Below are 115,343 nucleotides of genomic sequence, written 5' to 3'. Positions count from 1 at the left end.
GCCCATGAAGTGGGACATGCGATTCAAGATCAAGAGAATTACATTCCATTACGAGCTCGTGCTGCGTTAGTCCCAGTGGTGAATTTTGGACAGACCATCTCCATGCCGATGATTTTAATTGGGCTTTTTATGGGTGGAGCAGATTTTCTCATTCAAATGGGTATTTTGTTATTCTCACTAACGTTTATATTCCAAGTAGTCACTCTGCCAGTAGAATTTAATGCTTCTAGAAGAGCTTTGCAAATTCTGGATGGCGGCGGAATTCTGGAAAGAGATGAAGTACCGAAAGCTAGAAAAGTATTAAATGCGGCAGCTCTCACATATGTTGCAGCAGCAATCATGAGTTTTCTGCAGCTATTACGTCTAGTCATGTTGTTTGGCGGAAATCGCAGAAGAAACTAAAATGGATAAAAAAAAGAGTTAAGGCATTTCAATGTGCCTTAACTCTTTTTGCTATATTCGTCTTATGACATTTCGTTTCCTAAAAATGCATTTAACATCCATAGCTGTTTATCGTATTCCGTTTTATATCCGATGAGGATATCTTCTGTAACAGAGTCACCGACTTCTCCTGTTAATTCAATACCTTCTACTAACAAGTTAACGATTGCTTCAATGTCACTGATTGTATCGCGAACCATGTCTGCTTCAGGAGTATTGTTATTTTGTGGATAGTCTTCTAATATAGAATGTTCAAGGAATTGAGTCATTGAACTGTATGGCTGACCGCCAATTGCTAGCAAACGTTCTGCAATTTCATCAAACACTTCTGTTGCATTTGTATAAAGCTCTTCAAATTTTTCATGTAGAACAAAGAAGTGGGTTCCTTTTACGTAAAAATGACGATGGTATAGCTTAAAGATATAAACTGCTTCTGTTGCAACGATTTTGTTCACCAATTCTTGTACTTTTTGATTGTCTTTTGCTGTTACTGGATTACGAGCTGCTCGATTATTATCTGTTGTCATTCATATTCCCCTCTCTCAATTATAAAATGTAATTCATCATAAGAGTTCAGTGATCGAACTCTTCTATATAAATTATAGGCGTACTTCAGAGAAGAATCAAATAATTGAGCTTTTTAATCAACAAAGACACCACTATTCAACTTTTCTGGCAAAAATGTTGTTAATTAGGAGACGGTTATATTATAATAATACTAATCAATAGAGAAATAAATTGAATATTTAAAAGACAAGAGGAGGCTATCATGAAAACAAATGCTAAGCAGACTGATCGTCGCGTGATTCGAACAAAAAAAGAGATTTTAAACGCTTTGACAGAATTATTGGAACAAAAAGCGATTGAAGAAATCACAGTAAAAGAAATAACAGATCTGGCAGGAATTAACCGCGGAACCTTTTACTTACACTATATAGATAAGTTTGATTTATTTGAAAAGAGTGTTAATCAGTTACTTATAGAGTTAAGAGAAATGGGGGCAGTTATTATTTCTAGAGCAGTTGAGAATGGCTCTCCTGAAAAAGAAAAAGATGAAATTATCCACTCCATTGCGGCTATATTTGAATATGTAAAAGATCACCATCGCTTTATCAAAAGCTTAACGAGTGAAAATAGCAGTTACTCTTTTCACCATAAATTCAATGAAATTTTAAAAGATCACTTTGCTGATATTTTTATAAAGTTGGATGGTTCAGTTCCTCCTATATACCTAGCGTCAGCTGTTTCATACGCTTATCAAGGACTTATTCATACATGGCTCCAAGATGATATGCGTGAAACTACTTATCAAATGGCAGAATATGGTTATGAATTATTTTTTAATCATGTGGCTGGCATTTTTAATGAATCAAATGAATAGTTAGTGTTGGAAAGGGAGCCGGATATGATAAATGGCTCCTCTTTGTTTTTCTATAAGGAGTTGATTCTGATGGTGAAAGACAATTTAGATTTTACTTTAGTAGAAGATTTATTGAACAAAACACAGGAAGAAGTAAAAAAAATGAATCCTGTAAATGTTATGATCGTAGGAAAGACTGGGGTTGGGAAAAGTACCTTGGTTAACAATGTTTTTCGGGAACGATTAGCAAGTACCGGGATTGGGAAGCCGATTACCAAGCATTTAAGAAAAATTGCTAAAGAGGGTATTCCAATTGTTCTTTATGATACACGCGGTTTAGAGCTCAGTGAATCTGTCCAATCAGATGTGCGTGCTGAAGTTTTTGGAGCACTAAAAACGAATCGAGAAAAAGGGCCAGAAGAAGCGATACACGTAATCTACTACTGTATCAATGCGAACTCATCGCGGATTGAAGAGTCAGAAATTCAATTTATCAATGAGTTAACTGAGGAAGTCCCTGTAATTATTGTTTTAACACAATCGATTGGAAAGCCTGCGGAAGACTTTAAACAGTATATCGAAAAACTGCATCTAGATATTGTTTCCGTATTGACGATTATGGCAGAACCCTTTGTTATATCGGATGAGTTAGTTATTCCTCGCAAAGGACTCAAAGAGTTAATTGCCCTAACATTTGAAGTAATTCCAGAGGACGTTCAAAAAGCTTTTAACAATGCCCAACAAGTGGATATTGAACGAAAAGCGCAAGCAGCCAGGCGTTGGGCAATGAGATATGTTACCACAACTTTTGGAGTAGGTTTCACGCCCATACCATTTTCTGATGCTACATTACTCGTCCCCATGCAAATTACCATGATGGCACATATTACTGCTATTTTTGGAATTTCAATGGATCGTACGAACATTGCCAGCATTTTAGGAGCAGTGGGAGGAACGAGTGGCGCTACTTACCTAGGCAGATACATCGTATCCAACTTAATAAAATTAATTCCTGGAGCAGGCACCATAGCAGGAGGGATTATTAGTGGAGGCACTGCTTCGGTATTAACTTCAGCTTTGGCTATGAGTTATATTGAAGTTTTAGCCTTCATTGCTAAAAGAGAAGTTGCAGGAGAGACTCCTGACTTGCAGGAAATAAGCGAGTTAATGAAAGAAAAATTACAGGAGCAATTGAAAAAAAGTAAATTAAAAGCATCTAATGAAAGAAAAAATAAAAAAGAGAACATTATTCAAAGAATGATCAGCAGGTTTAAGAACACACAAAAAGAATAAAAAATGACAATAGAAATAGGAGGCGTACCATAAGGCAGGCCTCCTATTTTTTTGTCTGTTAATTACTCAGCGAGCTTAATCCATTTCACCAATTGGTAAAACAGTTTTTCCATAAAGCTCATTTAATACTTGTGCTAACGCAGCATAGATAGCTGAAAAACCACAGAAAATACCTTCATAGCCTGCGATAGTCAAAATCATAGTTGAAGCTGTAAAATTGCCAATCGCTAATAAGAAGAAAAGAACAGCTAGTGTACCAAATACAACTTGTAAAGCTCTGCTGATACGTAGCGTTCCAATAAACATTCCAAGCGTGAAAATACCCCACATAAATAAATAAGCTGCCATAGAAAGAGAAGAGGGCACTTCACCTAATCCCATTATTGGTAAGATGTTCAGACCAACCAAAGATAACCAGAAGAATCCATAGGAAGTAAAAGCAGTTGTACCGAAAGTATTATTCTTTTTAAACTCCATAATACCAGCGATAACCTGAGCGAAACCTCCAAAAAAAACTCCCATTGCTAAAATCATAGCATCCATAGGGAAGAATCCAGCATTATGAATATTTAATAATACCGTCGTCATACCAAACCCTAACAAGCCAAGCGGCGCCGGATTCGCTGTTATCTCTTTGAAAGAGATTATTTTTTCTTTATCCAATTTATATAACTCCTCTTAATATAGTTGTGAAAACACACTATCTTGAATTATATAGAGTGGGGTTGAGAAGTCAATGAAGATTTAAAAGTCTTATCAATGGAGCTATAATACAGGATCAGCTCTTTTTTTTGCTTTTCTGCTTTTTTAAAACAAATCCCTTTATTTCTAATTAGGAAACGAATTTTTAAAATATGCTAAATAAGAAATGAAAACAGTGAAAACGCTTGACAAAGATAGAGAAGTGGACTAACATGAGCATATAGTTTCCAAATGGTATTTCAACATTTCCCATAAGGAAACAAAACGGTGGATAATTCTTATTCACACGTAATTATATATTAAAAGGAGATTTTATTAATGGAAACAGCTTACAAGACGTATTACTCTCAAGGGCCAAAAAACATTGTTCATCATTCAACAGAAGAATTGCGCGAAGATTTTTTAGCAGAAGAAATTTTCACAGCTGGTAAGGTTGTATTAAACTATACCCATCATGACCGTCAAATCTTTGGTGGAGTAACACCGACTGATAAAGAATTAGAAATTGTTTTGAATAAGTCACTAGGAGTAGAATACTTCTTGGAAAGACGTGAACTAGGTGTAATCAACATTGGTGGACCTGGATCAATTATCATCGAAGGAAAAGAAGAGCCAATGGTAAAACAAGATGGCTACTATATTGGAAAAGAAACAAAAGATATTCGTTTCAAATCTGATGATGCAAACAATCCAGCAAAATTCTATGTAGTTTCTACACCAGCTCATAAAGTATATCCAACAGTGAAAATTGCTATTGCTAACATCACTCCAAAAGTAACGGGAGACAGTAAAACGTTGAACAAACGCAGTATTTACCAATACATTCATCCAAATGTATGTGAAAGCTGCCAATTGCAAATGGGTTATACAATTTTATCTGAAGGAAGCTCTTGGAATACAATGCCAGCTCATACACATGAAAGACGTATGGAAACATACCTATACTTTGATATGGAAGCTGATACACGTGTGTTCCACTTCATGGGTGAACCTGATGCAACGAAACATTTAGTATTATCGAATGAACAAGCAATTATCTCACCAAGCTGGTCTATCCATACGGGTGTTGGAACAAGTGATTATACATTCATTTGGGCAATGTGTGGAGAAAACATCACTTATGAAGATATGGATCACGTTGCTATGCAAGATTTAAAATAAAAACTGCAAGATTAATCAAGATATCTGTTATTCAAAAAAAGATATTTCCGTTCAGGAGGAAAAGAAATGACAAATTTTAGCATGGATTCATTTTCATTAAAAGGTAAAGTAGCTTTAGTAACTGGAGCATCTTACGGAATTGGCTTCTCAATCGCGAGTGCTTTGGGACAAGCTGGCGCAAAAGTGGTATTCAACGATATCAATCAAGAGCTAGTTGACAGTGGGTTGGCTGCCTATAAAGAAGCTGGATTAGAAGCATACGGCTATGTAGCAGATGTTACAAATGAAGAAGCAGTAGCTGCTTTAATCAAACAAATTGAAGAAGAAGTAGGAACCGTTGATATTCTAGTAAATAATGCTGGAATCATAAAACGTATTCCAATGGTAGAAATGACTGCTGCAGAATGGCGCCAAGTAATCGATATCGATTTAACAGGTCCATTTATTATGGCAAAAGCAGTAATTCCTGCTATGATTGAAAAAGGACATGGTAAAATCATTAATATTTGTTCCTTGATGAGTGAATTAGGCCGTGAAACAGTAAGTGCCTATGCTGCTGCTAAAGGCGGACTAAAAATGTTAACAAAAAATATCGCTGCTGAATACGGTGAACACAATATTCAATGTAATGGGATTGGACCTGGTTATATTGAAACACCACAAACAGCTCCATTACGTGTAGAAGGTCATCCATTTAATAACTTTATTATTGATAAAACTCCAGCTGCACGTTGGGGAACGCCAGAAGACTTAAAAGGACCTTCCGTATTCTTGGCTTCTGAAGCTTCAGACTTTGTTAATGGACACATCTTGTTCGTAGACGGTGGTATTTTAGCTTCTATCGGAAAACAACCTTAAGATTGTCTATACTGCACACAAAATAGGGTAAAATGGAGAGGACGGCCTTAGATGAGATATCTAAAGCTGTCCTTTTTTGATAAAATAGAAATACGGTGAGAGGAGGAATAAAAATGGCAGAAGTAACTGAAAAGAAACTATATGGAACAGTTCTCATTAAATCAGATTTAATCTTGGAATACTTATTTGAATCGGAAGAGCCTCAGGCATTGGCAAGTATTGCTGAAAATACAAGATTAACAAAATCGACTGCTTCTAAAATTTTAGATACATTAGAACATATCGGTTATGTAATTAAAAACAAGAAGAATCGAACGTATTCGATTGGATTCAAATTAATAAAATACTCCTCTAAAGAAATAAGCCGCATGGATTTAGAATCTCATATATATGAGCAGTTAGAGGAGCTTCATGAGCGTTTTGATGAAACCGTTCATTTAGGTGTATTTCAAAATGAGAAAATTGTCACAGTAAATAAATTCCAATCGAGCCGTCCAGTTGTTTGTATTTCTTCAGCAATCGGCGAGACAAAAGACTTATACAGCTCTGGAATGGGAAAAGCAGTTCTAGCGGAGCTGGATGATAAAAGATTGTTGAATTATATAAACAACCATGATTTTGTTGCTAAAACAGACAAAACGATTGCGAGTACTCAATTGTTACTAGCGGAGCTGGAAGGGATTCGTCAACAAGGATTCTCTATAGACAATGAAGAAAATGAAGAAGGTGTTTATTGCATTGGTGCTGCGATCACGAACGTAACCGGCAATGGTCAAAAAACGATACTTGGAGCATTTAGTATTAGTATCCCTATTTTTCGTGCAACAGATGAGATGCTGCAACAATTAAGCGATGCAGTACTTGAAATGAAAGAAAAAATAAATGCTAGTTTTAGATAAATGAATGGAGGAGAACGAGTGAAACTTTCTATACTGAACCAAGAAGATACTGTACTTGTAGAGAAAAATATTCAAGAGCGCGGCTATTTGTTTTATGAATCAACTTACCAGGAAGGCGATAGAATTCAACTGGAATTAGACGACGCAGAGCAATTTGTCAAAGTGAAAATTGATGATGCCATGGCTGAAAGCATTATTTTTATAAGCGGTAAGACATGGACATTTGAATTACCTTCACAAAAGAATCTGAAAAATGCTTATCCTATCAATGCCTTTGCTGGAGAAAAACATTATATTTCCGTTTCGATACCAAGCGAAGAAGAGGTATACGCCTATCGAAATCTAGCCTTCAATCCTGTTGATCAAAACAAAAAGGAAGAAGCCTTTCCTCATGCATCAGCTAATGTAGAAACACGTAATGAAGCGACATTTTTTGCACGTAATGCCATTGATGGAATCTTGGCTAATGAAGGACATGGCTATTGGCCTTATCAGTCTTGGGGAATCAACCAACAAGCGGATGCTGCTTTACGTGTTTATTTTGGCAAAAAAGTGGAAGTAGATCGTTTTGCAATTGCCTTACGAGCGGATTTTCCTCATGACAGCTATTGGACGCAAGCTACTTTAGAGTTTTCAGATGGATCAAGAGAAGTAATTGCTTTGGAAAAAGATGCTGATCTTCAGTTTTTTGACATGGAAAAGAGAACCGTGGACTGGGTAGAAATTAAAGAATTAATTAAAGCCGAAGACGAATCTCCATTCCCAGCACTTTCCCAATTGGAAATTTACGGAAGATATGTAAAATAAATACAAGTGAAAGAGGCGTTGCTGGATGTTTGGATTGGAAATAATCGAGATTGTTATGCTGGCGGTTGGTGCGTTGATCGTTGGCTTTTCCAAAGCAGGTATTCAAGGGGCAACCATTCCAGCTGTAGCAATGTTGGCAATTATTTTTGGAGGAAAAGAATCAGCTGGCATCATGTTACCCATGCTGATTGTTGGTGATTTAGTAGCAATCTTTAAGTATGGAAAACAAGGAAGAATGCGTGATGTGCTTAAATTAATGCCGGCAACGATTCTGGGAATTGTTTTGGGATCACTTATTGGAAACTATTTAAATGACCAACAATTTAAATTTATCATGGGAATAATCGTGTTAGTTTGTCTGATTCTTTTAATTATCCGTCACTTACAACAAAAAGTGGTTGAATTACCTGATAATAAATTCCTTCATTGGTTTGTAGGAATTATCAGTGGATTTTCTTCCATGGTTGGGAATGCTTCTGGTCCCATCTTCAATGTCTATATTCTCGCTCAAAATCTTCAAAAAGCATCAATGATTGGAACAACCGCATGGTTTTTCTTTCTGATGAACCTTTTGAAAGTTCCGTTTCATGTCTTTTTATGGGGAACCATCACATGGGATACAATGAAGTACACAGCATTTTCTTTACCATTTATTGGAATTGGGGCTGTAATCGGAATTTGGATTATTCATAACATCAGCGAAAAAACGTATAAATACTTGATTATGTTTACGACTGCTATCGCTGCAGTTCGGTTATTACTTTAAAAATAAGCATCTACTTCGTATTGTATGAAGTAGATGCTTATTTTTATGGATCTCCCTTTGTGGCACTAACACCATATATGATCGACCCATTTAAATATAATATCTTTTACAATTTTTCAATTTCTTCAGCTGGATCGACCTCTTGCCTTGCTGGGTTGAGTCGTGCAGCACGATGAACATGGATTGCTTCTAAAATAGGCACCATGACCCCAGCAACAATTCCGCCCGCGAAACCATTATTATACAAGTTCACGCCTCCATGTAAAAAGCCAACGTTTACCACCAATGTTAAATGCAGTGCGCCAGTAATCACCCCTACAAAAGAACCATAACGACCAGCGATAGGGGATAATGTAGTAGAAAACAGAATGGCGATCAAAATAGGAGGTGACTGAACATCATGTAAAGTTAATGAGGCCATCAAAGTCACTCCCAACATAATGGGAGCGGAAGTGAGTAAGTCTTTTCCAAAAGCACCAAAGCCAACGATGCTAAAAATTCCACCAATAACAGGTCCGCTTAATTCGCCGCCAATCAGTAAAATAAAGACAGTTGAAAAAATTCCAAGCCAGCCCATATTCATTAATGTTGCTCCGATTCCACCAATCTCGATATAGTCAGTAGAAAGCTGTCCAGTATGGCGGTAAATTTCTTTAATTCCATAAAAGCTCCAATGATTTAGATAATATCCAAAGAAAGCCAATAATAAGAAAATAAAGAGTAAAATAATGGCAAAAGCAATTGTATAATCATTTGAAATGATTGAAACGGTTTCGATAGTCATCCCGAAGCTGCGCATTAAAGAAATAAAAATTGTGCCAACAAAACCGCATGTGAACCCAACATTGTAAAGACTAAAGCCTTTTGTAAAACTAATAACGTGGTGTGCCAGCGGCGGCAAGGAAAAACCGGCAATGAAGCCTGCACTGATTCCCAAGGTAAAACCTAGAGGTAGCGGCAAACCTTGGTTAAAAGTCAATTCGCTCACTAGTGGTCCAAGAGCGGTACCGAATAAAGCAGCCAATAAAGATTTCTCCAAGGGGTTATGAGTAATCCAAGCATAGGATAAAGCGCCAATAACGATGGGCATAGAATTGTAGAAGTTTTTGCCAAAAAAAGAAAAGCCTGTGATAAGAAACAAGGCAGCAATCACGGGTCCATTTATTTTTGCTTTACAGAAATAAACAATATAGAGTGCCTGCAGCGTCATGACAGCTGCGTTTAGCAAAGTAGCGCCAGGATTGGCTAGCGCCATGTAGTCCGTTAAAAGATTCGCCGGTGAGCGCATGATTTCCCAGAATCCATCCCAAATCTCTTGAGGGGAGTTGAATAAAAAAGCTAAAGCTCCTAAAGAAAAGCTGAATAGAACAAAAAGAGAGTATTTTGTTCTTTCAGGCAATGTTTCGAAATTAGGTGCCGATTCTATTGGAATTGTCGTCATCATATTCCTCCTGTTTTTAGGATAGGTAAGTTATTGAACGGCAGATAATAAATTATTTTTTAAGTTTAGCAGAAATAGTAATAAATTGGCAAGACAATATTCTTTTTTTTGATTTTTTTAGAGTAGCTCTTCTTTTTTTATGTAGTGTGTAGGTGAACTGCCATAATATTTTTTGAAAAGCTTACTGAAGTAGTAGGCATCTTCATAACCAATCAAACGAGAAACCTCAGATACACTGATATCTTGGGTATTTTCGATCATTGTTTTTGCTTTTTCTAAACGATAACGAATCAGATAATTGATAGGCGTATCCCCTAGCTGTTCTTTGAAAATTCTTGAAATCTTGGCCGGACTCGAATAAAGCTCTTTAGCTATTTGATTCAACGTCAATTCCTTCATGTAGTTCCTTTCAATATAGTGTTTAACTTCGTTTACGAGATCTTGCCGCTCTCGTTCATCCTCTGTTAATAATAAATCGTTGTTTTCCAATTCATTTGTATTTTTATCGCGTAAAATATATACGATTAATTTTAATACTAGGGATTTCAGGATGACATCATAACCGCTCTTTCCTTCATGTCGTTCTCTAATAATTTCTTCGCAAGTTTGGAAAAAAGCTTCATTATACTCAGATAAATGAATGATTGTCGTTTCGAAAGGGAAATAGTCACGTGGAAAACGTTCAATAGTGAAGTGACGTATGCCGATGTGAAGCTGTTTGTTTCTCTTTTCTTCTGGTATGAATTCAAAGTGTTTTACACCTGGATTAAATAGTAAGATTGTACCGCTTTTTAGTTGATGTAGCTGGCCGTTGATATTATAGAAAGATTCACCTTCTAAGATAACCGTCATTTCAAAAAAGTCATGGTGATGATTTTTACCAGAATGGGGACCTGTCGACTCCGCATCAAATACATATAGGATTTCTGGATTAAACGTTTTTGCATTAATATTAAGCATTCGATCACCTCCAACTTATATTTCTCTTTATTAAAAAGTATATCGATTAATGAAAGCGGACGCAATGGAGATGACTCATTTTGTAGACGAAATGAGAAACAAAAATTGTTGTGTAACTACTAATGAATAAAAACTCTTTCTAGATAATAATGTCCATTCTATTTGATAGTAAATTCCATTCGAACTTGCATATAAATAACATACACTGACAGTAAAATAAAAAGAAAGGCGGGATAATAAAATGAGTAGTATCAAGTGGGTTATGAAGTACCTCTCACCTTACTGGTTTGGATGGACTTGGGCGAGTCTGCTGACGATCGTGGCAGCCTTCATGAATATCGTAACTCCTTACATTGGGGGACTTATGGTAGATCGAGTGATTACTGGGGGAGAAATGAATTTATTAATTCCCTTGCTGGCAATAATGGTCATAGCTACATTTATTCGAATGCTATTACGGTATGTATTCCAAATTCAATTCGAACAAATCAGCCAAAATATTTTATACAAAATACGAGAAGATTTGTATGTGAAATTGCAAGAACTTGACTTTACTTATTTCAATACAACGCGAGTGGGCGATATAATGGCGCGGATGACGGGCGACACTGACGCTATTCGTCATGCTGTAGCATGGACTTATTTCAATATTTTAGACAATGTCATACTGTTTGTTTCAGCACTAATTTTCTTAGCAGCTTTTGAATGGCGCTTAACTCTAGCACTATTGACTGTCACACCATTTATCGCAGTCTTAACCATTTTTTTATCACGAAAAGCGAATCAAGCTTTTTATCACATACGGGAAAGTTTTTCTCGTCTGAATTCAATGGTAGAGGAGCATATTGGTGGAAACAAAGTTGTAAAGGCATTTGCTCGAGAAGAATTTGAGATTGAAAAATTTAATGTTCGAAACGAAGACTTCAGAAAACGAAATTTGGAGTCAGCAGAAATATCGAGTGTCTATTTGCCGATTATCGAAACATTCGCAGGATTCATGTCAGTAATTTCGATTGGTCTGGGAGGATTATTTGTTCTCCAAGGCACGATGACGATCGGGAATCTTGTTACTTTTAATGGATTAATTTGGATGCTGAATATTCCCATGCGCAATGTTGGAAATCATGTAAATGATATTCAGAATTACAATGCCAGCACATATAAAATTAGGCAGATGTTGGCAACTGAGCCAAAAATTCCTGTCAGTTCACAAAAAACGGTTGATTCCTTGCGAGGGGAAATTGAATTCCAACATGTTTCTTTTGCTTTTGCTGACGATCCGGATACGGAAGTTTTGCGAGACATCAATTTTAAAGTTGAAGCTGGTCAAACCTTGGGTGTCTTGGGTGAAACTGGTTCAGGAAAATCTACCCTAGTGAATTTGATATCCAGATTTTTTGATCCAACAGAAGGTCGTGTATTATTGGATGGAATGGATGTAAAAGAAATTAATGTCATTGATTTACGACAAAATGTAGCGATTGTTATGCAGGATGTATTCCTGTTTTCTGATACAATCCGGGAAAATATTTCATACGGGACACCTGGAGCAAGATTCGAAGCCGTGCAACGCGTGGCACAAGTGGCTGATGCCAGCCAGTTTATTGAACGAATGCCGCAACAATATGATACATATTTAGGGGAACGAGGAAGCGGACTCTCTGGAGGTCAGAAACAGCGTTTATCCTTGGCACGTGGCTTGATTAAAGATCCCTCTATTTTAATCTTGGATGATACCACTTCGGCTGTAGACATGGAAACAGAAGTGAAAATCCAAGAAGGGTTGCAGAAGTCAAGCGAACGAAAAACAACCATCATCATCGCCAATCGTATTTCTTCCGTTAAAAATTCAGATAAGATTCTCATCCTTTCTAAAGGGGCAATTATTGAACAGGGAACTCACGAAGAACTTTTGGCACGTGGAGGGGCTTACGCACATATTTATGAAGAACAATTAGGGCAAGCGGATGTAGAGGAGGGGGACCAAGATGAGTCAGGATTACATTGAGATTAAAGATAAGAAAAAGAATAAAATTAACACGGCAAACTTTAAAAGACTGGGCCGCTATTTACAACCTTATCAATCACTAATTGTTAAATTATTGCTGGTAATCATTTTCTCGAATCTAGTTCTTATTTTAGGACCCTATTTGACCAGTTATGTGATTGATGAGGCCATACCCAATCAAGATACCAACGCGCTTTTATGGGTAGTTATTTTGTATACAGTTGCAATAATCCTAAACGGATTTGCTACTCGTTACCGTATTTTTCAAATTACGATGCTCGGACAGAATGTATTGCGAGATATTCGATCTGATTTATTTAACCATATGCAAAAACTATCATTTAAATTTTTTGACAGTAGACCGCATGGTAAAATTTTGACACGAATTGTTAACTACATCAATGCTTTGAGTAACATTCTATCTTCGGGCTTGATTACGGTAATCTCTGATATTCTCAGCATTGTGGTGACATTGGCTATTATGCTTTCCATTGATGTTGTATTAACTTTATACAGTTTTATTTTACTACCGCTTCTATTTGTTGTGACCATGATTATTAAAAATAAACAAAGAATAGCATATGAAGAATTGAGCGAAAAGCAGTCGAACCTGAATGCCTATATTCATGAATCAATTGAAGGAATCAAAACGACACAATCTTATACAAGGGAAAATATGAACTACGATATTTTTGCCAAAGTTAGCGATCAGCAACGCAGCTCCTGGATGAAAGCTGTTCGAGTACAATTTTTACTTGGTCCGATTGTGCAAAATATTTCTACGCTGACGATTGCCTTTATTTATTTTGCAGGCATCCGAGGTCTAGGAGTGGACGTCTCGACAGGGGTTTTGATTGCCTTTGTTGCTTATGTAACCAACTTCTGGAATCCGATTATTAACTTAGGAAACTTTTATAATTCTTTGGTCTCGGGTACCGTTTACCTGGATCAAGTGTTTGAAATGATGGATTTGGAGCCGGTTATTGTCGAGGCACCCGATGCTTTCGAAATGCCGCCAGTAAAAGGAGATGTTGTATTCCAAGATGTAACGTTTGGTTATAAAGAAGGTCAAAATATATTCGAGCACCTCTCTTTCCACGTGAAGCCTGGCGAGACCATTGCGCTAGTCGGACCAACCGGGGCCGGAAAATCAACGATCACAAACTTGATTTCACGTTTTTATGATATCCAAGAGGGTCAAATTTTGATTGACGGCATCGATGTGCGTGATGTGACCTTAAAATCTTTGCGACATGAAGTAGGGGTAATGTTACAAGATACATTCATCTTTTCGGGCACTATACTAGAAAACATTCGTTATGGAAAATTGGATGCCACAGAAGAAGAAGTTAAGGAAGCAGCAAAAGTGGTTCGTGCACATGATTTTATTAAAGAGCTAAAGGAAGGTTATCATACAGTTGTTCAAGAACGCGGGAGTACGCTTTCAGCAGGACAGCGTCAATTGATATCATTCGCTCGAACGCTTCTGTCAGATCCGAAAGTGCTTATACTGGATGAAGCAACTTCGAGTATCGATACTCAAACAGAGGTTCTTTTACAAGAAGGGCTGGATCACTTATTGGAAGGACGTACTGCTTTCATCGTTGCTCACCGCCTATCCACCATCCGCAATAGTGACCGTATTTTCTTTATCGGAGATCGCAAGATATTGGAGTCCGGTTCCCATGCGGAACTGATCAGACAACGAGGCCGTTACTATGAACTTTATAGAACTCAGTCAGAATTATTGAAAAAGATGTAAGAAAAGCGGACAAGTCCGCCTTGACCTATGAAAAAATAGGAAATTTGACCCTGAATGAGCAGCGAAGCGCGCAATGGGGCAAATTTATCTTTTTTTCACTAGCTCAGGACTTGGAAGCTAGACATTGATGGCTGAACTTATAATCCCCTAGTCTATAAGAAAAAACCGAGCTGCTGGCTCGGTTTTTTGGTAGATTAGAATAAAATAAGTATTTTCTTCCATCGATTAAACACGCTTTGAAATTTCTGACGAAAAAGAGAGAGTGGGAAAAAAGGCGTTTAGATCCGAATCACTGGAACGAATAAGCACAGGATGGACGAAGACCATCCGCGCATTATTCGTGAAGTGGAGGTCGGATCTGCCTTTTTGAGCACGTTTACACCACTATTATTCGTTAATACTAGAGGGCCGGGAATTTTTTCCCGGCTCCTCTTTCAAGCCTCATCTTATCTAATCACATAATTTCTTTTGCTAAATCATAGAACTTTTTGACATTATCTTGATAAACCCACTTACTAAAGGATTTACTGATATCTCGACTTGCATTTCGGTAGAAGATTGTAGGTGCGTTATTTACACAATAATAATACGTACCATCTTTTTTATAAAAAGGTTCTTCAATAGGTGTATATTCGATGCCTTCAATTGCACCGTCTCCATCAGCTGCGGCATCAATGACAATTGCTCCATTTTTTATTCTTTTTTGATGTTCAAGAGTGAGGATATGCGGAGTTCCTCGTGTGATTTGAATACCATTAATAATAATATCATATTGATTAATATTGTCAGTAAACTCATCTAGCGTTTTTCGATAGAACATTCGGACATTTGAACTGAACTTCGATACAGCGTTCATAGCACCTTGCGAAACATTTCCTGATCCAAGAACGGCAATTTTTTCTGTGCTGTCTGGAATAATGCCGATACTCATCAAGGCATGAAGTGTAGCGGAGAAACCAGCATTTATACTATTTTTATATATAAAATTCCGTGGAATCCATGGAATTTCGATAGAGCGATCTCCATAATAGATAGCAGGTGTAATATTATCCAAATCGACAATAATTAGTTTCTTTGGAATGGCCTGCTCGTCCATAAATGATTTTCCAGTCTCTTCTGGATGAGTCCATCCAATAATCATTTGACCTTCGCGAAGGTGCTCATAGTCTTCAGCTTGTAGTAGTTTTAAGGAAACAATCGTATTACAATTTGCAAATACTTGTTTTCTGCTTAAAACCGTGCAGCCAGCTACGATATAAGCACGGTCGCTGATTCCCATCGATGCACCAAGACCTTTTTCGATAACGACATCATTTTCAAAGTTTTTAATATCTTCAGGCAAAAGAGGAACACGTTTCTCACCAGGGTAATTCGAAACCACAAATCCTATTCTCAAATGAACTCCTCCTTCAAGTTTTAAACGTTCTGAATCACTATATTAAGAGTAGCACACATTCATTCTTCCAGCAAAAAAGACATTAAAATCAACCTTTTAGAGCTTTTTCTATCTAAAATAGATTCTTTATTTTTTCGATGTTTTTAATAATAACCGAAGTTGTTCCATCTGGATTATTAATAAACTCGACGACTTCAGGATCTTTATATAACTCTAGAGGAATACTGATTTCAATTCCATTATCTAGACGAAATTTTTGCTTGGAGTATTTTGGTCCAGCCACTGCTACTTCAGCAGGGGCACGATCCACGTAGCCCATTTCATTTATTTCTTCAAAAAACTTCTCTTTTTTAGCGTAATTATCACCGTAAAGGGTTTCGGCAATTACTTGGTTATCAATGACGTTTTCCTCCGTCATACTGTGAACCAGCGCTTCTTTTGTATCTGCAAGCACTTGGAATTCCGCGTCATTAAAGGCTTTTCCTGTTTTTTGAACGGCTTTTTTTATGATTGAAATGTTTTCTTTCAAGCTTGGTTGAGGTTTATCTTCTAAGAATAACTCGGTAAAATAATAAATCTTCTCTGCTAGTTCATCGATCATATGTTTTTTCTCAATAACGTGGTATTCCATATTCATTAAGTTTAAAACCATTCCTTCTTGGATTGCTTGACGTGCACTCGGTAAAATTGAACGGTTAATAATTAATTGATTGGTCAGTGTTTCTTCTTCATAAGAGACATGGTGCGTGATGCTGTCAGAATAATTTAACTTAAAAAGTCCCAAACAAGGCACTTCATCCAAAGTAAAATGGACAAATAATAAATCGGCTGCAGGAATTTCTGGATTAATTTTAGTAATGGAAAAGAATTTTTCGGTTAGAATTTTCGTCGTCTCAATAAAATCTTCTTCAATAGTGGAAAAAGTTTGGATTAAGGGATTCGTATCTGCAAGCATTCCTGTCTTCATGTTGTCTGAGTCTTCCACTTTTTCTATCATTGCATGAATGTAATCTAAGGTAAATTTCTCCGTGATATCTAGGCCAGCAAAAGAAAAAATGGGCTCGTTGCTGTTCAAATCAAAAATATGTAAAATAGCTTCTTGAATATAAATCATTCTATTCCCTCCGTTTTCAGTCACGCTTAGTAGTATCTCATAAATTTGACCAGCGCAAAAGTGAAATAATAAAATTCGTAGTTGGAAGATTGCAAACAGTTGTTTTTTGGCATATATTGATAAGAACGACGAACGTGATCAGAATGGAGTATGAAAAATGAGTCAACAGCAACCTTATGGAACAGTGCTATTAAAAGCTGAAAAAATACTCAGCTTTTTATCTGTAGAAAGTGAACCTCAGCCATTACATATTATTGCCAGTAAAACAGAAATGACGAATTCTACGGTTTCTAAAATTCTATCAACATTGGAATTAATAGGGTATGTATACCGGAATCCTAAAAATAAGACCTTTCAGTTAGGAAGCGGATTGGTCAAGTATGCCAATCAGTATTTAAATGATTTAACGATTTCAAAAATTGCCTATCCCTATTTAAAAGAATTACATGCAAGATTGGATGAAACGGTTCATCTTTCAATTCGTGAAGGTGATGAAATATTATATATGAACAAACTAGAGTCGACTCGACCAATTGTTGTCACCACTTCGCGAATCGGTTTTTCCAAACCCATGTATGCGTCAGCGATGGGGAAGGCTATTTTAGCAGAATGCACTGCCGAAGAATTAGAAGGCTATTTTTCACGTGTTGAAATGAGAAGTTTTACACCATATACAATTGTCGATCCTGAAGTTTTAAAAGAAGAATTAAAAGAAATCCGTCAAAATGGCTATGCTTTCGATAATAGTGAAGAACAAATCGAAGTATTCTGTATCGGGACGACACTATCAGTGGACTCTACTAATTATGGTGCTTTCAGCGTCAGCATGCCGTCATATCGGCGAACGCCTGAATTAGAGAAAAAAGTAGTCCAAGCAATCTTGCAAACTAAAAGAAATATTATTCAGGAACTTGAACACGTTCATTACTACCTATAAAAGAGAACAGGGACTCATTTTTTAATGAAATTGGGTTGTCCTGTTCTCTTTTATGTTTTATAATATAAGAGAGATTTCTTATTTAAAAATCTGTTTTCCTATTTGGAAATTAAAGAGGTTTTTAAAAAAGAGAATTGGAATCGTAATCATAAGATTTATGTAAACAAAAATACAAAGAAAATGAGGGTCAGGAATGAATCAGAATATTTTGTGTGTTGGTGAAACATTAGTACGTCTATCTACTCAAGTCGGTGTTCATTTTTACGATACAATTAGTTTAAATTTAAATTATGGTGGAGCGGAAGCGAACGTTGCAATCAACTTAAGTAACTTAGGTCACAAGACAACTTATTTTACAAAGGTACCAAATAATCAATTAGGACAAACTGCTATCAAACATACGCAAAAATATGGAGTAGATGCAAGTGACGTCATTTATGGAGGCAATCGTATCGGTTCTTACTATCTAGAAGCGGGTGCAGGTCCACGTGCGGCAAATATTATATATGACCGAGCTCATTCTGCTATTGCAGAGATGACAATTGATGAAATTAATATTGATAAACTATTAGAAGGCAAAACAATGTTACATATAACCGGTATTACGGCAGCTTTGTCGCCCAATTGTGCAGAAATTACTTATGAGTTAATAAAGGCTGCAAAAGAAAGAGGATTAGTCGTTAACTTTGATGTTAACTTTCGATCAAAATTGTGGAGTGTAGAAGAGTGTGGTGCATTCTTGAAACGTGTATTGCCATATGTTGATTATCTTTCAGCAGGAAAATTAGACGCAATTAACTTCTTGGGAGTAAAAGAGTTAGATGCAGATAACTCTACGAGCCGAATTGAAGAATTGGATTACTACTTTGGAAAAATACATGAATTATACCCAAACATTCAAATATTTTATGCAACAATCCGTAATGTTATTTCCGCAACACACAATACTTTGCAAGGTGCATTTTGGAAAGAAGGTATTACTTACTATTCCAAGGTTCAAGACATGGACCACATTATTGACCGCATTGGTGGTGGAGATGCCTTTGCAGCAGGTGTATTGCATGGGATTTTAGATGGTTACGATCCAGAATATACCATTAACTTTGCAACTGCATTGTCATCATTGAAACACACCATTTATGGTGATGTCTCGCCATTTACTGTAGAACAAACTGAACGCACAATGACACATGATGCACGAGTAGATCGATAAAATTAAATAATGAGTGGACAATTAGAGATGTTAATGTTAATCTAATAGAACATATAGATAGAGGTAGCAATGTAAATGAGTAATACATCGGAGAAGGCATTCGGCGATCATGTATGAAAGGTAATCATTGCCGAACGGTTAAAATTGGCAAATTTTAGCTGTGGGGATATGGGAAATACCTATATCACTCCTGCTTGTAAAAGTGGTGGTGCTAAAAAATTTGTCTACAACAGTTTGTACACAATAAAAAGGCGCCAGTGATGGCGTCTTTTTTGTATGAAATGGGAGGAAAAAAATGAGTGAATTAAAAATCGGAGGGGTACCAGCAACAAATTTGGTTGCACAATATGGTACACCACTTTATGTATATGACCAAGAACAATTAGAGAATAACTTACAGAGCTACAAACAATCCTTTAAATCGGAAAAATTTCCGACTAAAATTTTATATGCTTCTAAGGCATTTCAAACAATAGGAATGATGAATCTCGTTCACGAATATGGTTTTGGTGTCGATGTCGTAAGCGCAGGGGAATTATATACGGCGCTTCAATCGAATGTCCCAGTCAATAAAATCCATTTTCACGGTAATAATAAATCTACTGAAGAGCTTCGCATGGCTTTTGAAGCGGGGGTGGAGCATATTGTTTGTGATAATGTAATGGAATTAGCAGAACTGAGCGAATTGGCGAAGGAATATCAACAAAAAATGAAAATTATGTTCCGTTTAAATGTAGGAATTGAGGCGCATACCCATGAATATATCGTGACGACTCATATTGATTCCAAGTTCGGAATAGCTTATGAAAGTGATGATTTTAAAGAATGCTTAACGATTCTTGACCAGCAAGAATATCTTGTTTTGGAAGGATTTCATGTCCACATTGGTTCCCAGATTTTTGAAATGGATGCTTGGTATGCAGCGATTGACAAGATGGTTTCCTATTTGAAAGATTTCAATGAGCCGCTTACTTTAAATCTTGGCGGGGGCTTTGGGGTTCGTTATACAGAAGAAGATCAGCCGTTAGGCATTGAAGAAACAATGAACCACTTATTAACTTATCTCGATGAAATTTTAACAAAAGAAGAAGTAAGCATTAAAGAATTGGTCATCGAACCGGGCAGAAGTTTAGTGGCGGAAGCGGGTTACACCTTATATGAAGTAGGATACCAAAAGAAAACACCGAATAAAACTTATTATTTTGTAGATGGTGGGATGGCGGATAATATTCGTCCAAGTCTTTATCAAGCAAAGTATTCCTGTGATATAGCTACGAACATGGATGCGGAAAAAACAGAACTGGTTACGGTTGCCGGTAAATATTGTGAATCCGGAGATGTCCTGATTCAAGATACTTATCTTCCTCCCGTTAAAAAGGGTGATTTATTAGTTGTTTATGCTACAGGAGCTTATGGTTATTCTATGAGCAGCAACTATAATCGCAGCACAACACCTGCAGTTATTTTTGTAAAAAATGGCCAAGTAAAAGAAATTGTCAGAAGACAAACACTAGTGGATTTATTGAGAAATGATGTACGAGAATAACAAATAGAAGACGGAGGATGACAAAATGTTAAGTGGATCTTTAGTAGCAATTATTACTCCCATGAATGAAGATGGCAGTATCAACTTTGACAAAATGGGCGAACTGATTGAGTATCATATCGAAAATAAAACAGACGGCATTGTTCTTTTAGGCACTACCGGGGAAGCATCAACGATGACTTTTGAGGAAGAGAAAGAACTAGTGGCTTTTGCTGCTGAAAAAATAGCGAAACGTGTGCCGCTAGTTGTTGGGAGTGGCAGTAATAATACCAGCACCGCAGTGGAAAACAGCAAAGCTTTTGCAGAAAACGGCGCAGATATGTTGCTAGTCGTGACTCCTTACTATAACCGAGCAAACGACGGTGGGATGATTCGCCACTTTGAATTGATTGCTAACAGCGTGAACGTTCCGATTATTCTCTATAATGTACCTGGGCGAACGGGATGTAGTTTATCTCCAGCTGTGGTTGAAGTGCTGTCCAAACATCCGAATATCAACGGAATAAAAGAAGCTTCCGGGGATATCAGTTATGCAGTGAAGTTAGCGCCATTGTTAAGCGAAGATTTTGTCATGTACAGCGGTAATGATGACATTATTATCCCTATGTTAAGTTTAGGTGCAAGAGGGGTTATCAGTGTTTGGGCAAATATCATGCCAAAAGAAGTCCATGATTTGGTTACGTTATATCTAGAAGGTAAACAAAAAGAAGCGTTAGCAATTCAAACCGGATATCTTGATTTAGTAGATGTATTGTTCTGTGAAACGAATCCCATTCCTGTAAAACACGCGATGAATGAATTAGGTTTTGAAGTGGGGCCGTTGCGTATGCCTTTAGGAGAAATGGATGAACCCAATTATAGAAAATTAGTTGCCACGATTGATAAATATAAGGAGGTATTATCTTGAAAATTGGTCTTGTAGGTTATGGAGCAATGGGGAAAGTTGTCGAAGAATCCATTCAAGTAGACGATGAACTAGCTATTTTTGCTCCAGAATATGATTCCTCTTTAGCAGATTATCAGGAAAAAGTAGACGTCTTACTTGATTTTTCTAACCCTGCTAATTTGGATACGATTATCGAATATGCAACAACGCATAAGGTTCCAGTTGTTATTGCGACAACAGGCTATTCTGAAGAACAGGAAGAAAGAATCAATCAATTAAGTAAGGAAGTTCCTGTTTTATTAAGTGCGAACTATAGTCTGGGTGTTATCTTGATGAACCGTATTCTAAAAGATTACTCCCCTATTTTAAAAGATTATTTTGATATTGAAATTATTGAAAAACATCACCGTTGGAAAGAAGATGCCCCTTCTGGAACAGCGAAAATGTTTGCCAACACAATTAATGAAACGTTAAATTATGATTTTGTCTATGGTCGCGAAGGTGTTGCTAAACGTACAGATAAAGAAATTGGCGTTCATGCGGTTCGTGGTGGAAGCATTGTAGGCGAACACGAAGTTCTTTTTGCAGGACAAGACGAAGTCCTTACCATTAAACATCAGGCATTTTCTAAGAAGATATTTGCCGTAGGTGCCTTAAATGGGGCAAGATGGTTAAGCGACCAAAAAGTTGGATTTTATGATATGAATGACGTCTTATTTGAATCATGATTATTAAGTATCACAAATAAACAGACTCGAAGAATTTTCTTTGAGTCTGTTTATTTGTGTAGAACGATTCTCTTTAAATCACTAAGCAATCCGATGACCATTTTTTCGATAAGTTTGGTAGAATTTGATTAAGTAAGAAAACGCTTAAAAGGGGATGAGGCATTTGTTTGGATACAAGCAGCGATATCAATTAATTGAAATACTTAAAAATGAGAGGTTTGATTTAGTCATTATTGGCGGAGGGATAACGGGTGCAGGAGTTGCATTGCAAGCTGCCGCATCAGGTCTGCGAACGGCTTTGATTGATATGCAAGATTTTTCAGAAGGAACATCCTCTCGTTCCACAAAATTAGTTCATGGTGGAATTCGTTATTTAAAGCAATTTGATGTAGAAGTAGTTTCTGATACGGTTCGGGAACGTGCCATTATTCAGAAAATTGCTCCGCATATTCCTAGAGCAGCACCCATGCTCTTACCTGTTTATGATGAGCCTGAAACGACTTTTACGATGTTTTCCTTAAAAGTGGCAATGGATTTGTATGATCAGTTGGCTGGAATTTCAAATAATAGATATCGCAACTCTCTTTTGACAAAGGAAGAAGTGTTAGAAAGAGAGCCTCATTTGCAATCAGAAAATCTACTTGGTGCAGGTGCTTATCTGGATTACCAAAACAATGATTCGAGACTGGTTATTGAGAATATCAAGCAAGCTGTCGAGGATGGGGCAGTTGCGGTTAGTCGTGTAAAAGCAAGCCAAATTCTTCATGATGAACTTGGAAGAGTGAACGGGGTTCTAGCTAAAGATGAATTGACAAAGGAAGAATTTACGATTCAAGCCGATTTCGTTATGAATGCTGCTGGCCCTTGGGTGGATGAAGTTAGAAAGCTGGATCATGCAATTTCTCATACACCTCAAATGCGCCCGACAAAAGGAGTACATTTAGTCGTTGATAAAGAAAAACTAAACGTGACACATGCAACTTATTTTGACACAGATAAACAAGACGGACGAATGATCTTTGTTATTCCACGAGAAAGTAAAACGTACTTTGGTACGACAGATACAGATTATCATGGAGACTTAAAGCAGCCAAAGATTACGCAAGAAGATGTGAATTACCTATTAGAAATTATAAATAATCGTTATCCGAAGGCAAACATAACTCTTGGAGATATTGAAGCTAGTTGGGCTGGCATACGCCCATTGATTGCAAACAATAAAGATTCTGTTTACAACGGTGGACAGAAAAAGAATCTCAGTGATGACAGCTTTACCAAGATTGTCAAAACAGTGGAGAAGTTTTTAGAAAACCATGCTTCAAGGGAGGAAGTAGAAAAAGTGATTCATGAAGCGGAGATAATTGGAGAAAATACAGCAATAAATCCTTCTGCTATATCAAGAGGCAGTGACTTAACTGTGGAAGAAGGTGGGCTGTTAACCTTAGCAGGAGGAAAGTTAACCGACTATCGGCTCATGGCAAAAGGGGCAATGGAAAAGATTACTGAATTATTTGCTCAAAAAGGAAAAGTAGTCGAACTAATTGATTCAAGTAAATATCCTGTTTCAGGAGGAAAGTTGGATCCGGAAATGGTTGAAGAAGAAATAAAGAAGTTGATTGATATCGGCGTTAGTGAAGGTTTCGAAAAAGACGAGGCAAAATTTATTGTTGAGTTATATGGTTCGAATGCAATCGTCATTTTTTCTGATAGAAGGAGAAAACCATTTCCAAGGTTATCGATGAGTGAATCACTATCATTACGGTACGCGCTGGAAAAAGAAATGGTTCTTACACCCGTCGATTATTTTATGAGAAGAACCAATTATCTGTTATTTATGAGTGACCGCTTGAATGTAATTAAACACCCTGTGGTGGACGCAATGGCCGAGTATTTTGAGTGGGATTCATCTACAAAAGAAAAACACCTTACAGAATTAGATAAGCAAATAGCAGAAACAGAACTAGCTTATTTGAAATAAGCAAAGGAGAGAAATATGGACACATACATCATGTCAATTGACCAAGGAACAACTTCTTCCAGAGCAGTAATCTTCAATAAAAAAGGAAAACAAGTGGTAGCTTCACAAAAAGAATTTACCCAATATTTTCCCAATCCGGGTTGGGTGGAACATGATGGGAAAGAAATCTGGACGTCTGTTCAATCGGTTATTGCCGGAGCGTTGATTGAAAGTGGCATAAGGCCAAAACAAATTACCGGAATTGGAATTACTAATCAACGTGAGACAACTTTGATCTGGGAAAAGGACACTGGAATGCCCATTTACAATGCGATTGTTTGGCAATCCAAACAAACCAGTCCCATAGCAGATGAGTTAAAAGAAAATGGCTATGAGGAAATGATCCAGAAAAAAACGGGATTGCCGATTGATTCTTATTTTTCAGCAACCAAGGTGAAGTGGATTTTGGACCATGTGGAGGGTTCCAGAGAACGAGCGAAAAAGGGGGAGTTATTATTTGGGACAGTCGATACTTGGCTTGTCTGGAAATTGACTGGAGGAAAGGTCCACGTTACGGATTACACTAATGCAAGCCGGACAATGATGTTTAACATTTATGATTTAAAATGGGATAAAGAGATTTTGGATCTATTAGACATACCAGAAGAATTGCTTCCTGAAGTGAAATCAAACTCGGAGGTATACGGGAAAACAGAAGATTATCATTTTTATGGTAACCACGTTCCAATTGGAGGAATTGCTGGCGATCAGCAAGCAGCATTATTCGGGCAAAAAGCATTTGAAAGAGGAATGGTAAAGAATACTTACGGAACAGGCGCTTTTATTATCATGAATACAGGTGAAGAGCCAATGCTTTCTGAAAATGGTTTGCTGACAACAATTGGTTACGGTATTGATGGGAAAATAAATTATGCTTTAGAAGGCAGTATCTTTGTGGCAGGATCAGCGATTCAATGGCTGCGTGATGGACTTCGAATGTTTCCAGACTCAGCTGATTCGGAAGAATATGCAAAACAGGTGGAAGACAGCGATAACGTTTATGTTGTACCAGCTTTTACGGGGCTAGGAGCACCGTATTGGGATCAAACTGCTCGTGGAGCAATTTTTGGCCTGACTCGCGGCACAACAAAAGAGCATTTTGTACGAGCGACGCTGGAATCATTGGCCTATCAAACTGCTGATGTTGTTCGGACAATGGCACTCGATTCAGGAGTCGAAATTCAATTACTTCGCGCTGATGGAGGTGCATCCAAAAATGATTTTTTAATGCAATTTCAGGCAGACATTTTACAGACTCGAGTAGAGCGCGCATCGTACTTGGAAACAACCGCTTTAGGAGTGGCTTATCTAGCAGGCTTAGCAGTGGGGTACTGGAAAGATATGGATGAAATCAAAGCATTCAGCGAAGAAGGAACAAGCTTTGAACCAAAAATGCCAAAAGAGGTTAGTGAAGATTTATATGCCGGCTGGCAAGAAGCAGTAAAAGCCACTATCCAATTTAAGCATGAGCCGAAATATTGATAAAAAATCTTGAGAGTGATGAAGAAGAGGCGCTCGAACTACTGGGAAAAGAAAGCTCAATAGTCTCTACTTTACTAAGCAAACAGAAAAAGCTTGTTCAACGTCTCATTAACGCTGTGAACGAGCTTTTTTGTATTTTTGCTTTTTTTAAGGCGTGCTATCTCAAGCCATATTTTCATTATTTCATCCAGTAATCAGCAAATCTTTCGTCACTAGATGAGATAAATACTGATTCTCATCTAGTGGAGGAACCCAGCGCTTGTCACTTAATGAGATTCACCTTTATTAACATCTAGTGAACACCAGACAGCTCTCCACTAGATGAAATCAAATAAGAAAAGCGGACAAGTCCGCCTTGACCTATGAAAAAATAGGAAATTTGACCCTGAATGAGCAGCGAAGCGCGCAATGGGGCAAATTTATCTTTTTTTCACTAGGTCAGGACTTGGGAGCTAGACATTGATGGCTGAACTTATAATCCCCTAGTCTATAAAAAAGAGAGAATTTCTTCTCTCCTAAAAAAAGTCCAACTCTTCAAAGTCAGCATATCCATAATTCAAGCCTTTTCCATCGGTAGCTACTGATATTTCTTCAACCAATCCATCATCGCATCAAAGCGTTTCATGCGTAGATTAGGTAATCCGTTCCGGGAAAGTCCGTGATTGGATTGCGGGAACGTAATTAATTTTGTATCGACGTCATTTTTCTTCATTGCCACATAAAATTGCTCTGCTTGTTCCATTGGACAACGTAAATCTTGATCACTGTGCATCATCAAGATAGGTATTTTTGCATTTTTCGCGTAGGCTAATGGTGACATTTTCCATAAACCTTCCATATCTGATAAATCACGTTGCAATTGGAATTCAACGAAGAAGGCACCGATATCACTTGTACCATAAAAACTAATCCAGTTAGAAATTGAACGCTGTGAAATAGCTGCACGGAAGCGGTCTGTGTGTCCGACAATCCAGTTCGTCATAAAGCCGCCATAACTGCCGCCAGCTACATATAAATGGCTCGCATCAATTTCAGGATGCTCATTAAGGACATGGGTCGTGCCTAACATCAAATCTTCGTAATCCTTATTTCCATAATCTCCTAAAATCGAAGCCACGAACTCTTGTCCATAACCATTACCGCCTCGCGGATTCAACATGATTACACCGTAACCGTCGGCAGCCAGTACTTGCATTTCATGAAAGAAAGATTCCCCATAGCATACTTGAGGTCCACCATGGACATAAAGAACAGCAGGATGGTTTGGTCGTTTTTCAACTGGCGGCAGATACCAACCTTGGATATCCCATTGATCTGCTCCTTTATACCAAAAGCGTTCGGGTTCAATAACTTCATGTGTTTCAAAATATTTCTTATTTGGTTGATAGATAATTTCCAATTCAGCTGTTTCGAGGTTAATGACTCCGAGTTCGCTCGTGATTGTCAGAGTTGAAAAAGTAGTAATAAATTCAGAAGTGCCTTCTACATAATAACCATCTGTCAAATGCATTTGGCGGTCAAAAAGAATCTGTGTTTCACCTTGGCGATTTCCTTTATACAGCTGTATTTTTCCATGATAAGTTGCTGAAAACAAAAATTCATCTTCATTCAGCCATGTTAAAGGGATGCCGCTCGCGCCTTGTTGAAAATCGGCAACGATTGTATCGCTCACTTCAATGTCTAATTCATCTGTCAAACAAGTAAGTTTGTGATCTTTCATATCGTAACCGTATACTTTATTCAAGCTAACAAATGCATGCTCGAATCCATTTCCTAATAAGAGCAGATAATCTTCTTTATCAGACATCGAACCAAAGTAAAAACTCCCTTTTGGAATAGAAGTCGTTAAAGAACGCTTTTCTTTACTAGATAAATCGTAATAATAAATCGTGCTCCCATAGCTCCATTCATCTTCCGGATCTAGATCGTCACCAAACAATAAGTAACGCTCGTCGTTTGAAACGTAACTTAAACGAATCGGATGTTCTTCTTTCATAATCGTCTGTACATCTTCAGTCGCAACACTGATTTTTTTTATGAAATAAGTTCGGTCTTGCGGCAAAATACCCATGCCATCCAATTTGTAGGTAAGTTTATTAATTTCTGTCGGAGTTGGAAGCTTTTTCTCTGCTGGAACTTTATCGTCTTCTTTTTCGTTAAGTTCTGTCGTTTGATAATAGATCGAAGCACTATTATTCATCCAAAGATAATTTGAAACGCCTTCTTTTTCATCAGTTAAAGCAAAGGCGCTACCGCCATCTAACGGCATCAACATGACTTGCATCTTTTTTTCTTTGTTATTATTACTTAAATAGGAAAGATATTTTTTGTTCGGTGAAACCTTTAGCCCAACTTGCCGTGTGCCGCCGTCTCCCCATTTACGGCGTTCCTTCGTAACACGATCAATACTGTAAATAGTAGAATGATAACTGTTTTCTTCTTTATTTGGTGTGGTTTCAATATAAAAAATTAAATCCCCCCAGGCAACGGGCTGACTTAAACTCTTCAAATCAAAAAGACTTTCCATGCTTAATTTTTCTTTTGACATGTGGTACCTCCTATCGATTCGTTCATTAATATTGTAACGCAATTATAGATGTCCCTCAATGAACTAGCAGTTAAAAAAGAAATAAAAAAATTCTCAGGAAAGGTATTGACAGGGGTTTCATGAGGTGGTAATATAATCCCATAAATGAAACGTTTCCAATCTGTGGTTTTTAGGGCCCTTTTTTTTACCACTAATTGGAAACGTTTCAAAAAGGAGGAATTCATTTGGAAAATTCAACCCTAAATAGAGAAATGGCTAAACCAATCAAGCGTTCTTCTAAGTGGGCCTATATAAAAAAACATCGACTTTTATATTTAATGTTATTGCCGGGTCTCCTGTTAACACTTATTTTTAAATATATTCCTATGTATGGAATTCTATTAGCTTTTAAAGATTACAATCCATTGAAAGGAATATGGGGTAGTGAGTGGATTGGATTAGATAACTTTATCCAATTTATTGATTCACCAAACTTTAAAATATTGCTTGAAAATACGTTGAAAATAAGTATTTTCGGATTGTTGCTTGGCTTTTTACCGCCTATCATACTTGCACTATCATTGAATCAAATTATGAATAAGAAATGGAAAAAAAGATTTCAATTGATTTTGTATGGACCAAATTTCATATCACTCGTTATAGTAGTCGGAATGTTATTCATGTTTCTTTCTGCTGATGGTCCAATAAATGGTGTTTTAAGATCATGGACAGGCAGATCTGTTCCTTTTATGACCGAACCTTCCTATTTCCGTACAATTTATATAATGTCAGGTATCTGGCAAGGAATGGGGTGGGCTTCTGTTTTGTATACAGCGACATTATCTAATGTAAGCCAAGACTTAGTCGATGCTTCTTTCATCGATGGAGCCAACCTTTTACAGCGGATTTGGTACATTGATCTTCCAACATTGAGACCGATTATGTTGATCCAATTTATTTTATCTGTTGGAGGAATTATGAACGTAGGATATGAAAAAGCTTTCCTTATGCAGACATCCATGAACCTACCGGTATCGGAAATTATATCCACCTATGTTTATAAGGTTGGTTTGCAAATGGGAGACTACGGTTATTCAACAGCAGTTGGATTATTCAATACAGTAATTAATATTATTTTGCTGCTGATTGTCAATGCGGTTGCCAATAAAATAAATAGCGATGAAAGCGCCTTATAAAGGAGGAAAAAAATGATTTCACTTACTAGATTTGATAAAGGAATATTATGGCTGAATCGAATTCTTATCGGTTTCCTGATACTTGTGACTTTATCACCATTACTCTATGTTCTTATCGCTTCCTTTATGGATCCCTTTATACTACGTTCTCAAGGACTTAGTCTTAATCCAGGAGATTGGACATTAGAAGGATATAAACGAGTATTACAGGATCCTGCAATACTAAGAGGTTTCCTGAATTCTATCATTTACTCTTTGAGTTTCAGTATATTGACCGTTGCTGTCTCCATCCTGACAGCGTATCCTTTGGCCAGAAAAGACCTAGTTGGAAAACGTGCCATCACCATTTTCTTGATGATTACCATGTTTATTGGGGGCGGCTTAGTTCCAACTTATTTACTGGTTAAAAATTTAGGGATGCTCAATTCAATATGGGCGATTATTTTGCCGGGAGCCGTAAATGTCTGGAACATTATTTTAGCCCGAACCTATTTTAGACAATTGCCAAATGAACTAGAAGAAGCGGCAATTATAGATGGCGCTAATGAAATGCAGGTTTTCTTTAAAATTATGTTGCCATTGGCGAAACCCATTATCTTTGTTCTCTTTCTGTACGCATTTGTAGGACAATGGAATTCTTATTTTGATGCAATGATTTATTTAAATGATGCCGATTTACAACCACTTCAATTAGTGTTGAGACAGATATTGATTCAGAACCAACCACAACAAAACATGGTGGGAGCAGTTACTGAAATGGCAGAAATGGCTCAGTTAGCTGAATTAATTAAATATTCAACGATTGTAATATCCAGTTTGCCGCTTTTGATTATGTACCCATTCTTCCAAAAATACTTTGACAAAGGTATGATGGCAGGTTCCCTTAAAGGATAAAAAAACTAGAGGAGATTATTACTATGAAAAAACAAAAATTAGTTCCTGTTGTATTGTCTGCACTATCAATGTCTATTCTCGCTGCTTGTGGAGGGAACTCAGATGGAGCATCCTCACCTGATTATGAGCTAACAGATATATCATTCCCATTAGAAGAAACAGTCACATTAAAAATGACTACTTCCAGCTCGCCTCTAGCACCTGCAGATCCAAATGATAAGTTGATCTTCCAAAGATTAGAAGAACAATCGAACGTGCAAATCGACTGGAAAAATTACTCATCTGATTATGTTGAAAAACGTAATTTAGATATTTCTTCAGGAGATTTACCGGATGCAATGTGGAATGCAGGCGCAAGTGATTATGATTTATTATCATGGGCCGATGATGGCGTAATTATTCCAATAGAAGACTTGATTGAACAGCACATGCCTAATTTTAAAAAGATACTGGATGAAAATCCTGAATATCTTGCAATGATTACCGCGCCAGATGGGCATATCTATTCTCTTCCATGGATTGAAGAGTTGGGCCAAGGAAAAGAGTCGATTCATACAGTGAACGATATTCCTTGGATAAATGTTGATTGGCTAAATGAGCTGGGTCTGGACATGCCCCAAACTACAGATGAATTAATGACCGTTTTAGAAGCCTTTAAAACGCAAGATCCAAACGGCAATGGAGAAGCGGACGAAATTCCTATTTCATTTATCTATGACGGTGGAAATGAAGACATGAAGTTTCTCTTTGGCGCTTTTGGAATTGGAGACAATGATGATCATTTAGTTGTGAATGACGATGGAACGATCGATTTTACAGCTGATAATGAAGAATACAAAGAAGCGATTAAGTATTTTAATGAATTATATACAAAAGGATTAATCGATATAGAAGCGTTTGAACACGATTGGAATTCCTATGTGGCGAAAGGGAAACAACAGCGATATGGTCTGTATTTCACTTGGGACAAGATGAATATTTCGGGTGATAACGATTCTTACGAGCCACTGCCAGTTTTAGAGGGACCAAGTGGAGAAAAACATGTGACACGGACAAATGGTTTCGGCTTTAGTAGAGACCGCTTTGTTATTACAAGTGCTAATAAAAACTTAGAGCTAACAGCAAAATGGGCTGATCAAATGTATGATCCCGTTCAATCAGTTCAAAATAATTGGGGTACATACGGCGATGAAGAACAACAAAATATTTTTGAATACGATAAAGATACAAATTCATTAAAACATTTACCACTTGAAGGAGCAGCGCCTGGTGAACTTCGTCAAAAGACAGAAGCAGGAGGTCCTCTAGCAATTTTGGATGAATATTATGGGAAATTTACAACGATGCCCGATGATGCAGAATGGCGTATAAATATTTTCAAAGACAATTATTTGGAATATGTTCACAATGAAAATAATTACCCGAGAGTATTCTTATCGCTGGATCAGGCTGATCGTATTGCTCAAATTGATGCAGATCTATACCCATTTGTAAACAGGAAACGAGCTGAATGGATTACAAACGGCAAGATTGATGAAGAATGGGATAGTTATATTGAAGAATTAGATCGTTTGAAATTACAAGAGTGGATGACGATTAAACAAGATGCTTACGATTTTTTTCAATCAAACAATGAATAAAAAATAAATATTCAGAAAAACGAAAGAGGGAATGAAATGAGTCAAATAATTCAACAAAATTACTCTATAGAAGAAGCTAGGAAATATATAGAAGAAAATAAAGATACAGTAAATACTACCTACCGTCATAATTTTCATGTGATGCCGCCGATTGGGTGGATGAATGATCCAAACGGCTTTATCTATTATCAAGGAGAGTACCATCTGTTTTATCAATTTTTCCCTTATGACTCAAAGTGGGGACCAATGCATTGGGGACATGCAAAGACAAAAGATTTGGTACATTGGGAAGAACTTCCTACTGCGCTTGCGCCAGATAAAGAGTATGACAAAGATGGTTGCTTCTCTGGGAGCGCGATTGAGAAAGACGGAAAACTCTACCTTATGTACACAGGCCATAAGATAGTAGATGGCAAAACTTATCAAACACAATGTATAGCAATTTCCGAAGATGGCATTAATTTCGATAAACATGCCAATAATCCAGTTATCGGAAAAGAAAATATGAGTGATCAGGCAGATATACACGATTTCCGTGATCCAAAAGTATTTAAGAAAGATCATAGTTACTACACGGTTATTGCAACGAAGACCGAGGATGACCGTGGGAAAATTTTACTTTATAAGTCTGATGACTTGATCGAATGGAGTTTCTATTCTGTGTTGTTGGAGGGAACAGTCGAGCAAGGTATAATGTGGGAATGTCCTGATTTATTTCATTTAGATGGAAAAGATGTATTAATTATGTCTCCTATCCAAATGCATCCAAATGGTAATGAATACCATAACACTAGTTCGACAGCTGTCTTTATTGGAGAAGTAGATTGGGAAAGTGGAACGATGAGGGTAGATTTCTATCATGAAATCGACTTTGGATTGGACTTCTATGCTCCTCAAACCACAATAGATGATAAAGGCCGACGTATTATGATTGCTTGGATGCAGATGTGGGGACGGACACTTCCTACAGATGATCTGAATCATAAATGGGCAGGAGCGATGACTTTAGCTCGAGAGCTGAGCGTTAAAGATAATCGCTTAATTCAAAAACCAGTCTCAAATATTTATAGCTGCTTGGAAAATAAAAAGAAGCTTGAAGATGTAGTTGTCGATGACAACGTGATAACGTATCAGGACATATTATGCGAAAATGACTATTTCTATATAAAAATGAATCTTAATCAAGCTAAGGAAGTACGAATTTCTTTTGCAGAAAATCAGACAGGCAGTTTGGAATTGCATTTTAATAAAGAAACAGAAATTCTCTCTTTTAGTAGAAAGAACTTTGGGTATGACATTACAGGAAGTGAAGCAAGACAGTTAACTTATCGACAAATGCATGTTCCACTTGTGAATGATCAACTGGAGCTGGAAATATTCAAGGACACTTCTTCGATTGAACTGTTTACGAAAGAAGGCAAGACGATGACCTTTACCTTTTATGAAAAAGAGAAAGGAACAGACCTTTCGATTGAGTCAAAAGGGATCTTGGAAATCAATACCCTGGAATATGGAAGTGTCATACTATGAAAGAATTGTATGGCAGTATAGAAGCAGGCGGCACAAAGTTCGTTCTAGCGGTAGGGAATGAGGATTTGGAAATTATAGAAAGACATTCGATTCCCACACAGTCGCCAACAGATACAATGCCTGCTGTAATCGATTTTTTCAAGAAATTTCCTGTTCAATCGATTGGCTTAGGCTGCTTCGGTCCAATCGACTTGAATAAAAATTCTTCTACTTATGGATATATTACAAACACGCCTAAGTTAGATTGGCACATGTACAATATCGTTGGGGTGTTAGAAAAAGAACTAGCTGTCCCGGTCGCGTTTACAACGGATGTCAATGCCGCTTGTTATGGAGAATTCGTGGCAGGAGCCGCACAAAATCTGGACAGTTGTGTTTATTATACAATCGGAACGGGTGTTGGAGCAGGTGCTATTAATAAGGGTACTTTTATTGAAGGGTTTAGTCATCCAGAAATCGGACATATGACCGTGAATAAAGCTAAAGGAGACTTTTATGAAGGGAACTGTCCTTTCCATGAATCTTGTTTAGAAGGATTTTGTGCAGGTCCGTCAATAGAAAAGCGAACTGGAAAAAAAGGGGAAGAGTTGAAAGAAGAAAATCCTGTATGGGAAATGATATCCTTCTATTTAGCTCAGGCGATATACAATACCACCTTGTTTTTATCTCCAAAGAAAATTATTCTCGGCGGAGGCGTGATGAGACAAGCGCATTTGTTGGATCAAGTAAAAGATAAATTCCAAAAGATGATGAATCACTATGTGGAATACCCGAATATTGATGAATACCTTGTTTTGCCATCGTTAGGAGAGAACTCAGGAACAATTGGATCTCTTGCATTAGCGAAAGAAGAGAAAATAAGGATTCATAAATAACATGATGTACCCTTTAGGGAGAACGCACACGGTGTTTTCCTTAAAGGGTATCTAGTTTTTTTCAAGGGTTTACACTATACTTATCTAGAAAGCAAGACATGAAGGGGAGACATAAATAATGAAAGCAACTATGAAAGACGTTGCAAAACTGGCAGGTGTTGGGGTAGGAAGTGTTTCTCGGGTTATTAATAATGTACCAGTCAAAGATAGTACGAGAAAAAAAATAGAATCAGCTATAAAAGAGCTGAACTATGAACCAGATATATACGCAAGAGGCTTAAAAATGAATAAAACAAGTACAATTGCACTAATTCTTCCTACAGTATGGCATCCGTTCTTTTCTGAATTTGCCTATCACGTAGAATCTGAACTAGAAGCGAGAGATTATAAATTATATCTTTGTAACTCAGACGGAAAATCAGAAAAAGAATACGAATACATACAGATGGTAAAACAAAATAAAGTAGACGGAATTATTGGAATTACCTATTCTGAAATTGATCAGTACATTTTTAGCAGCTTGCCTTTTGTAAGTATTGACCGCTATTTCGTAGAAGACGTTATTTACGTTACTGCCGATAATGCAGAAGGCGGCAGAATGGCTGCCAAAGAACTGGCAAAAAGAGGGGCGAGTCATCTTGCCTTTATTGGGGGATACCAAGAGACACCAAATGAAACCAAGAATCGCCGGAAATATTTCGAAATAGAAGCTCAAAATCTTGGTATACCTTGTGATACGTTAAATTTACTAGAACCAATTGAGGACTTGGAAAAGGAAGTAGAGCGCTTTTTAACTGAGCATCCAACGATTGATGGTATTTTCACTATTAATGATTTAGCAGCGTTAGATGTTATTCGAATTGCAGAAAAATTAGGAAAAAAAGTCCCGGAAGACATTCAAGTAATCGGCTTTGATGGTCTAAAAATGACAAGAGAAACAAATTATTTAGTTACCAGTATCGCTCAGCCACTTGAAGAAATGGCCAAAGCAGCAGTATCTTTACTTTTACAGGTAGTAGAAGGAAAAGAAGTTCAGCGCCGAACGATTCTTCCAGTGTCTTTCCAAGAAGGAACGACAACGAAGAAAGTAAAAGACGCAGCCAAAATTAAATAACACTTCCTTTTAATCGTCCTAGGAAGACAGGAAAACCTACAGTAAGAGAATGGCTCTTTTATACTGTAGGTTTTTAAATCTTCATAATTTATGATGTTGGTAAGTCAAAAGCATTATTTCCTGAAGAAAAAAATAGAGCTATCTTGTTCTAAGGAAAGGGAATTGTTTATCAAGGAAAACAGAGAATTTAAACGCCCTCTTTCCTTGATAAATTATAGTTATCAAGGAAAGAGGGGCGAAAAAAAGAAGACTTTCCTTGATAAGTTGTTTTTATCAAGGAAAGAGTCCACTTTAATCGGTATCTTTACCTGATAAAAATCAGAAAAGAATATTTCGAATAAGAATTACAGATCCGTCAAGTATATGAATCAGTCAAAATGATCTAAAATTATAACTATAAATTATTTAGAGCTTTACGAGCATATCTGGAATAAAAAAGGGTAAATGCTAATTTAATTATGATACTATAGAATTATTAATTACAAAAAAATCGAAAGAGGCTTGATGATGAAGAAGGATATTCATGTTGTTGGAGCAGTTATTGAATCGGATAAGAAAGTTTTATGTGCTCAAAGAGGACCCGGTCGTTCGTTAGAATACTTATGGGAGTTTCCTGGTGGGAAAATTGATCCCGGTGAAACTGATAAACAGGCGTTGGAACGTGAAATACGAGAAGAATTGCTATGTGAAATAGAAGTGAAAGATAAAATCACAACAACTCGATATGAGTATGATTTTGGGATTGTTCATCTCACAACTTTTCAATGTGATTTAATTACGGGAACACCACGTTTGACAGAACATGTCGATGTTAAGTGGTTGTCAATGAGTGAGTTAGATACCCTAAAATGGGCGCCAGCTGACATTCCTACAATTGAAATACTTGCTAAGAGAAAATAAAAGTTGTGAGGAGGGAAAGATATTTGTATTCTTTAATTAACAATACAGGGCAGCGACATTTACTGGATGAATTAATACAATCAATTGAAGAATGTAAGAGGTTCTTTTTTAACGTTGCTTTTATTAGCTTTTCTGGCGTTCAATTATTATTAGATAGCTTTGAGATCGCTGATAAAAAAGGTGTAAAAGGGAAAGTTATTACAGGGACTTACTTGAATTTTACAGATCCAACTGCTGTAAAGTACATCAAGAACTTTTCCAATTTTGATATTCGTATTTTTTTAGCAACAAAAACAAAAGGCTTTCATCCAAAAGCTTATATATTTGAGTACGATGACTACTATAAAGTGATTGTCGGTTCTTCTAATTTAACAAATTATGCTTTGAAAAGTAATATAGAGTGGAATTTAGAAATCATCGCGAAAAATGATGAGTCGAACAAAGATTTTTTGGGCTATTTAATGGAAAGTTACGATCAGATTTGGAGTGAAAGCGAAGAAGCTTCAGAACGTTTATTAGCAGAATATGAAAAATTTTATCGTGATATTCGTAATAGGGATATCGTGAATGATTCTCAACAAGTATTTACTTTCCCGTTAGAACCTAGGCTCACTCCAAACAGTATGCAAGTAAAAGCTGTCGAACAACTTTCCTCTCTTAGAAAATCAGGCGAAACCAAAGCGCTAGCAGTGGCCGCTACAGGAACAGGAAAGACATTCATGGCAGCTTTTGATATTGCAAAAGAAAAACCAAAGAAAATGCTCTTCCTTGTTCATCGTGAAATGATATTAGAGAAGGCTAAAGAATCTTTTGGCCGAGTATTTTCAAAGAAAGAACGCAGCATGGGAATTTTGTCGGGAAACCAACGTGACTACGGAGTCGATTACCTGTTTTCAACGATTCAAAAAATGTCGAGGGAATATGAACGATTTGATCGGGATGAATTTAATTATATTGTAGTAGATGAAGCTCATCATAGTACGAGTCCAAGTTATCAAAAAGTCTTGGATTATTTTCAGCCCAAGTTTTTATTAGGAATGACTGCAACGCCTGAACGTTCAGATAATGGGAATGTATTTGATCTATTTCATAATAATTTAGCAATTGATATACGATTACGAGAAGCCTTAGAAGAAGGATTGCTTGTTCCTTTTCATTATTATGGGATAACTGATCAGACAGAAATTGATTTGAGTGATGATAAATTAACACCCGATCAAATAGCAGAAAGATTGAATGTATCAAGTAGAGTGGATTTCATTATTGAACGAATGAAGTTTTACGGTCATGATGGATTAAAGAGAAAAGCACTTGGTTTTTGTATTACCAAGAAGCATGCAGTGTTCATGGCGGAAGAGTTTAACCAAAGAGGGATTAAGAGCAGTGTTTTAACTGGAGATCATTCTGAAGAGGAGCGAAAAAGGCAAATATGCTTGTTAGAGAGCGAAACAGATGCTCTTGAAATAATTTTCACTGTTGATATTTTTAATGAAGGGGTAGATATTCCAACTGTAAATACAGTTCTGATGCTTCGTCCCACGGAGTCACCAATTGTCTTTACACAACAATTAGGAAGAGGTTTACGTAAGGCAGAGAATAAAGAATTTCTAACGGTTCTAGATTTTATTGGGAATTACAGTAAATCTTTCTTGATTGCTATTGCACTTCACGGATCGCGCTCAGTGTCTAAGAAAACGATCACGCACGATGTACGAACTGGATTTCGAAATATACCAGGTCCTTCGAATATTCGGATGGATGAGATTTCAAAAGAACAGATTTTACAGCAATTAGAAAGAGAGAATTTTTATAGTTTTACCTACTTAAAAGAAGATTATTTATCATTTAAAAATGCGTTAGGTGGTAAACTTCCTTTTCGGTTGCAAGATTATTTAACATTGGAAGGAGCGCCAGATCCTGTACTGTTTTTTAGTAAGTCAGTGTCAGGAAATCGTTCTAGAAACTATTTTGAATTTATTTCTAAAATCGAGAAAAATAATTCCAGTATTCAGCAAGTTATTAAGGATAATAAGTTTATGGAAATCTATACAGCTTTATCACAACTGCTTCCTTTAAAACGTCCACATGAATTTGCCATATTAGAATTGGGTATGGAGAAAGAGAGCTTCACTTTAGAGGATGTTCTCCAACAAATAAAACGTTATTGTGAAGGAGATCAAAATGATTCTGCTTTACATGCTTTAGAGACATTTTCTTTGAAATACATAAGCAAAAAAGAAACAGGTATTAAAATAGTTGAACAAGAAGCCGATCAAAGCTATCATTTGAGTGAAGAATTATTGAAGTATATGAAGGACAATAATTTTGGTCCTATCCTCAGTGATCTCATTCACTATGGCTTATTACGATACAATATAGAGTTTGAACATGTTAATTACGGAATGCCGTTTTTGAAATTATATGAAGAGTACTTCCAAAGAGAAGTTGGAATCATGGCAAATTATCGAAAAGCGCAGTCTTCATTTAGAGGCAGCACCTTGCAAAATGAGTTGAGAGGGAAACACTACTTCTTGTTTATAGATTTACATAAAGGGGAAGACATTGAAGAGAACATCAACTACAAAGATAAATTCATTTCTCGTTCTCAATTTCAATGGGAAAGCCCAAATAGCACTACGCTAAACTCTAACAGAGGAAGAGATTTAACTGATAATGTAAGTCGAAGTAAGAAAATTCATTTGTTTGTTCGGAAATACAAAACCGTAAACAATGTCACTCAGCGGTATACATATATAGGAACGGCTGATGCAATGTCTCACCAAAATGAAAAACCGATTGAAATTCAATATGCCTTGCATAATAAAGTACCTGTAAATATATACGAAGAATTTGAACCTGAAAAAATAACATTCTAAAGGAGCTCACAAACATGGACTACCGGATCATTCCAGAGGAAGATGTTAATCAAGTGCTTAATTTGAAAGAGTATTGTTTTGTTTCAACGCATGATGCGAATCAGTTGGCGGAGACGCAAGCTTGGTTACGTCTTCATGTAGGGCTTGGAGGATATGATGGAAAGAATTTAGTTTCTCAGTTATTTATTCTTCCTCTTCACATGAATATTTTCGGCGTGAAATTTTCAATGGGCGGTATTGGGATTGTTTCTACTTATCCAGAATATCGTAATGGAGGAATTACAAAGCAATTACTTCAAGAGTCTTTTGTGAAGATGAAAGAAAATGGACAAGTACTTTCAGTCTTGAGTCCTTTTTCTATCGGTTTTTATCGTCATTTTGGATATGAAGTATTTTTTGAAAATTCGAATTATACAATCCCAGTAGAAAAAATGGAGCTGCGTGAGAAAGCAGAAGGAAAAGTGGTTCGTTTTGACTATTCTTCAGATAATTATGAAAAATGGATGCCAAAAGTAATCGCATTTCATGAAGAGCAAGTGAAGGAAATAAATGGGCACATGCACAGAGATGAGCGTTGGTGGAATCGTTTGAAGCAACGAGAACCAAAAGCGCATTTTGCTGTGAGCTTGGATAAAGATGGAAATGTTCAAGCTTATATCCGTTATTTTTTGAATAAACCGAAACTTGAAATAGAAGATTTTTATACGAAAAATATCGAGGCAAAAAGAATTTTATGGCAATTTGTTCAATCACATCATTCTCAAATAGAAGAAGTGATTGGACGGGCTCCCATATCCGATTCATTCGGATACCATTTGAAAGAACCTTTTTCTAAACAAGAATTGTTTTATGATAAGATGATTCGGATTATTGATGTAAAAGAATTTTTGAAGCAGTATCCATTTGAAAAACTTGCAAAATCATTGTATGTGAAAATCCATGATAGACATGCAGAGTGGAATAATCAAGTTTATAAAATTGATACGAATGGTGAAGTTACGAATCCACAAGCGGTCGCACAAGAGAAAATATTAGAAATGGACATCGGTTCTTTCTCGGCAATGATGGCAGGGTACCATGGTTTAGCATGGTATCGGAAAAATGACTATGCACAAGTTTCTGATGAAGCAGCGGCATATTGGCAGATGGCAATTCCAATTGGTTTCCCAAGATTTAATGATTTTTTCTAAAACAGAGGTGAATATATGAGTCAGGCATTATTGATTGTAAATCCGTCATCCGGTGATGAAAAAGCGAAAGAATATGCAAAAAAAGTAGAAGAAATATTAGGGAAACAGTATGAGAGCGTGCGTGTTAAGTACACTGAAAAAGCAGGGGATGCAACGCAGTTTGCAAGGGAAGCAGCACGAAATCGATTGGAAGCAATTTTTGTAATGGGAGGAGATGGAACGGTCAATGAAGGAGTAAGCGGAATTGCGGAAGAAGCATATCGTCCTGATTTTAGCTTTATCCCACTAGGGACAGTGAATGACTTAGGGAGGGCTTTAGGAATTTCGATGAATCCGGAAGAAGCCATTAATCAGCTGCATCATTTGAAAAAGAAAAAGCTTGATGTCGGGAAAGTAAACGATAGCTATTTTATTGATGTAGTAGCGGTGGGAGTGATTCCAGAAGCAGTATCGAATGTTGATCCGGCAAAGAAAACGCGCTTTGGTCCGCTTGCTTATTTCCTGGAAGGAGCAAAAGCTGTAGGTGAAAATAAATCCTATACGTTTGATTTTACGATTGATGGTGAACGCTTTATCGAGAAGTCGATGTTGATTTTAATTTCCTTAGCAAATTCAGTAGGAGGTTTTGAAAAATTAGTCCCACAAGCAAAAGTCGATGATGGGAAACTTCATTTAACGGTTGTAAAAGGTGAAAAGTTAGCTGACAAATTAAAACTGCTGCCCAAAATATTTTCTGGAGAAATAACGAAAGATGAACAGATCATTTATCGTGCATTTGAGATTGGAAAGATTTTCGTACAAGGTTCAATAGAACTAGCTGCAAATGTGGATGGAGATGAAGGAGACTTATTGCCACTAGAATTAAAAGTGTTACCGCAACATATCACAGTTCTTGTACCTGAATAAAAATCTGGATAAAGTGAAGAGGGGATTACAATGACGGAAACAGTAGTTGTACAAGCAAATGAACTTCACGGGCTCATCAAAGGGAAACTGATAAAAGCAGGTTTACATACGGAACAAGCAGAAGAAGTGGCGATGCATCTGGTCTTTGCGGATTCATGCGGGATTCACTCGCACGGAGCTGTGCGGGTAGATTATTATGCGGAGCGGATTGCCAAAGGCGGCGTAACAAAGGACCCTGAACTGCAATTTGAAAAAACAGGATCAAGTACAGGGATTTTCCATGGGGATAATGGTGTCGGACAATACGTCGCTAATCTTGCGTTAAAAGACACCATTGCTTTGGCAAAAGAATCTGGTGTTGCAGTTGTTGGTATTTCTAAAATGAGCCATAGTGGTGCTCTTTCTTATTACGTAAAGAAAATTGCGGAGCAGAATATGATTGGCATTGCGATGTGTCAGTCTGATCCAATGGTTGTTCCTTTTGGTGGATCTGAAAATTATTATGGAACGAATCCAATCGCATTTGCAGCACCTAGAAAAAATGGAGTGCCGATTGTTTTTGATATGGCAACAACCGTTCAAGCTTGGGGAAAAGTATTGGACGCTCGTTCTAAAGATCAAACGATTCCTGACAATTGGGCAGTAGACAAGGATGGTAAACCAACGACAGATCCACATGCTGTCCAAGGGTTACTGCCGATTTCTGGTCCCAAAGGGTATGGGCTGATGATGATGGTTGATATTTTGTCAGGAATTCTATTGGGACTTCCATTTGGAAAGCACGTTTCGTCTATGTATGACCAGTTGTCAGAAGGACGAAACTTAGGACAGTTGTACATTGTTATTGATCCACAAAAATTCACTGATCTCGATACATTTAAAGAAAAAATCGATCAAACAGTTACTGATTTACATGCGATTCAACCAGCTGAAGGTTTTGATCAAGTGTATTATCCGGGGGAAGTCAGCCAAATCAATTTTGAAAAATACCAGGCAGAAGGAATTCCAATAGAAAAAGGAATTTACGATTATTTAAAGAGTGATATCATTCATTACGATAAATATGGCGGCAAGAGTGCATTCGCTGAATAAGTTTTATATTTAGGAAGAGCTGAGAAAATTCGGCTCTTTTTGTGTGCCATCAAATGGATTGTTTTTACTCATATACCCCAAAAAATGAAGGCAGTACTTTTTTGATTTTCTCGTTAGGGATAAAAAATCAGAAAAACTTTATCTCTTACGTTAAATGAAAGCGTAAACAAATAAAGTAGAATAAAGATAACGATGGTGTTTGGTGCCTAGTTGCTGCTTTTTTAAAAGATAAAGAAAGAGAGAGTGATAAAGATGAAGAGAGTCAGGTTCATCGTATCAAGTTTGTTATCTTTGCTGTTTCTTCTGCCACATGTAGTTCTTGCCTCGGATACCGACATTACAACTGTACCCGCACCTGAGGGAATCATGGGAATCGTTAGTGTTCTGCCTATTATTATTATTTTAGTACTGTTATTCTTGAAAGTAGATATGTTAGTTGCAGGTCTCATCGGTGGCGTTCTGTCCATGATTATTGGGGGAATCACATTAGGGCGAGCGAATGAGCTTTTCTTATCTTCTATCCCATCTATGTTGACCATAACCGTCCCTATCGTAAACTCGGCAATCGCTACAGCTGTATTTAAGTCGGGTGGGTATGCTTCTGCATTGGCTTTAGTGAGGCGGGGTATTAAAGGGAAAGTAGAATATTTTGCAGCATTTATTGTTTTATTAATGTCTGCTGCAACCTATATGTCTGGAATCGGCGGCGGTACCGCCATGGTATTAGCTCCCCTTGCATTTGCTGCAGTAGGAGCAGTTCCAGAGTTGATCGCAGCAATGTGTTTGGCAGCGGCAGTTTCTTTTACTACCTCTCCGGCTTCTTTGGAAACGAGTATTGTATCGCAGCTTTCCGGCGCTAATGTAGGAGATTATGTGAATGTGATGCGACCTTATTGGATAATATTTACGATAATCGCCATTTTGATTGGTTTTATTGGGACTAAAATGAGAGGAGCAGCATTTCTAGGGGAAGAATCAGAAGAAATAAAGGCAAAGTCTAATAAAGAGTTGCTGGTTAACACAATTCCGGCTATATTCCTGTTATTTGCTGTAATTGTTGGTCCCTATATAAACAATTTGGTAGGCATGCCGATTCTCGGCCCATTCATGTACTTAGTCATTACGATTGGCTTGATTGCTTTGTGTTCTGACTTTAACTTGGGAGAATCCTCTACTGCTTTAGTGGACGGCTCTCAATATATTTTAACAAGACTATTCCAAGTAGGGATTTTTATTACATTTATTAATATTATTGGTGAAACAGGAGCATTTACGGTTATCGTTAATCTCGCTCAAAATGCGCCATCTATCATATTGGTTCCAGCTTTGATTTTGGCGGGGTATGCGATAGGCGTTCCGGCTGGAGCATATGTAGCGACCATTCTTGCATTGATTTTACCAATTGCAATTTCGTTGAATTTACCTTTGCTTGCGGTCGGATTGATTACAATGGGTGTCGGACTGGGCAGTCAAATGAGTTTTGTAAATATCACGATGCAAGCACAATCTTCTGGTTTTGATATTCCAATTCTTCAAGTTGTAAAAGGAAATACAAAATATATTGTTGGATCCTTGGTCATTCTAGTTTTAATAGGTTTAATCTTGGTTTAATTTAAAAGGAGAAGGAGAAGAAAAATGGATATTCTAGTGAAAAATGTTGTGATAGATGATACGAATGAATTGGTAGATATCGGCATTGATAATGGTATTTTTAAAAGGATAGGAAAAGAATTGGACGTAGATGCAAAACGAATCATTGATGGATATGGAAGAGTGGTTATTCCAGGATTAGTTGAATCACACATTCATCTGGATAAAGCGTTGATTGCGGATCGTTTGCCAAATAAATCAGGAACTTTGCAAGAGGCTTTAAAAGTGACGGCGGAATTGAAATCTACTTTTACACGGGAAGATGTCAGGGAGCGGGCTGAGCAAGCATTACAAATGATTATTAAAAGAGGAACAACACATATTCGTACCCATGCTGAATTTGATCCAGTGGGAGGCTTTCATGGATTTGAAGTGATTATGGAGCTAAAAGAAAAATATAAGGACTTCGTAGATATGCAAGTCGTTGCTTTTCCACAAGAAGGAATCATCAAGGCACCTGGTACAGAAGAATTGATGTATCGTGCTATGGATATGGGGGCAGATGTAGTCGGAGGAATACCTTATAATGACTCCGATCCCAAAAAACATTTGGATATTGTCTTTGAAATTGCAAAAAAATATGATAAAGATATCGACTTGCATCAAGATTTCAAAGATGACGCGGAAGGGCAAACCATTGAAATGGTAGCCCAAAGAGCGATTGACGAAGGGTATGTCGGACGCGTATCGGTCGGTCATCTAACAAGTTTAGGAGCTGTGCCGGATGAAAAACTGAAACCCATCATTGAGTTGATGGCAAAAGCGGACATTAATGTCATGAGTTTGCCGATGACTGATTTACACTTAGGAGGCCGCCACGATGAATATAATGTGCGACGAGCTGTCACCCCAATTCGAAAACTGCGTGATGGCGGTGTAAATGTGGTGCTTGCAACCAATAACATTCGAAATCCCTTCACCCCGTATGGGAATGGTGATTTGATGCAAGTAGCGATGTTGGCTATCCCAGTAGCACATCTAGGCGGGGCAGACGACTTGCATACTGTTTTGCCGATGATTACAAGTAAACCAGCCCGAGCTTTAAAGTTGGATGATTATGGTATTGAAGAAGGAAAACCAGCAACCCTCGTTTTACTAGATACCACAGACTATCAAAACGCCGTGATTGATATTCCGGATCGTTTGTTTGTCATCAAGAAAGGAAAAGTAACGGTCGAGATGGATAAACATATTCAAATAGAGTGGCCAAAATAAAGATGAAAAAGTTGTCTCTTTTCAAGGAGGCAACTTTTTTCGTTGGAGACAGGGTATTATAGATTCTGCTTTTTATGTCTAGCGGTCCAAGACTATCTCTCGGAAACTAGATCGATTGTTCTAACTCGGCTTTTTGTTGCTGGTATGAATTTTTCTGCCATCGATGTCCAGCAGTCAATTCCTTGCCTAGTGAAAAAGATGAATCTATCCGATTGCGCAGTATGTACAAACCTTTCAATATAATGTTTGATTTTTTCTCTGCGGTAGTAATTTCAGAAGACGTATTCCGATACTATATTGCAAGACTTCTTCTGAATTATTGAGGTTTATTTGATAGACATCCCGTAAGCGGTCAACACGATATCGAACAGTTTTTGGATGGATGGATAATTTTTGTGCGGCTTCCGAGAAGCTCTGATTGACATTCAAAAAGATTGATAGAGTATCTAATAATTCTGGGTTTTCCTCCTGTAATTGCCAAATGACTTCCGGCACAAATCGTTTTAATGAGTGGAGGTTGTCTGTTTCCACGAATAATTGATAAATCCCCATTTCTTGATAGGTAACAATTTGGTTTCTTTTCCCCATCAGCTGTAGGATTTTTTGAGTATCAAAGGCTTGCTGATAACCTTTAGGCAGATCTTGGAGTTTGAAATAGTCGCTGATTGAGATATACAAATCGAATACGCGATAAACATCTTTTTCTAGAATGCGTTTCAATAAGCGATTTGTGATTTCTTTTGTCTTGTCGAGAGAAAGATTTTCTGCTGGTACAATCAGAAAAACTTTCTGTTTTCGAGTGACAGACGTGCAATCTGGAAAAACGGGACGGGCATGATAAATAATTGCGTCCGTAAAACGATTCATCAAACGCTGAGAAATGTTTTCCTTCTTAGGTTCAAAAGCAAATAAGATAACCCGGTAATTCAGTTCAGGATTTAGTTGGAGCTGCAAAATAGTCTCCATGACTGCTTCCTCTGAGTTCAAACGACCATGTAGTAAATCAGAAGCCATTTCGTTTAAACGAATTCGATTATTTTGGCGAATGGCTTCATCTTTTAATAGTTCAATTTGAATAGCAGCGATTGCATTTTCGATAATCATAAAATCAATGTCATCAATTGATTCTTCCATTTCGTGAATAATCAACTCATACTCTTCATAGCCAAGGTTAGGAATCGAAATAACAAATTGTGTATAGCTTTTGTGAGGAGAGTATTGGGCGTATTCTACAGTATATTTGTTGTAAGAAAAATTCATTTCTTTTTTAAATGGCAGAGGCTGCTTTTTGATTACTTTATACGTTACTAAAGCCTCATTGGTTGTTATTATTTTATTTTTAACTTTTTCCAATAAGGTGATTGGTTTATCGATTGTATCCTGTAAGACTTCCAGGATGACTGGAATACCGGGCTGCTGCATCATTAGCTGTAAGAATTTTTTATGTGTATCATAATAACTTTGTAAAATATAAGCATCCCGGTTAATAATTTTATTGGATATTTCTGTCAGAATTTGTCCATAAGAAGTTCTCTTGTCTATTTCAATTAAGGGAATTTGATACAGCTGGCAATATGAAACAATCTTGGGAGGGATATTAGAAATGAGGCGATCAATTTTTATAACAAATCCCGCGATACCGATTTTCTTAGCCAAGCCGAAGAATAAATCAATTTCTCTATCAGATAAATCTTGTAGAGCGTAGTAACTCGATAAAATTAATAAACCTTTTCGTCCCCACAATTCGATATCCGGTGCTTCCATTACCATGATGCCATTTACTTCGTTGCTTAATTTCTCATAGCCCGTAACAAGACTTGCATGTTGAAAAGAACGATATTCAAGAATGCTTTCGATTGTCGCCATAGAGATCCTCCTTTTGCTTGGGTGAGATACAAGAAAAAAATTGTATTGTCTATAAGGGATAAAAAAATCAGTTTTTTTTAGTTTAACTTGTAATGTATGCGATAACAATTGTTTTCTATAATAGAGATACCATAAAGGAGGTGCTGGGTCAATTTATACTCTTTTCTTGATGTAAGGTTTTTAGTCATTATTATTTTATCGAAACTAAGGGAAATAGGAGGAAGAAAAAAGATCCACAAGAAGGGTGGTTAGTAAGATGAAAAGAGTCAAGAACATGAATCTATTGACGCAAATTGTCATCGCAACAATTCTTGGTGTATTAATAGGAGCGTTCTTTGGAGCTTACGTTGGCTTTTTGGAGATTGTGGGAACAATTTTTCTACGTTTAATTCAGATGTCGATTGTTTTATTGGTAATGGGACAAATTATCGAAGCAGTAGGGGAATTGAATCCTAAAACTTTAGGAAGTGTGGGAGTAAAAACATTCATACTGTTCTTTGCTTCTTCTGTTTTAGCGGGAGCTGTAGGTGTTTTGGCTGGAGTATTATTCCAACCAGGAAGTGGAATTGATAGCACAAACATATCAGGTGAAGGAATCGAAGTTGCTCAGGATGCAGCACAATCAATTGGGGATACGATTTTAAGTTTCTTCCCAAGTAATATTATGGGTGCTCTATCAGAAGGAAATATTGTCCATGTCATTGTTTTTTCGGTATTGTTTGGTTTAGCATTAAGTTATATCCGAGTAGATGATCAGGAAAACCGTATTTTAGATATTGTAAAACAATTCAATGTGATTATTCTTCGATTAGTCAGCATGGTTATGGTCATAGCGCCCATCGGTATTTTTGCTCTTATTGCTTCGACAATTTCAAATATGGGACTTCAAGTTATTTTACCTTTACTGAAATATTTAAGTGTCTACGCCCTTGCAACACTCATTTATTTAGTCATTTGGTTTGTAGCAGCTTCTATGGTTTGTAAAGTGAGCGTCATCAAGCTTACAAAAAACATGGCTGAAATGGCAATCATGGCTTTAGTAACCACTTCATCAGCGGTTACTCTTCCAACAGCTTTAAAAGATTCAAGAGAAAAATTAGGTATTCATGACCGAGTAGCAAAATTAGTTTTGCCTTTGGGAATGACATTGAACAGTAACGGATCTGCTATGCACATGGCCATTACTGTCGTTACGATTGCACAAATATATGGAGTTGATTATGGAGTCGGCGATTATATTTACATTGCTTTTTTAGCGGCATTAGCTTCTTTGGCAAATGCAGTCGTTCCTGGAGCGGGACTTGTTTCGCTTGCGATCGTTGTGCCGCAAATGAACTTACCGATTGAAAGTATTGCTTTATTTGCTGGAGTCGAGTGGTTTGTAGGAATGCTTCGAACGATTCTGAATGTATCTGCCGATGCAACAACAGCCTTTATAGTGGCAAAAACAGAAGATGCAATTGATTATGAAGTATTTAATAAAATTTGATTGAAATGAAAGGCGGAGTTTAGATGGATAACAGTAGAGCGGTGTCTGTGAATGAGCGTTATTGGTGGCGCGTAGTTTTATTAAGTTTTATAGGCTGGATTATCATGTACGCTACACGTACCATTTTTAATCCAATCATGGGAGTCGTTGGTGAAGAGTTTGGCTTAAGTAATGCTGATTTAGGTTTGGCCAACAGTATCTTTTTCTTAACATATGCAGTTGTTCAGATTCCATTTGGTGCATTAGGTGATAAAATTGGACGACGTTTAGTCATTATGGTGGGCTTTGTCTTGTTTGGTTTGATGACATATGCGAGTGGGATTGCGACTACCTTTGTCATGTTTCTATTTATTCGTGCATTAGCCGGAATTGGCCAAGGTGCCTATTATGGCCCCCAATATGCATTGTCAAGTGAAGCGATTCCTACGCGGACACTTACATTAGGTACCGCAATTATTAATAGTGGGATGGCTTTTGGTACATCTGGCGGGTATTTATTATCCAGTCAATTAGTATTGGAAAATGGCCAACATTGGAGTAGACCTTTCTTTATTATGGCGATTCCTACGGTAATTGTTGGGATTCTATTCTATGTTCTTCTCAAAGAAAAAATTGTTAGACCGGAAGATCAAAACAAAACGAAAGAAGAGTTACAAGCAGAAGCAACGAACGGCGGAAATGGTTATGATGAAAGCGAAGGAGCAAAAATTTCGCTGGGATCAATATTTGCGAATCGTAATCTTTTAGCTGCGTTTATCCTTGTATTCGCAAGTATTTATGCGAACTTTGTAATTATTACTTGGTTGCCTACATTCTTAATTCAAGAGAGAGGATTTGAAGGAGCAAGCGTTGGGTTTATTTCCTCGCTCGTTCCATGGGCATCTATCCCTGGAGCTATTTTCCTTGCGATTCGTGCGGATCGGATGAAAAATACAAAACGTATCGTTTATATCTTGGCTCCTATTGCAGCACTTTCAGTTTTCTTAATGGCATTTGTAACGAATCAAACACTGCTGATTGTTATGTTAATCATTTATGGAGTGACAGGGAAATTAGCGATGGATCCAATCTTGGTAGCATTTGTAAGCAGACATTCGCCAAGGAGAGCACTCGGTACCGCATTAAGTGCCTATAATTTTGTAGGAATGTCGGGTTCGATTTTAGCACCTTACATCACAGGCTTCTTATCTGACACGTCGGGTTCTATGCAAATCGGGTTCTATCTAGCAGCGGTCCTATTGATTATTGGGGTAGGGATATTCGCTACATTGGCAAGAGAAGAGAAAGTACCTAATTCTATTTAATCACGACTGACACTATCATTCAATGAAAGAGAAAAGGCTGGCGAAATCCAGCCTTTTCTTATGGGCATTTAAATCGGTTTTTAGAAGTTTTTTCTATTTTTTCGGCAGTATTTTCAGGAGTCTGATAGCAATACTATATTGGAGAATCTCCTCTGGATTGTGGAAGTTCATTTGATAATTTTCTTTTAAACGATCGATCCGGTATCGAACCGTTTTGGGATGAACAAAGAGAATTTGAGCGGCATCAGAGTAGTTTTGATTTACATCGATAAAAGCGTGGAGTGTTTCTAATAGCTCAGGATTGTTTTTTTGCAGTTCCCATATTTTATCCGGCACAAATCTTTCTAAGGTCTCTAAATTCCCTGTTTCTACAAAGATTTGATAAATCCCCATATCTTGATAGGTAGCAATTGCTTGAGGTTCATCAATCATCTGTAAAATTTTATAAGTATCAAATGCTTGTCGATAACCTTCTGGAATGTTAAAAGGATCAACTTTATTGCTGATGCTTGTGTACATTTCAAAGTTTTCATACAATTGATTTTTGTTGATTTTACTCTTCATTTTATTGACCTTCGTTTTTACTTCTTTTAGCGAAGTTGTATTTGCAGGAATGATTAAAATGATTTTTTCCTTTCGTGTAACATAAACAAAATCAGAGAATTCAACTTTTGAATGGTTGATCAAAACATCGCTAAAACGAGATAATAGCTGTGGAGATGCCTCTGTTTGTTTATTCTCAAAGCTGAAAAGCACAATCCGATAGAGACTTTCGGTATCTAAATTCAAATCATGTATTGTATCAATAATGTCCTCTTTATTATTGAACCGGCCATGTAATAAATCGGAAACCATTTCATTGAAGCGAGAACGATTATTTTCTCTTAAGGCATACTGTTTAACAAGTTCCGTTTGCAAGGCGACTACGGCATTTTCAATTGCTACAAAATCCACATCTTTTAACTTCTTATCAAGTTGATGAATAATGAGTTCGTACTCTTCGTATCCTAAATTCGGAACCGAAATCGAGAGAGCTGTAGAAGGCATGGAAGTATCAGGAGCTGTATAATTAATTAAATACTGTTTATATTGAATATTCATGTATTGTTGTTGGCTTAGATCTTTTTTGTCTTCAATTTGAAAGTGGTTATAATAATCATCGGTTCCTAGTATCTTTTTCTCTACCTTTTCAACTAATGTCACAGGAAGATTGATTAAAGATTTTAAGTTATGCAAAATGTGCAAAACGTCTGGTTGATTCATCATGAGATGGATGAATTGCTGATGAATTTCATAATAATTTTTTAGAATAAAGGCATTTCGATTGATGATTGATTCCAAGATATCATTCATGACTCTTTCGTAAGTAGTTTGTTTATCAATTCGAATAAGCGGGAAGTCGTACTTCCTGCAATTAGAGAGAAAAGTTTCTGGAATTTCATTTACGAGACGGTCCATTTTAAAAATGAAACCGGCAATTCCAATCTCTTTTGCATATTTAAAGAAAATATCGATTTCTTCTGGCAAAGCATCTTCTAAAGCAAAGTAACTTGTCAGCAAAATAACTCCCGCATGTCCCCACTCTTCGATATCGAGGGCTTCCATTACCATGACATTCGTCACTTCATTTTCCAAGCCGATACTTCCAGTAATCAGGGATGCTTTGCTTAAAGATGGATATTGCAAAATATCTTTTACGGTTAATGGCATTAGTCAAACTCCTTTTCTGCTAACTTTCCTAAATCATGCAATAAAAAATATCATTTGTCCAGTATAGATAAAAATAATGATAAAATTTAGTGTTCTTTGCAATGTATGCGTAATCATTTATTTTTTATAATGAGAGTAATAATAAAGGAGGTAGGATTATGCTTTATACGGTTATCAAACAAAATAGCTACCAGGATTCAATCAACCTGATGCTTTTGACAAATGAAGTGAGTACGTTAAATGGTGTAAAAAAGAGCCAAGTAATGATGGGAACCGATGCGAATAAAGATATTTTTCGTTCAGCAGACCTGTACACGGATGAGGTAGATAAAGCGACCCCAAATGACATGGTGATTGTTGTCGATACAGATGATCAGGCAGTTGTTGATCAAGTAATAGAAAAAGCGGACCAATTTTTAACGGATCTTTCCGTGAAAAAAGAATCTGATTCTGTAACAAATGTAAGTAATTGGAAAGAAGCTTTAGCAGCATTACCGAATGCTAATATGGCACTGTTTTCAATTCCAGGGATTTATGCAGCAGATGAAATTGAACATGCTTTAGATGAAGGACTGCATGTTTTTTCTTTTAGTGACAATGTCGCCTTGGAAGATGAAATTCGTTTAAAACAAAAAGCTCATGAAAAAGGACTCCTATTAATGGGGCCGGATTGTGGTACAGGGATTATTTCAAGCATTCCCATGGCTTTTACAAATGTTGTAAATCCAGGCAACATCGGTATTGTTGGTGCTTCTGGAACCGGTATTCAAGAAGTCTCCACGATTGTTGAACGTTTAGGCGGCGGTATGGTACATGCTATTGGAACGGGTGGACGCGATTTACGGGAAGAGGTTGGCGGCATCACGATGAAGGATGCCATTGTCGGGTTAGAACATCATGATCCAACAGATGTCATTGTGATCATATCCAAACCACCAGCAAAAAAAGTACGCGATGAAGTGATGGAGCTATTGCACGCAGTATCGAAACCGGTTGTTGCGATTTTCTTAGGCGAAAAACCGGAAAATCACGAAGGGAATGTTTATTTAGCCCATACTTTGGAAGAAACAGCTCAGATTGCGGTTGATTTAGCGCAAGGAAATGAAGTGAAAGAACGCTATTTAGAGCCACTTAGTTCAGAAGTAACTAAAACATTACCGGAAGGAAAAACAGTAAAAGGCTTATACTCTGGAGGGACGTTAGCAAATGAAGCTGCTATGTTAATTTCAGAAGTATTGAACGTAGAAGAATCGAAAAAAGAAGAAGGTTACATTTTAAACGCAAAAGGATTCCAAGTGGTTGACCTTGGTGATGATGTATATACGCAAGGCAGACCTCATCCGATGATTGATCCGGAAGTACGGATTAATAAAATCAAGGAAGCAGTAGAAGATGAAACAACTGGGATTATTTTACTGGATATCGTGTTAGGATATGGTTCGCATCCCGATATGGCAAATGCTTTGCGTCCTGCTATTGAAGAAGCTTTTGAAACAGCAAGAAAAGCTGACCGCGATTTCTATATTGTGGCAACTGTGTGTGGTACAAAATATGATCCGCAAGATTACGATAAATCAGTGGAAGTACTGAAAGAATCAGGTGTGTTAGTAGAGGATAGCAATGCTCGTGCCATTCGTCTTGCTTTAGAATTAATGGGTGCAGAATTAGTAGAAGAACCCAAAGGAGTCGTGGCCTACGAAAAAGAAAAAGTGACTCTGCCAGAAATCAGCCCACAGGTAGACGCTTTATTAAATTCCACACCACAAGTCATCAACGTAGGTCTTGAAAGCTTTACTGAATCGATTGAAACTTATGGCGGAAAAGCCATCCAATTTGATTGGAGACCGGTTGCTGGCGGGAATCAAAAACTCATTCGCATTTTAAATGAGTTGAATAAGCATGCAGAAGAAATTGACCAAGCCAACGAGAAAGTAATTGGACGTTTAAGAGATTCACAACCATTCTTGATGGATGTCGTTCCTGCTATCAGTGTGATTCCGGAATTGGACGGCAAAGTATTGCTTCATGCAGGCCCTCCAATCAAATACGAAAATATGACTGGACCGATGCAAGGTTCTTGTGTGGGAGCCAGCTTGTTTGAAGGTTGGGCTGATTCGGAAGAAGAAGCTCGTCGTCAATTAGAAAGCGGAGAGGTGGAATTTATTCCGTGTCACCATGTGAATGCAGTAGGTCCTATGGGTGGAATCACTTCTGCTAACATGCCGGTACTAGTGGTTGAGAACAAGCAAGACGGTACAACTGCATACTGTACAATGAATGAAGGAATTGGGAAAGTACTCCGCTTTGGTGCCTATTCACAAGAAGTAGTGGACCGCCTCACTTGGATGAAAGATGTTCTTGGACCTGTTTTAGGAAAAGCGCTGCGCAAGCTGGAAGGCGGCTTGAATCTGAATGTAATTGTTGCCAGAGCTATTACGATGGGGGATGAATTCCACCAACGGAATATAGCAGCATCACTCATTTTCCTAAAAGAAGTTACACCAACCATTATTGAATTGGATATTGATCAAAAGGATAAGAAAGCAGTTATTGACTTCTTAGCACAGACAGACCAGTTCTTCTTAAATATTATGATGGCAATCGGAAAAGCAATGGTCGATTATGCGCGTAAGATTAAAGAGGGAACGGTAGTAACTACATTGACTCGAAACGGAGAAAACTTTGGAGTTCGTATTGCTGGACTAGGAGATGAATGGTTTACTGCGCCAGTAAACACCCCGAACGGATTGTACTTCACTGGCTTTACGGAAGAGGATGCGAATCCGGATATTGGAGATAGTGCCATTACAGAAACAGTAGGGGTTGGAGGGATGGCAATGATTGCTGCTCCTGGAGTGACCCGATTTGTAGGAGCAGGCGGATTCCAAGAAGCGCTGGATGTATCGAATGAAATGGAAAAAATTGCCGTGAGCTTGAATCCAAATTGGACGATTCCTACTTGGGACTTCAAAGGTTCAGTTCTTGGAATTGATGTACGTAAAGTAGTGGAAACAGGGATTACACCGCTTATCAATACAGGTATTGCGCATAAAATTGCCGGAAAAGGCCAAGTAGGCGCTGGTACGGTGAGAGCTCCGCTTGCTTGTTTTGAAAAGGCGTTAGTTGCCTATGCTGAGTCATTAGGAATTTCGGTAGAATAAGATGATTACGAATGTTAGCCATGGGATAAAAAGTAATTTTTTATCCCATGTTCTTTCAGAAGATGGGTTTGGTTATGTTCATTCGATATTTACAAACAGCTTCAATGTTCTTTTTAAGGATCAGTTAATTCATTTTAGCGAAACTGGCAAAGAACTTTCTTCATTTGGTATTGGTATTCCATCTAATCAATGGAAGAAATTACTAACAAGTATCAAAGTGGAGGATCGTGTAAAAAGCCGTCAAAATAATTGGATGATTTATGCTAGACAGATAACTTGGAAGTTAGAACTGGATAAATTTAATGAAATTGATTGTAAAATACCTAAAATAGATGAAATCAACCCGAAGTTGATTTATAATTTAAAGAACAATTTCCAATCTTTAGGAATTGATGAGAAAACTGAATTAGTTGCAAATGAACGTGATCAATTGTTTATAGAAGAATTCTTGGATGCAAATTGGGAAAATCATGAGTTTTTTCAGCAGTTCGTAGCTCACTTTTTAGGAAGAGGGATAGGCCTTACACCAAGTGGGGATGACATGTTGATGGGCATGATTATGATGTCAAACTCTTTTTCTATGCCAATGGAATGGTCTTCGTTCATTTTAACTCAATTAGAGCGTACACAAACAACAAAAGTAAGTGATGCTTACTACAAAGCTTTGTTATCTGGTTACATAAGCACTCAGTTTGTCTCTCTGTTGCAAATAATCAAAGATAAAAAAATGACTGACTGGAATGAAGCTATTTCAAGAATTGCTGATTATGGACACACTTCCGGATGGGACACGCTTTTTGGTATTTTTTTATTTTTGCAGAAACTAGAGAAATCTTTGTCATGAAGAGCGGTCGTTGATTTTTATAATAAGCGAGAGTAAGGGAGAATGGAAATATGCCGAAAAAAATAGTTGTTGCTTTAGGTGGAAACGCCATTTTAACAGATATTCCAACAGCGGAAGCACAAAAAGAATCATTGCGTCAAACAAGTGAGCATTTAGTCAGTTTTGTAAAAGAGGGCCACCAAATTATGATCACTCATGGAAACGGTCCGCAGGTAGGGAATTTGTTGCTTCAGCATGCCGCAGCAGATTCAGAAAAAAATCCAGCATTTCCGCTGGACTCTCTTGTGGCAATGACACAAGGAAGTATTGGTTTTTGGATGCAAAATGCTTTACGTGAAGCATTGATTGCTCATAATATTGAAAAGCCAGTTGTTTCTTTAGTTACTCAAGTACAAGTGGATGAAAATGATCCGGCTTTTGAAAATCCATCAAAACCGATTGGTCCATTTTTAAGCGAGGAAGAAGCAAAGGTTGAAATGAAAAAAGGGAACGGGACCTTTATTGAAGATGCTGGTCGTGGTTGGCGTAAAGTTGTACCCTCACCAAAACCAAAGAGTATTTTAGAATACCCAATTGTAGAATCATTGACAGATAACGGTGTGATTACGATTGCTGCCGGTGGCGGTGGAATTCCGGTAATCGCCTCTGAGGAAGGATTTACAGGAATTGAAGCGGTTATTGATAAGGACTTCGCAGCAGCAAAACTTGCTGAATTAGTTGGAGCGGACTATTTGATTATTTTGACTGGGGTAGACAATGTCTATGTCAATTGGAATAAACCAGACCAAAAAAAATTAACCGACGTAACGGTCGATGAATTAAAAGAATATATAAAACAAAACCAATTCGCTCCTGGCAGCATGTTACCAAAAGTAGAAGCAGCAATTGAATTTGTTGAAAATGCGAAAGATGGAAAAGCGATTATTACATCATTAGAAAATGCTGGTAAATTATTTGATGGTAACGGTGATGTAACAACGGTAATAAAATAATTGCTTTAACAGTTTAGCGTGATAAAAATCTATACCTTCTTAAGTTGATTTATTAACTTGAGAAGGTATTTTTTTCTGAAAAATGATAATGAAAATCAAAATGTTCATTTCTATCAATTTTGAAGTCAAAAAAATAAAGTACAGCCCAGAAATTTGCTCTGTACTTTAAAAAACTGGTTAAATGAAGATGAAATCGCTCCCTTATTTTTTAGTATTGGTGGAATTAAAAGGTACTTTTCAAACAAAAACTACACATTAAAAATAAAAAAAATAAAAAAAGTATTGAAATGTAATTGGTTTCAGTATATGCTATATCCATAAACGCGCGTTCATGGGATGTTCATCGTATAAAAAAAGGTGGAAATGAGCGTATCGTTTTTCTTTTTAACAAATCATGAACGCGCGTTTATGAGTTTGAATCAAGCTGCAATATAAGAAGGCAAACTGCAAGACCTTCATTTTAAGGAGAAATGTTATGGGGAAAATAAGTTTAGGAATAGACATAGGAGGGACGTTCATTAAGTATGCATTAATAGACAAGCAACATCGCATCAAAGAGAAGTGGAAAGTCGAAACGGTTAAGTACAATACAGCCGACGAATTTTACGATTATATATGTTCAAATATAAGAAATGTAGATGAAATTGACAAAATCGGTGTAAGCGCACCCGGCCTTATTGATGAAGATTCGAATGTTAAATCCTATGCTGCTCCTAACGTAGCTATAATGTACGGCACAAATATCAATAATGAAATCAACAAAAGGACAAATAAAAAAGTGTCCGCAATCAATGATGCAAAAGCGGCAGGTTTATGTGAGTTTAAAATTGGAAATGCAAAGGGATACAAATCTTCAGCGTTTTTGATTATAGGTACAGGAACAGGCGGATGCATATGCGACGAAAACGGAGTTGTGTATGGAAAAGATTCGTTTGCGGGGGAATTCCATAATATGCCTTTTGTAAACGCTGAGATAGGCGGCCTTGATAAGATGGGTGATTATGCTTCGATAACCGGATTGGTTAATTTATACAATAAAAAAGCTAATCGGGAGGAGCAGGTTCAGTATGGAAATGAGGTTTGCAAGAAGTACCTAAACGGAAATGAATCAGCTGTGTCTTCAGTAGATGAATGGATAGGAAACATAGTGGCTCAATTAATAGTAATCACCGTTTTTTATAATCCTGAAGTGATATGCATCGGTGGAGGAATATCCGAAGAAAACTGGTTCATCAATAAAGTAAGAGAAACGTATAAGAAAACCTGTAGGGAGTATTTAGAAGCGGATTTTATTACTACCGAAATCAATAGATGCAAGCATAATAACGATGCCAACATACTGGGTGCTGTTATAAAAGCTTCTATCTAAAATACACAACAGTTTTGTTTCAAGAAAGAATGTTTGAAAATAAATTTATATTGAAAACGGAGGAGAAGATTCAGTGATATACGAAGAATTAGACAAATTCCAAGATGATTTCCTATGGGGATCGGCATCTGCAGCGTATCAGGTTGAAGGAGCATGGGACAAAGATGGAAAGGGGGAAAGTGTATGGGATGTGTACACCCGCCAACCGGGGACAACATTTAAGAATACAAACGGGAATATCGCGGTCGACCATTACAATAGATACAAAGAAGACGTAGCTTTAATGGCTGAAATGGGATTGAAAGCTTATAGATTCTCAATTGCATGGACACGTATTTATCCCAATGGAAGAAATGAAGTAAATGAAGAAGGCTTAAAATTTTATGAAAACTTGATAGATGAACTTATCGCGAACAATATCCAACCAATCATTACGTTGTACCATTGGGATTTACCTCAACATCTTCAAGATTTGTACGGCGGATGGGAATCAAGAGAAATCATTCATGATTTTAATGAATACTGTGTAACGTTATTCAAGAGATTTGGGAATAAAGTTAAGCACTGGGTATCATTGAATGAACAAAATATATTTGTAACACTAGGTTACGTAACCGCTATGCACCCGCCAGCTGTTAAAGATCAAAAGAGAATGCTTGAGGCGAATCATATAGCGAACTTAGCTAATGCTACCGTAATTGAATCCTTCAAAAAATATGTTCCAGACGGCATGATTGGACCAAGCTTTGCATTTGGACCAGTTTATCCATTCAGTTGCGATCCAAAAGATGTTTTATCCGCAGAAAATGCAGAGGATTTAAATTGCAATTGGTGGCTCGATGTTTATTGCAAAGGTAAATATCCAGTGTTCGCTTTTAAATATTACGAAAGACTTGGAATCGCACCCACTATTGAAGATGGAGATCTTGAATTATTGGAAAGAGTAAAACCAGATTTTATCGGAATAAATTATTACCAAACAAGCACAGTTGCATTCAATCCGCTTGATGGAGTAGGGCAATCGGAAGGTATCAATAACACAGGTAAAAAAGGCACCGCTAAAGAAAGCGGATTACCCGGAGTTTATAAAAATGCAAAAAATGCACATCTGGAAACAACAAATTGGGACTGGGCAATTGATCCTACTGGTTTAAGAATTGGACTAAGAAGATTGACCAGCAAATATAATCTTCCAATACTTATTACAGAAAACGGGCTTGGAGAATTCGACAAGCTTGAAGAAGACGACACTGTCAATGATGCTCACAGAATCGATTACTTGAGCGCACATATCAAGGCTTGTAAAGAAGCAATAACAGATGGTGTTGATCTTCTAGGCTACTGCACGTGGTCATTTACAGATTTGTTAAGCTGGTTGAATGGTTATCAAAAACGCTATGGATTTGTGTATGTGGACAGAGATGAAAATGATCAAAAAGATTTGAGAAGAATCAAAAAGAACAGCTTCTATTGGTACAAAAATGTTATTCGCACCAATGGAGAAGAGTTATAAGAATCGTTCACAATCAATGAATATGAAAAAACAAGGAGAGATAGACCATGAAAAAAATTTTACTAGTATGTTCAGCAGGAATGTCCACAAGTTTGCTTGTGACCAAAATGAGAAACTCCGCAAAGGAAAAAGGAATTGAAGTAGAAATAGATGCTCTTCCAGTTGCAGAGGCAAGTACGGCCGTTGATAATGTCGATATCGTTCTTTTAGGACCACAAGTGCGTTTCCAGAAAGGGACCGTTGAAAAACTTGTAAAAGGCAGAATTCCCGTAGAAGTGATGGACATGCGGCTGTATGGAATGATGAATGGAAAAGCGATTTTAGAAGATGCTTTACAAAAAATAAACTAGGAAAAGAGGCTAAAAAAAATGAGTTTTATGGACAAATTTCAAAGTGCTATAGAAAGATTGTTAGTGCCTGTAGCTACAAAGTTGAACGCTCAAAGACATATATGCGCAGTAAGAGATGCTTTTATTTTATCATTCCCATTAACGATGGCAGGATCATTGATGGTGTTATTGAATAATGTTTTCTTGTCAGCAGATGGATTCATGTTTAAAATCTTGCAATTCGATAAACTTTTTCCGGGTATTGTTAAATTCCAAGCAGTGTTCGCTCCAGTTGTTAAAGGTTCAGCTGATATTTTCTCGATTCTGATTGTGTTTTTGATAGCCAGAAACCTTGCGAAACTAATGGAAGGCGATGATTTGTTGACAGGTTTGACCGCAATCTCTGTTTATTTCATCATCTATCCTGATTATTTCGATAATGAAGGAGTAAATTATCTAACAAATCAATATATGGGCGCACAAGGGTTGTTTGTAGCAATTTTGGTTGGGCTCTTGGTCGGCGAACTAATGTCTAGATTAGCAAAATCAGATAAGTTAGAAATTAAAATGCCAGAACAAGTACCTTCAGCAGTTGCAAGATCCTTCAAAGTGTTGATCCCGATTATCATCACGACGATTTTCTTCTCCGTCCTCAACTACTTTGTAAAAATGGCTGCACCGGGCGGATTACATGAATTAATTTATAACATCATTCAAACACCATTGACCAGAATGAGTCAAAGTTTATTCTCAGTGCTTATTTTAGCATTATTATCTCAATCGCTATGGGCTATGGGAATACACGGACCAAATACGATTGCAGCTATTCGAGATACCATGTTCTCGGAAGCCGGAAACGCAAACCTCTTACATTATGCTGAAAGCGGTACTACATGGGGAGCGCCTTATCCGATAACGTACAGTGGTTTAGCTACTGCTTTCTCTGAATATGGCGGTTCAGGAGCGACATTGGGTCTAATCATTGCTATGTTGATTTTCTCGAAAAATAAGGAATCAAAAAGTATTGCCAAACTTTCTTTGGCACCCGGTTTGTTCAATATAAACGAAATGGTTATCTTTGGTTTACCGATTGTTCTGAATCCGATTTACATTATTCCATTTATTATTGCGCCACTGGTTAACATTATGATTGGTTATACCGCAGTTATGATTCTTAAGATTATGCCGCCGGTAACGATTGGTATTCCTTGGACAACACCAGGACCATTGATGCCTTTCTTGGGTACAGGCGGAAATATCGTCGCACTGTTTGTCGGATTCATCTGTCTTGCGGTGAGTGTATTGATTTACTCGCCGTTTGTAATCGCAGCGAATAAAGCAGCGATTATTGAAGATGAAATGGAGAATGAAATACAGTCACAAGAAGTAGTAGAATCGATTTAAAAAAGCTGCAGTACGCTGAGAACAAACCGAAAGATTCAAGATAGGAGATTTACACATGGAAGGAATTGAATTAACTGCTTTTAGTATAATCAGTAATGTTGGAATGGCCAAATCATTGGCTATTGAAGCATTAAGAGATGCCAGAGAAGGAAAGTACAATGAAGCAGAAAAGAAAATGGCTGAAGCATCGGAATATTTTGTGAAAGGCCATCATGCACATACTTCTTTGATACAAAAAGAAGCTGCTGGCGAAAAAGTTGAACTTTCGTTAATCATCATGCACGCAGAAGATCAATTGATGTCGACGGAGACAACTAAATTATTAATCGAAGAAATGATAGAAATGTTCAAACAGTTAAACAATAAATAAGTGAACATGAAAGAGAAAATATTAGACGAACTAGAATTGCTTGCTTACTTTACAGGCAGAATCTGATGCCAGCAGCAAAACATAGAGCACCCAGGATGAAATATAATCCTGGGTGCCTTATTTTTAGAACAAAACACCGAGGTGTTGGTTTGTTCTGCGGTTGAAGGCATTTGCTGATGGTTTCTGCATGAAAGGTATTGCCAAAAGTCTCCTTTTGCTGGAATCCTGAAGCAGGCAGAGTTTTTCGAAAAACAGAAAAAGATTGAAAAAAATGGACAAATAATATAGTGTTGCAGTATGAACACGAGTTTACGAACGAAAGGAGATGCCTTTATGATGAATAGTACTGAAATTGCAAAAATTGCCGGAGTATCACGCAGTACTGTATCCAGAGTGATAAATAATTATTCAAATGTCTCGGAAGAAACAAGAGAAAAGGTTTTAAGAGTAATTAAGGAACATGAGTATGTGCCACATGCTTCAGCAAGGATGCTTGCAGGAAGCCAAAATAAGGTGATCGGCTTATTTATTATAGACCTGATACATGAAGAAGTTGGACTAAAAAATAGAATTACCAAAAGTCCGTATTATCTAGAATTTACTAGTTCAGTGATAGAAACAGCAAGTGAGATGGATTACCTGGTTCTTGTCCATATTATACATAGCGTCGCAGGCTATGAAAAAATTAAAGAGAGTTTTTATAATAAGACAATTTCTGGTGGGATTTTCATAGGCCAGAATGACGACGATGAATCGATAAAAACAATCATTGATAGAGGGTATAAAGTTGTGCTGCTCGATCAATCAATCAGACCTGAAGATGCCACCTATAACCAGTGCATGATAGTGAATGCGGACAATTACAACGGCGCTTATTGTGCGACAAAATATCTCATAGATAAAAAACATAAACAAATCGCACATATTACAGGCGGTACGGTCAAATTCTCTTCTAAAGACAGGATAAGAGGATACAAAAAAGCATTAGAAGATGCAGGGATAGAAGTAAATAAGAACTTGATTGTAAATAGCGAATTTGTGGAAAATGCTGGATATGAGGCTGCGAAAAAATTATTTAATGGAAATAGTGAGTTTTCGGCTATTTTTGCCAGTAATGATAAGATAGCATTTGGAGCAATCAAAGCTATTCAAGAAAGAGGTCTCAAAGTTCCAGATGACATCTCTGTTATAGGATTTGATGATATTGAATCGTCTAAATATTTTAATCCGCCATTGACTTCTATGAAAATGAAGTTAGGAGAAATGGCTGATATCGCCACAAAGTCGATTGTTGCATCGATTGAAGGTGAAACGAAGCCATCTATAAATGTAGTACCTGTCTCATTAGTTGAAAGGGAGAGTTGTGGGATTTTGCAGTAGCAAAACTTGCTGAATTAGTTGGAGCTGATTATTTGATTATTTTGATTGAGGTAGACAATGTCTGTGTCTATGTCGACTGGAAAAGTAAAGTACAGCGCCCAAAAATGCTCTGTACTTTAAATCTCAGCAAAAACAGGAATATTTCCCAAACATCTCCTTCTTTGAGTAGTTATACAAAAATTATGCAGACTTTCTTTTTTCATGATAAGATAATTTAAAAAGTTTTTAAACGATTTCTCCTCCTCTTTTTCTTATATCGGGGGAGCATATTTTTTTGTAGACTAGGGGATTATAAGTTCAGCCATCAATGTCTAGCTCCCAAGTCCTGACCTAGTGAAAAAAAGATAAATTTGCCCCATTGCGCGCTTCGCTGCTCATTCAGGGTCAAATTTCCTATTTTTTCATAGGCCAAGGCGGACTTGTCCGCTTTTCTTATATGAAGGAGATTGTAAATGAAACAAAATAATTTCTTAAAAGAACTATTTCATTTTAAACAAACGGATGATTCGATTATTCGTGTTATCGGAGCAGGATTAAATATCGCAATTCCCATGTCAATTGGATTAATAAGTGGAAATATGAAATTTGGAACCTTAGGAGCTTTAGGAACATTTGCCTTCCTATCTTTTACACCTCTGCCTTTACCAAAATTGGCAAAACGAATTTTGAAAGCCGGCTTAGGGATTATGGGAGGATTTTATTTAGGGTTATTGTCTACCTTAGTGCCTTGGACCATTCCAATTGTTATTAGTTTGGTGAGTTTGATTGGCTTTTTAGTGGTAAGAACATTGCAAATACCAAATCCTGGAGCATTTTTTGTCATCATGGTTACTTCAATGGGAACTGGAATGAGATTGCCGTTTTCGGAAATGTTACCGGCAGTAGGATATGTTGGAATCGGTGTTTTAACGTCCATCCTCATGGCTTGCTTAACGGGATATATAAACGCTCATTATTTTCATCGCCCAGTGAATAGCAGTGAAATTAGTTATAAAGAGCGAATTAACCATGCGATTGAACATGATTCAGTTTTATTGCTTTCTTCTATCCATCATGCGGGAATTATTTTCTTTGCGACTTACTTAAGTCAGGAACTTGGATTTGGTAATCCTTATTGGGTAACGATATCTACTGTAGCTGTATTAGCGGGACAGGAAATAAGAGTTATCTTTCACCGAAATCTACAGCGAATCCTAGGGGGACTTGTAGGTTTGTTAATTGGTTTTTTCCTCTTATCGTTGAATTTGGGTATAGTACCCGTCATTATCTTGATTGTTTTTCTGACGCTCTGTGTAGAATATTGTATGGTAAGAAATTATGGAGTAGCTAATTTCTTTACAAATCCAGTGTCGCTGTTGCTGGCGCAATTATCAAGCGGTCTTTTTGTAAATGATCTGGTACAATATCGTCTACTGGGATTAGTGGTGGGAAGTATTATCGGATTTGTCGGTGCGGCCTTAATTGAGCTAGCGCTTCGAATTCACGAAAAAAGAATAAAATTTTTGAAATAAGATTATTCAATCAAATGCCTTCTAAAGCTGGTTCTTTAGGAGGTGTTTTTTTGTAGACTAAGCAGTTTTTGTATATTTGTTTCTTGTGAAAGAACAATTAAATTGCAATAAAAGTACATGGAAATGCACGATAAGTTAATGAGTGCGTTTCCGATAAAGCGTATACTTATAGAAGGATTATTGGGCAGAACGATCGTTTTGTCTAATGAATTGTAGAAAACGAAAAAGATACTATACAATTAGTTGTATCAATAGGAGAGGAGATTGAAAATGAAAGTAGATTTAACTGCAAAGCCTTATAACCTTGATGGCGAAGGAATTAAATGGGTTGAAGAAACAATCGCAAATATGTCTGACGAAGAAAAAATCGGTCAATTGTTTATTAACATGGGGGCTGAACGTACAGAGGAATATTTGACGGACATTTTGAATAACTATCATATTGGGGGGGTTCGTTACAACCCTGGTAAGGCAGAAGAAGTATATGAACAAAATCGTATTCTTCAAGAAAATAGCAAAATTCCAATGCTGATTGCTGCGAACACAGAGTCAGGTGGTAATGGCGCATGTACTGACGGAACATACGTTGGTCATGAAATCAAGATTGCTGCAACAAATGATAAAAAATACGCTTATGAATTAGGCCGTATTTCTGGTGTGGAAGCAGCTGCAATTGGTTGTAACTGGAGTTTTGCACCAATCGTAGACTTGTTGCGCAACTGGCGTAACCCAATCATCTCAACTCGTACATGGAGTGCAGATGTAGATCAAACAATCGAATTATCTTTAGAATACATGCGTGGTATCCAAGAAAGTGGTATTGCTCCAGCAGCAAAACATTTCCCTGGAGATGGAATTGATGAGCGTGACCAACATTTGTCAGCTGCTCCTAACCACTACGATGTAGAAGAATGGGATGCAACATTTGGTAAAGTTTACGGATCACTGTTTGATGCAGGTCTTCCTTCAATCATGGCTGGACACATTGCATTGCCATCATATGTACGCCACTTTAATCCAGAGGCTACTATTCAAGAAGCTAATATGCCAGCTACATTAAGTAAAGAAATTTTGACAGATTTATTACGCGGAAAAATGAACTTTAATGGTGTAGTTGTTACAGATGCAAGTCACATGGTTGCTATGACAAGCGTTATGAAACGTAAAGATATGCTTCCACAAGCAATTGCTGCTGGTTCTGACTTGTTCTTATTCTTCAATGATCCAGATGAAGATTTCCAATGGATGATGGAAGGCTACAAGAACGGCGTTATCACAGAAGACCGTTTGACTGAAGCTTTAACTCGTATCCTAGGTATGAAAGCAATGCTTGGATTACATAAAAAAGAAAAAACTGAAATTCTTCCTTCAAAAGAAGCAGCAATGGCTAAAATTGGCCTAGAAGAAAACGTTAAAGTTGCAGAAGAAGTTGCTGATAAAGCAATTACTTTGGTTAAAAACAACGAGAATATTTTCCCAATTTCAGCTGAAAGTAAAAAACGCGTTCTTTTAGTAGACGTAAAAGGTACTTCAGGTGGATTCGGTGCGTTGATTGGAAACAATGAAAAACCATCTGCTAAATTCAAAGAATTGCTGGAAGCAGAAGGATTTGAAGTTTCTATCTGGGAATCCGCAGAAGAACGTATCAACCGATTACCAGCTGAGGAACGTCAAGCTGAACTGCGTAATGTTTATGCACAAAAACGTCCAATCTCTGAACTAACGGATAACTATGATTTGATTATCAACTTAGCAGTTGTTAACCCGAATACAGACCAACGTGTTCAGTGGCCAGCTTCAAAAGGTACTCCGGACATTCCGTTCTACGTACATGAAGTGCCAACAATTTTTGTTTCCTTGCAAGCACCATTCCATTTAGCGGATGTGCCTCAAGTACAAACGTATATCAATGCATACGACGCTAAAGAAGTTACCATGAAAGCATTGATCGAAAAAATGTTAGGTCGTTCTGAATTTGTTGGTGTATCTCCAGTAGACGCATTTGCAGGATTCGAAGACACAAGATTCTAATAAAAAAGTATAAAAACTCGTTCGCTATAAAAGGCGAATGAGTTTTTTTGAATCAATTAATTTTAAAAAAATAATACATAATTTAAACTATTTTTGAATGTATCTAATGCAAAGCTTAAAGTTTATTTATACAACCTTTTATTGCACTCTATCGTTTCAAGTGATAATATGGAAGATATTTAAAACCTACTAATGCTATGCTGAAAGGGATAAGCACAATGAGCCAAGAAATGAATGAAAATATCTTAAAAATCATTGAAAAAGACAGCCGGTTAACTCCTGAGGAAATTGCAATCATGTTGGGATTAGAAGCGGATGAAGTTGCCGAAGCGATTAAAGAAATGGAGAATCGCAAAGTAATTTGTGGTTATCATACTTTAGTAAACTGGGAAAAAGCAGAGGATGATGAAGTTTCTGCAGTGATTGAATTAAAAGTAAATCCGCAACGTGGATCTGGTTTTGACAAAATCGCAGAACGTGTCTATCAATATCCTGAAGTAGAAGCAGTTTATTTAATGTCAGGTGCCTATGATTTGTTGGTTGAGATGAGAAAAGCACCAATGAAAGATATTGCTTCTTTCGTGGCACGTCGTCTTTCTACTATTGAAGAAGTACAATCAACAGCAACTCACTTTATTTTGAAACGCTACAAAGATCATGGGACCTTATTTGTGGATGACGATGAAGACAAACGGATGGTGGTCTCTCCATGAGAAATCCTTTAAATAAAAAAGTCCAGGCAATTGCTCCCTCCGGAATTCGTCGTTTTTTTGAAATTGCGAATGAAATACCAGGAGTGATTTCATTGGGGGTAGGAGAACCTGACTTCGACACTCCTTGGATTATACGCGATGAAGGGATGTATACCTTACAGAAAGGACATACCTTCTACACAGCAAATGCCGGCCTGTTAGAGTTGCGTGAAGAAATCGGGTATTACTTAAATCGTCGTTACCAGCTTTCATATGATCCCAAAGAAGAAATTTTAGTTACAGTGGGAGGAAGCGAAGCCATTGATTTAGCTTTGCGGGCGATGCTTGATCCCGGAGATGAAGTTATTATTGCAGAACCATGCTATGTGTCTTATCTCCCTTGTGTCGTTTTGGCGGATGGTGTACCTGTTACGATTCAATTAAAAGAAGAAAATGAATTTCGTTTACAAGCAGAGGAACTAGAAGCAGTAATAACAGAGAAAACCAAGGTAATCATTCTTTCCTATCCTAATAATCCAACTGGAGCGATTATGGAGAAAGAAGACTTAGAAGCGATTGCTAAAGTGATTTTGAAACACGACTTATTTGTAATTAGTGATGAAATCTACAGTGAACTTTCTTACCAAAATAATCATATCAGTATTGCTGCTATTCCAGGAATGAGAGACAGAACTGTGGTTATTAATGGTTTTTCAAAAAGTTTTGCGATGACCGGTTGGCGTTTGGGTTATGCTGCAGCCCCGAAATTAATCATGGAACAAATGACAAAAATTCATCAATTTGCGATTATGGCTGCACCAACTTCCAGTCAATATGCGGGAATTGTTGCTATTCGCGATTGTGACAAAGAAGTCGCTGAAATGCGAGAAAGCTACAATCAACGTCGTCGCTTTTTAATGGACGCTGTTCAAAAGTTGAATTTACCTTGTTTTGTACCTTATGGTGCTTTTTACATTTTCCCGAATATTTCTGAATTTGGTCTAACATCTGAAGAATTTGCTACCAAGCTTGTTCAAGAAGAAAAGGTTGCAGTTGTACCAGGGAGTGCATTTGGAGAATCAGGAGAAGGATATATTCGAATTTCCTATGCTTATTCCATTCAAGAATTAAAGGAAGCGTTTGTCCGAGTAGAACGTTTTATTAAATGTTTACGAGAAGAATATAAAAAATAAATCCTTCATTTTCTTGGGGGTTAGTTTGTACATTGCAGATATAGTATGACGAGGCTGAGTGAAATGCTCAGCCTTTTTGCTTGTAATTTGACATGAAATTCCGAAAGTGTAACCTTCAGCCCGGAAAATGAGAGTGAAGCTCCCATAATTTCCGAAAGTGTAACCTTCGACTCGGAAAGTGAGAGTGAAGCTCCCGTGATTTGCAAAAGTGTAACCTTCGACTCGGAAAGTGAGAGTGAAGCTCCCGTGATTTGCAAAAGTGTAACCTTCAGCCCGGAAAGTGAGAGTGAAGCTCCCTGATTCTTCGTATAAGGCTAAACGAGTGTAAGCGCTACCTGATATTTTAGACGGCACTTGCTAAAACAGCAGTCTTCGAACGTTTTACGATTTTCTTTCAATCGAATGCAAACATGTTCTATTTTTATAATATAATCCTTTAAATTACAAGGAAGAAAGGATAAGATAGTAGTATCAATTGACTGTGGGAAGTCAAATATTGGAGGTTTATTGTGGACATTCAACAAATGTTGTTTGAATTCTTTGGTGGTTTGGGTATTTTTCTATTCGGTTTAAAGTTTATGGGAGACGGATTACAAAGATCAGCAGGGGATAACTTACGCTCGATTTTAAATAAATTCACATCCAATCCTTTTCGTGCAATTTTAGCGGGAATGGTTGTAACAGTTATCATTCAAAGTAGTTCTGCTACCACTGTTTTAACGGTTGGGCTAGTGAGCGCCGGATTTATGAGCTTGAAGCAAGCCATTGGCGTTGTGATGGGAGCAAATATTGGTACAACCGTTACTGCTTTTATTATTGGAATTAATATTAGTGCGTACTCTTTACCAATTATAGCAATCGGTTCCTTGCTTTTATTTTTCACTAAAAAGGAATTGATAAACAATATGGGAGAAATTATATTTGGATTTGGAGCTTTATTTTTTGGTTTAGAATTAATGGGGAATGGGATGGCTCCGCTAGAAACCTTGCCACAATTCCGTGAATTAATGCTGAGTTTATCTCATAATCCAATTTTAGGTGTTTCATTAGGAACAGTATTGACTTTATTGGTACAAAGTTCTAGTGCCCTAATAGGTATTATCCAAGAATTGTATACGCAAGGGTCGATTACTTTAGAAGCCGCTTTACCGATGCTTTTCGGTAGCAATATAGGAACCACCATTACAGCAATATTAGCTGCAATTGGTACAAGTGTTGCCGCTAGACGTACTTCTGCGTCCCATGTTGTATTTAATCTGGTAGGAACCATCTTGGTTATGCTTGTTTTAAATCCTTTCTCTAATGTAGTACGCATGGTAGGGGATTTATTTCAATTAAATCCTGCGATGCAGCTCGCATTTGCGCATGGGTTATTCAATGTGGTTAATGTACTGATTCAAATGTGGTTCATTAGTCAAATCGCTGCGCTTGTCACTAAGATTATTCCAGGCGAAGAAAAAGTAGTTGCTTATGATGATAAGCGCTTAGACTTTTCAATGGTTCAAACTTCACCAGCATTGGCGTTAAATCAAGCAAAATTGGAAATCGTTGAAATGGGTGAAGTGGTAAAAGACGAATTCGGTGCTGTTTTTTCCTATTTTAAAACACCAGATGAAAAAGTACGTGAAAAAGCATTGCAACTAGAAGAAATCGTGAATGAAATCGATATGAAATTAACGGAGTATCTGACAGTTATTGCAAGAGAAGAACTACCAGCTAAAAGTTCCGAAGAGCATACAACAATGGTGGACATAACAAAATATTTGGAACGTATCGGAGACCATTCGGAAAGTATTTTAAAAAATATTAAAGATGGTGCTCAAATTGATAAACGTTATCGAAAAGAAAATGATGAAAAAGAAACGAGACTATTTGATGAAGATTTGGTGCATATGTTTGAATTAGTTGAACTAAACATTCAAGATGCGATTCAATCATTTAGTGAAAATCGTAAACATTTAGCAGAAAAAGTATTAGTCCGAGAAAAAGAAATTAACGCATTAGAGATTCATTTAAGAGCAAAATATATTGAACGGTTGAATGCGGGGATTGGACAACCTTCTGATGGTATATTATTTGTCGATATTGTTTCGAATCTAGAGCGTATGAGTGATCATACCGTGAAAATTGCGAAACATACATTAGGTTATCGTTATCCATTCTCTCAAAGTAAAGTAGCAGAAGTAATCTAAATAAAAAGCCACTTTTCAAAATGAAAAGTGGCTTTTTCAATCTCAATTATTTTATTCTTTCTCTTCCATCAGTATAATAGAGAAATAGAAAGGAAGTTCGTTATGAAAAGAATACTTATTAAAGGTGTAAAAGGGTATCAAAAGCACATCTCACCTCTTTTTCCACCTAGCTGCCGTTATTACCCAACTTGTTCCAATTACATGGTAGAAGCATTAGCGACACATGGCGCTGTAAAAGGAAGCATAATGGGAACGGCTCGAATCTTACGTTGTCAGCCATTTTTAAAGGGCGGCTACGATCCTGTTCCGAAAAAATTTACGTTAAGAAGGAACCAAGATTCTGACGAGCAACTAGAAGCAATGCGTGAAGAACTCCAAAACCGAATCAAAAGAGATACAGAGAATTACAAAAATAAGAATCAGTTATTGTGAACATTCCGTCGTTCATTTCGAACATTACGGATGGAAGTTTTAATAATTTTAAACATATTGCTGTCTGAATAAATCAGTACGTTCGAGCGGTATAAGAGTAACGAAATGAATGTAACGAATACAGTAAAAGCAACAATTACAACCATCGAAACCACAACTTCTGTCGTTGAAACGGTCTCCGCAGCGATTCTAAACGGCATGATAAACGGTGTAAACAACGGTATATGAGAACCAATTTTTACAATAGGGGTTGTTGTGGTTGCAAAGGCGAATAAGCCACCATAGAAACCGGCTAAAGCGATAAAGACAATTGGCGTCACAGCTTTGGAAACATCTTCCGTTTTAGTTACGAGTGAACCTAAGAATGCCGCAATGACCGCATAAAGGGTAATTCCTGTAATGAAGTAGAACAGAGAAACACCAACGATACCGCTAAGCATGTTGACAATGTCCAGTCCATCTGGGATTAAATTTTGAACAATATCAAATTGGAAAGCAATCAAACCGATTATGACATAAAAAACAATTTGTGTCATACAGATTAAGAAAATCGCTGTTAATTTCCCAAAGAAATGAGTAGTAGAAGAGACACTAGATAAGATAACTTCCATAATACGCGTTCCTTTTTCAGAAGCAATTTCTTCTGCAATGATGCTTGAGTAAGTCATGATAAACATAAAAATAGCAATACAGATAAAATAGGCAGCCCCTGTTTTAATTGCGACATCAATGTCATCATCGTCAACTACTTCACCATCGTCAAAAGAAATAGAAGAAGTAGTAACAGTAGGGGGCGTCAGTAATGCTTCGACATCTGCTTGTGAAAGACCAAGTTCAACAGCTTGTTGATTTAATTGAATGGAAGATAATAAAGATGTTACATAAGCAATATCCAAACTTTCACTTCCAGAATGATCAACATAGGAAGCGTTTATTTGTCCATTTTCAGAAGTAACAGTTAAATAGCCGTCAATTTCTTCTTGTTCCATCGTTTCTTCCGCTGCTTCTTTTGTGACAATTGTTTCATCGACTGTAAAATACTCTTCTTCTGCTTTAAGAACTTGGGAAACTTCTTCCGATTCAGTCAAGACAGCAATGGTAGGAGTTTGATCGAATGAATTCCCCACGAAATAGATAATAGCAGCAATAATACCGATCATAACAATAGGGCTGAGCATCATTGTAACAAAGCCGATAGATTTAACGTTTTTCTTATATACTTGACTAACAATAATCCAGAATTTATTCACGTGGCTCACCTGCTTTCATACGGAAAATTTCATCAAGAGAAGGCGGTTGTTGGCTGAAAGTAGCGATATAGCCATTTTTTGTCACTTCTTTAAAGATATCTCGTCCGTATGCTGGAATTTCCAGATCCAATACTTTAAATCCATCGGAACCTTCCGATACCTTTTTCACGCCGGGCATTGCCTGTAGTATGGAAGTTGGGATAGGTGTTTCTAAAAATAGTTTTGTTCGTCCAAACTGCTCACGAATTTCATTTACCGTTCCTTTTAATACTGGTTGTCCATCTCTTAACATAATCAAATGATCACAAATTTCTTCCACATTGTTCATATTATGACTGGAAAAAATAACACAGGAACCGTTTTGTCGCAGCTCTTTAATTCCTGTTTCTAATAAACTGGCATTAACCGGATCGAGGCCACTGAATGGTTCGTCTAGGATAACAAGCTTTGGTTCATGGAGCAGGGTTGCAATCAACTGAACCTTTTGTTGGTTCCCCTTTGATAAAGTTTTTACTTTATCTGTTTTCTTCCCTTTTACTTGAAATTTATCCATCCAATAATCAATCTTAGGTTTGATATCTTTTTTATTTTTCCCTCGAAGTTGAGCAAAATAAATCAGCTGTTCTTCAATTGAAACTTTCGGATACAAACCTCTTTCTTCAGGAAGGTAGCCTACGATATTGTACTCGTTTTTTGTTAAAGGTTTTCCGTTCCACAGAATCGTACCTTGGTCGGCAGTTAGAAAATCAAGGATAAGACGGAAGGTTGTTGTTTTTCCCGCCCCATTCTGGCCAATCATTCCCATGATTTCTCCATCTTCAATCGTAAAACTTACATCATCCACAGCATGTAAATCTCCGAAAGATTTGGAGAGGTTTTTAATTTCTAGCATCTTTGTTCCTCCAAATGATTAGACATGTTTGTTTTAGTTTAACATACAGTTTCGGGAGATGAAAATGAAAGGAGTGAAAAATATATCAATATATTTTTAGCGTGATAAAGAATAAACGACACCTGAAAAATCAACTACATAGATTTCTCCGGCAGGGTCTTCGCCAAAAGAAGCGATACGCAAATCAGTTTGAAGCAGTTCGTGATTTTCAACTACTTGATTATCTTCGGTTTCTAAAGCCCAAATAGTCCCAGAAACAAAGTCTCCATAGAGATACATACCATACAATTCAGGGAATTGTTCACCTCTATAAACATATCCACCTGTGATTGATTGTCCTTGAGTATGATCATATTCCCATATTGGACCATAGTAAGTAGTGCCATCCATCATCATTTCTGAATCATAATCCTGAGTTCCTTCAAAAATATTCCAGCCATAGTTCCGTCCGTTTTCAACAATATTGATTTCTTCTCTTGAATCTTGACCTACGTCTGCTACCCATAGATTCCCTGTTTCGTTGTCGAAGCTGAATCTCCAGGGATTTCGAAATCCATAAGCAAATATTTCATCTTTTCGATTATCTTCAGGATTAAGATAAGCTTCCTCACTAGAAACATCGATTCTCAGGATTTTCCCAAGAAGATTATCTGTACGTTGTGCATTGTACATGGGATCCCCAGCAGAACCGCCATCTCCAGTTGCGATATAAAGATAGTCATCAGGACCAAAAGCTAAGTGGCCTCCATTATGATTGGAATAAGGCTGATCAAATGAAAGGATGATTTCCTCCGTTTCGATATTGATCGGAAGCTCCTCTTCGCCTAGGAAGCGAGAAATGTGGGTTTGATTTTCCTCTGTATAATTTACATAAAAGCGTTGTGAAGTGGCAAAGTTTGGATCGAAGGCAAAACCTAGTAAGCCCTGTTCCTGTCCATCTGCTTGAACAAGAGTGCTTAAATCAATAAACAACTCTTTTTCTTGATTCTCTATTCGGTAGATACGACCGGTTCGCTCAACAACATATGGAGTGTGATCTTCGGGGTGAAAGACAAGAGCCAGAGGTTCTTCAAACGTAATATCTTCAAAAGTACTTTGCAGCGAATAGGTAACTGAATCAGGAGCGTCAACAGAAGAAGGGGCTTGGGAAGACGAAGCTGGTTCCGAATGCTCTTCTGAAGAAGAATGGCCCACCTCATTTTCACTTGATTGTCCACAACTAACTAGGAAAAAGCCGGCAAGCAGGATAGAGAGTATTCTTTTCATAAGTAATTCCTCCTATTCTTATTTAACTTAATTATACGTGCTCTCGCATAAGAGATACATTATTTTGAATAAAGAGCAATGAAAAATAGCTAAATCTTTATAATGATTTAATTACTTTATGGTATGATTTAAGAAAATCTATGCTTTTTTTGGGAGTTGAAAGATATGCTGAATCTATTTAATCAAAAAGAACTGATGACAACTTTTTCAATGAAAGAGCAAAGCGAAATAACAGAAGAACTTCACAACAATGGAGTGAAGTATCGTGTTAAAACTGTTTCTCGAATGGGTGCAGAGAGAGGGAAAGTTGGCTCTTATGGTCTTGATGAGAAGGGGGCTTATCAATATATTATTTTTGTAAAGAAAAATGAATATGAGAAGGCTCAATTTTATTTAAAAAACTTATTATCGTAAAAGCAAAGGAGGAAGCACATGAAACATATTCCCAATATATTAACCTTTATACGGTTATTATTGATTCCTGTTTATTTTATCGTTTTTTATTCAGGAAATGAACATGCTTTAGGACAGGCGTTGGCTGTTTTTATCATTGCTAGTTTTACAGATGTACTCGATGGTTATTTAGCGAGAAAATACGATGTTGTATCAAAATTTGGAACGGTAGCAGATCCGTTTGCAGATAAATTAATGCAAGTATCGGTCTTATATTCATTATCTGATGTGGAATTATTAGAAAAATGGTTCTTTTGGATTATTTTAGTGAAAGAAATTTGTCAAATTGTACTAGGTATTATTATGGTAAGTATGAAACCAAAGATGATTATTTCAGCAAATGTTTTTGGTAAAATGACGACTGTATTAATTTTTGTAACGATTGTATTTGCTGTATTTACATTGCCGGGATCATATATGATCCAGATCGTAACAGCTATTCTAGCAGCCATTACATTTACTCAATACGCTTATCATTTCATCATGGGACTGCAAGAGCGAAAGTCGACTCATTAACAAAATTTAGCTGAGAGAAACTCATTTGCTGAGGATTTCTCAGTTTTTTCTTTTGAATAAAGGAGAGGGTATTGTGGCAAAGAAAAAAGCAAAAACGAATGCGATTCGGATTGTGGAGCAGAAGAAAATATCTTACATTGAGCATGAATATCCGTGGCAAGAAGATGACTTGTCGGGCAAAAGCGTAGCAGAGCATTTGAACGCTGATCCGAGTCGGATATTTAAAACGTTGGTAGCGGTCGGAAATAAGACTGGACCAATTGTTGCGGTTATTCCGAGCAATCAGGAATTAGACTTGAAAAAAATCGCCAAAGCTAGTGGAAATAAGAAAGTAGAAATGCTTCATGTGAAAGAGTTAGAAGAACTGACCGGCTATATTCGTGGAGGCTGCTCACCGGTTGGAATGAAAAAGTTGTTCCCTACTTTTTTTGATGAATCAGCATTGAAGTATGAAACAATTACTGTCTCGGCGGGAAGAAGAGGATTACAAATAGAGCTAGCGCCAAAAGAACTTGCTCTGCTAGTTAACGGACAATTTACTGATATTGTATGATTATCAAGGAAAGTGTCTCTCAATCATCCTTGGTTTCCTTAATAAAGCAAACTGTCAGCTCAAAAAAACTATATAAAATAAGCTGGGGCCAAAGCCCCAGCTTATTTTATATTCGGATAGGTTTCTGACACATACTGATGGATTCGTTCCACAGCTTCTTGCAAGACTTCTTCTGACTGTGCAAAAGAAATTCTCAGATAACCTTCACCCATTGAACCAAAAGCAGAACCAGGTGTCATTGCCACATGGGTTTCTTCTAATAGTTCTAATGCGAAATCTTGAGAAGATTTGCCAAATGCTTGAATGTTTGGGAAGGCGTAAAAAGCTCCTTCTGTCTTTAAGCAATGAAAACCGGAAATTTTATTCAAGCCATCTACAATCACGTGACGGCGGCGGTCGTATGCTTTTAAATACTCTTTGACGATGGATTGATCTGATTTCAAAGCTTCGGCTGCGGCATCTTGAATAAAGGGTGGCACACAAAAGCCGACTCCTTCACGGAATTCCGCCATACGTTCGATAGCGGCAGCATTCCCTACAACGTAACCCACCCGCCATCCAGTCATCGCATAAGTTTTTGAAAAGCTGTTTACAACAAAGTGGTTTTCTTTTGCCCCAGGAATTTGAAAGAGACTAAAATGCTTTTGTCCATCATACATAATACTTTCATACACTTCATCAGACAAAATCGTTACTTTATATTTATCTGCAACAGCAGCAATTTCTTCCATTTCCTCTTGGGTCAAAATCGATCCCATTGGATTATTCGGTGAGTTAATAATGAGTAATTTTGTTCGCTCTGTAATAGCTGCTTCAATATCTTCTGCTTGTATTTTAAATTGATTTCCCTCATAGACCGGTACCTGAACAACTTTTGCACCAAGTCCCATAATTTGCCCCAAATAATTTGGATAGTGAGGATTTGCAATCAAAACCTCATCCCCGGCATTTAAAATGGACATCATCACCAAAAGAATCCCTTCTGTTGCCCCGAACGACGCCATCACTTCATTAGGGGAAAAAGAAGATTTGGTCAAAACTTTATACTTATCAGCCACTGCTTGTTGAAATGCCTCTTCTCCCACATTCGGTCCATAATGTGTCCGATTCTCTTTTATTGCATTTATTCCTGCTTGTTTGATAAAATCAGGCGTTTCAAAATTCGGCTCACCCATTGTTAACATAATTGTATCGTCAAACTGGCGAGCTAATTTGGCCATCTTGCGTATACTCGAGGCAGGATATTGTTGGGAAAGAATCGACCAATGATACATATTTTCATCTCCTTATTTCATATCTATCTTTTTAATGATTTTAGCAGATTGTTCAATCTTTTTATAGTGTAGAGAAAAAGACTTTCTAAATATTCAATATTATGCTTGTTCTATTGTGTGAAAACGATTAAAATATAGGTAGACTGAAAAAAGGAGGGGTTACGATGAAAGTAACAGAAATGATTTTACACGCAAATGAATATCAATTAACCTCCTTCCATGAAAAAAATTGATGCCCGTATTATAAGGAATTTTAACGCTGGCGTAATCTGTTTTTAGGACGGATTACGCCTTTTTTGTGTTCATTTTCTTTATAGGCGAAATTTTATTGGAAGGCAGAAACGAGGGAAGTATAGCATATGTTTGATGTAATGTTTAAGTTGAAAGGCTTTTTTAAAGAGAATTGGAAAGACTACACAATCTCATTAATAACCATGATGGGAAGTAATCTGTTTAGCGTATTTATTCCTTTTTTGATTGGTCGGATGATTGATTCAATCGTTCGAGAGGAACTAACGAGTCCTTTATTAAAAACGTTTGGCACACTCTTTTTAATTAGTTTGCTTGCGGCCTACCTATTAGAATTTATTTGGTCCTATTATCTATTTACAGGTGCAGCAAAACTTCAAAGAGGCATGCGTAAAAAAATGATGGATCATTTCTTGAAAATGCGATCAACTTTTTACGAGAAGTTTCGAACCGGTGATTTAATGGCTCGTTCAACGCAAGATATTCGTTCCATCGCGGATACTGCCGGTTATGGAATGATGGTATTAATGAATGCGACATTATTTTTAACGGTCATTGTTTTAATGATGGGAATGTCAGTGTCATGGAAATTAACATTCTTTAGTTTGTTGCCACTGGCTCTGTTAGCGTATCTATTTGGAAAACTAGGGGATATTGTTGAGAAACGATACTCAGCCGCACAAGAGGCTTTCTCTTCTTTAAACAATGATGTGTTAGAAGTTGTAGATGGCATTCGTGTTATTCGAGCTTACGTAAAAGAAGATGACTATGTAGAAAAGTTTCATCAGCAAACTGAAAGCATGTTGAAGAAAAACAATCGAGTTGCGGATGCGAATGCACTGTTTTCTCCCTTAACAAAAATCATTATCAGTTTGAGTAATGTGATCGCATTTGGATATGGAGCAAATCTGGTCATGAGAGGCTCTTTGTCAGTGGGCGATATGGTTGCTTTTCAAATGTATCTGGGTATGATCGTTTGGCCGATTATTTCGATTGGAGAACTGACGAATGTGTTGCGTCAAGGCAGCGCGTCGATGGAACGTGTTGAAAAAGTTCTTGGTACCGGTGACGATATGGAATCTGGTGGTGAGAAAGTAATTGAGACAGTAGATGATATTGTCATGCATGGTTTATCCTTTAAGTATCCATCCAGCCAGGATCTCAATCTCGATAGGATCGATATAACGATTCCAAAAGGAAAAACATTGGGAATTGTTGGGAAAACTGGAGCTGGAAAAACAACCTTTATTCGTCAGTTGTTACGCCAGTATCCTTTAGGAAACGGTGAATTTAGAGTAGGGGAAGATCCTATTTTAAATTACCGTGGAAAAGCTATCCAAAATCTGATTGGTTATGTGCCACAAGATCATGTCCTTTTTTCGAAGAGCGTACGAGATAATATTGCTTTCGGGAAAGGATCTGCCACAGATGATGAAGTGATGGAAAGTGTAAGGATTGCGTCGTTTGAAGATGACTTGAAAAAAATGTCGCAAGGATTGGACACCATGATTGGTGAAAAAGGGGTTTCGATTTCTGGCGGTCAAAAGCAACGGATATCCATTGCCCGTGCATTAATAAAGAACCCAGAAATTTTAATATTAGATGATTCTTTATCTGCGGTTGATGCAAATACTGAGCAGAAAATTGTTGAAAATATCAAGCGAGTAAGAACAGGGAAAACGACTATTATTTCTACTCACCGTCTTTCTGCAGTCAAACAAGCAGATGAAATTATCGTAATGGAAGACGGGAAAATCACTGAACGTGGCAGTCATGATGAGTTAATCGGTAGACATGGATGGTATTACACCCAGTATCTTCGCCAAGAGTTAAAGGCAGGTGCTGATGAATGAAAACAGTAAAACGATTATTATCGTATATGAAATATGATAAGTTGAAATTTATTTTTGGTTTTATGTTGCTGATTATTGCAGTTTCTACCGATTTGTATGCACCTCTGGTTGCGCAACAAGTCATTGATGATGTCATCACTCCTTCAGCCGCTACGGGGCAATCCTACGGCAGTGTGTTGGTTCGACTGTTAGTGTTATACGCTGGACTAATGTTAGTTACTGCAATTTTGCGCTATATCAGTTTTCTATTATTAACGAAAACAGCTAATAAAATTGTTAAAATCATCCGTGATCAGGCATACCGCCATTTACAAAAGCTGCCGATTCGTTATTTTGATAACTTGCCAGCAGGAAAAGTGGTATCTCAAATTACAAATGACACAGAAGTGCTACGTCAACAATTTTATGTTGTAACAATCAGTAATGTCATGTTAAATGTGATTTATGTAATTGGAACCTATTTTGCGATTACAAGGCTTCATAAAGGTCTTGGCTTGGCTTTACTGGTTTTACTGCCTTTGATGTATTTTTGGCATAAGATGTACAGTAAGTACGCAGGAAAATTCAGTCGTCAAGAAAGAGAATTGAACAGTGAAATTAATGGAAAAATTAATGAGTCTGTTCAAGGTATGTCAATTATCCAAGCATTCCAACAAGAAGAACAAGTTGCGGAAGAATTTAATACCGTCAATAATGCCTGGTTTGAAGTAGAACGGAAATATGTACTGCTCGATTCAGCTGCTCAATTTACGTTGGGTGGATTGTTGCGCCATATTACATTGTTGTTGCTGATGGTTTATTTTGGAACACAATACTTAGACGGAGTGTTGGGGATTTCCATTGGTACCTTGTATGTATTTGGAGATTATATCACACGGTTGTATGATCCAATTCAAGGAATTATACAACAGATGGCTTTTGTGCAACAAGCCATTGCTGCTGGAGAAAGAGTCTTTAAATTATTGGATACAAGTACGGAAGAAGAAGCTGAAGGAACCTTGGAAATAGCGGAAGGAAAAGTAGAATTTAATCAAGTAAGTTTTGGTTATACAGATGAAACGAAAGTATTGAAGAATATTCATTTTACGGCAAACCCTGGAGAAACGGTAGCCTTAGTCGGACATACGGGTTCAGGGAAAAGTTCCATTATGAATTTGCTGTTCCGTTTTTACGATCCGCAAGAAGGCGAGATTCGGATAGATGGTCAAAATACAAAAGAATCTTCTCGTAAAAGTGTTCGTGAATCAATGGGAATTGTTTTGCAAGATCCATTTCTGTTCACTGGAACGATTGAATCGAATATTTCGCTAGAAAATCCATCCATTACTTCTGAAATGGCAAAAAACGCGTTAGAAAAAGTAGGCGGAGTCCAAATGATTTCGCATTTTGAAAAAGGACTTCAAGAACCGGTAGTAGAGAAGGGAAGCACCTTAAGTTCTGGACAACGACAATTAATTTCCTTTGCCAGAGCGTTGGCGTACGATCCGAAAATTTTAATTTTGGATGAAGCAACCTCTAGTATCGATACGGAAACGGAAGAAATCATTCAACATGCAATGGACGTGTTAAAGGAAGGAAGAACAACCTTTATCATTGCCCATCGACTTTCTACCATTCAACATGCCGATCAAATTTTAGTATTGGATAATGGAGAAATTGTTGAACGAGGAAACCATGATTACTTATTGAGACAAAATGGTAAATATGCGGAAATGTATCGTATGCAAAAGAAAAGTATTGCGGAAGCAATCTAATACTAAAAAATGACCCCAAAGGAGATTTATGGCCTTTGGGGTCATTTCATTAAGGAAAAAAGTATCAAAAGTAAAGTACAGCCTCCAAAGTCTGCCTGTATTTTACTTTTAGAAAAAAACAAGCTTTTTATTCATTGCCGGGTTGCTGTGCAATATTTTTTTCACATTTCTAACTATGATTGTTATACTAGAGCAAAGAGAAAAAAATAAGCAATTTAGTGTTAGCTTAAACGAAGGAAGATAGATGAATGGCTACAAAAGAAGAACAATTAGGTACTTCAAAAGTACAATCGATTGACCGAGCAGTATTAATTTTAGAAACTCTAGCAGATCACAGTAGTTTAGGACTAGGAGAACTAAGCGAAAAAGTAGGTCTGCATAAAGCAACTACTCACAGAATCGTTCACTCCTTAATTGAGAACGGATTTATTGAACAATTAGATGAGACGAAGCAATATCGAGTGTCGTTAAGAATGTTTGAGTTGGGCAACAAGAGAGTGCAAAATATTGACTTTATTAACGTTGCAAAAAGTAACATCAGACAATTGTCAGAAGAAATTAAACAAACAGTCCATTTAGTTATCGAAGATAACGATGAAATCCTTTACATTGACAAATATGGGGACTACCATGAGTCTAAGATGCGCTCAAAAATTGGATTGAAAGCACCCTTATATTGTACGGCAGTTGGGAAAGCAATGTTAGCGATGCGAACAAATAACGAAATTAGTGCTTATTGGGAAAATTTAGAACTTGAGCAGAAAACAGAACATACTCTTACGAATTACAAGCACTTTATCGAAGAAATAGAAAAAGTAAGAGAGGATGGTTATGCACTGGATGATGAAGAGTTTGAGTATGGGGTATTTTGCGTAGGCTCTATTTTTTCTAGCTATAAAGAATCCGTTGCAGGTGCCATTAGTATTTCATTGCCAATCGAGGAGAAAACGAATAAAGAGCACTATATACGGAAAACTTGTGAATATGCTGAAAGAATTACCCAATTATTAGGCGGTTCTTTGAATTATCTGAGTAAATGAGATTGACATAAAATTAAGTTCTATTTATAATTAAATCGGTATGTGATATTGCGTTTCACAATGTAAAACCGCAAAGAGAGAAATGGAGGAAGAAAATGAGCGTCAAAAGAGATACTCTAAACCAATTGCAAGAAAATTTTTTGTTTGCAGTAGTTCGTGGTTCCACACAAGAAGAAGGTTACGAAGTTTCGAAAGCTGTCTACAAGGGTGGCATTAAAAACATCGAAGTAACATTTTCTACGCCAAATGCAGAAAAAGTAATGCGTCAACTTTCAGATGAGTTTGCTGGAACAGATATGGTTGTAGGAGCAGGGACTGTATTGGATGAAGTCGCAGCACGTATTGCAATTTTAAATGGTGCAAAATTTGTTGTAAGCCCTTCTTATAATGAAAAAATCGCTAAAATGTGTAACCTATACACAGTTCCATACTTACCAGGCTGTGGTTCAATTACAGAAGTAACAATGGCTCTTGAAGCTGGTTGTGAAGTTGTTAAATTGTTCCCAGGCGGCTTGTTAGGTCCTGGTTTCATTAAAGATTTACATGGTCCGATTCCTTGGGTGGAAGCAATGCCATCAGGCGGTGTTTCATTAGATAATATGGACAAATGGATTGCGAATGGAGCTTGGGCTGTTGGAGTAGGAAGCGCACTAACCAAAGGCCTTAAAGATGGCGGATATGAAAGCGTAGAAGCAGCAGCAAAAGAATTTGCTGATAAATTAGCGACAATTCTAGCTGACTAATTTTTAAGAATGAAGTCAGCTGGGAGCTTTTCAAAAAAGAGGGGAGACGAAACGAATGTCATTTATTCATGATAATTTTATGCTTCAATCAGAGACAGCTCAACGTCTCTATCATGATTTTTCAAAGGATATGCCGATATTCGACTATCACTGTCATTTATCTCCACAGCAGATTGCTGAAGACCACAAATTCAAAAATGTTACAGAGTTGTGGTTGGGAGGAGACCATTATAAATGGCGTGCAATGCGCGCAATGGGCATTGACGAAGAAAAGATCACTGGAAATGCTTCTGACGAAGAAAAATTTGAAGCATGGGCGTATGCTTGTGAAAACGCTGTAGGGAATCCTTTGTTCCATTGGTCTGCATTGGAATTGAAACGTTACTTTCATATTGATGAGTTACTGACAAGCAAAAATTGGAAAGAAATCTACGATAAATGTAATCAAGTAATCGAAGAAGAAAACTTAACAGCTCGTAAATTGATTAAAAACTCAAATGTAACCTTTGTTTGTACAACTGATAACCCAACAGATGATTTAGCTTGGCATAAACAGATTGCTGAAGATGATTCCTTTGATGTAAAAGTTGCACCAGGATTCCGTCCTGATGAAGCATTTGCAGTTCAAGATGCAGCGAAATTTACCAACTTTTTAGGAAAAATGAGAGAAGTAACCGGACGTAAGATGGATAATTTTGCTGATTTATTAGCAGGGCTTGAAGAACGTATCCAATATTTTGCAGATTGCGGCTCCAATATTTCTGACCACGGTTTGTCAACGATTCATTACGTAGAAGCGAGCGATGAAGAAATCGAAGCAATTTTCCAAAAAGCAGCAAACAGCGAAGCAGTATCACATGATGAATATACAAAATTCCAAACAAAATTATTGGTAGAATTGGGTAAAATTTATCACGCGAAAGACTTTGTAATGCAATTGCATTTTGGAGCAATCCGTAACAATAACAGACGTATATTTGCGAAAATTGGACCAGATGCAGGTGTTGATTCTATTCAAGATCAACCAAACGTAAGTTATGCTCTAAATAACTTAATGGGTGCTATGGACGAAAATAACCAATTACCGAAATTTATTATGTATCCACTTGACCCAACTTATTTTGATCTAGCAGGAACAGCTGCAGCAAACTTCCAAATGAACTCCGAAGGTATTAAGAGCAAAGTTCAATTAGGATCTGGTTGGTGGTTCAATGATACGAAATACGGAATGTTGAAACAATTGAAAGCTTTGTCTGAAGCAGGCTTATTAATGAACTTTGTCGGAATGCTGACAGACTCAAGAAGTTTTATTTCCTATACTCGTCATGAGTACTTCCGTCGTATCCTTTGCGACTTTATTGGGGATTTGGTAGAACGTGGTGAAATTCCTGATGATGATGCATTGTTAGAAAAACTAATCAAAAACATTAGTTATGACAACGCCGTTGAATACTTTAATTTTAATAAATAAAAAATAAAAACATTAAGGAAGTGTTATTAACATGGAAATGTCATTCAGATGGTACGGACACGATGATCCAGTTACACTAGATAATATTCGTCAAATTCCAGGAATGGAAGGAATTGTTACAGCAATTTACGATATTCCTGTAGGGGAAGCTTGGCCGTTGGAACGTATCGAACAATTGAAAGCTGATGTTGAAGAAAAAGGCTTGAAAATTAATGTTATCGAATCTGTTCCGGTTCACGAATCAATTAAAATTGGACGCCCAGACCGTGATAAGTATATCGAGGCTTACAAAGAAACTTTACGCAACTTAGGTAAAGCTGGAATTCCTGTAGTATGTTACAACTTCATGCCAATTTTTGACTGGACTCGTTCAAATTTAGCATACGAATTACCAGATGGCTCAAATGCTTTGATTTTTGATGAAGAAGAAGTTAATAAAATGGATCCACGTACACTTTCTCTTCCAGGTTGGGATGAAAGCTACACGCCAGAAGAAATGAATGCTCTGATGGATGAGTACAAAGAAGTTGATGAAGAAAAACTATGGGAAAACCTAGAATACTTCATTAAAGAAATTTTACCGGTAGCTGAAAAAGCAAACGTAAAAATGGCGATTCACCCGGATGATCCTCCATATTCAATCTTTGGACTGCCTCGTATCATTACGAATGGCGAAGCATTAAATCGTTTCATCAAATTGTATGACAGCGAATATAACGGAGTAACGCTATGTGTAGGTTCATACGCATCTGATCCTAAAAATGACGCAGTTGAAATCTTGAAAGATATGTTAGCGAAAAAACGTGTAAACTTTATGCATGCTCGTAACATCAAGTTGGTTGGCGGACGTTCATTCGAAGAATCTGCTCATTTATCTGAAATGGGTTCAATTGATATGTACGAAGTAGTTAAAGCATGTGTGGAAGCTGGCTTTGAAGGCGCAATTCGTCCTGACCACGGTCGTATGATCTGGGGAGAAACAGGAAAACCTGGTTACGGTTTATACGACCGTGCGCTAGGTGCAACTTACCTAAATGGTTTAGAAGAAGCTGTTAAGAAAAACCTAGCTGCAAACAAATAAAGAAAGCAGAACAAGTCCGTATTGACCCTTGCTGACAAAAAAGCAGGGTCAGGACTTGATTTCAATTTCTAAAAGGAATAAACAACAGGAAGAGGTTCATTATAATGACAAACCCATTCGTTCATGATTTTACAGATAAAGTAGTAGTCGTTACAGGTGCCGGCGGCGTTCTATGTTCTGAATTTGCAAAAGCATTTTCAAAAGCAGGGGCAAAAGTTGCATTACTTGACTTAAACGAAGAAGCAGCTCAAGGATATGCTGACGAAATCGTTGCAGAAGGTGGAGTTGCGAAAGCATACAGATGTAACGTATTAGATAGAGAATCAATCGAAGCAGCACAAGCAGGTGTTGTTGCAGACCTTGGAACAGTCGATATCTTAGTAAATGGTGCTGGTGGTAATAACCCACGCGCAACAACAGATAACGAATTCCATGAAGCAAATATGCCAGAAGATACAAAATCATTCTTTGATTTAGATCAAAGCGGTGTTGAATTTGTATTTAACTTAAACTTCTTAGGTACTTTATTGCCAACGCAAGTTTTTGCTAAAGACATGGTAGGCCGTGAAGGAGCAAACATCATCAATATTTCAAGTATGAATGCTTTCACACCACTTACAAAAATTCCAGCATATTCAGGAGCAAAAGCAGCAATTTCTAACTTTACACAATGGTTAGCAGTTCATTTCTCTAAAGCTGGCATTCGTTGTAACGCAATTGCACCAGGGTTCTTAGTTTCAAAACAAAATATTGATTTAATGTTTGAAGAAGACCACAAGACTCTAAAACCTCGTGGTGAAAAAATCATTAACAACACTCCAATGGGACGTTTTGGTGAATCAGACGAATTATTGGGTGGATTGATGTTCTTAGCTGATGAAAAAGCATCAAGCTTTGTAAACGGAGTTGTACTGCCAATTGACGGTGGGTTCAGCGCTTATTCCGGAGTATAACATGAAATTAATTAAGTGAGTGAGAGGAGCCTAATAGAAAATAGCTTCATATAACATGAAGATTTCTATTGAGCTCTTCTATTTTTTTATGAAACGCTTTCGAAAGATGAAGGAGGAACCTTAATGACAGAAAAATTTGAGAATTTTGAAAAACAAAGAGATTTCTTGGTGTGTGTCGACTCAGACGGTTGTGCGATGGACACGATGGACATCAAACATGAACGTTTCTTCGGACCGTTCTCCGCTGACGTATTCGGCATAAAGGACCGCGAAACTTATTTAGAGGATTGGAATCGTATCAACTTATTCTCTAGCACGCGTGGCGTTAATCGTTTCAAAGCATTGGTAATGGCTCTATTGAATGCACAGAACCGTGGCGAAGATTTAGGTGACATCACCGCTTTGAAAAATTGGGCTGAAACAGCAAGTTCCCTTTCCAACGATGCATTGGAACAATTAATTGCAGACAGTCCTTCTGAAGATCTCGAAAAGACATACGACTGGAGCAAGCGCGTTAACCATGCTATTGAAACAGAATTAGTTGGCGAAGATCGTCCATTCGAAGGCGTAAAAAAAGGTTTGGCACACATTACACAGTTGACTGATGTAGCGATCGTAAGTTCTGCAAATAAAGAAGCTGTCGAAAGTGAATGGATCCGCCATGATTTGTTGGATTCGGTTGATGCTTTTTATGCACAAGATCGCGGCAGCAAGGCAGAAGCAATTGCAGACTTATTGACAAAAGGGTACGATACAAAACATGTATTGATGGTTGGTGATGCGCCTGGAGATGAAGCAGCTGCTGACGAGAATGGTGTTTACTACTACCCAATTTTATTCAGGAAAGAAAAAGAATCATGGGACCGTTTGGTAAACGAAGCATTACCTAAATTCATGAATGGTGAATATGCTGGTGAGTACCAAGAAAGTCTGAAAAAAGAATTCCACGATTTATTAAGCAAATATGATTAATAAGAAAAGCGGACAAGTCCGCCTTGATCTATGAAAAAATAGGAAATTTGACCCTGAATTGTCAGGAGACTTCACGCTTCAGCGGGTTAGTCGAATGATATGCGTTAGCGAGCAGCGAAGCGCGCAATGGGGCAAATTTATCTTTTTTTCACTAGGTCAGGACTTGGAAGCTAGACATTGATGGCTGAACTTATAATCCCCTAGTCTATAAAAAAAATATAGAAGCAAAAAACGAGATGGGAAATTACCCAGCTCGTTTTTTGTTGCTTATTATAATTGATGTCTTTCGAACTTCTCAATCTTCCCGGCTTAAAGAAATTTGCATTTTTGTAACAGTATCCTTATCCAAATTATAGATAAACTTCATGATTGTGGTTTTAAAGGTATTACACATTCTTGTCGTTATTTCAAAAGTAATATTGGCGTCACACCAAAGGAATACAAAAACAATCAGTTGAATGCAACAGGAAAAAATTAACCTGCTGTTGAAGAGTACGAAGAGATGTACGCCAGTTTCTTCAAAGAAATTAAGGATAGGGAAGAACGTGACTGACCTTTTTGGGTCAGTTTCGTTATGCTGAGTTTACTAAAGTTTTTCTAATTAACCACGAAAAGCTAACTATATGCTAAAGAACCGCTAAAAAAGATTCTAATACCAAGGATAAGAGTTCTAGTCAATAAAACAAGAATGAAAGCACTATTAGTCATTGTTAATACAAAAATGGAATTGATATAATGACTAGTGAATTCAATATAAGGGGGGATAAAGATTTCTGGAAAATTAAAAGCAAATTACCGGCAGAAAGGCAATGTGCAGGGGCTAGACTTCCATACCCATTCGGAATATGAAATTTTCTTGTTTCATGGAGGGAATTGTCGCTTTTTGGTCGGAAATCAAATTTATTACCTTCATCCCGGAGATTTATTAATGATGGATGGCATGACTGTTCATCGAGCTTATGTTTTCGGCAACGAAGAAAATTATGAACGAAGTGTTATTCATTTTGATGCTAAGTGGATAGAGCCCTTATTAGCAGATTTACAAATTGATGATTTGTTAAAATTCTTTACTGAAAATCGTAACGGATTAATTCGGACATTCGAAAAAGAAGATCTTGTCAGTATTGAAAATATGTTTTTGGCAATGAAGAAACTTGATGCTTTAGACTCTTCTTATAAAAATGAGGCAAAGCGAAAATTAGCTTTAGTGCAAATTCTATTGAAAATTGACTCGGCGACGGTAAGAGTCATGGATAAAGCACAAAACTATGAAGATGAAAGAACCAAAATCGCTGAAGAAATCTCTTCCTATGTTTTTGAGCATTACCGTGAGTCTTTTACAATCGAAGATGTAGCAAGTACTTTAAATCTAAGTAAATCTTATCTTTCCCATGTATTTAAAGAAATTACCGGCTATACCATTATGCACTATGTGATGGGATATCGTTTGTCACAAGCACGATACGCGTTATTGAATGATCATTCAAAGTCAATTAAAGTAATTGCTTTTGAACACGGTTTTGAAAGCGATGCCCATTTTAGCAGATTTTTTAAACAAAATGTAGGCATGACCCCGAGCCAATATAGAAAAAATAATCAATATACAAACGGAAAAGGAGCTTTTTAAATGGAGAAGAAACTTAAATTTGGAATTATTGGTGCTGGAACACAAGGTTCGTATTATACAAAGTTTATCGAAGATGGAATGGTTCCAAGCATGGATTTAGTGGCTTTCTGTGATATTGATCCAGAAAAGATTACAAGCCTTAAAGAAAAGTATCCTGAAAAAGCTATTTTTTCTAACTACAAAGAAATGATTGACAGTGGAGAAGTGGAAGCAATTATTACCACTGTTCCCCATTATTTCCATCCCGAGATTGCGATGTATGCATTAGGGAAAGGGATTCACGTATTGAATGAGAAGCCAGCAGGTGTGTATACAAAGCAAGTAAAAGAACTAAATGAATATGCAGCATCAAAAGAAGATGTAACCTATGCAATAATGTTCAACCAACGAAACAATCCGTTATATCAACGCATCAAAGAAATTGTTACTAATGGAGAAATTGGAGCGATTCGTCGCACAAATTGGATTATTACAACATGGTATCGTCCGCAAGCATATTATAATCAAAGCGAATGGCGTGCAACTTGGGGAGCAGAAGGGGGCGGCGTTCTCGTAAACCAAGCACCGCATCAGCTTGATCTTCTTCAATGGATCGCAGGAGTACCAAAATCTGTCTATGCAAAAACGACAAATGGTTACCAGCGTGATATTGCTGTTGAAGATGAAGTAACAGCTGTATTGGATTATGGAAATGGTGCAACAGGTGTCTTCATCACTTGTACGCACGATTTGATCGGGACAGATCGTCTGGAAATATTTGGTGATAAAGGAAAAATCATAGTAGAAGACAGCAATAAAGTAACGGTTAAAAGATTATCGATGACAGAACAAGAAATCAATGCGGGAGTAAAGGCGGAAGGAACAAGCTTTACTTTCCCTGGCGGTAAAACACAAAGAGAATTAGTTGAAGAAGAAACATTTACAACAGATTCAGCTTGGGGGGCACAACATTCAGGTGTTCTTGAAAATTTTGCTCGCCACATTCTTCATGGGGAAGATTTGTTAGCACCGGGAGTAGAAGGAATTAACGGAGTCCGTTTGGCGAATGCGATTCATTTATCGAGTTGGCTGGATGAGGAAGTATCACTGGAGAACTTTGATGATGATAAATATCTAGAATTATTGAATGAAAAGATTAAAGAAGAAGGAAAATACGAGACCAGATAATAGAAAGAGACGTGACAATTATGCTGAGAGCAGCAATTATCGGTTTAGGTACTGTTTCATCCGTTCATTATGCAGGAATCAAACAAGCTCAAAATGGAGAGCTTGTTGCAGTGTGTGATATTGATGAAACGCTAAAGACTGTCTATCCAGACCTACCTTTTTATACGGATGTTGAAACGATGTTAAAGAATGAAGAGCTAGATGTTGTACATATTTGTTTGCCACATTACCTTCACTATCCGATAACCAAATTATGTGCAGAAAAAGGTGTCCATGTACTACAGGAAAAACCACTTTCTCTAGACTATCAAGAAGGCGTTTGTGTAAAAGAATTAGCTGAAAAAACCAATAGTAAAATAGCGATTTGCTTCCAAAATCGTTATAATGCAACTTCCCAAAAATTACTTGAAGTACTTAGCGAGGGAAGTAGTGGAGAAGTGAAAGCAATTAAAGGGCTTGTTGCTTGGCATCGTGCAGACCAATACTATATTGACAAACCATGGCGGGGGAAGATGGATACTGCTGGCGGAGGAACAATTATTAATCAAGCAATCCATACACTTGATTTGATGCAGTTAATAGGAGGAGAACTCACAGCATGTAAAGCCAGTCTTTCGAATATCACAGATTATGAAGTCGAAGTTGAAGATACTGCGGTAGCCAACTTTACTTTTGCAGAAGGGACAAAAGGTTTATATATGTCCACAAATGCCTATGCGACTGATTCAAGTGTGGAAGTGGAAGTCGTTACGGATCAGGCGACTTTTACGATCAAAAATTATCAATTATTTAAAGTTGATTTTGAAGGAAATGTAGAAAGCTTGGCGGTAGACGCGAGAGCAGAGGGGACAAAATCTTACTATGGTCCAAGTCACGCAACCTTTATTCAGAGTTTTTATAATGCAATTGAAGCTGATACAGACGAATATGTATCTGCGGAAGATGCTTTACCATCTATGCTTATGATTGATGCAATGAAAAAGTCTTCGAGAGAACAACGAACCATTGAAATGGAGGAAATAAAGAATGACAAAAGCAAAAATCGGTGTGCAAGGATTCACGGTTAAAAAAGAATTTAAAGAGTTAGGTCCCTATGAAACGTTGAAGAGAGTTGCTGATTTAGGATACGGTGCTGTAGAGATTTCTCAAGTTGAAATGACAGCCGAAAATGTGGCGGAGATTAAACGTGCCAGCGAAGAGTTTGATATCGAGATAGCTTCATTGAGTGCAGGGCTGAAACCAAATCGCCCAGGAGAAGAATCTTTAACAACACATTACGATAAAATTGTAGATGATTGTCGTACATTAAATTGTGACTTGCTAAGAATTGGGATGTTGCCCCGCGAGTCCATGGAATCTCTGGAAACAGTTTTAGCATTCTGTGAACAAGCGAATGAAGTAACAAAGCGATTAAAAGAAGATGGAATTACTTTGTATTATCATAACCATCATGTTGAATTCGCTAAGTATGATGGTAAGTATATGCTGGATATCATTCGTGAAAATGCACCCTTGCTGGGATTTGAATTGGATGTTCATTGGATTTATCGTGGAGGAGCAGATCCAATCGAGGTAATTAAAGATTATGCAGGAAAAGTTGAGCTTATCCACTTGAAAGACTACCGTATCAGTCAAATGCCCCAAGAAGCAATGGCGGCTTTTCGTGAAGGGGATAATGAGACCTTCCATCGTCACTTTGCTGATTTAGTTCAATTTGCTGAATTAGGGCAAGGAAGTCTTGATCTGAAAGGAATTATTGAACAAAGCTTAGAGTCAGGGGTGCGTTATTTATTAGTAGAACAAGACGATACTTATGGGCGTGATCCATTCGAATGTTTAGCTGAATCGCGTCAACATTTGATTGATTTAGGTTATGAGGATTTATTTTAAATAGAGAATAAGTTAGATGGAAAGGGGAATATAAATGTCCGGGAAAGATGGAATGAATTATGCTCCAAAAGGAAAAGAAGTAAATAAGGTGGTTGAAGCAGGTGAATTCGTTGTGGGGGTCACTGCGCTTGATCATGGACATATCAACGGAATGTCGAATGGATTGCTAGAAGCTGGAGCTACAATTAAGTATGTGTATGATCCGGATCCAGAAAAACTAAAAGCTTATCAAGAAGCATTTCCAGCAATTCCAGCAGCGGATTCATTGGAACAAATTTTGGAAGACCCAGAAATTCAATTAGTAGCTGCTGCAGCGGTACCGAACTTGCGCAGTGCTTTAGGAAATCGAGTAATGCGAGCCGGTAAAGATTACTTCACTGATAAAACAGGCTTTACAACGATGGAACAATTAGAAGAAACGAAAAAAGTAGCTGCAGAAACAGGACGTAGATACTGGGTTTACTTCAGTGAACGTATACACGTTGAGGGGGCTATTTTTGCAGGTCAACTAATCAATGAAGGGAAAATCGGTAAAGTCATCCAAGTAACTGGTTTTGGACCACACCGACTTGATAAAGAAAAACGTCCAGAATGGTTCTTCAAAAAAGAACAATATGGGGGTATTTTAACAGATATTGGTAGTCATCAAATTGAGCAATTCCTCTATTATACTGGGAATAAAGATGCAAAAGTTCTTCATAGTAAAGTAGGGAATTACAGTAATCCTGATACACCTGAATTGGAAGACTACGGAGATGCAACATTAGTAGGGGAAAATGGTGCAAGCTTTATTTTCAAGGTAGATTGGTTCACGCCTGATGGACTTGGTACATGGGGAGACGGACGTACCTTTATTACTGGGACAGAAGGAACGATTGAAATCCGTAAATATATCAATGTTGCCACTGAAGAGACAGGAGATCATGTATTCTTAGTAACAAAAGATAGCGAAGAGCATTATGCAGTTACTGGCGAAGTCGGCTTCCCGTTCTTTGGGGAAATGATTCTTGACATCATTAACGGAACAGAAAATGCTATGACACAAGATCATATTTTCAAAGCACAGGAATTATGCTTGAAAGCACAGGAACAAGCAATTGTTATTAGCGATTTTTCAGTATGATTCGATTAGTAAAATAGCACCTACCACATCTAGCATCATGAGCTTTTCTCAAGAGTGATAGATTCACTATTTTTATGACACGCTGTATATTAAAATAAAGCTAGAAAAGCACAGGAGGTTCGAATGATGAGAAAAATCTATTATTTGAATGATGATTGGAAATTTTCAAAAATTGAACAAGAAAGACCAACAATCCTTCCAGAGGAATGGGAAGATGTGACGGTGCCTCATACGTGGAATAATATAGATGGACAGGATGGGGGAAGTGATTTTCATCGGGGGATCGGTTATTATGCCAAAGAAATCGGTTATTCATCCGTTGATCCAGGCGACCGTGTTTACTTAGAATTTGAAGGGGTAGGAAATACTGCTGAAGTATATGTGAATGATAAAAAAATAATCAGACATGAAGGCGGCTTTTCTACTTTTCGAGTAGATGTTACTGAGACGCTGCAAAAAGATCGTACTAACTTGATTGTAGTGAGTGCTGACAATTCGCATCAGGACAATGTCTACCCACAAACGGCTGATTTTACGTTCTATGGTGGAATGTACCGAGATGTGAAATGCATCGTTGTACCAGAAACTCACTTTGATTTAGATTTTTGGGGCGGGAAAGGCCTCACTGTTTCTTCTAAAATTGATGGGGAACATGCATGGGTTTCTGCAGAAACCTTTATCACTAATCCGCAGGAAACCGATCAAGTGGTTGTTACTATTTATGATGAGTCGGAACAAATCGTTTCAGAATCCTATTTAAGTGCAAATGAAAAACAAACCCATTCTTTATTTGTGCAAAATGCACACTTATGGCAAGGTATTGAAGACCCCTATCTTTATCATGTGACAGCAAGTCTTGTCCGTAATAACGATGTAGTGGATGAAGTTTCTTGTTTACTGGGAATTCGTGAATTCCACGTAGACCCTCAGAAGGGCTTCTTCTTGAATGGCAAGTCTATGCCGTTGCGCGGGGTATCTCGTCACCAAGATAAATGTGGTATTGGAAATGCATTAACGGAAGCAGACCATTGGGAAGATGCGTTAATTATTAAAGAGATTGGTGCCAATACCGTTCGTCTTGCACACTACCAACATAACCAAGCTTTCTATGATGCGTGTGATATTTTGGGTTTTGTTGTATGGGCCGAGATTCCATTTATTTCTGCAATGAACGCAGATCCATCGGCACATGTAAATGCTCGCTCACAAATGCAAGAATTGATTGTACAAAATTACAACCATCCTTCTATTTGTTTCTGGGGAATCTCAAATGAAATTACAATCAGCGGCGACTCAGAGCAACTGATTGAAAATTTGAAAGATCTAAATGAATTGACTCATTCACTTGATAATACTCGCTTAACAACTATGGCCCAAGTTTCGATGTTGCCAATGGAAAGTGAACACAATCAAATCACCGATATTGTTTCTTATAATCATTACTTTGGCTGGTACTTTGGTGAAATAGAAGAAAACGACCAATGGTTTGATGCTTTCCATACGAAATATCCTGAGCGGGCAATTGGAATATCAGAATATGGTTGTGAAGCGAATATCCGTATTCATACTGATAACCCAGGCCGCGGTGACTATTCAGAAGAGTATCAAGCAATCTATCATGAGCATTTAGCTCAAATGATTGAAGAACGCCCTTGGCTGTGGGCAACTCATAACTGGAACATGTTCGATTTTGGTGCGGACAATCGAGACGAAGGCGGCGTATTGGGAAGAAATAATAAAGGCCTGGTAACTCTCGATCGAAAGATTAAGAAAGATTCTTTCTATATTTATAAAGCTTATTGGAGCAATGAACCATTTGTGCACATTGCTGGTCGTCGTTATGCAGAACGTCCTTACGATAAAATGGATGTGAAGGTATATAGTAATCAGCCATCTGTTACGTTAAGTGTAAATGGAAAAGAGTTTGGTACCTTGGAAGGAAAGAAAGTATTTGTCTTTAAGAATGTTCCTTTAGAAAATGAATTTATACAGATATCGGCACAAACTGATGAATGGACAGATTCCGTAACTTTCCGAAAAGTAACGAAATCGAATCCAGCTTACGTTTTAGATGACGCTGTTGATATGAGCAATGTACAGAATTGGTTTGATGATATTAAAGCGGACCAAGTTAACATAGAAATTGATCCTTCTGCTTATTCCATTCAAGATACAGTAGGAGAAATATTGAAAAATGAAGAAGCTGGTGATGTTCTTATTGAGGCAGCACGGGCGATTACAAAAGCATTATTGAAAAAAGGTTCTCTAGGCATGATGAAAGACAGAAAAGTGGAAGAGTTGTTGAGAACTTTGGTTCCTGATATTCCAGAAGTTGCTGTGAATCATCTAAATAAGCAGTTACAAAAAATTAAAAAGTAAAAAGGAAGACGGTTGGGTGGTAGCTCCTAACCGTTTTTTTTCATAGACTAGGGGATTATAAGTTCAACCATCAATGTCTAGCTCCCAAGTCCTGACCTAGTGAAAAAAAGATAAATTTGCCCCATTGCGCGCTTCGCTGCTCGCTAACGCATATCATTCGACTAACCCGCTGAAGCGTGAAGTCTCCTGACAATTCAGGGTCAAATTTCCTATTTTTTCATAGGCCAAGGCGGACTTGTCCGCTTTTCTAATCTATCCAGCTGCTAAATTTTTACTTTGATGTGTGTTGGAAAAGATATATTACCGCTATTACGAAATTTTTTACGAAAATTGTGTAAGCTAATTCATTGAATTGTTGCTCGTCGATTGCTATGATTTTAGAAGAAATAAAAATGAAGGACGGAGTTGCTATGCGTACATTATTGATTATTTCCCACCCAAGCATTGCAGATTCGCATACACAACGTTTTTTGTGGGAAAGTTTGCCAGAGGAAGGTGTCAGTTGGCATCATTTAGAAAAGGAATATCCTAGTAATCAAATTGATATTCAAAAAGAACAAACACTATTATTAGAACATGATCGGATTCTTTTTCAATTTCCTTTATACTGGTATAGCTCACCGCCCTTATTGAAGCAATGGCAGGATGAAGTCCTTACTGAAGGATTTGCTTACGGAAAGACAGGAAACCTTCTTACAGGGAAAGAATTTGGCTTAATAGTGACAACAGGTGTTCATGAACGAGCCTATCAAGCTGGAAGAGAAGAAAAATTCACAATCCCTGAATTAATGCGCCCATTTGAAGCGGTAGCGAATAAGTGTGGAATGATTTATTTGCCTGTTTTATTACTTGCACGTTTTGACTATTTGTCTGAGTCGGAAAAAAAAGCCTTGTTGATTCGATATCGTCAATACTTAACGAATCAGAATGATGATTCGTTAGTTGCAAGAGAGCAGTGGTTCAAACAAGAATTAAGAACCTATGGTAAAAAAGATTTTTCAGAAGAAGACCAGCAATTAATTGAATTATTGATTGAACAAATGGAAGAGAACCGAGAACAGTTAGATGATTTATTATTTACACTTCAAGAGCTAGAAGAGTTGTGAGGAAAAAATGATGGAACAAAAAGACTGGATGCTTAACCAAATAAAGCTATTAGAAGAACGAAGCAAGGATTACCGACAGACCGCCCTATTTCAAGAATTCGCAAAACTGATTAATGAGCAATACAAGCGAATTGAGCAAACTCAAGGCGAGATTGACGGACGGATGTGGAGTCCCAAAGAGTGGGGCTGATAGTCAGAAAGGATGATGATTGATTATGGAAGAGGAAAAGAAAAAAACATTCACATTTATTGAAATCGTGAACGATTCAATGGATGAGGGAGCGTATTGCGATCCGATAACAGGTATTTGTGGATCAGCGGCCAAAAATCCGAAAGAAAAAAAACAAAATGAAGTAGGAAAAAAAGATGAATAATGAAATCGGACAGATACCAAAAGTAGATTTATATTATGGAACCGATCCGCTGTGTTCTTTTTGTTGGGTTTTTGAACCAACTTTGAGAAAGTTTCGTTATCAATATGCGAAGTATATTGCGAATGATACCACGATTATGGGTGGCATGATTGAAAAATGGGAAACGTTTGGCGGAGATGGAGCAAATGGTATTACGGACGCTGTTGATGTGGCGAAGCATTGGCGTGAAATCGGTGACTATTCGAGAATGGTCATTGACGGACGAATTTGGTTGGATGAGCCAATCTCTTCCTCTTTTCCAAGTTCCCAAGTATACCAAATTGTAGAAAGAGACCATCCGGAAAAAGCACAACTATTTTTACGAAAACTTCGTGAAACGGTTATGTTATGGAATCAAGATATTTCCAAAGAAGAAGTTTTAAAAGGGATTTTAGAAGAAATGGATTTAGATAGCGAATTGATTGCTGAACAAGCCGACTCATTTGAAGGCAGGACGCTGTTGAATGGTGATTTAGGTCTTGCTAGCGCCTTAACTATATCTGGTTTTCCAAGTATTGTGTTAGTGAATGAACAGAGCCAAGGATTGAAAATCGTTGGAGCGCAACCACTTGAAGCTTTAGTGGAGGCATTGAAGCAAGCATTACCAGAAGTGAACCTAATACCTGACCCTGTGCCAAGTTTGGATATATTAATGAAAGATACACCGCTCATGTTGAATCGAGAAATCGAAATCTTATATAACTTGTCTGAAACAGAAGTTGAAAGCTTTGTTGAATTAACTGTTGGAAAAGAAAATTATCAACAAGGGAAACTGCTTGGCCAGGGTTATTATAAAGCAGAGCAAGGATGAAACTATGACGATAAAAGAAAAAGAAAATCTTCTTCAATCCATTTTTCTGGTGTTTAGTATACTGTTAAAGCGGTACTTCGGCTACTTGTTAGGCGATTATGAAAACTCACTATTCATTTTTATTGCTTTAGCTGGTTTTTATTTGATTCACTTTCTTTTTGTAAAAATTTCGAAAGATTATCCAAAAACAGATGATTGGGAAGAAAAACTGAATTTAATCACCATTTTAATTTATGGGGTAGCTGTTTTCCTGTTACAGTTGCTGAATGCCACAAACGTTGTCATTATGCTAACCGTAGGCATAATCTTGATCCTCCTAAATGTATTGATAAAAACCAAGCGAAGAGCGATTAAAGAGAAAATAGGAAAATAAAACGAAGCGGAGCGGAGCATATTACTTGCTCCGCTCCGCTTCGTTTTATTATTAAAGCACATATTCATAAATATAATCATCCATTACAAAGTTGTTTCCAATAGGAGAAACAACTGAATCGATGCGCTTAAAGCCAACCTTTTCATAAAAACGAATAGAATCTTTATTATCTTTATTCACGGTCAGTGTCATTGTTTTTTTGCTGCGTTCTTTGGCCTTTTGGATAAAGGTCTGTATAAGTTGATAGGCATAACCCTTACCGCGCGCTTCCTTTAATAGGTAGAGCTTACTAATAAAGAGGCTATCTTCCTGCCATTCGATTCCAGCATAGCCAATTTCTTTTTCATCAGCTTCTATAATGAAGTATTCCACCTTATTCTCAGCAATATCTGCGATGATTTTCTCTGTCGATTGAAACGTTTTTAACATATAGCTGACTTGCTCTTGTCCTAAAAGTGGTAAATAGTATTCATGCCAAATTGTGTGCGCCAATTCAGCAAGATCTTCTGCTTGCAGCGTGTCTCGTACAGCTATTAGCTCTAGAGTAGCAGTCATGATTACACCAACTTTACAAGGAAGTATTTTTTCTTGCCGCGGCGAACGATAATAAAACGATTTTCAAATGAGTTTTCCGCAGTGATAACAAATTCTAAATCAGTAATTTTCTCACCATTAATAGAGATAGCACCATTCTTAATATCTTCTCTGGATTGACGGCGAGAAGGCTCAATACCGGTATCTACTAACCAAGTAACTAATTCTTGTTCCGTTAAAGCCGATTCAAATGTAGGCATATTTTTGAAACCTTGTTCGATTTCATCAGCAGAAAGTTGAGAAACGTCACCCGTAAATAATGCATCGGTAATTTTTAATGCATCTTCTAATGACTTTTCGCCGTGAACAAATTTTGTCATTTCAGCAGCTAATGTTTTTTGTGCTTCACGCTTATGAGGCTCTGTTGCCACTTTTTCTGCTAGAGCATTGATTTCTTCCTTCGTTAAGAAGGTAAAGAATTTTAAGTATTTCACAACATCGCGGTCGTCTTGGTTTACCCAAAATTGGTAAAATTCATAGGGTGTTGTTTGTTTTGGATCTAACCAAACTGCTCCGCCAGCAGTCTTACCAAATTTCGTCCCATCTGCTTTTAACATCAGTGGAATTGTTAATCCAAAGGCTTCTGCTTCTGCACCTTCTTTTTTTCGAATAAGCTCTAGTCCAGCTGTAATATTACCCCATTGGTCTGCACCGCCGACTTGTAATTGAACATCCAAATTGCGGTATAGGTGCAAGTAATCCATGGATTGAAGGATTTGGTATGAGAATTCAGTGAACGAGATTCCTGTTTCCAAGCGGCTTGCAACAATGTCTTTTGCAAGCATGGTGTTAATATTAAAATTCTTTCCAAAATCACGTAAAAAATCTAATAAAGACAGATTTTTTGTCCAATCCAAGTTGTTAACTAAACGTATTTCAGAATCTTCTTCTCCAGCTCGAAACAAATTTTTCATTTGTTTTGTAATTTGTTCAGCATTATATGCAACCGTTTCTTCTGATTGCAAAGTACGTTCTTCAGATTTCCCACTTGGATCCCCAATTGAACCAGTTGCACCACCAATAAGAATAACGGGCTTATGACCAGCTAACTGAAATCTTTTTAGAATCATGAAAGGTATCAAGTGCCCAATATGCATGCTGGATCCAGTTGCATCGATTCCACAATACAATCCGATGCTTTTCTTTTCGATTAATTCACGAAGACCTTCCTCATCTGTTTGTTGGTTAATCGCATCGCGCCATTGTAATTCATCAATAATATTTCTCATTTCCATTGTTGCATCTCCTTTATTTTATAAATAAAAAAATCCCTGACAAAGACAATTGTCTTCATCAGGGACGATTATTCACCGTGTTACCACCCAAATTGTTTCATTAAAAAATGAATAATGAAACCACTCTAACATGTATCGTATGTCACGCGCTTTTAAAAGAAGCTCGGGAATGTAATTCAAGATAAGGGTGTACCAGTTTCCACCAATCCTGGCTCTCTATTATGCAAAACCTTATTTCTACTGCGTTCCTTCAATGCTTATCATTGTTTTTAATTATTGAAATCAGTATAGTCAAGTACAGAAAAAAAGTCAATATAGTCTCACCGATATTTCTAACTACGAGTGAATTTGAAACATATGTCGGTTATCATTACAGTTCTGTTACAAAGCAGCTACAAGTTGTCGAAAAGTGATTTTTCACAAATAAACTGTGATATGATTTCAACGTTGAGAAAAATAGTAAAGAAACTCTTAAAAAAATATAAATGAACATTAAAGTTTTAAATAAAGCGTAAAGAAAAACGGAGGAATCGACTTGAAAAAGAAACTTGCTACTCTTATTTTAACTAGTTCAATCCTTTCAGCAACTTTTGTAGCGCCATATGCGGCATCTGCTGATGAACTAACTGATAAAATTGAAGAACAAGAACAGAAAGTTAACGAACTATCTAATCGTGTTGATTCTGCAGCAGCTGTGCTTGCAGAAGTACAAGCTGAAATTACAGCAGCTGAAGATCGTGCATCAGAATTATTAAATCAACGTCTGGCAACAAACGAAGAAATTGATTTACTGAAAGAAGAAATTGCACAATTACAACAAATTATCGATCAACGTGAAGGCCAATTGAAAGAACAAGCTCGTTCAGTTCAAGTAAATGGATCAAACACAAATTATATGAACTTTATTTTTGCTTCAGAATCTTTGACAGACTTAATCTCTCGAGTAGACGTAGTTACAACAATGGTTTCTGCTAACAAAGATTTAGTAGAGCAACAAGTTCAAGATCAACAAGCAGTGGAAGATAAAAAAGTCGAATCTGAAGAAAAGTTAAATGATATTATGTCAATGACATATGAGCTTGAAGAATTAAAAGGGCAATTAGAAGTAAAAAATATTGAGCAAGAAAGTGCATTAGCTGCTTTAAGTGCTGAAAAAGCAACTGCAGAAGAAGATCGTCAAAGATCTATCGCAGAAAAAGAAGAAGCTGATCGTCGTGCTGCTGAAGAAGCAGAACGTCAAAGGCTTGCAGAAGAAGCAGCAATTGCTGCAGCGGAAGCTGCATTATTAGCAGAAGCTGAAGCAGCTAAAGCTGCTGAAGAAGCTGCACAAGAGTCAGTAGTTGAAGTTGCATCAAACCAAACTCCAACAGTAACAGCGCCAACACAAACGAACAATACTACAAATACTACAGTGAATACTGAGGTAACGACTGAGGTTTCACAACCTTCAGCACCAGCTCCTTCAACTCCTGTTGAAAAAGTTGAAGAAAAGCCAGCTGCTCCGACAATTTCAGCGCCAACTGGTGATGTAGTTAGTGTAGCCTATAAATATCTAGGCGTACCTTATGTGTGGGGTGGAAAAACACCAAGTGGTTTTGACTGTTCTGGATTTACAGCATATGTATTCCGTGAAGCATACGGAATCGAAATTGGCGGCTGGACAGGTCCTCAACAATATGCGGGAACACAAATCTCTGTATCACAAGCACAAGCTGGTGACCTACTATTCTGGGGACCAAAAGGCAGCCCATATCATGTGGCAATCGCTCTAGGAAATGGTCAATACATCCATGCTCCTGACGAAGGCGGCGTTGTAGAAGTAAACAGTACACAATACTTCACTCCAAGCTTCGCTGTTCGCGTAGCAAGATAATTTAAATGAATAATAAACAAAAGACAGTTCTCCGGAGCTGTCTTTTTTCTGTCTCCAGTATTTTAGTCTACCTCAAGTAGTAAGAGAGTATTTAATCCACTGAAGCCCCTTTAAAGTCGCCACTAGACGGAAAAAACTGTTATTCCGTTCAGTAGTATCATTTTCGGGAATCCACTAGATGAGAATAGAATGTAATTCCATCTAATGCTGCTCAAACTGCAACTCACTAGACGGAATAATCCATCTAATTACAAAATTTCATAATAATTTTTTTCAAAACACTTGACCTTGACGTTACGTAAAGGTCTATTATAGCAATAGGGAGGTACGTGAATGGAATATACCATCAAAAAATTAAGTCAGTTAGCTTCTGTCAGCAGCCGCACGCTTCGTTATTATGACTCAATCAATTTATTGAAACCAAAGCGAGTTAATTCTTCCGGCTATCGTATTTATGGAGAGGAAGAAATTGAAAGATTGCAACAGATTCTATTTTTCAGGGAGTTGGAACTGCCGTTGGAAGAAATAAAAAATATTTTGGATGATGACAACTTTGATAGCGTAACGTCTTTAAAAAATCATAGAAAACAGCTGCTGGCAAAAAGGCAACAACTGGATCAACTACTGCAGACAATCGATAAAACATTAGCAAGTAAGAAAGGAACGATAAAAATGACCGATAAAGAAAAATTTGAAGGATTTAAACAAAAACAATTAGCAGAAAATGAAGAGAAATACGGGGAAGAAATTAGAGAGCGTTATGGAAAAGAAACCGTAGAAAAATCAAACAAAAAATTTGCCAATTTAACGGAAAAACAATATAACGAAATGCAGGAAATGGCGGCAGATATTTTAGAAAAACTGAAAAATGCTATGAAGACACAAGATATCGCTGGCGAAGAAGCAGTTGAAGTGGTCGAATTACATAAAAAATGGCTGACTTATACGTGGCCATCGTACTCTGAAGAAGCGCAACGAGGACTAAGTGATATGTACGTCATGGATGAACGTTTCAGGAAATATTATGATGGACCAGCTGGAAGTGGAGCGGCACAATTCTTGCGTGATGCAATCTATGATTATACTCAAAAATAAAGCATCCATAGAAGGGATTTTATGGTAGAATAGGGCGTATATGCAAGTTTGCTGAAAACAAATTTAAAACTTGCAAACTTCTAAGGAGGCACTCATTCGTGTTTAAAGAAAAAGAAACGTTCTATATTACCACGCCTATTTATTATCCAAGTGGGAAATTACATATTGGAAACTCTTATACGACTGTTGCATGTGATGCAATGGCGCGCTATAAACGTTTACAAGGATATGATGTTCATTACTTAACTGGAACAGATGAACATGGACAAAAAATTGAAAAAAAAGCGGCTGAGATGGGCATAAGTCCACAAAAATATGTAGATGGCATGGCTGCAGATATTAAAAAGCTTTGGAAAACACTGGAAATCTCGAATGATCAATTTATTCGAACAACTGATAAGCCTCATGTCAAAGCAGTTCAAATGATTTTCGAACGCTTGGTGGAACAAGGAGATATTTACCTTGGAGAATATGAAGGCTGGTATTCCGTTTCTGATGAAGAATACTTTACAGAAACACAACTATCCGAAGTGTTCCGTGATGAAAATGGAAAAGTGACGGGCGGAATTGCACCAAGTGGACATGAAGTGGAACTTGTTAAAGAAGAATCTTACTTCTTCCGCATGAGTAAATATGCAGACCGTTTGTTGCAATATTATGAAGACCATCCAGATTTTATTCAGCCGGAATCACGTAAAAATGAAATGGTAAACAACTTTATCAAACCAGGACTGGAAGATTTAGCAGTTTCCCGGACAACATTCTCATGGGGAGTGCCAGTGAAGAGCAATCCGAAGCATGTCGTTTATGTATGGATCGATGCATTAGCAAACTACATTACAGCATTAGGCTATGGATCGGATGACACAACATTATTCGAAAAATATTGGCCAGCTGATGTTCATATGGTAGGGAAAGAAATTGTTCGCTTCCATACGATTTATTGGCCGATTCTATTGATGGCATTGGATTTACCACTCCCTAAAAAAATATTTGGACATGGCTGGTTACAAATGAAGGACGGCAAAATGTCTAAATCTAAAGGAAATGTTGTTTATCCAGAAATTCTTGTAGAGCGCTATGGACTGGATGCATTACGTTATTATTTAATGAGAGAAATCAGTTTTGGAAGTGATGGCGTATTTACACCGGAAGATTATATTAATCGTATTAATTATGATTTGGCAAATGACTTAGGGAACTTGTTGAATCGTACTGTTGCCATGATTAATAAATATTTTGATGGTAAACTTCCTGCATGGTCTGGACAACAAACAGCTTTCGATGCAGATTTAGAAGAAGTGGCTGGAAAAGTCATTGCCAAATATATATCTGAAATGGACAATATGCAATTTAGTGTGGCACTTGCTGAAGTATGGCGTTTGATTTCACGAGCAAATAAATACATTGATGAAACAGAACCATGGATTTTAGTAAAAGACGAAGAGAGACGAGAAGAACTAGGAAGTGTAATGGTTCATTTAGCTGAAGTATTGCGTATTACAGCGATACTATTATCTCCATTCATGACGCAATCTCCCGTGAAAATCTTTGAGCAACTCGGTTTGGATTTTGTAGAAGATGGCACTTGGGACAAGCTTTCCTTTGGACAATTTCCTGAAGGAACGACAGTCGTTAAAAAAGGAAGTCCAATTTTCCCGCGTTTGGATGCAGAAGAAGAAGTTGCTTATATCCAAGAGCAGATTTCCCCTGTTGAAGAAGAGGAAGAAGAAAGTGATGCTCCGCTTTGGGATCCAAATGAAACTGAACTCGTAAGTGAAAAAGAAAAACAAATCAAATATGAAGACTTTGACAAGGTCGAATTAAAAGTTGCAGAAGTCATTGATTGTCAAAAAGTAGAAGGCGCAGATAAACTATTGAAGTTCCGTTTAGATGCAGGCGATAAAGGACATCGTCAAATTCTGTCAGGAATTGCTGAATGGTATGCTGATCCCGCATTTTTCATTGGCAAAAAAGTGGTCATTGTTGCGAATTTGAAACCACGTAAGATGCGTGGTGAAATCAGTCAAGGAATGATTCTTTCAGCTGAAAAAGATGGAGAACTACAAGTAGTTTTTGCTCCAAAAGAAGCAGAGAATGGTTCGACAGTAGCATAATAATTAGAAGAGATGAGCTGGAGCAAAATTGCCTCCAGCTTTTCTAATTTCTGATAATATTATTAAAAACAGGATTCTAAAAAGAAACTTAGCAGAAAAAACAGTATAATAGGGAAGAGTATACTTGTTAGAAAGGAAGTTGATGTCTGTGCTCTTTGATACACACTGTCATTTGAATGTTGATGCATTCGATGAAGATGTCGAAGAAGTCATTCAACGTGCAAAAGAAATAGGAGTTGGAAGGTTTGCCGTTGTTGGTTTCGATTCACCAACTATAAAAAAATCGTTAGAACTAAGTAGAATGCATCCAGAAATATATAGCATTATCGGCTGGCATCCCACTGAGGCAGGCAACTATAGTTCTGAAATACAAGATGGATTAATGATTTCATTAACAGAAGATAAAGTGGTTGCAATGGGCGAAATGGGGCTTGATTATCATTGGAATACATCCCCCAAGGAAGTCCAAGAAAAAGTATTCCGACAACAAATACAAATTGCAAAACAATTACAATTACCAATCTCCATCCATATGAGAGATGCAATCGAGGATACCTATCGTATTCTTCGTGAGGAAGACGTTTCATCTATTGGAGGAATCATGCATAGCTACAGTGGAGATGTGGCTTATATGCACCATTTTATTGATTTAGGAATGCATATATCTCTGAGCGGAGTCGTTACTTTTAAAAAAGCAATTGAAGTGCATGAAGTCGCGAAAGAAGTGCCCCTTGACCGCCTGTTAATTGAAACGGACTCTCCTTATTTAGCGCCGGTTCCTTACCGAGGTAAGAGAAATGAACCCGCCTATGTAAAATATGTGGCGGAGAGAGTTGCGGAATTACGAGGATTAGATGTTTCAGAAATAGGAGAAATTACTAGTCGTAATGCAAATCGTTTATTTAGATTGGATGAAGTATGAAGATAAAAGAAATTATTGTAGTTGAAGGCCGAGATGATACTAAGAAAGTTCAATTAGCAGTAAATGCAGATACGATTGAAACAAATGGTTCTGCAATTGATGAGGAAATACTCAAGCAAATTGAGAAGGCACAGAAAATTCGAGGGGTAATCGTTTTAACAGATCCAGATTTTCCTGGTGGTAAAATTCGGGAAATAATTATTCAACGGATTCCAGGGGTCAAACATGCTTTTATTCGAAAAGAAGACTGCCAGTCACCAAAAGGCGGGAGTTTAGGGATCGAGCATGCCAGCGAAGAAGTGATACGTTCTGCTTTGGAAAATGTACAAACGCCATATTTTGAGACAGATCAAAATGATTTGTCTGCATTTTTTATGGAGCTGGGATTATTGGGCAAACCAAAATCATCAGAATATCGAAAACAGTTAGGTGATTATTTAGGGATCGGGCACACAAACGGCAAACAGTTTGTAAAGAGAATTCGTATGTTCCAAATTACGCAAGAAGAAATATTAGCAGCTATGGAACAGAATGGGATCCCAATTCCGCCTGCTGTTCAAAAGGAGATGAAATAGATGGAGATAAATAATCAAAAAGATATTGCAACACCAAGCAGAACTAATCAAATCTTAAAGAAATATGGTTTGTCGATGAAAAAAAGTTTAGGGCAAAATTTTTTGATAGAGCCAAGTATTTTAACGAAAATGATTGAAGCGGGAGAAATCGATAAAGAAACCAGCGTCATTGAAATTGGGCCGGGAATAGGCGCACTAACAGAGCGCTTAGCCCGTGCTGCAAAAAAAGTTGTTTCTTTTGAAGTAGATCAGCGACTGAAACCAATTTTAAAAAATGAATTGGCAGCCTATGATAATGTGGAAATTATCTTTCAAGATATTTTACAAGCCAATGTAAAAGAAGTAATTGCCGAGCATTTTGATCCAGAAGATCGGATTGTGGTAGCGGCAAATCTACCTTATTATATTACAACTCCAATTATTATGAGTTTTATTGAAGCAAATTTGCCCATTGATGTATTTGTGATGATGATGCAAAAAGAGGTAGCGCAACGGATGACGGCTCAACCAAGTTCTAAAAACTATGGTTCCTTAACGGTTGCTATTGATTATTATACGGAAGCTGAAATTTCATTTATTGTTCCAAAAACGGTATTTATACCTCAACCCAATGTCGATTCAGCTGTACTGAGATTAGCGCGTAGGGAAGAGCCTAAAGTAGCAGTAACCGATGAAAAGTTGTTCTTTCAGTTAACAAGAGGGTCTTTCCAGCAGCGTAGAAAAACGTTATGGAACAATCTAATGAGTTTATTTGGAAAAACTGATGAAATAAAAGAGCTTTTAAAAGCAGCTTTAGAAGCATCAAACATTGATGGCAGTCGTCGTGCCGAAACCTTGTCCATTGAAGAATTTGCACAATTGGCAAATGAATTATCGTTATTGGAAAACAAGAAATAAAATGCACAATTATTAATAATATGTAAATCTTTTACTTGCATCCCTTTTCTCCCTGTGATATACTTGAAAATTTCATTATATTGTGTTACAATATCACACAGTGAGGTGAAGGGGCATGCCAGATAGTTTGATGGAAATCAAAGAACAACTTGACAATCGTTTAGGAAAAAAGGTGTTGTTGACTGCACAAGCTGGAAGGAAACGTAAAATTGAACGAAAGGGAATTTTACGTGAGACTTACCATTCTGTTTTCGTTGTAGATTTAGATCAAGAGGAAAATGCTTTTAAACGTGTTTCATACAGTTATGCAGATATTTTAACTTCTTCAGTAGAAATTTCTTTTTATGATGAAGAAACCAGGGAATATGCATAATTCTCGCAATTCAATAGTATATAAATAGTTAAATTAAAAAAGCAGAACAGTCCATGTGGATTTGTTCTGCTTTTTTGATTGGAAGATATTTTTGAAGAATTATTAATAATTTCTTAAAAGTTAAAGTAATAATTAGCAGACAGCTTTAGTCCAATGATTATTGGATTAAGGCTGTTTTTGCACACTACTTAGCAAAAATAAATAACACAAACCAACCAAAAAGCAGGCAACTAAAAGAAAAAAATATATATTAATGTGGTTTTACTTGTTTAATTGTGATTTTATGTTGAATTTAGTATTGATGTTCGTTATAATGTAAGCGAATCAAGGGAAAACAAAAGGGAGGATTATAAAATGATTATTAAAAATGAATTATTTGTAGAAAAAGAAGAAATATTGAAAGCGATTGATTTGATGATGGATAATTTGACTCAAATCAAAGACGATACAGGTGAATTTTTATTAGATTTCGATGGATTAAAAGTGGATGATAAAAGTTGGTCTGTTTGGAACTGGCCTCAAGGGGTAGGACTATACGGTATTTTTAAATATTGGAAACTCACGAATGATGAAAAAGCGCTAACGATTGTGACGGAATGGTTTGAAAAACGCCTAGAAGAAGGAGCGCCTCCAAAAAATGTTAATACAATGGCACCACTATTGACAATGGCTTTCTTGTATGAAGAGTTTCAAGATCAACGTTTCTTACCTTACTTAGACCAATGGGCTGAATGGGTAATGCATGATATGCCTCGAACAAATGATGATGGATTGCAGCACATGACATACGGACCAGAAAATAAAAATCAATTATGGGATGACACATTAATGATGACGGTCCTTCCTTTAGCTAAGATTGGTAAATTATTGAATCGTCCAGAATATTTAGAAGAAGCAAAGAAACAGTTCCTTATTCACGTGAAATATCTAGCTGATAAGAAAACAGGTCTTTGGTATCACGGATGGACCTTTGAAGAAAATCATAACTATGCAGAAGCATTGTGGGCTCGTGGAAATTGTTGGATTACGATTGCAATTCCAGAAATCATTGAAATCTTGGAATTAAAAGAAGGAGACTTCTTGAGGACATTCTTATTGGATACATTAAACCATCAAATTAAAACATTAGCAGAACTTCAAGATGAAAGTGGTTTATGGCACACATTGTTAAACGATTCTACTTCCTATTTGGAAGCGTCTGCAACTGCCGGCTTTGCATATGGAATCTTAAAATCAATACACAAACGTTATATTAGTAAAGATTATGAAAAAACAGCTGAAAAAGCTGTGCTTGGTTTACTAAATGAAATTGATGAGACTGGGGCAGTTCAAAAAGTTTCAATTGGAACAGGGATGGGTGATTCTCTTGAATTTTATAAAGAAATCGGAATCACGACGATGCCTTATGGACAATCTTTAACAATCCTTGCGTTAGCTGAATTATTAGTATCGTTTGTTTAAAAATCAAAGAATTATGAAATAGTTAGTATAGATTTTTGTTAGATTGAGGAGAATTAAATAATGATTAAACTTAGAAAAAAATGGAAAACCGCTCTCCTTGGAAGTGTATCATTGCTTTCGCTTGCGGCTTGTGGAGCAACAAATGGAGAAATAGGATCAGATGAAGCTGTCGTACTTCGGTTTTCTTATGCAAGTAATAGCCAGCCAGTTATCGATGCAATGAATAAATTTGGAGAATTGGTTGAAGAAAAATCAGATGGAGAAGTTGTAATTGAGTATTTTCCTGATGGACAATTAGGTGGAGAAAGAGAATTAATTGAGCTGACTCAAACAGGGGCAATTGATTTTACAAAAGTAAGTGGATCGGCTTTGGAAAGTTTTTCCAAAGATTATGCTATTTTTTCAGTTCCTTATTTGTTTGACAGCGAGGACCATTTTTTCCGTGTGATGGAAGATGACACGATTACGAATCCTATTTATCAGTCAACAAAGGATTTGGGATTTGTCGGCCTTACTTATTATGATTCTGGGCAAAGAAGTTTTTATATGGTAGACGGTCCGGTAAATCACCCCGATGATTTGAAAGGAAAAAAAGTCCGTGTATTGCAAAGTGAAACCGCTATTCAAATGGTAGAACTACTAGGTGGTTCACCAACTCCTATGGGAAGTGACGAAGTGTACACTTCCATGCAATCCAACTTGATTAATGGGGCAGAAAATAATGAGTTTGTGCTTGTAACTGCCGGGCACGGTGATATTGCAAAGCATTATTCTTATGATGAACATACACGAGTGCCGGATATTATGATTATGAATCAAGAAACATTAGACGGTTTAACGGAAGAACAACAAAAAGCAATATATGAAGCAGCCGAAGAATCAAAAGAATACGAAATAAAAGTATTTAAAGAAGCGGTTGAAGAAGAAAAAGCTGCTGCTGTAGAACGATTCGGTGTTCAATTTAATGAAGTTGATAAAGCTCCTTTCCAAGAAGCAGTTCAACCCCTTCACGATCAATTCAAAAATAGTGAAGAGTACGGGGATATGTATAAAGCCATTCGTGATTTAAGCGATGCGGAAGAATAGGAGTGTAATAGAAACATGAAGCAAATAAAAAAATATTTAGATAAATCATTAGAATGGATTTGTGGGATAACATTAATTGTCATGGTTTTGGTTGTAATGTGGCAAGTGATTGCCCGAACCATTTTAAATAATCCAAGTACATTAACAGAAGAGTTTGTACGTTTTTCACTAGTATGGCTGGGGATGCTTTCCTCTGCTTATGTGGTTGGAAAAAAGAGTCACTTAGCAGTTACTTTACTAAGTGATAGTCTTAACAAAAAGAACAAACGAATTTTAGAAATCATTGTTCAAATACTATTTGTACTTTTTTCTATTATTATCATGATTTATGGAGGCAGCAAAGCTACTTCGCTTACCATGAGTCAAATTTCACCGTCCTTAAGTCTTCCAATGGGATATATCTATCTGTCTGTCCCAGTTTCTGGTGTCATTATGCTGATCTATAGTTTAATGAATCTCTATGGTATTTTTACCAATACAAATATGGAAACATCAAATAGAGAAATGATTGAAACAGAAGAAGTCTTGGATAAGGGAAGGTGAAAATGAAATGGAATTACAAGCTGGTTTAATATTATTAGTTGTTTTTATGATTTTGTTAGTATTAGGAATGCCGATTGCCATTAGTATTGCCGCTTCATCAATGGCTACCTTATTATTGGTTATTCCATTCGACATCGCAGTATTCAGTTCGGCGCAAAAGATGGTAGGTAGTATTAATAGCTTTTCTCTCGTAGCAATTCCCTTCTTTGTTTTGTCGGGGATTATCATGAATAACGGAGGAATAGCCCAGAAGCTCGTCGACTTTGCTATGCTTTTTGCAGGAAGAATTCCGGGGGCATTGGCAATTACAAACGTTATTGGGAACGCTTTGTTTGGCTCTATTTCCAGTTCTGCCATTGCAGCCTCTACCGCAATCGGCGGGGTGCTAGTGCCACAACAAGTAAAAGAAGGATATGATCCTGAATATGCGGCATCTGTAAATATAGCTTCTGCACCAACTGGGATGGTGGTTCCACCAAGTACTGCATTCATTATGTTTTCAACGATTGCTGGGGGAGCATCTATTTCTAGTTTATTTCTAGGTGGTTATGTTGTGGGGATTCTTTGGTCTTTAGGAATCATAGCTGTTGCTATCTTTTTAGCTAAAAAGAGAAATTATCCAATTGTTGAACGTGATAAAAGTAAGAGCACTGGTAAAGTGTTGATTGATTCTGTGCCAAGTTTGTTATTAATCGTGATTATTATTGGCGGTATTATGTCAGGATTATTTACTGCAATCGAAGCTTCAGCTGTTTCAGTTGTTTATGCATTGGTATTGTCATTGTTCTACTATAAAACCGTTACATGGAAACAAATACCGGGTATGATTGTTCAAGCTGTTGAGATGTCAGGTACAATCATGTTCTTGCTAGCTACATCTTCTATGATGTCATTCGCTATGGCGTTTACAGGAATTCCCCAAGCGATAAGCGGAGCAATACTAGGGCTGACGGATAGTCCCTTTATTATCTTACTGTTAATTAACATTGTGTTGCTTGTAGTAGGGATGTTCATGGACGTTGCACCTGCAATCTTAATTTTCACACCGATTTTCTTGCCGATTGTAACAAGTATTGGTATTGATCCGGTACATTATGGATTATTCTCAATCATGAATCTTTGTGTGGGATCCATAACTCCACCAGTCGGTACAGGACTTTATGTTGGAGCGAGTGTAGCGAAAGTAAAAGTTGAAAGTTTACTAAAACCAATGATACCGTTTTATGTAATCATTTTGATTGTACTATTTGCGATTACGTACTTCCCTCAACTAATCATGTGGCTGCCTAATTTAGCAGGGTAGAAAATGAAAGATAAAAAATAATGAGTCGGGAAAAATCCCAGCTCATTATTTTTTTTGAATATGTAGACTTTTTAAGTTTTTTTCTAGACTAGGGGATTATAAGTTCAGCCATCAATGTCTAGCTCCCAAGTCCTGACCTAGTGAAAAAAAGATAAATTTGCCCCATTGCGCGCTTCGCTGCTCATTCAGGGTCAAATTTCCTATTTTTTCATAGGCCAAGGCGGACTTGTCCGCTTTTCTTATTTAAGTTCTAGCGGACCAAGACTATTTTCCCAAAAATGAATAAGATATACCTTTCTAATACGTATCATTCAATTAAGCTATGAAAGCGGAAAGTTCCAAGCAATCTAGGAGAGTACTCCTATTTTTCATAAGGGACAAATAGACCTGATTGCAGTCCTTATTTTCTATTTCCTCTTCTTGTACTTTTTTGTAAACAACAAATCGAACCGCTATACGACAACGGTTTAAAGCGGTTACAAAAAGAAGCCATTGATGGAAATAAGTATTCTAATTATGCTTGTTTTATAAGATTTATTAAGCCAAAGAAAGGAGAGGGAAATTTGGAATGGGAAGAAACATTAATTTATGATAATGCATTAAGGGAAGAAAAAGATGTTCAGGACTGGGTTGAAGAAGGAGCAATTAAAAGAAGTTTCTCTGGTGGATTAATTTTAGAGAATGCACTTTCAGAAAAATTAGGAGATTATGCTCACTGGACGTTTTGGATTCCTCAAGAGTTTCCATCCGACATCAAAATTGAATGGAAATTTAAACCATTAAGAGAACCGGGTTTATGCATGGTATTTTTTGCAGCAAAAGGTAAAAATAATCAATCTATTTTTTCAGAGGCACTACAAAGAAGAACTGGTTATTATCCACAATATCATCATGGAGATCTGAATGCATATCATTTATCTTATTTTCGTCATAAATATGAAACAGAACGAGCGTTTAGAACGTGTAACTTAAGGAAAAGCTACGGTTTTCATTTTGCAGCGCAAGGAGCAGATCCACTGCCGCCGGTAGAAGATGCACTAGAGTTTTACAAGGTAAAATTAATAAAGTTTCAGAATAGAATTACGTTCTATATAAATGACCTAAAATTATTGGACTGGATAGATGAAGGTAAAAACGGGAAACCTTTGAATTCTGGTATGGTAGGTTTTCGTCAAATGGCTCCTATGAAAGCTATTTATAAAGATTTGAAAATTTATGCATTGAAAAAGAAAGATGGTTGATTTTTTATGAAAGCGCAAACTTTTGTTAATAGGGTCTATAATCTACTTTCTATTCTATATATATGTGCAAAATTAAATATTTTATTTTTATTAGGAACTCTTCTTGGGGGAATCATTTTTGGCTTGGGACCTAGTTTAATTGCTTCTCACGAACTAGCAAAGGATTATTATCAAGGCAAAGGAAATCAAACAATAGCGAAATTTGTTAGAGTTTACAGGCAGGAATTCAAAAGGGCGAATAGTATCTTTCTTCCTTTTGAGCTGATTGTAGTATTACTTTTATTAGATATACGTTTTATAAACGATTTAAATTGGACACAGTACTCTATTGTAAATAACCTTTTTCTTTCGATTAGCATCTTACTTATGTCTTATTTTACTTTAATCGCCCCAATCTATATATTTTATGAGGTTGATACAAAGAGATATCATCGGACGCTTATTCAATTTGCCATAAGAAATCTAGCTCCCTTACTATTAGCGATTATTTGGATAGGTTTTTGTGTCGTCGTATCATTCAGTCTGCCCGGCTTAATACCTTTTTATAGCTTTGGAACATGGATTTTTGTTAATCAAGGAATATATTTACAAACATTTGAAAGAAATGAAAGACTAATAAACGGAAGTGACTAGAAGGAGTTTTTATAGAATGAAATGGTTAGGAAGTGCACCTAGAATAAAAAAAGGAATTTCGTGGGGGTATCCATGGAAACAAGGTGAGTTAGAAAAAAATCAAGTAGAGAAATACCAATCTCTCGATGGAGCGCCCATTCAAACAAACATAATGGCTGTTTGGCCGGATGGCTCAATAAAATGGACAGGACACGCTGCTGTCCTCGATCACAGTACAGAATTAGTTTTATCAAAGGAAAGAGAATTCGATGGAGATGAGATTGCGACAAATAAGTATAACGGTATCTATATAAATAATAATCGATTGACAGCATATTTTCCAAAACACGGAGAAGGAAAAAGTTTGTTGGAATGGGTTAAGATAAATAATGAAATAAAACTGGCCGATTTTCAAGTGATTATAAAAGTAGATGGAGAGACGATTCCTGCACTTATTGACAAAGTTGAGATTGAAGAAAATGGAGCAATAAAAACCGTAGTAAAGGTAACAAGTTTGATACAAAGAAATAAAGAAATAATGTATCAGTTCGAGACCCGTTTTCAGTTTTTTGCTAATCTTAATACGATAGATATTACACATACAGTCATTATTGGAGCTTCCGATAATATAGAAGGATTGGGGTTGAACTATAAAACGAATATTGTAGGGGAATCCTGGAATAGACATGTTCGCGTCGGGGGGGACGATGGCGTATATTCAGAGCCTGCTCAGTTATTACTCTCAAGAAGGCATGCAATAAAAAATAGTCTCTATTCCCAACAAGTTCGTGGTGAAATTGTTGAGATTTCGGAAGAGAATGATGAGATGTTAACTCACGCAAAAGAAAATGCCATTTGGAATAACTATAAAGTTTCACAGCTGTCTTCTAGTCATTATGAAATAAAAAAACAAACAGATGAAAATCATACCTTTATCAAATTGGGATCTGGAAAACGATCGAAAGGAATGATTTATGCTGGAGGGAGGAACGGTGGAACAGCCCTTGTGTTAAATGATTTTTGGGAGAAATATCCTGCGTCAT

The 115,343-nt window shown here is 37.2% G+C and carries 98 protein-coding genes, 1 riboswitch and 1 other annotated feature (2 of these 100 cut by a window edge); of the genes, 83 read left to right on the top strand and 15 right to left on the bottom strand.

Annotation, left to right across the window (positions count from 1 at the left end):
* Positions 1–402: the 3' portion of a zinc metallopeptidase gene (locus tag EJN90_RS04260; protein WP_126109025.1), read on the top strand. Its footprint begins 303 nt before the window's first position; only the last 402 of its 705 coding nucleotides appear in the window; the start codon falls outside the window, past its left edge; its stop codon occupies positions 400–402.
* A gap of 62 nt (positions 403–464) precedes the next feature.
* Here the strand turns inward: EJN90_RS04260 and EJN90_RS04255 are convergent, their stop codons facing one another.
* Complete coding sequence (locus EJN90_RS04255) at positions 465–968, bottom strand: Dps family protein (protein WP_126109024.1); 504 nt, start codon at positions 966–968, stop codon at positions 465–467.
* A gap of 242 nt (positions 969–1,210) precedes the next feature.
* Between EJN90_RS04255 and EJN90_RS04250 the strand changes: the two genes are divergently transcribed.
* Positions 1,211–1,822, top strand: coding sequence for a TetR/AcrR family transcriptional regulator (locus tag EJN90_RS04250; protein WP_126109023.1), 612 nt, complete (start codon positions 1,211–1,213; stop codon positions 1,820–1,822).
* 69 nt (positions 1,823–1,891) lie between these two features.
* The gene (locus tag EJN90_RS04245) at positions 1,892–3,094 is read left to right on the top strand and encodes a YcjF family protein (RefSeq protein ID WP_126109022.1); all 1,203 of its coding nucleotides are present in this window, start codon (positions 1,892–1,894) and stop codon (positions 3,092–3,094) included.
* Between the two features lie 75 nt (positions 3,095–3,169).
* Here the strand turns inward: EJN90_RS04245 and EJN90_RS04240 are convergent, their stop codons facing one another.
* Positions 3,170–3,757, bottom strand: a complete 588-nt coding sequence (locus EJN90_RS04240; protein WP_126109021.1) for an acetate uptake transporter — start codon at positions 3,755–3,757, stop codon at positions 3,170–3,172.
* Between the two features lie 357 nt (positions 3,758–4,114).
* Here EJN90_RS04240 and kduI point away from each other — a divergent pair, with 357 nt between their 5' ends.
* From kduI to EJN90_RS04215, 5 genes are all read left to right on the top strand, one after another.
* The gene (kduI, locus tag EJN90_RS04235) at positions 4,115–4,957 is read left to right on the top strand and encodes a 5-dehydro-4-deoxy-D-glucuronate isomerase (protein ID WP_126109020.1); all 843 of its coding nucleotides are present in this window, start codon (positions 4,115–4,117) and stop codon (positions 4,955–4,957) included.
* A 66-nt stretch (positions 4,958–5,023) separates the two neighbouring features.
* On the top strand, positions 5,024–5,815 hold the full coding sequence (locus tag EJN90_RS04230; RefSeq protein WP_227872575.1) for a gluconate 5-dehydrogenase: 792 nt from the start codon (positions 5,024–5,026) through the stop codon (positions 5,813–5,815).
* Between the two features lie 113 nt (positions 5,816–5,928).
* Positions 5,929–6,714, top strand: a complete 786-nt coding sequence (locus EJN90_RS04225) for an IclR family transcriptional regulator (protein WP_126109019.1) — start codon at positions 5,929–5,931, stop codon at positions 6,712–6,714.
* Between the two features lie 18 nt (positions 6,715–6,732).
* Positions 6,733–7,521 (top strand): hypothetical protein, encoded by a 789-nt coding sequence (locus tag EJN90_RS04220; protein WP_126109018.1) that lies wholly within the window; start codon positions 6,733–6,735, stop codon positions 7,519–7,521.
* 25 nt (positions 7,522–7,546) lie between these two features.
* A complete protein-coding gene (locus tag EJN90_RS04215; RefSeq protein WP_126109017.1) occupies positions 7,547–8,287 on the top strand; it encodes a sulfite exporter TauE/SafE family protein in 741 nt (246 codons plus the stop codon).
* Positions 8,288–8,393: 106 nt separating this feature from the next.
* Here the strand turns inward: EJN90_RS04215 and EJN90_RS04210 are convergent, their stop codons facing one another.
* A complete protein-coding gene (locus tag EJN90_RS04210) occupies positions 8,394–9,728 on the bottom strand; it encodes a DUF1576 domain-containing protein (RefSeq protein ID WP_164543999.1) in 1,335 nt (444 codons plus the stop codon).
* 117 nt (positions 9,729–9,845) lie between these two features.
* Positions 9,846–10,688, bottom strand: a complete 843-nt coding sequence (locus EJN90_RS04205; protein ID WP_126109015.1) for a helix-turn-helix domain-containing protein — start codon at positions 10,686–10,688, stop codon at positions 9,846–9,848.
* Positions 10,689–10,929: 241 nt separating this feature from the next.
* Between EJN90_RS04205 and EJN90_RS04200 the strand changes: the two genes are divergently transcribed.
* Both EJN90_RS04200 and EJN90_RS04195 read left to right on the top strand, forming a co-directional pair.
* Complete coding sequence (locus tag EJN90_RS04200) at positions 10,930–12,696, top strand: ABC transporter ATP-binding protein (RefSeq protein WP_126109014.1); 1,767 nt, start codon at positions 10,930–10,932, stop codon at positions 12,694–12,696.
* Complete coding sequence (locus tag EJN90_RS04195) at positions 12,677–14,458, top strand: ABC transporter ATP-binding protein (RefSeq protein WP_126109013.1); 1,782 nt, start codon at positions 12,677–12,679, stop codon at positions 14,456–14,458. Before EJN90_RS04200 ends, EJN90_RS04195 begins: the two co-directional genes overlap by 20 nt.
* A 454-nt stretch (positions 14,459–14,912) precedes the next feature.
* On the opposite strand, the gene EJN90_RS04190 is transcribed toward EJN90_RS04195, so the two are convergent.
* Both EJN90_RS04190 and EJN90_RS04185 read right to left on the bottom strand, forming a co-directional pair.
* Positions 14,913–15,854 carry a Rossmann-fold NAD(P)-binding domain-containing protein gene (locus tag EJN90_RS04190; protein WP_126109012.1) on the bottom strand — a complete coding sequence of 314 codons (942 nt, stop codon included), beginning with the start codon at positions 15,852–15,854 and terminating at the stop codon, positions 14,913–14,915.
* 112 nt (positions 15,855–15,966) lie between these two features.
* Positions 15,967–16,968: a nucleoid-associated protein gene (locus EJN90_RS04185; protein ID WP_126109011.1), complete on the bottom strand. Its 1,002-nt coding sequence runs from the start codon at positions 16,966–16,968 to the stop codon at positions 15,967–15,969.
* Between the two features lie 157 nt (positions 16,969–17,125).
* On the opposite strand from EJN90_RS04185, the gene EJN90_RS04180 reads away from it, so the two are divergent.
* The 7 genes from EJN90_RS04180 (at position 17,126) to glpK (ending at position 25,777) form a co-directional block, all read left to right on the top strand.
* The gene (locus EJN90_RS04180; protein WP_126109010.1) at positions 17,126–17,905 is read left to right on the top strand and encodes an IclR family transcriptional regulator; all 780 of its coding nucleotides are present in this window, start codon (positions 17,126–17,128) and stop codon (positions 17,903–17,905) included.
* A 193-nt stretch (positions 17,906–18,098) separates the two neighbouring features.
* Entirely contained in the window at positions 18,099–19,118 is a 1,020-nt protein-coding gene (locus tag EJN90_RS04175) for a sugar kinase (protein WP_126109009.1), read from the top strand.
* 50 nt (positions 19,119–19,168) lie between these two features.
* Positions 19,169–19,340, top strand: a riboswitch (Lysine riboswitch).
* A 73-nt stretch (positions 19,341–19,413) separates the two neighbouring features.
* The gene (gene lysA, locus EJN90_RS04170) at positions 19,414–20,664 is read left to right on the top strand and encodes a diaminopimelate decarboxylase (RefSeq protein ID WP_126109008.1); all 1,251 of its coding nucleotides are present in this window, start codon (positions 19,414–19,416) and stop codon (positions 20,662–20,664) included.
* A gap of 25 nt (positions 20,665–20,689) precedes the next feature.
* Complete coding sequence (dapA, locus tag EJN90_RS04165; protein WP_126109007.1) at positions 20,690–21,571, top strand: 4-hydroxy-tetrahydrodipicolinate synthase; 882 nt, start codon at positions 20,690–20,692, stop codon at positions 21,569–21,571.
* The gene (gene dapB / locus EJN90_RS04160; RefSeq protein ID WP_227872574.1) at positions 21,568–22,278 is read left to right on the top strand and encodes a 4-hydroxy-tetrahydrodipicolinate reductase; all 711 of its coding nucleotides are present in this window, start codon (positions 21,568–21,570) and stop codon (positions 22,276–22,278) included. Before dapA ends, dapB begins: the two co-directional genes overlap by 4 nt.
* A gap of 154 nt (positions 22,279–22,432) precedes the next feature.
* On the top strand, positions 22,433–24,256 hold the full coding sequence (gene glpO, locus EJN90_RS04155; protein WP_126109005.1) for a type 1 glycerol-3-phosphate oxidase: 1,824 nt from the start codon (positions 22,433–22,435) through the stop codon (positions 24,254–24,256).
* Positions 24,257–24,271: 15 nt separating this feature from the next.
* On the top strand, positions 24,272–25,777 hold the full coding sequence (gene glpK, locus EJN90_RS04150) for a glycerol kinase GlpK (RefSeq protein ID WP_126109004.1): 1,506 nt from the start codon (positions 24,272–24,274) through the stop codon (positions 25,775–25,777).
* 577 nt (positions 25,778–26,354) lie between these two features.
* Here the strand turns inward: glpK and EJN90_RS04145 are convergent.
* Positions 26,355–28,325, bottom strand: coding sequence for a S9 family peptidase (locus EJN90_RS04145; protein ID WP_126109003.1), 1,971 nt, complete (start codon positions 28,323–28,325; stop codon positions 26,355–26,357).
* Positions 28,326–28,576: 251 nt separating this feature from the next.
* On the opposite strand from EJN90_RS04145, the gene EJN90_RS04140 reads away from it, so the two are divergent.
* From EJN90_RS04140 to EJN90_RS04080, 13 genes are all read left to right on the top strand, one after another.
* Entirely contained in the window at positions 28,577–29,500 is a 924-nt protein-coding gene (locus EJN90_RS04140) for an ABC transporter permease (RefSeq protein WP_126112266.1), read from the top strand.
* Positions 29,501–29,512: 12 nt separating this feature from the next.
* Positions 29,513–30,394 carry a carbohydrate ABC transporter permease gene (locus EJN90_RS04135; RefSeq protein ID WP_126109002.1) on the top strand — a complete coding sequence of 294 codons (882 nt, stop codon included), beginning with the start codon at positions 29,513–29,515 and terminating at the stop codon, positions 30,392–30,394.
* 23 nt (positions 30,395–30,417) lie between these two features.
* A complete protein-coding gene (locus tag EJN90_RS04130; RefSeq protein ID WP_126109001.1) occupies positions 30,418–32,034 on the top strand; it encodes an ABC transporter substrate-binding protein in 1,617 nt (538 codons plus the stop codon).
* A 36-nt stretch (positions 32,035–32,070) separates the two neighbouring features.
* Positions 32,071–33,564, top strand: coding sequence for a glycoside hydrolase family 32 protein (locus EJN90_RS04125; RefSeq protein ID WP_174919258.1), 1,494 nt, complete (start codon positions 32,071–32,073; stop codon positions 33,562–33,564).
* Positions 33,561–34,439 (top strand): ROK family protein, encoded by an 879-nt coding sequence (locus EJN90_RS04120; RefSeq protein ID WP_126109000.1) that lies wholly within the window; start codon positions 33,561–33,563, stop codon positions 34,437–34,439. The genes EJN90_RS04125 and EJN90_RS04120 overlap by 4 nt, the downstream gene beginning before the upstream one ends.
* A gap of 118 nt (positions 34,440–34,557) precedes the next feature.
* On the top strand, positions 34,558–35,553 hold the full coding sequence (locus tag EJN90_RS04115) for a LacI family DNA-binding transcriptional regulator (protein ID WP_126108999.1): 996 nt from the start codon (positions 34,558–34,560) through the stop codon (positions 35,551–35,553).
* 507 nt (positions 35,554–36,060) lie between these two features.
* Positions 36,061–36,453 (top strand): (deoxy)nucleoside triphosphate pyrophosphohydrolase, encoded by a 393-nt coding sequence (locus tag EJN90_RS04110; RefSeq protein ID WP_126108998.1) that lies wholly within the window; start codon positions 36,061–36,063, stop codon positions 36,451–36,453.
* A 23-nt stretch (positions 36,454–36,476) separates the two neighbouring features.
* Complete coding sequence (locus EJN90_RS04105; protein ID WP_126108997.1) at positions 36,477–39,329, top strand: DUF3427 domain-containing protein; 2,853 nt, start codon at positions 36,477–36,479, stop codon at positions 39,327–39,329.
* Between the two features lie 14 nt (positions 39,330–39,343).
* Positions 39,344–40,519 carry a GNAT family N-acetyltransferase gene (locus EJN90_RS04100; protein WP_126108996.1) on the top strand — a complete coding sequence of 392 codons (1,176 nt, stop codon included), beginning with the start codon at positions 39,344–39,346 and terminating at the stop codon, positions 40,517–40,519.
* Between the two features lie 15 nt (positions 40,520–40,534).
* Positions 40,535–41,425 (top strand): diacylglycerol/lipid kinase family protein, encoded by an 891-nt coding sequence (locus EJN90_RS04095; RefSeq protein ID WP_126108995.1) that lies wholly within the window; start codon positions 40,535–40,537, stop codon positions 41,423–41,425.
* A gap of 30 nt (positions 41,426–41,455) precedes the next feature.
* The gene (gene allD / locus EJN90_RS04090; protein ID WP_126108994.1) at positions 41,456–42,517 is read left to right on the top strand and encodes an ureidoglycolate dehydrogenase; all 1,062 of its coding nucleotides are present in this window, start codon (positions 41,456–41,458) and stop codon (positions 42,515–42,517) included.
* A gap of 252 nt (positions 42,518–42,769) precedes the next feature.
* Positions 42,770–44,128 carry a citrate transporter gene (locus EJN90_RS04085; RefSeq protein WP_126108993.1) on the top strand — a complete coding sequence of 453 codons (1,359 nt, stop codon included), beginning with the start codon at positions 42,770–42,772 and terminating at the stop codon, positions 44,126–44,128.
* A 24-nt stretch (positions 44,129–44,152) separates the two neighbouring features.
* Positions 44,153–45,382 (top strand): amidohydrolase family protein, encoded by a 1,230-nt coding sequence (locus EJN90_RS04080; RefSeq protein ID WP_126108992.1) that lies wholly within the window; start codon positions 44,153–44,155, stop codon positions 45,380–45,382.
* Between the two features lie 234 nt (positions 45,383–45,616).
* On the opposite strand, the gene EJN90_RS04075 is transcribed toward EJN90_RS04080, so the two are convergent.
* Entirely contained in the window at positions 45,617–47,248 is a 1,632-nt protein-coding gene (locus EJN90_RS04075; protein WP_126108991.1) for a PucR family transcriptional regulator, read from the bottom strand.
* Between the two features lie 256 nt (positions 47,249–47,504).
* Here EJN90_RS04075 and EJN90_RS04070 point away from each other — a divergent pair, with 256 nt between their 5' ends.
* Positions 47,505–48,737, top strand: coding sequence for a dicarboxylate/amino acid:cation symporter (locus tag EJN90_RS04070; RefSeq protein ID WP_126108990.1), 1,233 nt, complete (start codon positions 47,505–47,507; stop codon positions 48,735–48,737).
* A gap of 23 nt (positions 48,738–48,760) precedes the next feature.
* Complete coding sequence (locus EJN90_RS04065) at positions 48,761–50,041, top strand: MFS transporter (RefSeq protein WP_126108989.1); 1,281 nt, start codon at positions 48,761–48,763, stop codon at positions 50,039–50,041.
* Between the two features lie 93 nt (positions 50,042–50,134).
* On the opposite strand, the gene EJN90_RS04060 is transcribed toward EJN90_RS04065, so the two are convergent.
* Positions 50,135–51,751: a PucR family transcriptional regulator gene (locus tag EJN90_RS04060; protein ID WP_126108988.1), complete on the bottom strand. Its 1,617-nt coding sequence runs from the start codon at positions 51,749–51,751 to the stop codon at positions 50,135–50,137.
* A gap of 158 nt (positions 51,752–51,909) precedes the next feature.
* On the opposite strand from EJN90_RS04060, the gene fdrA reads away from it, so the two are divergent.
* The 15 genes from fdrA (at position 51,910) to yidD (ending at position 71,164) form a co-directional block, all read left to right on the top strand.
* Positions 51,910–54,912 carry a bifunctional FdrA/YlbE family protein gene (gene fdrA / locus EJN90_RS04055; protein ID WP_126108987.1) on the top strand — a complete coding sequence of 1,001 codons (3,003 nt, stop codon included), beginning with the start codon at positions 51,910–51,912 and terminating at the stop codon, positions 54,910–54,912.
* A 1-nt stretch (position 54,913) separates the two neighbouring features.
* On the top strand, positions 54,914–55,756 hold the full coding sequence (locus EJN90_RS04050) for an oxamate carbamoyltransferase subunit AllH family protein (protein WP_126108986.1): 843 nt from the start codon (positions 54,914–54,916) through the stop codon (positions 55,754–55,756).
* Between the two features lie 50 nt (positions 55,757–55,806).
* Positions 55,807–56,748: a carbamate kinase gene (gene arcC, locus EJN90_RS04045; RefSeq protein ID WP_071243070.1), complete on the top strand. Its 942-nt coding sequence runs from the start codon at positions 55,807–55,809 to the stop codon at positions 56,746–56,748.
* A 475-nt stretch (positions 56,749–57,223) separates the two neighbouring features.
* Positions 57,224–58,117 carry an ROK family protein gene (locus tag EJN90_RS04040; protein ID WP_002305082.1) on the top strand — a complete coding sequence of 298 codons (894 nt, stop codon included), beginning with the start codon at positions 57,224–57,226 and terminating at the stop codon, positions 58,115–58,117.
* Between the two features lie 73 nt (positions 58,118–58,190).
* Positions 58,191–59,630 carry a glycoside hydrolase family 1 protein gene (locus tag EJN90_RS04035; RefSeq protein ID WP_126108985.1) on the top strand — a complete coding sequence of 480 codons (1,440 nt, stop codon included), beginning with the start codon at positions 58,191–58,193 and terminating at the stop codon, positions 59,628–59,630.
* 47 nt (positions 59,631–59,677) lie between these two features.
* Positions 59,678–59,980: a PTS sugar transporter subunit IIB gene (locus EJN90_RS04030; protein ID WP_002305086.1), complete on the top strand. Its 303-nt coding sequence runs from the start codon at positions 59,678–59,680 to the stop codon at positions 59,978–59,980.
* A gap of 18 nt (positions 59,981–59,998) precedes the next feature.
* Positions 59,999–61,363 (top strand): PTS sugar transporter subunit IIC, encoded by a 1,365-nt coding sequence (locus EJN90_RS04025; protein WP_126108984.1) that lies wholly within the window; start codon positions 59,999–60,001, stop codon positions 61,361–61,363.
* A gap of 55 nt (positions 61,364–61,418) precedes the next feature.
* Positions 61,419–61,733, top strand: a complete 315-nt coding sequence (locus tag EJN90_RS04020; protein WP_126108983.1) for a PTS lactose/cellobiose transporter subunit IIA — start codon at positions 61,419–61,421, stop codon at positions 61,731–61,733.
* 333 nt (positions 61,734–62,066) lie between these two features.
* Positions 62,067–63,113, top strand: a complete 1,047-nt coding sequence (locus EJN90_RS04015) for a LacI family DNA-binding transcriptional regulator (RefSeq protein ID WP_002319287.1) — start codon at positions 62,067–62,069, stop codon at positions 63,111–63,113.
* Positions 63,114–63,565: 452 nt separating this feature from the next.
* Positions 63,566–64,624 carry an FUSC family protein gene (locus EJN90_RS04005; RefSeq protein ID WP_126108981.1) on the top strand — a complete coding sequence of 353 codons (1,059 nt, stop codon included), beginning with the start codon at positions 63,566–63,568 and terminating at the stop codon, positions 64,622–64,624.
* Positions 64,625–64,894: 270 nt separating this feature from the next.
* Positions 64,895–66,655 carry a glycoside hydrolase family 3 protein gene (locus EJN90_RS04000; RefSeq protein WP_126108980.1) on the top strand — a complete coding sequence of 587 codons (1,761 nt, stop codon included), beginning with the start codon at positions 64,895–64,897 and terminating at the stop codon, positions 66,653–66,655.
* A gap of 230 nt (positions 66,656–66,885) precedes the next feature.
* Positions 66,886–67,368, top strand: a complete 483-nt coding sequence (locus EJN90_RS03995) for an Lrp/AsnC family transcriptional regulator (protein ID WP_126108979.1) — start codon at positions 66,886–66,888, stop codon at positions 67,366–67,368.
* Entirely contained in the window at positions 67,365–68,540 is a 1,176-nt protein-coding gene (locus EJN90_RS03990) for an aminotransferase class I/II-fold pyridoxal phosphate-dependent enzyme (protein ID WP_126108978.1), read from the top strand. The genes EJN90_RS03995 and EJN90_RS03990 overlap by 4 nt, the downstream gene beginning before the upstream one ends.
* A gap of 524 nt (positions 68,541–69,064) precedes the next feature.
* Complete coding sequence (locus tag EJN90_RS03985) at positions 69,065–70,732, top strand: Na/Pi cotransporter family protein (protein ID WP_126112262.1); 1,668 nt, start codon at positions 69,065–69,067, stop codon at positions 70,730–70,732.
* 102 nt (positions 70,733–70,834) lie between these two features.
* Entirely contained in the window at positions 70,835–71,164 is a 330-nt protein-coding gene (yidD, locus tag EJN90_RS03980) for a membrane protein insertion efficiency factor YidD (protein WP_126108977.1), read from the top strand.
* Here the strand turns inward: yidD and EJN90_RS03975 are convergent.
* The 3 genes from EJN90_RS03975 to EJN90_RS03965 all read right to left on the bottom strand — a co-directional run bounded on the left by EJN90_RS03975 (position 71,152) and on the right by EJN90_RS03965 (position 74,572).
* Complete coding sequence (locus EJN90_RS03975; RefSeq protein WP_126108976.1) at positions 71,152–72,414, bottom strand: ABC transporter permease; 1,263 nt, start codon at positions 72,412–72,414, stop codon at positions 71,152–71,154. The genes yidD and EJN90_RS03975 overlap by 13 nt on opposite strands.
* Positions 72,407–73,306 carry an ABC transporter ATP-binding protein gene (locus EJN90_RS03970; RefSeq protein ID WP_126108975.1) on the bottom strand — a complete coding sequence of 300 codons (900 nt, stop codon included), beginning with the start codon at positions 73,304–73,306 and terminating at the stop codon, positions 72,407–72,409. The genes EJN90_RS03975 and EJN90_RS03970 overlap by 8 nt, the downstream gene beginning before the upstream one ends.
* Positions 73,307–73,402: 96 nt before the next feature.
* Positions 73,403–74,572, bottom strand: a complete 1,170-nt coding sequence (locus EJN90_RS03965; RefSeq protein ID WP_227872572.1) for a PQQ-dependent sugar dehydrogenase — start codon at positions 74,570–74,572, stop codon at positions 73,403–73,405.
* 165 nt (positions 74,573–74,737) lie between these two features.
* On the opposite strand from EJN90_RS03965, the gene EJN90_RS03960 reads away from it, so the two are divergent.
* The 3 genes from EJN90_RS03960 (at position 74,738) to ybaK (ending at position 76,094) form a co-directional block, all read left to right on the top strand.
* On the top strand, positions 74,738–74,986 hold the full coding sequence (locus tag EJN90_RS03960; RefSeq protein WP_126108974.1) for a hypothetical protein: 249 nt from the start codon (positions 74,738–74,740) through the stop codon (positions 74,984–74,986).
* Positions 74,987–75,004: 18 nt separating this feature from the next.
* Positions 75,005–75,541, top strand: a complete 537-nt coding sequence (gene pgsA / locus EJN90_RS03955; protein WP_126108973.1) for a CDP-diacylglycerol--glycerol-3-phosphate 3-phosphatidyltransferase — start codon at positions 75,005–75,007, stop codon at positions 75,539–75,541.
* Between the two features lie 73 nt (positions 75,542–75,614).
* Positions 75,615–76,094 carry a Cys-tRNA(Pro) deacylase gene (ybaK, locus tag EJN90_RS03950; protein ID WP_126108972.1) on the top strand — a complete coding sequence of 160 codons (480 nt, stop codon included), beginning with the start codon at positions 75,615–75,617 and terminating at the stop codon, positions 76,092–76,094.
* A 101-nt stretch (positions 76,095–76,195) separates the two neighbouring features.
* On the opposite strand, the gene EJN90_RS03945 is transcribed toward ybaK, so the two are convergent.
* A complete protein-coding gene (locus EJN90_RS03945; RefSeq protein WP_126108971.1) occupies positions 76,196–77,368 on the bottom strand; it encodes a pyridoxal phosphate-dependent aminotransferase in 1,173 nt (390 codons plus the stop codon).
* 359 nt (positions 77,369–77,727) lie between these two features.
* On the opposite strand from EJN90_RS03945, the gene EJN90_RS03940 reads away from it, so the two are divergent.
* The 19 genes from EJN90_RS03940 (at position 77,728) to EJN90_RS03855 (ending at position 98,373) form a co-directional block, all read left to right on the top strand.
* Positions 77,728–79,470 carry an ABC transporter ATP-binding protein gene (locus tag EJN90_RS03940; protein ID WP_126108970.1) on the top strand — a complete coding sequence of 581 codons (1,743 nt, stop codon included), beginning with the start codon at positions 77,728–77,730 and terminating at the stop codon, positions 79,468–79,470.
* Positions 79,467–81,224, top strand: a complete 1,758-nt coding sequence (locus EJN90_RS03935; protein ID WP_126108969.1) for an ABC transporter ATP-binding protein — start codon at positions 79,467–79,469, stop codon at positions 81,222–81,224. The genes EJN90_RS03940 and EJN90_RS03935 overlap by 4 nt, the downstream gene beginning before the upstream one ends.
* A gap of 248 nt (positions 81,225–81,472) precedes the next feature.
* Complete coding sequence (locus EJN90_RS03930) at positions 81,473–82,264, top strand: IclR family transcriptional regulator (RefSeq protein WP_126108968.1); 792 nt, start codon at positions 81,473–81,475, stop codon at positions 82,262–82,264.
* A gap of 95 nt (positions 82,265–82,359) precedes the next feature.
* Complete coding sequence (locus EJN90_RS03925; RefSeq protein ID WP_126108967.1) at positions 82,360–83,007, top strand: bifunctional 2-keto-4-hydroxyglutarate aldolase/2-keto-3-deoxy-6-phosphogluconate aldolase; 648 nt, start codon at positions 82,360–82,362, stop codon at positions 83,005–83,007.
* Positions 83,008–83,062: 55 nt separating this feature from the next.
* Positions 83,063–84,478, top strand: a complete 1,416-nt coding sequence (gene uxaC, locus EJN90_RS03920) for a glucuronate isomerase (protein ID WP_126108966.1) — start codon at positions 83,063–83,065, stop codon at positions 84,476–84,478.
* A gap of 31 nt (positions 84,479–84,509) precedes the next feature.
* Complete coding sequence (gene uxuA, locus EJN90_RS03915; RefSeq protein ID WP_126108965.1) at positions 84,510–85,559, top strand: mannonate dehydratase; 1,050 nt, start codon at positions 84,510–84,512, stop codon at positions 85,557–85,559.
* A gap of 104 nt (positions 85,560–85,663) precedes the next feature.
* On the top strand, positions 85,664–86,512 hold the full coding sequence (locus EJN90_RS03910; RefSeq protein WP_126108964.1) for an SDR family oxidoreductase: 849 nt from the start codon (positions 85,664–85,666) through the stop codon (positions 86,510–86,512).
* 123 nt (positions 86,513–86,635) lie between these two features.
* Positions 86,636–87,484, top strand: a complete 849-nt coding sequence (locus EJN90_RS03905) for an HAD family hydrolase (RefSeq protein ID WP_126108963.1) — start codon at positions 86,636–86,638, stop codon at positions 87,482–87,484.
* Between the two features lie 811 nt (positions 87,485–88,295).
* Positions 88,296–89,111: an AraC family transcriptional regulator gene (locus tag EJN90_RS03900; RefSeq protein WP_164543998.1), complete on the top strand. Its 816-nt coding sequence runs from the start codon at positions 88,296–88,298 to the stop codon at positions 89,109–89,111.
* Positions 89,112–90,278 carry a Gfo/Idh/MocA family protein gene (locus EJN90_RS03895; RefSeq protein ID WP_126108961.1) on the top strand — a complete coding sequence of 389 codons (1,167 nt, stop codon included), beginning with the start codon at positions 89,112–89,114 and terminating at the stop codon, positions 90,276–90,278.
* Between the two features lie 20 nt (positions 90,279–90,298).
* Positions 90,299–91,345, top strand: a complete 1,047-nt coding sequence (locus EJN90_RS03890; protein ID WP_126108960.1) for a Gfo/Idh/MocA family protein — start codon at positions 90,299–90,301, stop codon at positions 91,343–91,345.
* The gene (locus tag EJN90_RS03885) at positions 91,305–92,168 is read left to right on the top strand and encodes a sugar phosphate isomerase/epimerase family protein (RefSeq protein ID WP_126108959.1); all 864 of its coding nucleotides are present in this window, start codon (positions 91,305–91,307) and stop codon (positions 92,166–92,168) included. Before EJN90_RS03890 ends, EJN90_RS03885 begins: the two co-directional genes overlap by 41 nt.
* A 34-nt stretch (positions 92,169–92,202) precedes the next feature.
* Positions 92,203–93,291: a Gfo/Idh/MocA family protein gene (locus EJN90_RS03880; RefSeq protein WP_126108958.1), complete on the top strand. Its 1,089-nt coding sequence runs from the start codon at positions 92,203–92,205 to the stop codon at positions 93,289–93,291.
* Between the two features lie 123 nt (positions 93,292–93,414).
* The gene (locus tag EJN90_RS03875; RefSeq protein ID WP_227872571.1) at positions 93,415–95,670 is read left to right on the top strand and encodes a glycoside hydrolase family 2 protein; all 2,256 of its coding nucleotides are present in this window, start codon (positions 93,415–93,417) and stop codon (positions 95,668–95,670) included.
* Between the two features lie 392 nt (positions 95,671–96,062).
* Complete coding sequence (locus EJN90_RS03870) at positions 96,063–96,776, top strand: NAD(P)H-dependent oxidoreductase (RefSeq protein ID WP_227872570.1); 714 nt, start codon at positions 96,063–96,065, stop codon at positions 96,774–96,776.
* A 10-nt stretch (positions 96,777–96,786) separates the two neighbouring features.
* A complete protein-coding gene (locus EJN90_RS03865; protein ID WP_126108957.1) occupies positions 96,787–96,966 on the top strand; it encodes a hypothetical protein in 180 nt (59 codons plus the stop codon).
* Positions 96,967–96,991: 25 nt separating this feature from the next.
* Positions 96,992–97,150 (top strand): hypothetical protein, encoded by a 159-nt coding sequence (locus EJN90_RS13850; RefSeq protein ID WP_164543997.1) that lies wholly within the window; start codon positions 96,992–96,994, stop codon positions 97,148–97,150.
* Entirely contained in the window at positions 97,143–98,000 is an 858-nt protein-coding gene (locus EJN90_RS03860) for a DsbA family oxidoreductase (RefSeq protein ID WP_126108956.1), read from the top strand. The genes EJN90_RS13850 and EJN90_RS03860 overlap by 8 nt, the downstream gene beginning before the upstream one ends.
* A 4-nt stretch (positions 98,001–98,004) precedes the next feature.
* Positions 98,005–98,373, top strand: coding sequence for a hypothetical protein (locus EJN90_RS03855; protein ID WP_126108955.1), 369 nt, complete (start codon positions 98,005–98,007; stop codon positions 98,371–98,373).
* A 51-nt stretch (positions 98,374–98,424) separates the two neighbouring features.
* On the opposite strand, the gene EJN90_RS03850 is transcribed toward EJN90_RS03855, so the two are convergent.
* Positions 98,425–98,928 (bottom strand): GNAT family N-acetyltransferase, encoded by a 504-nt coding sequence (locus EJN90_RS03850; RefSeq protein WP_126108954.1) that lies wholly within the window; start codon positions 98,926–98,928, stop codon positions 98,425–98,427.
* 2 nt (positions 98,929–98,930) lie between these two features.
* Entirely contained in the window at positions 98,931–100,196 is a 1,266-nt protein-coding gene (gene tyrS / locus EJN90_RS03845) for a tyrosine--tRNA ligase (protein WP_126112254.1), read from the bottom strand.
* Positions 100,197–100,259: 63 nt separating this feature from the next.
* Positions 100,260–100,465: a binding site (T-box leader), on the bottom strand.
* Positions 100,466–100,737: 272 nt separating this feature from the next.
* Between tyrS and EJN90_RS03840 the strand changes: the two genes are divergently transcribed.
* The 14 genes from EJN90_RS03840 to EJN90_RS03775 form a co-directional block, all read left to right on the top strand.
* Positions 100,738–102,075: a C40 family peptidase gene (locus tag EJN90_RS03840; protein WP_126108953.1), complete on the top strand. Its 1,338-nt coding sequence runs from the start codon at positions 100,738–100,740 to the stop codon at positions 102,073–102,075.
* A 333-nt stretch (positions 102,076–102,408) separates the two neighbouring features.
* Positions 102,409–103,170: a MerR family transcriptional regulator gene (locus tag EJN90_RS03835; protein ID WP_126108952.1), complete on the top strand. Its 762-nt coding sequence runs from the start codon at positions 102,409–102,411 to the stop codon at positions 103,168–103,170.
* A gap of 98 nt (positions 103,171–103,268) precedes the next feature.
* Entirely contained in the window at positions 103,269–105,287 is a 2,019-nt protein-coding gene (gene metG, locus EJN90_RS03830) for a methionine--tRNA ligase (RefSeq protein WP_126108951.1), read from the top strand.
* 148 nt (positions 105,288–105,435) lie between these two features.
* Positions 105,436–106,209: a TatD family hydrolase gene (locus tag EJN90_RS03825; protein ID WP_126112253.1), complete on the top strand. Its 774-nt coding sequence runs from the start codon at positions 105,436–105,438 to the stop codon at positions 106,207–106,209.
* Positions 106,206–106,784, top strand: a complete 579-nt coding sequence (gene rnmV / locus EJN90_RS03820) for a ribonuclease M5 (protein ID WP_126108950.1) — start codon at positions 106,206–106,208, stop codon at positions 106,782–106,784. The genes EJN90_RS03825 and rnmV overlap by 4 nt, the downstream gene beginning before the upstream one ends.
* A 6-nt stretch (positions 106,785–106,790) precedes the next feature.
* A complete protein-coding gene (gene rsmA / locus EJN90_RS03815; protein ID WP_126112251.1) occupies positions 106,791–107,681 on the top strand; it encodes a 16S rRNA (adenine(1518)-N(6)/adenine(1519)-N(6))-dimethyltransferase RsmA in 891 nt (296 codons plus the stop codon).
* Positions 107,682–107,796: 115 nt separating this feature from the next.
* Positions 107,797–108,054, top strand: coding sequence for a Veg family protein (locus EJN90_RS03810; protein ID WP_126108949.1), 258 nt, complete (start codon positions 107,797–107,799; stop codon positions 108,052–108,054).
* Positions 108,055–108,408: 354 nt separating this feature from the next.
* On the top strand, positions 108,409–109,515 hold the full coding sequence (bglB, locus tag EJN90_RS03805) for a beta-galactosidase BglB (protein ID WP_126108948.1): 1,107 nt from the start codon (positions 108,409–108,411) through the stop codon (positions 109,513–109,515).
* A gap of 60 nt (positions 109,516–109,575) precedes the next feature.
* Complete coding sequence (locus EJN90_RS03800) at positions 109,576–110,601, top strand: TRAP transporter substrate-binding protein (RefSeq protein ID WP_126108947.1); 1,026 nt, start codon at positions 109,576–109,578, stop codon at positions 110,599–110,601.
* 15 nt (positions 110,602–110,616) lie between these two features.
* A complete protein-coding gene (locus EJN90_RS03795; RefSeq protein ID WP_126108946.1) occupies positions 110,617–111,144 on the top strand; it encodes a TRAP transporter small permease in 528 nt (175 codons plus the stop codon).
* A 7-nt stretch (positions 111,145–111,151) separates the two neighbouring features.
* Entirely contained in the window at positions 111,152–112,447 is a 1,296-nt protein-coding gene (locus tag EJN90_RS03790; protein WP_126108945.1) for a TRAP transporter large permease, read from the top strand.
* 563 nt (positions 112,448–113,010) lie between these two features.
* Positions 113,011–113,688, top strand: a complete 678-nt coding sequence (locus EJN90_RS03785) for a DUF1961 family protein (protein WP_126108944.1) — start codon at positions 113,011–113,013, stop codon at positions 113,686–113,688.
* A 6-nt stretch (positions 113,689–113,694) separates the two neighbouring features.
* Complete coding sequence (locus tag EJN90_RS03780; RefSeq protein ID WP_126108943.1) at positions 113,695–114,321, top strand: YesL family protein; 627 nt, start codon at positions 113,695–113,697, stop codon at positions 114,319–114,321.
* Positions 114,322–114,337: 16 nt separating this feature from the next.
* Positions 114,338–115,343, top strand: the 5' portion of a protein-coding gene (locus EJN90_RS03775) for an exo-rhamnogalacturonan lyase family protein (RefSeq protein ID WP_126108942.1). It continues 1,502 nt past the right edge of the window; only the first 1,006 of its 2,508 coding nucleotides appear in the window; it begins with the start codon at positions 114,338–114,340; the stop codon falls past the right edge of the window.

This window comes from Jeotgalibaca ciconiae (assembly GCF_003955755.1).
GTDB classification, from domain to species: Bacteria; Bacillota; Bacilli; order Lactobacillales; family Aerococcaceae; genus Jeotgalibaca; species Jeotgalibaca ciconiae.
This window is presented reverse-complemented; position numbering and strand designations above follow the sequence as displayed.

Excerpts from the sequence above, each read along its gene's own strand:
- EJN90_RS04060 (WP_126108988.1), bottom strand. The coding sequence starts at position 51,751 with ATGCCATTAACCGTAAAAGATATTTTGCAATATCCATCTTTAAGCAAA.
- EJN90_RS04030 (WP_002305086.1), top strand. The coding sequence starts at position 59,678 with ATGAAAAAAATTTTACTAGTATGTTCAGCAGGAATGTCCACAAGTTTG.
- EJN90_RS04225 (WP_126109019.1), top strand. The coding sequence starts at position 5,929 with ATGGCAGAAGTAACTGAAAAGAAACTATATGGAACAGTTCTCATTAAA.
- rnmV (WP_126108950.1), top strand. The coding sequence starts at position 106,206 with ATGAAGATAAAAGAAATTATTGTAGTTGAAGGCCGAGATGATACTAAG.
- EJN90_RS04250 (WP_126109023.1), top strand. The coding sequence starts at position 1,211 with ATGAAAACAAATGCTAAGCAGACTGATCGTCGCGTGATTCGAACAAAA.
- EJN90_RS03985 (WP_126112262.1), top strand. The coding sequence starts at position 69,065 with ATGTTGTTTGAATTCTTTGGTGGTTTGGGTATTTTTCTATTCGGTTTA.
- EJN90_RS04180 (WP_126109010.1), top strand. The coding sequence starts at position 17,126 with ATGAGTCAACAGCAACCTTATGGAACAGTGCTATTAAAAGCTGAAAAA.
- EJN90_RS04020 (WP_126108983.1), top strand. The coding sequence starts at position 61,419 with ATGGAAGGAATTGAATTAACTGCTTTTAGTATAATCAGTAATGTTGGA.
- EJN90_RS03865 (WP_126108957.1), top strand. The coding sequence starts at position 96,787 with ATGGAACAAAAAGACTGGATGCTTAACCAAATAAAGCTATTAGAAGAA.
- EJN90_RS03800 (WP_126108947.1), top strand. The coding sequence starts at position 109,576 with ATGATTAAACTTAGAAAAAAATGGAAAACCGCTCTCCTTGGAAGTGTA.
- EJN90_RS03960 (WP_126108974.1), top strand. The coding sequence starts at position 74,738 with ATGCTGAATCTATTTAATCAAAAAGAACTGATGACAACTTTTTCAATG.
- allD (WP_126108994.1), top strand. The coding sequence starts at position 41,456 with ATGACGGAAACAGTAGTTGTACAAGCAAATGAACTTCACGGGCTCATC.
- lysA (WP_126109008.1), top strand. The coding sequence starts at position 19,414 with ATGAGTGAATTAAAAATCGGAGGGGTACCAGCAACAAATTTGGTTGCA.
- EJN90_RS04040 (WP_002305082.1), top strand. The coding sequence starts at position 57,224 with ATGGGGAAAATAAGTTTAGGAATAGACATAGGAGGGACGTTCATTAAG.
- EJN90_RS03880 (WP_126108958.1), top strand. The coding sequence starts at position 92,203 with ATGTCCGGGAAAGATGGAATGAATTATGCTCCAAAAGGAAAAGAAGTA.
- EJN90_RS04005 (WP_126108981.1), top strand. The coding sequence starts at position 63,566 with ATGAAACAAAATAATTTCTTAAAAGAACTATTTCATTTTAAACAAACG.
- EJN90_RS04140 (WP_126112266.1), top strand. The coding sequence starts at position 28,577 with ATGGCTAAACCAATCAAGCGTTCTTCTAAGTGGGCCTATATAAAAAAA.
- EJN90_RS04050 (WP_126108986.1), top strand. The coding sequence starts at position 54,914 with ATGATTACGAATGTTAGCCATGGGATAAAAAGTAATTTTTTATCCCAT.
- EJN90_RS04255 (WP_126109024.1), bottom strand. The coding sequence starts at position 968 with ATGACAACAGATAATAATCGAGCAGCTCGTAATCCAGTAACAGCAAAA.
- EJN90_RS04075 (WP_126108991.1), bottom strand. The coding sequence starts at position 47,248 with ATGGCGACAATCGAAAGCATTCTTGAATATCGTTCTTTTCAACATGCA.
- EJN90_RS03885 (WP_126108959.1), top strand. The coding sequence starts at position 91,305 with ATGACAAAAGCAAAAATCGGTGTGCAAGGATTCACGGTTAAAAAAGAA.
- EJN90_RS13850 (WP_164543997.1), top strand. The coding sequence starts at position 96,992 with ATGGAAGAGGAAAAGAAAAAAACATTCACATTTATTGAAATCGTGAAC.
- EJN90_RS04095 (WP_126108995.1), top strand. The coding sequence starts at position 40,535 with ATGAGTCAGGCATTATTGATTGTAAATCCGTCATCCGGTGATGAAAAA.
- EJN90_RS04205 (WP_126109015.1), bottom strand. The coding sequence starts at position 10,688 with ATGCTTAATATTAATGCAAAAACGTTTAATCCAGAAATCCTATATGTA.
- EJN90_RS03925 (WP_126108967.1), top strand. The coding sequence starts at position 82,360 with ATGAGCGTCAAAAGAGATACTCTAAACCAATTGCAAGAAAATTTTTTG.
- EJN90_RS03965 (WP_227872572.1), bottom strand. The coding sequence starts at position 74,572 with ATGAAAAGAATACTCTCTATCCTGCTTGCCGGCTTTTTCCTAGTTAGT.
- EJN90_RS04125 (WP_174919258.1), top strand. The coding sequence starts at position 32,071 with ATGAGTCAAATAATTCAACAAAATTACTCTATAGAAGAAGCTAGGAAA.
- EJN90_RS03870 (WP_227872570.1), top strand. The coding sequence starts at position 96,063 with ATGAAGGACGGAGTTGCTATGCGTACATTATTGATTATTTCCCACCCA.
- EJN90_RS03935 (WP_126108969.1), top strand. The coding sequence starts at position 79,467 with ATGAAAACAGTAAAACGATTATTATCGTATATGAAATATGATAAGTTG.
- EJN90_RS04115 (WP_126108999.1), top strand. The coding sequence starts at position 34,558 with ATGAAAGCAACTATGAAAGACGTTGCAAAACTGGCAGGTGTTGGGGTA.
- EJN90_RS04135 (WP_126109002.1), top strand. The coding sequence starts at position 29,513 with ATGATTTCACTTACTAGATTTGATAAAGGAATATTATGGCTGAATCGA.
- EJN90_RS03780 (WP_126108943.1), top strand. The coding sequence starts at position 113,695 with ATGAAAGCGCAAACTTTTGTTAATAGGGTCTATAATCTACTTTCTATT.
- EJN90_RS03855 (WP_126108955.1), top strand. The coding sequence starts at position 98,005 with ATGACGATAAAAGAAAAAGAAAATCTTCTTCAATCCATTTTTCTGGTG.
- kduI (WP_126109020.1), top strand. The coding sequence starts at position 4,115 with ATGGAAACAGCTTACAAGACGTATTACTCTCAAGGGCCAAAAAACATT.
- EJN90_RS04065 (WP_126108989.1), top strand. The coding sequence starts at position 48,761 with ATGGATAACAGTAGAGCGGTGTCTGTGAATGAGCGTTATTGGTGGCGC.
- EJN90_RS03790 (WP_126108945.1), top strand. The coding sequence starts at position 111,152 with ATGGAATTACAAGCTGGTTTAATATTATTAGTTGTTTTTATGATTTTG.
- EJN90_RS04120 (WP_126109000.1), top strand. The coding sequence starts at position 33,561 with ATGAAAGAATTGTATGGCAGTATAGAAGCAGGCGGCACAAAGTTCGTT.
- EJN90_RS04175 (WP_126109009.1), top strand. The coding sequence starts at position 18,099 with ATGAATCAGAATATTTTGTGTGTTGGTGAAACATTAGTACGTCTATCT.
- EJN90_RS04185 (WP_126109011.1), bottom strand. The coding sequence starts at position 16,968 with ATGATTTATATTCAAGAAGCTATTTTACATATTTTTGATTTGAACAGC.
- EJN90_RS03945 (WP_126108971.1), bottom strand. The coding sequence starts at position 77,368 with ATGTATCATTGGTCGATTCTTTCCCAACAATATCCTGCCTCGAGTATA.
- EJN90_RS03910 (WP_126108964.1), top strand. The coding sequence starts at position 85,664 with ATGACAAACCCATTCGTTCATGATTTTACAGATAAAGTAGTAGTCGTT.
- EJN90_RS03835 (WP_126108952.1), top strand. The coding sequence starts at position 102,409 with ATGGAATATACCATCAAAAAATTAAGTCAGTTAGCTTCTGTCAGCAGC.
- EJN90_RS04195 (WP_126109013.1), top strand. The coding sequence starts at position 12,677 with ATGAGTCAGGATTACATTGAGATTAAAGATAAGAAAAAGAATAAAATT.
- EJN90_RS03995 (WP_126108979.1), top strand. The coding sequence starts at position 66,886 with ATGAATGAAAATATCTTAAAAATCATTGAAAAAGACAGCCGGTTAACT.
- EJN90_RS04080 (WP_126108992.1), top strand. The coding sequence starts at position 44,153 with ATGGATATTCTAGTGAAAAATGTTGTGATAGATGATACGAATGAATTG.
- EJN90_RS04110 (WP_126108998.1), top strand. The coding sequence starts at position 36,061 with ATGAAGAAGGATATTCATGTTGTTGGAGCAGTTATTGAATCGGATAAG.
- pgsA (WP_126108973.1), top strand. The coding sequence starts at position 75,005 with ATGAAACATATTCCCAATATATTAACCTTTATACGGTTATTATTGATT.
- EJN90_RS04100 (WP_126108996.1), top strand. The coding sequence starts at position 39,344 with ATGGACTACCGGATCATTCCAGAGGAAGATGTTAATCAAGTGCTTAAT.
- EJN90_RS04145 (WP_126109003.1), bottom strand. The coding sequence starts at position 28,325 with ATGTCAAAAGAAAAATTAAGCATGGAAAGTCTTTTTGATTTGAAGAGT.
- EJN90_RS03990 (WP_126108978.1), top strand. The coding sequence starts at position 67,365 with ATGAGAAATCCTTTAAATAAAAAAGTCCAGGCAATTGCTCCCTCCGGA.
- EJN90_RS03875 (WP_227872571.1), top strand. The coding sequence starts at position 93,415 with ATGATGAGAAAAATCTATTATTTGAATGATGATTGGAAATTTTCAAAA.
- EJN90_RS03810 (WP_126108949.1), top strand. The coding sequence starts at position 107,797 with ATGCCAGATAGTTTGATGGAAATCAAAGAACAACTTGACAATCGTTTA.
- EJN90_RS03940 (WP_126108970.1), top strand. The coding sequence starts at position 77,728 with ATGTTTGATGTAATGTTTAAGTTGAAAGGCTTTTTTAAAGAGAATTGG.
- uxaC (WP_126108966.1), top strand. The coding sequence starts at position 83,063 with ATGTCATTTATTCATGATAATTTTATGCTTCAATCAGAGACAGCTCAA.
- fdrA (WP_126108987.1), top strand. The coding sequence starts at position 51,910 with ATGCTTTATACGGTTATCAAACAAAATAGCTACCAGGATTCAATCAAC.
- EJN90_RS04200 (WP_126109014.1), top strand. The coding sequence starts at position 10,930 with ATGAGTAGTATCAAGTGGGTTATGAAGTACCTCTCACCTTACTGGTTT.
- EJN90_RS04070 (WP_126108990.1), top strand. The coding sequence starts at position 47,505 with ATGAAAAGAGTCAAGAACATGAATCTATTGACGCAAATTGTCATCGCA.
- bglB (WP_126108948.1), top strand. The coding sequence starts at position 108,409 with ATGATTATTAAAAATGAATTATTTGTAGAAAAAGAAGAAATATTGAAA.
- EJN90_RS04245 (WP_126109022.1), top strand. The coding sequence starts at position 1,892 with ATGGTGAAAGACAATTTAGATTTTACTTTAGTAGAAGATTTATTGAAC.
- EJN90_RS03860 (WP_126108956.1), top strand. The coding sequence starts at position 97,143 with ATGAATAATGAAATCGGACAGATACCAAAAGTAGATTTATATTATGGA.
- EJN90_RS04215 (WP_126109017.1), top strand. The coding sequence starts at position 7,547 with ATGTTTGGATTGGAAATAATCGAGATTGTTATGCTGGCGGTTGGTGCG.
- EJN90_RS04000 (WP_126108980.1), top strand. The coding sequence starts at position 64,895 with ATGAAAGTAGATTTAACTGCAAAGCCTTATAACCTTGATGGCGAAGGA.
- EJN90_RS03970 (WP_126108975.1), bottom strand. The coding sequence starts at position 73,306 with ATGCTAGAAATTAAAAACCTCTCCAAATCTTTCGGAGATTTACATGCT.
- EJN90_RS04025 (WP_126108984.1), top strand. The coding sequence starts at position 59,999 with ATGAGTTTTATGGACAAATTTCAAAGTGCTATAGAAAGATTGTTAGTG.
- EJN90_RS04015 (WP_002319287.1), top strand. The coding sequence starts at position 62,067 with ATGATGAATAGTACTGAAATTGCAAAAATTGCCGGAGTATCACGCAGT.
- EJN90_RS04085 (WP_126108993.1), top strand. The coding sequence starts at position 42,770 with ATGAAGAGAGTCAGGTTCATCGTATCAAGTTTGTTATCTTTGCTGTTT.
- yidD (WP_126108977.1), top strand. The coding sequence starts at position 70,835 with ATGAAAAGAATACTTATTAAAGGTGTAAAAGGGTATCAAAAGCACATC.
- EJN90_RS04210 (WP_164543999.1), bottom strand. The coding sequence starts at position 9,728 with ATGACGACAATTCCAATAGAATCGGCACCTAATTTCGAAACATTGCCT.
- dapA (WP_126109007.1), top strand. The coding sequence starts at position 20,690 with ATGTTAAGTGGATCTTTAGTAGCAATTATTACTCCCATGAATGAAGAT.
- EJN90_RS03930 (WP_126108968.1), top strand. The coding sequence starts at position 81,473 with ATGGCTACAAAAGAAGAACAATTAGGTACTTCAAAAGTACAATCGATT.
- EJN90_RS03795 (WP_126108946.1), top strand. The coding sequence starts at position 110,617 with ATGAAGCAAATAAAAAAATATTTAGATAAATCATTAGAATGGATTTGT.
- uxuA (WP_126108965.1), top strand. The coding sequence starts at position 84,510 with ATGGAAATGTCATTCAGATGGTACGGACACGATGATCCAGTTACACTA.
- glpO (WP_126109005.1), top strand. The coding sequence starts at position 22,433 with ATGAGGCATTTGTTTGGATACAAGCAGCGATATCAATTAATTGAAATA.
- EJN90_RS03850 (WP_126108954.1), bottom strand. The coding sequence starts at position 98,928 with ATGACTGCTACTCTAGAGCTAATAGCTGTACGAGACACGCTGCAAGCA.
- tyrS (WP_126112254.1), bottom strand. The coding sequence starts at position 100,196 with ATGAGAAATATTATTGATGAATTACAATGGCGCGATGCGATTAACCAA.
- glpK (WP_126109004.1), top strand. The coding sequence starts at position 24,272 with ATGGACACATACATCATGTCAATTGACCAAGGAACAACTTCTTCCAGA.
- EJN90_RS03905 (WP_126108963.1), top strand. The coding sequence starts at position 86,636 with ATGACAGAAAAATTTGAGAATTTTGAAAAACAAAGAGATTTCTTGGTG.
- EJN90_RS03895 (WP_126108961.1), top strand. The coding sequence starts at position 89,112 with ATGGAGAAGAAACTTAAATTTGGAATTATTGGTGCTGGAACACAAGGT.
- EJN90_RS04230 (WP_227872575.1), top strand. The coding sequence starts at position 5,024 with ATGACAAATTTTAGCATGGATTCATTTTCATTAAAAGGTAAAGTAGCT.
- arcC (WP_071243070.1), top strand. The coding sequence starts at position 55,807 with ATGCCGAAAAAAATAGTTGTTGCTTTAGGTGGAAACGCCATTTTAACA.
- EJN90_RS04130 (WP_126109001.1), top strand. The coding sequence starts at position 30,418 with ATGAAAAAACAAAAATTAGTTCCTGTTGTATTGTCTGCACTATCAATG.
- EJN90_RS03890 (WP_126108960.1), top strand. The coding sequence starts at position 90,299 with ATGCTGAGAGCAGCAATTATCGGTTTAGGTACTGTTTCATCCGTTCAT.